The organism is Flavobacterium xueshanense (genome assembly GCF_900112975.1).
Taxonomy (GTDB): Bacteria; Bacteroidota; Bacteroidia; order Flavobacteriales; family Flavobacteriaceae; genus Flavobacterium; species Flavobacterium xueshanense.
This window is the reverse complement of the sequence record NZ_FONQ01000004.1, coordinates 1-115,343: the sequence shown is the minus strand read 5'-3', so window position 1 is coordinate 115,343 and position 115,343 is coordinate 1. Positions and strand designations below refer to the sequence as shown.

General features: G+C 34.4%; 94 protein-coding genes, 1 tRNA gene and 1 pseudogene (1 of these 96 running past the window's edge). 37 read left to right on the top strand and 59 right to left on the bottom strand.

Features of this window, described 5'->3' with window-relative positions:
• On the bottom strand, positions 1 to 434 hold the 5' end (the start) of the coding sequence (locus tag BMZ76_RS06125; RefSeq protein WP_091203914.1) for a glycosyltransferase family 2 protein. 457 nt of this gene lie to the left of the window's left edge; the window shows 434 of its 891 coding nt (coding positions 1-434); the start codon lies at positions 432 to 434; its stop codon lies beyond the left edge, outside the window.
• Positions 434 to 1,120, bottom strand: coding sequence for a cell division ATP-binding protein FtsE (locus BMZ76_RS06120; RefSeq protein ID WP_091203911.1), 687 nt, complete (start codon positions 1,118 to 1,120; stop codon positions 434 to 436). Before BMZ76_RS06120 ends, BMZ76_RS06125 begins: the two co-directional genes overlap by 1 nt.
• A gap of 244 nt (positions 1,121 to 1,364) precedes the next feature.
• On the opposite strand from BMZ76_RS06120, the gene BMZ76_RS06115 reads away from it, so the two are divergent.
• The 5 genes from BMZ76_RS06115 (at position 1,365) to asnB (BMZ76_RS06095) (ending at position 9,663) form a co-directional block, all read left to right on the top strand.
• A complete protein-coding gene (locus BMZ76_RS06115) occupies positions 1,365 to 4,379 on the top strand; it encodes a tetratricopeptide repeat protein (RefSeq protein ID WP_091203908.1) in 3,015 nt (1,004 codons plus the stop codon).
• Between the two features lie 81 nt (positions 4,380 to 4,460).
• Positions 4,461 to 5,324 carry a PhzF family phenazine biosynthesis protein gene (locus BMZ76_RS06110; protein ID WP_091203905.1) on the top strand — a complete coding sequence of 288 codons (864 nt, stop codon included), beginning with the start codon at positions 4,461 to 4,463 and terminating at the stop codon, positions 5,322 to 5,324.
• A gap of 105 nt (positions 5,325 to 5,429) precedes the next feature.
• Complete coding sequence (locus tag BMZ76_RS06105; RefSeq protein WP_091203903.1) at positions 5,430 to 7,190, top strand: TonB-dependent receptor; 1,761 nt, start codon at positions 5,430 to 5,432, stop codon at positions 7,188 to 7,190.
• Between the two features lie 121 nt (positions 7,191 to 7,311).
• Positions 7,312 to 7,761, top strand: coding sequence for a hypothetical protein (locus BMZ76_RS06100; RefSeq protein WP_091203900.1), 450 nt, complete (start codon positions 7,312 to 7,314; stop codon positions 7,759 to 7,761).
• A gap of 225 nt (positions 7,762 to 7,986) precedes the next feature.
• Positions 7,987 to 9,663 carry an asparagine synthase B gene (gene asnB, locus BMZ76_RS06095; RefSeq protein ID WP_091203898.1) on the top strand — a complete coding sequence of 559 codons (1,677 nt, stop codon included), beginning with the start codon at positions 7,987 to 7,989 and terminating at the stop codon, positions 9,661 to 9,663.
• Positions 9,664 to 10,235: 572 nt separating this feature from the next.
• Here asnB (BMZ76_RS06095) and BMZ76_RS06085 read toward each other — a convergent pair.
• Entirely contained in the window at positions 10,236 to 10,775 is a 540-nt protein-coding gene (locus BMZ76_RS06085) for a hypothetical protein (RefSeq protein WP_091203895.1), read from the bottom strand.
• 743 nt (positions 10,776 to 11,518) lie between these two features.
• Between BMZ76_RS06085 and BMZ76_RS06080 the strand changes: the two genes are divergently transcribed.
• The 6 genes from BMZ76_RS06080 (at position 11,519) to BMZ76_RS15980 (ending at position 22,051) form a co-directional block, all read left to right on the top strand.
• Positions 11,519 to 13,144, top strand: a complete 1,626-nt coding sequence (locus tag BMZ76_RS06080; protein ID WP_091204123.1) for an amidohydrolase — start codon at positions 11,519 to 11,521, stop codon at positions 13,142 to 13,144.
• 195 nt (positions 13,145 to 13,339) lie between these two features.
• Positions 13,340 to 14,956, top strand: a complete 1,617-nt coding sequence (gene asnB / locus BMZ76_RS06075) for an asparagine synthase B (RefSeq protein WP_091203892.1) — start codon at positions 13,340 to 13,342, stop codon at positions 14,954 to 14,956.
• Positions 14,957 to 15,138: 182 nt separating this feature from the next.
• On the top strand, positions 15,139 to 17,082 hold the full coding sequence (gyrB, locus tag BMZ76_RS06070) for a DNA topoisomerase (ATP-hydrolyzing) subunit B (protein WP_091203890.1): 1,944 nt from the start codon (positions 15,139 to 15,141) through the stop codon (positions 17,080 to 17,082).
• Between the two features lie 86 nt (positions 17,083 to 17,168).
• Positions 17,169 to 18,104 (top strand): malate dehydrogenase, encoded by a 936-nt coding sequence (gene mdh, locus BMZ76_RS06065; RefSeq protein WP_091203887.1) that lies wholly within the window; start codon positions 17,169 to 17,171, stop codon positions 18,102 to 18,104.
• Positions 18,105 to 18,329: 225 nt separating this feature from the next.
• The gene (gene secDF, locus BMZ76_RS06060; RefSeq protein WP_091203884.1) at positions 18,330 to 21,302 is read left to right on the top strand and encodes a protein translocase subunit SecDF; all 2,973 of its coding nucleotides are present in this window, start codon (positions 18,330 to 18,332) and stop codon (positions 21,300 to 21,302) included.
• 530 nt (positions 21,303 to 21,832) lie between these two features.
• Entirely contained in the window at positions 21,833 to 22,051 is a 219-nt protein-coding gene (locus tag BMZ76_RS15980; protein WP_208857639.1) for a hypothetical protein, read from the top strand.
• Between the two features lie 32 nt (positions 22,052 to 22,083).
• Here the strand turns inward: BMZ76_RS15980 and lgt are convergent, their stop codons facing one another.
• The 5 genes from lgt to BMZ76_RS06030 all read right to left on the bottom strand — a co-directional run bounded on the left by lgt (position 22,084) and on the right by BMZ76_RS06030 (position 27,086).
• Positions 22,084 to 23,010: a prolipoprotein diacylglyceryl transferase gene (gene lgt, locus BMZ76_RS06050; RefSeq protein WP_091203882.1), complete on the bottom strand. Its 927-nt coding sequence runs from the start codon at positions 23,008 to 23,010 to the stop codon at positions 22,084 to 22,086.
• Between the two features lie 66 nt (positions 23,011 to 23,076).
• Positions 23,077 to 23,325 (bottom strand): membrane protein insertion efficiency factor YidD, encoded by a 249-nt coding sequence (yidD, locus tag BMZ76_RS06045; RefSeq protein WP_091203880.1) that lies wholly within the window; start codon positions 23,323 to 23,325, stop codon positions 23,077 to 23,079.
• Positions 23,326 to 23,383: 58 nt separating this feature from the next.
• The gene (gene cysS, locus BMZ76_RS06040; RefSeq protein ID WP_091204120.1) at positions 23,384 to 24,862 is read right to left on the bottom strand and encodes a cysteine--tRNA ligase; all 1,479 of its coding nucleotides are present in this window, start codon (positions 24,860 to 24,862) and stop codon (positions 23,384 to 23,386) included.
• A gap of 123 nt (positions 24,863 to 24,985) precedes the next feature.
• Positions 24,986 to 25,657, bottom strand: coding sequence for a GTP cyclohydrolase I FolE (gene folE, locus BMZ76_RS06035; protein ID WP_091203878.1), 672 nt, complete (start codon positions 25,655 to 25,657; stop codon positions 24,986 to 24,988).
• A gap of 223 nt (positions 25,658 to 25,880) precedes the next feature.
• Positions 25,881 to 27,086: a pyridoxal phosphate-dependent aminotransferase gene (locus BMZ76_RS06030; RefSeq protein WP_091203876.1), complete on the bottom strand. Its 1,206-nt coding sequence runs from the start codon at positions 27,084 to 27,086 to the stop codon at positions 25,881 to 25,883.
• 128 nt (positions 27,087 to 27,214) lie between these two features.
• On the opposite strand from BMZ76_RS06030, the gene BMZ76_RS06025 reads away from it, so the two are divergent.
• Positions 27,215 to 28,543 carry a PDZ domain-containing protein gene (locus BMZ76_RS06025; protein WP_091203874.1) on the top strand — a complete coding sequence of 443 codons (1,329 nt, stop codon included), beginning with the start codon at positions 27,215 to 27,217 and terminating at the stop codon, positions 28,541 to 28,543.
• A gap of 55 nt (positions 28,544 to 28,598) precedes the next feature.
• Here BMZ76_RS06025 and BMZ76_RS06020 read toward each other — a convergent pair whose 3' ends face one another.
• Positions 28,599 to 28,985, bottom strand: coding sequence for a DUF1573 domain-containing protein (locus tag BMZ76_RS06020; protein WP_091204118.1), 387 nt, complete (start codon positions 28,983 to 28,985; stop codon positions 28,599 to 28,601).
• A gap of 216 nt (positions 28,986 to 29,201) precedes the next feature.
• Here BMZ76_RS06020 and BMZ76_RS06015 point away from each other — a divergent pair, with 216 nt between their 5' ends.
• Positions 29,202 to 31,835: a valine--tRNA ligase gene (locus BMZ76_RS06015; protein ID WP_091203872.1), complete on the top strand. Its 2,634-nt coding sequence runs from the start codon at positions 29,202 to 29,204 to the stop codon at positions 31,833 to 31,835.
• A 122-nt stretch (positions 31,836 to 31,957) separates the two neighbouring features.
• Here BMZ76_RS06015 and BMZ76_RS06010 read toward each other — a convergent pair whose 3' ends face one another.
• The 9 genes from BMZ76_RS06010 to BMZ76_RS05970 all read right to left on the bottom strand — a co-directional run bounded on the left by BMZ76_RS06010 (position 31,958) and on the right by BMZ76_RS05970 (position 43,006).
• Positions 31,958 to 32,437 carry a DUF6265 family protein gene (locus BMZ76_RS06010; protein ID WP_091203871.1) on the bottom strand — a complete coding sequence of 160 codons (480 nt, stop codon included), beginning with the start codon at positions 32,435 to 32,437 and terminating at the stop codon, positions 31,958 to 31,960.
• 199 nt (positions 32,438 to 32,636) lie between these two features.
• On the bottom strand, positions 32,637 to 34,937 hold the full coding sequence (locus tag BMZ76_RS06005; RefSeq protein WP_091203869.1) for a DNA topoisomerase 3: 2,301 nt from the start codon (positions 34,935 to 34,937) through the stop codon (positions 32,637 to 32,639).
• 479 nt (positions 34,938 to 35,416) lie between these two features.
• A complete protein-coding gene (locus BMZ76_RS06000; protein ID WP_091203867.1) occupies positions 35,417 to 35,845 on the bottom strand; it encodes a copper resistance protein NlpE N-terminal domain-containing protein in 429 nt (142 codons plus the stop codon).
• Positions 35,846 to 36,911: 1,066 nt separating this feature from the next.
• Positions 36,912 to 37,742 carry an ice-binding protein gene (locus tag BMZ76_RS05990; protein ID WP_091203863.1) on the bottom strand — a complete coding sequence of 277 codons (831 nt, stop codon included), beginning with the start codon at positions 37,740 to 37,742 and terminating at the stop codon, positions 36,912 to 36,914.
• A gap of 679 nt (positions 37,743 to 38,421) precedes the next feature.
• Positions 38,422 to 38,553, bottom strand: a complete 132-nt coding sequence (locus BMZ76_RS16295; RefSeq protein WP_262987275.1) for a hypothetical protein — start codon at positions 38,551 to 38,553, stop codon at positions 38,422 to 38,424.
• Positions 38,550 to 39,419: an NmrA family NAD(P)-binding protein gene (locus BMZ76_RS05985; protein WP_091203860.1), complete on the bottom strand. Its 870-nt coding sequence runs from the start codon at positions 39,417 to 39,419 to the stop codon at positions 38,550 to 38,552. The genes BMZ76_RS16295 and BMZ76_RS05985 overlap by 4 nt, the downstream gene beginning before the upstream one ends.
• 434 nt (positions 39,420 to 39,853) lie before the next feature.
• A complete protein-coding gene (locus tag BMZ76_RS05980; protein ID WP_091203858.1) occupies positions 39,854 to 40,936 on the bottom strand; it encodes an L-dopachrome tautomerase-related protein in 1,083 nt (360 codons plus the stop codon).
• Positions 40,937 to 41,085: 149 nt separating this feature from the next.
• Positions 41,086 to 41,706, bottom strand: coding sequence for a hypothetical protein (locus BMZ76_RS05975; RefSeq protein ID WP_091203855.1), 621 nt, complete (start codon positions 41,704 to 41,706; stop codon positions 41,086 to 41,088).
• 475 nt (positions 41,707 to 42,181) lie between these two features.
• Complete coding sequence (locus BMZ76_RS05970) at positions 42,182 to 43,006, bottom strand: abortive infection family protein (protein ID WP_091203852.1); 825 nt, start codon at positions 43,004 to 43,006, stop codon at positions 42,182 to 42,184.
• A 507-nt stretch (positions 43,007 to 43,513) separates the two neighbouring features.
• On the opposite strand from BMZ76_RS05970, the gene prfA reads away from it, so the two are divergent.
• The gene (prfA, locus tag BMZ76_RS05965; RefSeq protein WP_091203850.1) at positions 43,514 to 44,590 is read left to right on the top strand and encodes a peptide chain release factor 1; all 1,077 of its coding nucleotides are present in this window, start codon (positions 43,514 to 43,516) and stop codon (positions 44,588 to 44,590) included.
• Between the two features lie 81 nt (positions 44,591 to 44,671).
• Here prfA and BMZ76_RS05960 read toward each other — a convergent pair whose 3' ends face one another.
• The 7 genes from BMZ76_RS05960 to BMZ76_RS05930 all read right to left on the bottom strand — a co-directional run bounded on the left by BMZ76_RS05960 (position 44,672) and on the right by BMZ76_RS05930 (position 50,147).
• Entirely contained in the window at positions 44,672 to 45,016 is a 345-nt protein-coding gene (locus BMZ76_RS05960; protein WP_091203848.1) for a hypothetical protein, read from the bottom strand.
• Positions 45,017 to 45,028: 12 nt separating this feature from the next.
• Positions 45,029 to 45,565 (bottom strand): hypothetical protein, encoded by a 537-nt coding sequence (locus tag BMZ76_RS05955; RefSeq protein ID WP_244281760.1) that lies wholly within the window; start codon positions 45,563 to 45,565, stop codon positions 45,029 to 45,031.
• Between the two features lie 82 nt (positions 45,566 to 45,647).
• Entirely contained in the window at positions 45,648 to 45,944 is a 297-nt protein-coding gene (locus BMZ76_RS05950) for a YtxH domain-containing protein (RefSeq protein ID WP_091204113.1), read from the bottom strand.
• A 186-nt stretch (positions 45,945 to 46,130) separates the two neighbouring features.
• Positions 46,131 to 46,769, bottom strand: a complete 639-nt coding sequence (locus tag BMZ76_RS05945) for a porin family protein (RefSeq protein ID WP_091203846.1) — start codon at positions 46,767 to 46,769, stop codon at positions 46,131 to 46,133.
• Positions 46,770 to 47,342: 573 nt separating this feature from the next.
• Entirely contained in the window at positions 47,343 to 49,124 is a 1,782-nt protein-coding gene (locus BMZ76_RS05940; RefSeq protein WP_091203843.1) for a sensor histidine kinase, read from the bottom strand.
• Position 49,125: 1 nt separating this feature from the next.
• Positions 49,126 to 49,572, bottom strand: a complete 447-nt coding sequence (locus BMZ76_RS05935; RefSeq protein WP_091203840.1) for a response regulator — start codon at positions 49,570 to 49,572, stop codon at positions 49,126 to 49,128.
• 11 nt (positions 49,573 to 49,583) lie between these two features.
• Complete coding sequence (locus BMZ76_RS05930) at positions 49,584 to 50,147, bottom strand: helix-turn-helix domain-containing protein (RefSeq protein ID WP_091203837.1); 564 nt, start codon at positions 50,145 to 50,147, stop codon at positions 49,584 to 49,586.
• Between the two features lie 535 nt (positions 50,148 to 50,682).
• On the opposite strand from BMZ76_RS05930, the gene pyrF reads away from it, so the two are divergent.
• Both pyrF and BMZ76_RS05920 read left to right on the top strand, forming a co-directional pair.
• Positions 50,683 to 51,522, top strand: a complete 840-nt coding sequence (pyrF, locus tag BMZ76_RS05925; RefSeq protein WP_091204111.1) for an orotidine-5'-phosphate decarboxylase — start codon at positions 50,683 to 50,685, stop codon at positions 51,520 to 51,522.
• A gap of 142 nt (positions 51,523 to 51,664) precedes the next feature.
• Positions 51,665 to 52,471 carry an ABC transporter substrate-binding protein gene (locus tag BMZ76_RS05920; protein WP_091203834.1) on the top strand — a complete coding sequence of 269 codons (807 nt, stop codon included), beginning with the start codon at positions 51,665 to 51,667 and terminating at the stop codon, positions 52,469 to 52,471.
• Here BMZ76_RS05920 and BMZ76_RS15875 read toward each other — a convergent pair.
• Complete coding sequence (locus tag BMZ76_RS15875) at positions 52,466 to 52,615, bottom strand: hypothetical protein (protein WP_167547426.1); 150 nt, start codon at positions 52,613 to 52,615, stop codon at positions 52,466 to 52,468. The genes BMZ76_RS05920 and BMZ76_RS15875 overlap by 6 nt on opposite strands.
• Positions 52,616 to 52,721: 106 nt before the next feature.
• Here BMZ76_RS15875 and BMZ76_RS05915 point away from each other — a divergent pair, with 106 nt between their 5' ends.
• Both BMZ76_RS05915 and BMZ76_RS15975 read left to right on the top strand, forming a co-directional pair.
• Entirely contained in the window at positions 52,722 to 53,507 is a 786-nt protein-coding gene (locus BMZ76_RS05915) for an alpha/beta fold hydrolase (RefSeq protein ID WP_091204108.1), read from the top strand.
• A gap of 436 nt (positions 53,508 to 53,943) precedes the next feature.
• Entirely contained in the window at positions 53,944 to 54,159 is a 216-nt protein-coding gene (locus tag BMZ76_RS15975) for a catalase (RefSeq protein WP_262987274.1), read from the top strand.
• On the opposite strand, the gene rluF is transcribed toward BMZ76_RS15975, so the two are convergent.
• The 4 genes from rluF to BMZ76_RS05890 all read right to left on the bottom strand — a co-directional run bounded on the left by rluF (position 54,156) and on the right by BMZ76_RS05890 (position 57,883).
• Positions 54,156 to 54,968, bottom strand: a complete 813-nt coding sequence (gene rluF, locus BMZ76_RS05905; RefSeq protein ID WP_091203831.1) for a 23S rRNA pseudouridine(2604) synthase RluF — start codon at positions 54,966 to 54,968, stop codon at positions 54,156 to 54,158. The genes BMZ76_RS15975 and rluF overlap by 4 nt on opposite strands.
• A gap of 149 nt (positions 54,969 to 55,117) precedes the next feature.
• Positions 55,118 to 55,966: an alpha/beta fold hydrolase gene (locus tag BMZ76_RS05900; protein WP_091203828.1), complete on the bottom strand. Its 849-nt coding sequence runs from the start codon at positions 55,964 to 55,966 to the stop codon at positions 55,118 to 55,120.
• Positions 55,967 to 56,005: 39 nt separating this feature from the next.
• Positions 56,006 to 56,785, bottom strand: a complete 780-nt coding sequence (locus tag BMZ76_RS05895; RefSeq protein WP_091171710.1) for a zinc ribbon domain-containing protein — start codon at positions 56,783 to 56,785, stop codon at positions 56,006 to 56,008.
• A 3-nt stretch (positions 56,786 to 56,788) separates the two neighbouring features.
• Positions 56,789 to 57,883, bottom strand: a complete 1,095-nt coding sequence (locus tag BMZ76_RS05890; protein WP_091203826.1) for a Nif3-like dinuclear metal center hexameric protein — start codon at positions 57,881 to 57,883, stop codon at positions 56,789 to 56,791.
• A gap of 135 nt (positions 57,884 to 58,018) precedes the next feature.
• Between BMZ76_RS05890 and lpxK the strand changes: the two genes are divergently transcribed.
• Together lpxK and BMZ76_RS05880 are read left to right on the top strand one after the other, a co-directional pair.
• Entirely contained in the window at positions 58,019 to 59,053 is a 1,035-nt protein-coding gene (lpxK, locus tag BMZ76_RS05885) for a tetraacyldisaccharide 4'-kinase (protein ID WP_091203823.1), read from the top strand.
• Positions 59,016 to 59,828, top strand: a complete 813-nt coding sequence (locus tag BMZ76_RS05880) for a purine-nucleoside phosphorylase (RefSeq protein ID WP_091203821.1) — start codon at positions 59,016 to 59,018, stop codon at positions 59,826 to 59,828. Before lpxK ends, BMZ76_RS05880 begins: the two co-directional genes overlap by 38 nt.
• A gap of 2 nt (positions 59,829 to 59,830) precedes the next feature.
• On the opposite strand, the gene BMZ76_RS05875 is transcribed toward BMZ76_RS05880, so the two are convergent.
• The 4 genes from BMZ76_RS05875 to BMZ76_RS05860 all read right to left on the bottom strand — a co-directional run bounded on the left by BMZ76_RS05875 (position 59,831) and on the right by BMZ76_RS05860 (position 65,113).
• Positions 59,831 to 61,996 (bottom strand): tetratricopeptide repeat-containing hybrid sensor histidine kinase/response regulator, encoded by a 2,166-nt coding sequence (locus BMZ76_RS05875; RefSeq protein ID WP_167547425.1) that lies wholly within the window; start codon positions 61,994 to 61,996, stop codon positions 59,831 to 59,833.
• Positions 61,997 to 62,011: 15 nt separating this feature from the next.
• On the bottom strand, positions 62,012 to 63,016 hold the full coding sequence (gene gap, locus BMZ76_RS05870) for a type I glyceraldehyde-3-phosphate dehydrogenase (protein WP_091203818.1): 1,005 nt from the start codon (positions 63,014 to 63,016) through the stop codon (positions 62,012 to 62,014).
• Between the two features lie 79 nt (positions 63,017 to 63,095).
• Entirely contained in the window at positions 63,096 to 63,995 is a 900-nt protein-coding gene (gene lipA / locus BMZ76_RS05865) for a lipoyl synthase (RefSeq protein WP_091203815.1), read from the bottom strand.
• A 296-nt stretch (positions 63,996 to 64,291) separates the two neighbouring features.
• Positions 64,292 to 65,113, bottom strand: a complete 822-nt coding sequence (locus BMZ76_RS05860; protein WP_091203812.1) for an energy transducer TonB — start codon at positions 65,111 to 65,113, stop codon at positions 64,292 to 64,294.
• 238 nt (positions 65,114 to 65,351) lie between these two features.
• Here BMZ76_RS05860 and BMZ76_RS15695 point away from each other — a divergent pair, with 238 nt between their 5' ends.
• Positions 65,352 to 65,474, top strand: a complete 123-nt coding sequence (locus BMZ76_RS15695; protein WP_143071059.1) for a glycerophosphodiester phosphodiesterase family protein — start codon at positions 65,352 to 65,354, stop codon at positions 65,472 to 65,474.
• A gap of 113 nt (positions 65,475 to 65,587) precedes the next feature.
• Here the strand turns inward: BMZ76_RS15695 and BMZ76_RS05855 are convergent, their stop codons facing one another.
• From BMZ76_RS05855 to recF, 9 genes are all read right to left on the bottom strand, one after another.
• Positions 65,588 to 66,139, bottom strand: a complete 552-nt coding sequence (locus BMZ76_RS05855; protein WP_091203809.1) for an RNA polymerase sigma factor — start codon at positions 66,137 to 66,139, stop codon at positions 65,588 to 65,590.
• The gene (locus BMZ76_RS05850; protein WP_091203807.1) at positions 66,130 to 67,236 is read right to left on the bottom strand and encodes a glycosyltransferase; all 1,107 of its coding nucleotides are present in this window, start codon (positions 67,234 to 67,236) and stop codon (positions 66,130 to 66,132) included. Before BMZ76_RS05850 ends, BMZ76_RS05855 begins: the two co-directional genes overlap by 10 nt.
• Before the next feature lie 110 nt (positions 67,237 to 67,346).
• The gene (locus tag BMZ76_RS05845) at positions 67,347 to 67,961 is read right to left on the bottom strand and encodes an FMN-binding negative transcriptional regulator (protein ID WP_091203804.1); all 615 of its coding nucleotides are present in this window, start codon (positions 67,959 to 67,961) and stop codon (positions 67,347 to 67,349) included.
• Between the two features lie 126 nt (positions 67,962 to 68,087).
• Positions 68,088 to 69,101, bottom strand: coding sequence for a UDP-N-acetylmuramate dehydrogenase (gene murB / locus BMZ76_RS05840; protein ID WP_091204106.1), 1,014 nt, complete (start codon positions 69,099 to 69,101; stop codon positions 68,088 to 68,090).
• Between the two features lie 48 nt (positions 69,102 to 69,149).
• Positions 69,150 to 70,997, bottom strand: coding sequence for an asparagine synthase (glutamine-hydrolyzing) (gene asnB, locus BMZ76_RS05835; protein WP_091203800.1), 1,848 nt, complete (start codon positions 70,995 to 70,997; stop codon positions 69,150 to 69,152).
• A 2-nt stretch (positions 70,998 to 70,999) separates the two neighbouring features.
• Positions 71,000 to 72,067 carry a glycosyltransferase gene (locus BMZ76_RS05830; protein WP_091203798.1) on the bottom strand — a complete coding sequence of 356 codons (1,068 nt, stop codon included), beginning with the start codon at positions 72,065 to 72,067 and terminating at the stop codon, positions 71,000 to 71,002.
• Positions 72,068 to 72,072: 5 nt separating this feature from the next.
• Positions 72,073 to 72,744, bottom strand: coding sequence for a DUF2461 domain-containing protein (locus tag BMZ76_RS05825; protein ID WP_091203795.1), 672 nt, complete (start codon positions 72,742 to 72,744; stop codon positions 72,073 to 72,075).
• 6 nt (positions 72,745 to 72,750) lie between these two features.
• Positions 72,751 to 73,449, bottom strand: coding sequence for a thioredoxin domain-containing protein (locus BMZ76_RS05820; protein ID WP_091203794.1), 699 nt, complete (start codon positions 73,447 to 73,449; stop codon positions 72,751 to 72,753).
• 78 nt (positions 73,450 to 73,527) lie between these two features.
• On the bottom strand, positions 73,528 to 74,607 hold the full coding sequence (recF, locus tag BMZ76_RS05815; RefSeq protein WP_091203792.1) for a DNA replication/repair protein RecF: 1,080 nt from the start codon (positions 74,605 to 74,607) through the stop codon (positions 73,528 to 73,530).
• 232 nt (positions 74,608 to 74,839) lie between these two features.
• On the opposite strand from recF, the gene BMZ76_RS05805 reads away from it, so the two are divergent.
• Positions 74,840 to 75,616: a tetratricopeptide repeat protein gene (locus tag BMZ76_RS05805; protein ID WP_091203788.1), complete on the top strand. Its 777-nt coding sequence runs from the start codon at positions 74,840 to 74,842 to the stop codon at positions 75,614 to 75,616.
• Between the two features lie 106 nt (positions 75,617 to 75,722).
• Positions 75,723 to 76,298, top strand: coding sequence for a 6,7-dimethyl-8-ribityllumazine synthase (gene ribH / locus BMZ76_RS05800; RefSeq protein WP_091203785.1), 576 nt, complete (start codon positions 75,723 to 75,725; stop codon positions 76,296 to 76,298).
• Between the two features lie 171 nt (positions 76,299 to 76,469).
• Here ribH and BMZ76_RS05795 read toward each other — a convergent pair whose 3' ends face one another.
• Positions 76,470 to 77,045: a YciE/YciF ferroxidase family protein gene (locus tag BMZ76_RS05795; RefSeq protein ID WP_091203782.1), complete on the bottom strand. Its 576-nt coding sequence runs from the start codon at positions 77,043 to 77,045 to the stop codon at positions 76,470 to 76,472.
• Between the two features lie 393 nt (positions 77,046 to 77,438).
• On the opposite strand from BMZ76_RS05795, the gene mutL reads away from it, so the two are divergent.
• From mutL to BMZ76_RS05775, 4 genes are all read left to right on the top strand, one after another.
• Entirely contained in the window at positions 77,439 to 79,280 is a 1,842-nt protein-coding gene (gene mutL / locus BMZ76_RS05790) for a DNA mismatch repair endonuclease MutL (protein WP_091203779.1), read from the top strand.
• The gene (locus BMZ76_RS05785) at positions 79,277 to 80,023 is read left to right on the top strand and encodes a rhomboid family intramembrane serine protease (RefSeq protein ID WP_091203777.1); all 747 of its coding nucleotides are present in this window, start codon (positions 79,277 to 79,279) and stop codon (positions 80,021 to 80,023) included. Before mutL ends, BMZ76_RS05785 begins: the two co-directional genes overlap by 4 nt.
• 61 nt (positions 80,024 to 80,084) lie before the next feature.
• A complete protein-coding gene (locus tag BMZ76_RS05780; RefSeq protein WP_091203774.1) occupies positions 80,085 to 80,954 on the top strand; it encodes a rhomboid family intramembrane serine protease in 870 nt (289 codons plus the stop codon).
• 49 nt (positions 80,955 to 81,003) lie between these two features.
• On the top strand, positions 81,004 to 82,050 hold the full coding sequence (locus tag BMZ76_RS05775) for an endonuclease/exonuclease/phosphatase family protein (RefSeq protein ID WP_091203772.1): 1,047 nt from the start codon (positions 81,004 to 81,006) through the stop codon (positions 82,048 to 82,050).
• 14 nt (positions 82,051 to 82,064) lie between these two features.
• On the opposite strand, the gene BMZ76_RS05770 is transcribed toward BMZ76_RS05775, so the two are convergent.
• The 7 genes from BMZ76_RS05770 to BMZ76_RS05740 all read right to left on the bottom strand — a co-directional run bounded on the left by BMZ76_RS05770 (position 82,065) and on the right by BMZ76_RS05740 (position 87,606).
• Positions 82,065 to 82,691, bottom strand: a complete 627-nt coding sequence (locus BMZ76_RS05770) for a WbqC family protein (RefSeq protein ID WP_091203770.1) — start codon at positions 82,689 to 82,691, stop codon at positions 82,065 to 82,067.
• Between the two features lie 89 nt (positions 82,692 to 82,780).
• Entirely contained in the window at positions 82,781 to 84,349 is a 1,569-nt protein-coding gene (lepB, locus tag BMZ76_RS05765) for a signal peptidase I (RefSeq protein WP_091203767.1), read from the bottom strand.
• A 73-nt stretch (positions 84,350 to 84,422) separates the two neighbouring features.
• Entirely contained in the window at positions 84,423 to 85,124 is a 702-nt protein-coding gene (dapB, locus tag BMZ76_RS05760) for a 4-hydroxy-tetrahydrodipicolinate reductase (protein ID WP_091204104.1), read from the bottom strand.
• 4 nt (positions 85,125 to 85,128) lie between these two features.
• Positions 85,129 to 85,329 carry a hypothetical protein gene (locus tag BMZ76_RS05755; RefSeq protein ID WP_091203765.1) on the bottom strand — a complete coding sequence of 67 codons (201 nt, stop codon included), beginning with the start codon at positions 85,327 to 85,329 and terminating at the stop codon, positions 85,129 to 85,131.
• Between the two features lie 45 nt (positions 85,330 to 85,374).
• Complete coding sequence (locus tag BMZ76_RS05750; RefSeq protein WP_091203764.1) at positions 85,375 to 85,935, bottom strand: DUF5683 domain-containing protein; 561 nt, start codon at positions 85,933 to 85,935, stop codon at positions 85,375 to 85,377.
• On the bottom strand, positions 85,935 to 86,834 hold the full coding sequence (locus BMZ76_RS05745; RefSeq protein ID WP_091203761.1) for a ParB/RepB/Spo0J family partition protein: 900 nt from the start codon (positions 86,832 to 86,834) through the stop codon (positions 85,935 to 85,937). Before BMZ76_RS05745 ends, BMZ76_RS05750 begins: the two co-directional genes overlap by 1 nt.
• A gap of 4 nt (positions 86,835 to 86,838) precedes the next feature.
• Entirely contained in the window at positions 86,839 to 87,606 is a 768-nt protein-coding gene (locus BMZ76_RS05740) for a ParA family protein (RefSeq protein WP_091203759.1), read from the bottom strand.
• Between the two features lie 416 nt (positions 87,607 to 88,022).
• Between BMZ76_RS05740 and BMZ76_RS05735 the strand changes: the two genes are divergently transcribed.
• A tRNA-Pro gene (locus tag BMZ76_RS05735) sits at positions 88,023 to 88,097 on the top strand.
• 132 nt (positions 88,098 to 88,229) lie between these two features.
• Positions 88,230 to 89,177, top strand: a complete 948-nt coding sequence (gene trxB / locus BMZ76_RS05730; protein ID WP_091203757.1) for a thioredoxin-disulfide reductase — start codon at positions 88,230 to 88,232, stop codon at positions 89,175 to 89,177.
• A gap of 442 nt (positions 89,178 to 89,619) precedes the next feature.
• Here the strand turns inward: trxB and BMZ76_RS05725 are convergent, their stop codons facing one another.
• The 3 genes from BMZ76_RS05725 to BMZ76_RS05715 form a co-directional block, all read right to left on the bottom strand.
• A complete protein-coding gene (locus BMZ76_RS05725) occupies positions 89,620 to 90,039 on the bottom strand; it encodes a nucleoside-diphosphate kinase (RefSeq protein WP_091203755.1) in 420 nt (139 codons plus the stop codon).
• An 86-nt stretch (positions 90,040 to 90,125) separates the two neighbouring features.
• Positions 90,126 to 91,730 carry a bacillithiol biosynthesis cysteine-adding enzyme BshC gene (gene bshC / locus BMZ76_RS05720; RefSeq protein ID WP_091203754.1) on the bottom strand — a complete coding sequence of 535 codons (1,605 nt, stop codon included), beginning with the start codon at positions 91,728 to 91,730 and terminating at the stop codon, positions 90,126 to 90,128.
• Positions 91,731 to 91,815: 85 nt separating this feature from the next.
• Positions 91,816 to 99,024 (bottom strand): T9SS type B sorting domain-containing protein, encoded by a 7,209-nt coding sequence (locus tag BMZ76_RS05715; protein ID WP_091203753.1) that lies wholly within the window; start codon positions 99,022 to 99,024, stop codon positions 91,816 to 91,818.
• Between the two features lie 232 nt (positions 99,025 to 99,256).
• Here BMZ76_RS05715 and BMZ76_RS05710 point away from each other — a divergent pair, with 232 nt between their 5' ends.
• From BMZ76_RS05710 to BMZ76_RS05685, 6 genes are all read left to right on the top strand, one after another.
• Positions 99,257 to 101,455: a B12-binding domain-containing radical SAM protein gene (locus tag BMZ76_RS05710; RefSeq protein ID WP_091203752.1), complete on the top strand. Its 2,199-nt coding sequence runs from the start codon at positions 99,257 to 99,259 to the stop codon at positions 101,453 to 101,455.
• Positions 101,456 to 101,556: 101 nt separating this feature from the next.
• Complete coding sequence (locus BMZ76_RS05705; protein WP_091203751.1) at positions 101,557 to 102,042, top strand: acyl-CoA carboxylase biotin carboxyl carrier protein subunit; 486 nt, start codon at positions 101,557 to 101,559, stop codon at positions 102,040 to 102,042.
• Between the two features lie 101 nt (positions 102,043 to 102,143).
• Entirely contained in the window at positions 102,144 to 103,583 is a 1,440-nt protein-coding gene (gene accC / locus BMZ76_RS05700; RefSeq protein WP_091204101.1) for an acetyl-CoA carboxylase biotin carboxylase subunit, read from the top strand.
• A 128-nt stretch (positions 103,584 to 103,711) separates the two neighbouring features.
• On the top strand, positions 103,712 to 105,253 hold the full coding sequence (locus BMZ76_RS05695; RefSeq protein ID WP_091203750.1) for an acyl-CoA carboxylase subunit beta: 1,542 nt from the start codon (positions 103,712 to 103,714) through the stop codon (positions 105,251 to 105,253).
• A 426-nt stretch (positions 105,254 to 105,679) separates the two neighbouring features.
• Complete coding sequence (locus BMZ76_RS05690) at positions 105,680 to 107,791, top strand: ATP-binding protein (RefSeq protein WP_091203749.1); 2,112 nt, start codon at positions 105,680 to 105,682, stop codon at positions 107,789 to 107,791.
• Positions 107,792 to 107,934: 143 nt separating this feature from the next.
• Positions 107,935 to 109,293, top strand: a complete 1,359-nt coding sequence (locus BMZ76_RS05685) for an NAD-dependent succinate-semialdehyde dehydrogenase (protein ID WP_244281759.1) — start codon at positions 107,935 to 107,937, stop codon at positions 109,291 to 109,293.
• Between the two features lie 115 nt (positions 109,294 to 109,408).
• Here BMZ76_RS05685 and BMZ76_RS05680 read toward each other — a convergent pair whose 3' ends face one another.
• Both BMZ76_RS05680 and BMZ76_RS05675 read right to left on the bottom strand, forming a co-directional pair.
• Positions 109,409 to 109,888 (bottom strand): hypothetical protein, encoded by a 480-nt coding sequence (locus BMZ76_RS05680; protein WP_143071058.1) that lies wholly within the window; start codon positions 109,886 to 109,888, stop codon positions 109,409 to 109,411.
• Between the two features lie 76 nt (positions 109,889 to 109,964).
• On the bottom strand, positions 109,965 to 110,240 hold the full coding sequence (locus BMZ76_RS05675; protein WP_143071057.1) for a hypothetical protein: 276 nt from the start codon (positions 110,238 to 110,240) through the stop codon (positions 109,965 to 109,967).
• A gap of 630 nt (positions 110,241 to 110,870) precedes the next feature.
• Between BMZ76_RS05675 and BMZ76_RS05670 the strand changes: the two genes are divergently transcribed.
• Both BMZ76_RS05670 and BMZ76_RS05665 read left to right on the top strand, forming a co-directional pair.
• A complete protein-coding gene (locus tag BMZ76_RS05670) occupies positions 110,871 to 111,920 on the top strand; it encodes an outer membrane beta-barrel protein (RefSeq protein WP_091203746.1) in 1,050 nt (349 codons plus the stop codon).
• Positions 111,921 to 112,420: 500 nt separating this feature from the next.
• Positions 112,421 to 112,990: pseudogene (locus BMZ76_RS05665) on the top strand (IS91 family transposase); the annotation flags it as partial.
• A gap of 225 nt (positions 112,991 to 113,215) precedes the next feature.
• On the opposite strand, the gene BMZ76_RS05655 reads toward BMZ76_RS05665, so the two are convergent.
• The 3 genes from BMZ76_RS05655 to BMZ76_RS05645 form a co-directional block, all read right to left on the bottom strand.
• Positions 113,216 to 114,103 carry an LPO_1073/Vpar_1526 family protein gene (locus BMZ76_RS05655; RefSeq protein ID WP_091203744.1) on the bottom strand — a complete coding sequence of 296 codons (888 nt, stop codon included), beginning with the start codon at positions 114,101 to 114,103 and terminating at the stop codon, positions 113,216 to 113,218.
• Complete coding sequence (locus BMZ76_RS05650) at positions 114,096 to 114,287, bottom strand: hypothetical protein (RefSeq protein WP_091203743.1); 192 nt, start codon at positions 114,285 to 114,287, stop codon at positions 114,096 to 114,098. Before BMZ76_RS05650 ends, BMZ76_RS05655 begins: the two co-directional genes overlap by 8 nt.
• Positions 114,288 to 114,391: 104 nt before the next feature.
• On the bottom strand, positions 114,392 to 115,343 hold a 952-nt coding region (locus BMZ76_RS05645; protein WP_143071055.1), incomplete at its 5' end, for a transposase.

The window sequence follows — 115,343 nt, the reverse complement described above, 5'->3', positions numbered from 1 at the left end:
CGGTTTTCGGCGAATTTGTCTTCAATAAATCTTCCGTATTTCCAACGTAGTTTTTGGTTGTCGGAAGGACATTTTTCAGGATTCAACCTACCTCCATAAACAACATCAAAATCATGAAGGTTTTCAATGTATTTTTTTATGTAATTGTCATGAATAATTATAGAGTCCCCGTCGATAAAAAGCAAATAATCAAATTTTGCTTGCTCAGCGAGGGAGTTTCTGTTTTCACGATGTGCTAGATTTTCTTTTAAGGAGACAAAACTGCAATTTGGTAATGCATTTACATGCTCATTAAATGCATTCAAACTTGATTGTGAAGCGTCGTCTTGGCACAAAATTTCAAACGTTATTCCGCAATCTAAACATTGTTTGTGCAACTCCGAAACCAGCGGATAAACATTGTAATTATAAACCGGAATTAGTATCGAAAGCATTACGCTGTTCGCTGCTGAATCACTTCAAAAATTTTGGAGTCTTCACATTTTAATGTTTTCGAAGGGAATTTCATTAACAATGCATAATCGTGTGTTGCCATAATTATGGTTTTTCCATTTGCATTGATTTTCTTTAGGACTTCCAATACCTCGGCGCTTGTTTGTGGATCTAAGTTTCCTGTAGGTTCATCCGCAAGGATTAATTCAGGGTCGTTAAGCAAAGCGCGAGCGATGGCTACACGTTGTTGTTCTCCTCCAGAAAGTTGATGAGGCATTTTTTTGCCAAAATCTCTCATTCCCACTTTAGTTAAAACTTCGTCAATCTTATTTTGCATTTCTACGTTGTTTGTCCAGCCAGTTGCTTTCAGTACAAACAGCATATTGTCGTTTACAGTGCGGTCCGGAAGTAATTTGAAATCCTGAAAAACGATTCCAATCTTTCTTCTCAAAAACGGAATGTCATCTTCTTTTAAAGTGGCTAAATCAAAATCTACTATATGACCTTCTCCGTCCGTTAAAGGTAAATCAGCATATAAAGTTTTCATTAAGCTACTTTTTCCGGAGCCTGTTTTTCCAATGATATATAGGAATTCACCATGTTTTACCTCCAAGTTTACCTCTGTTAAAATAGTTTTTTCTTCTTGATAAATAGTTACATTTTTTAAAGACAGTACGGATTGTGACATAATTTGCATTTGTTTATTGGGTAAAAGTAAGAAGATAACGCTTCTATTCAAAATAAATTCTGTTGTATTAGGCAGAATTTAAAAAATTATAAACATTATGAAAAACTGGCGCGGCTTGATTTGATTAATCATACGCAATGTCGCTTAAATTGCAAACTGTGAAAAAAAATCATAATAAAAGCCAAAACGGATTCGTTATAGAGTTCAGAATACAATACATTTGAATTATTAAAATAAAATCACAATGCGTAAACTTTCCTGGGGCTATTTTTTATCCTTTTTTATTATAACGGCCAGTATTTCGGCACAAAAATCAATTATTTATACTCACGATTCTAAAGATTTTAATAAAGCGGTTTCTTTATTCAAAGATGAGCAATACGCCTCGGCGCAACTTATTTTTAATAAAGTAAAGGAAGCTGCAGCTACTGAAGAATTGAAATCAGATTGTGCCTATTATGCCGCTAATTGCGCCATTCGAACCAATCAGTCCAATGCGGATGAATTGATGGAGCAATTTGTTTCAGATTATCCTACGAGCGTAAAGCAAAATCAAGCATATATTGAGGTGGCACATTATCATTTTAACCAAGGAAATTATCCGCAAGCGTTACAATGGTTTGATAAAGTAGACGAAAGCAGTTTAAGCAGAAATGACCAAGATAAATTCAATTTCCAGAAAGGCTATAGTTTTTTTAACGCCAAAAAGAAAAAAGAAGCTACAGTATATTTGAATAAAGTCGTTAACTCTGCTGAATATGGTTCTCAAGCCAAATATTACTTGGGATTTATGGCTTATGAAGGTGATGATTACAAGCAGGCAACGAAGTATTTTGACGAAGTTTCGGGCGAAGAGAAGTACAAAGAAAAGCTTTCCTATTATCAGGCAGATATGAATTTTAAGTTGGGGAATTTCCAAAAAGCAATTGATTTGGGGCAGAAAGCAATGGCTAAATCAACTCCTTTGGAAAAATCAGAACTTAATAAAATCATTGGCGAAAGTTATTTTAATTTAAAAAAATACGATAATGCAATTCCATATTTAGTAGATTATAAAGGAAAAAAAGGGAAATGGAATAATACGGATTTTTACCAATTGGGTTATGCGTATTACAAACAAAAAGAATATGAAAATGCGATTTCGCAGTTCAATAAAATCATTGGCGGGAAAGATTTAGTAGCACAAAATGCCTATTATCACTTGGGAGAAAGTTACCTGAATACAGATAAAAAGCAACAGGCCTTGAATGCGTTCAAAAATGCTTCGGAAATGAGTTTTGATGCTGCAATTCGAGAAGATGCAAGCTTGAATTATGCCAAATTAAGTTATGAATTAGGGAATTCGTATCAAAGTGTACCGGCTGTTTTGCAAGTTTTTTTGAATAAATATCCAGACAATGGGAGCCGTTCTGAGGTTGAAAAATTATTGATAGATTCTTATATTTCTTCTAAAAACTACAAAGAAGCTTTAATTTTATTAGAAAAAAATAAAGCGCCTGAAAATAAATTAGCGTATCAAAAAGTACTTTTTTATAGAGGTTTAGAATTATACACCGATGGAAATTACCCAGAAGCATTGAAAATGTTCACTAAATCTATAAGTGAACAGAAAGATGCGGTTTTTAATGCCCGAGCTACTTTCTGGAAAGGAGAGTCTGAATATGTTTTAAATGATTTCAAAGAGGCGTTATTGAGTTTCAAGCAATTCATTGGTTCAAATCAAGCCGCAACAACACCGGAATTTAAAAATAGTAATTACAATATTGCTTACACGTATTTTAAATTGAAAGAGTACGACCAAGCAGGTGATTATTTCCAAAAACAAATAGAAAAAGCGCCTTCGGATAAAGTGCGTTTGAATGATTCGTATTTGCGTTTAGCGGATTGCCGTTTTGTGACTTCAAAATACGGTCCCGCAATGGAGGCGTATACTAAAGTAATCGAATCTAAAAGTGTAGATGCGGATTATGCGTATTTCCAAAAAGCAATTTCCTATGGATTTATGGCTAAAAACGATAAGAAAATTGATGAGATAAATGCTTTTTTACAATTGTATCCAAAATCAGAATACAGAGACGATGCGCTTTTTGAATTGGCAAATACCTATGTTGCTGAGAATAAAAATGATCTTGCTGTAAAAACATACGACCGATTAAATGCGGAATTTAAAAAAGGATCTTTCACTTCCAGATCTATTTTGCGTCAGGGATTGGTTTATTATAACACTGATAAAGACGAGCAGGCATTGTTGAAATTTAAAAAAGTTGCGGCTGATTTTCCTAGAACTCCGGAAGCTTTAGAAGCGGTTGCGACTGCTAGATTAATTTATGTGGACAATGGTAGAGTAGATGAATATGCAACTTGGGTTCGTACATTGGATTTTGTTGCTGTAACGGATGCAGAATTGGATAATGACACGTATGAAGCCGCTGAAAAACAATTTCAACAAAATAACGTTAAACAGGCAATTGCAGGATTTAGCGGTTATGTAAATCAATTCCCTCGCGGGATTCATGCTTTGAAAGCTAATTATTACCTCGCGCAATTGTATTATGCTGAAGGGTCAGAAAGCAAATCCATACCTAATTATGAGTATGTAGCTGCACAATCCAGAAGTGAATTTACAGAACAATCGTTGTCAAGATTGGCTCAAATCTTCCTTAAAAACAAAGAAGATCAAAAAGCAATTCTGATTTTGACTCGTTTAGAAAATGAAGCGGATACTTCTCAGAACAAAACATTTGCACAATCGAACTTAATGAAATTGTATTACGATAAAAAAGATTATCCGAATTCAGGTATTTATGCCGAGAAGGTTTTGATAAATCCAAAAACGGATGACAATGTAAAAAGTGATGCACAAATTATCATTGCACGTGCGGCAATTGAAACGGGTGATGAAGCGAAGGCGAAAGTTGCTTATGCAAAATTAATGACGATTGCCAAAGGGGAATTAGCAGCTGAAGCATTGTATTATGATGCTTATTTTAAAAATAAAGACGATAAATTTGAAGCTTCCAATACTGCAGTTCAAAAATTAGCGAAGAATTATTCCAGCTATAAATATTTTGGAGCCAAAGGTTTAGTCTTGATGGCGAAAAACTTTTACGGACTGAAAGACAGTTATCAGGCAACCTATATTTTAGAAAATGTAATTCAAAATTTCACTGATTTTCCGGATGTAGTTTCAGATGCACAAAGAGAATTGAACGCTATAAAGGCGGAAGAATCCAAAACAAATTCATCGATAACAAAATAAAAAATCAAGGTTTGGAAGTTGGAAAACAACTTAAATCAAGCATAAATTTTTAAATAATCGAAAGCCAAAAAAACAAATTGAATGAGTCTATCTTTTTATATCGTTGATGTTTTTGCAGAAAAAAAATATGCGGGAAATCAACTCGCAGTTTTTTCAGGTGCCGATTCATTAACTGACAAGCAGATGCAGGAAATTGCGCGAGAAACAAACTTTGCGGAAAGCACTTTTATCACCGAGCTTAATGCTGAAAACAATTCGGCAACCATCAGAATTTTTACTCCAGAGCACGAAATGAAGTTCGCCGGTCACCCAATTATTGGAACTTCATGGGTTTTAATGAATAAGATATTTGAGCACCAACCTGAAAAGATTACATTATCGGTTCCAATTGGTGAAATTCCAGTGAATCAATCGGGAGATTTGGTTTGGCTGCAGGCTGCTCAGCCGAAATTTTTGGATACTTTTTCAGCAGAGGATTTTGAATCGTTCAGCAATTTAAGCAATACTGATTTCGACGCTAAATTTCCTGTTCAGGAGGTGACTACAGGAAGCGCTTTTGTAATTGTTCCTGTCAAAAATATAAAAGCATTGGAGAATTTGATTTTGGATAAGGATAAAATGAACGAATGGTTACGCGAGCATTGCAAAACCAATCATAGAGCGTTATATTTTTATTGTTTAGAAGATGCAAAACTCAGTAGCAGAATGCTGTGTATTGAAAACAATCAACTTATTGAAGATGCGGCAACGGGAAGTGCAAGCACTTGTTTACAGGCTTTTCTTTTAAAATATAATGAGCCGGAAATCCAAATTATCAATCATCAGGGCGATTTTATAAACAGACCTTCCCAGATTTATTTTGATGGGAAATTGACGAATGATCATTTTGAGATAAAAATTGGTGGCAAAACGCAATTCATTGCAAAAGGCGAATGGGAAGTATAAATTGAAGATTAGGAAGGACGAATTACAAATTAAGAAGTAAAAAAATAAAACATGACATTTAAAGATAAAAATAAAACATCATTTATTAATACGATAGTAACATTCATGACACCCTTAACTTCGGGGAGAGTGGCGGTGGGGATTTTGTTTCTTTTGCTCTCTCAATTTTCTTTTGCACAAAAGAAAGAGCAAATAGGCACCGAAACAGTAAATGTTGTAAAACCGTATACGCCAAAAATTTCGGATGCTTTCAAAGTCAAAGAAATTCCAGAACTGGATGAGGAAGGAAATGCCAAAAAAGAAATCATTAAATATTCCATTTTTTCTTTTCCGGTAGCTTCAACGTTTACCCCATCCAAAGGAAAAGCAGAAGGAGTAGAGAAAGAAAAACAAGCGCATTTATTTAAAAATTATGCCACTTTTGGTGTTGGGAATTACGGAACTTTTATTGGCGAATTATTCTTAAATCACGATCTTAATAATACGGATTATGTTGGCGGGATGTTTCGTCATCATTCGTCAGAAGGCGGAATCAAAAATGTAGCGTTAGAAAATCGTTTTTATGATACCTCTCTGAACTTGATGTACGGTTCAAATCAAAAAGAAGTGTCATGGAATTTGGATTTAGGGTACCAAAACCAAATTTATAACTGGTATGGATTGCCTTCAGAATTTGGTAGTACTTTATCAGCTCAGGATCAAGTGATGTTGATTAATGCAATTGATCCGCAGCAAACATACAGAACCATATCGTTAGGCGGAAATGTAGCTTTTAACGAAAGTATTTTAAACAAAACAAGTATTAAATACAACCATTTTTCGGATTCTTCCGGATCTTCTGAAAATCGATTTTATGCAAAGCCTACTATTGAATTTGACGTAATGGAAAGTGCTGTGAAAACGGATTTAATTGTAGATTATGTAGGGGGAAGTTTTAAGAAAAATTATTTAAATACTAATACAGAAGCCATGAAATACGGCTTTACAAATTTCGGAATCTCACCAAGTTTTGTGATGCAGGAGAACGACTGGACGCTAAATATTGGTGCCGCATTTATATATAGCATGGACAATCAAAACAGTAGTAATTCCATTTATATTTATCCAAAATTCAATGCTTCGTATAAAGTAGTTGGCGATTTGATGATTTTTTATACTGGTGCCGAAGGGAACTTGAAACAAAATTCATATCAGGATTTTGTGGACGAAAATCCGTTTTTATCCCCAACATTGAGTGTGACACCAACAGATCAGCAGTATGATGTTTTTGCCGGATTAAAAGGGAAATTAACTAACAATGTAAGCTATAATGTAAAAGCTTCATACGTCAACGAAAGAAATAAAGCCCTGTTTAGAAGCAATGATTACAATGAAAATGCGGGTAATGAAGATTATGCGTTTGGAAATTCCTTTCAAGTGGTGTATGACGATATGAAAACATTAAGTTTTTACGGAGAACTAAAAGCCGATTTTTCTGACGATGTGTCTTTTGGAATCAATGGAATTTTCAGTAAATACACCAATGATTTTGAGCAAGAAGCTTGGAATCTGCCTACTATAAAAATAAGTTCAAATCTTGATTTTAATATCACTGAGAAATGGTTCGCTGGTGCAAATGTGTTTTACGTAGGCGAGCGAAAAGATTTTCAGATAAATACTGATTTAATATATGTAGTTCAGCCGGGTCCTTTTACTTTAAAATCTTATTTTGATGTAAATGCAAATGTAGGATTCAAATACAGCGACCGATTGACCGCTTTTGCGAGAGCTAATAATATTACTAATAATGCCTATGAAAAATGGCTGAATTATCCAGTTCAAGGTTTTCAGGTGATTTTAGGCGTGAACTATAAATTTGATTTTTAAATTTTCTACCACGAAGACACAAGTTTTTTTGCCACGAAGGCACAAAGACGCAAAGGGTTTATCTGTTTTTCTAAAATTTTTACTTTTCTTCGTGACTTAGCGCCTTCGTGGCAAAATAATTATGACTTTCAAACAAAAAATACATACTCATTATCTGCAATTAGTTCAGGATCGAATTGATGTTTTCAAAGACATGATCGTGGCACTTACCGAAGATTCTAAAAACGATGCTAAAGGTTCTGCCGGAGACAAACACGAAACGGCTTTATCAATGATGCACATTGAGCAGGAAAAACTCAATCGTAAATTGAGAGAAATATTGGATCAAAAAATAGTTTTGGATAAAATTGATGCTACTACAACTGCCGAAACGATTATTGTAGGGAGCTTGGTAAAAGCAAATGGAATTTATTTATATCTAAGTGTGGCACTTCCAAAAATTAATGTCGACGGAATCAGTATTATCGCATTATCTCCACAATCACCTTTGGGAAATAAACTCATGGGAAATAAAGAAGGTTTTACTTTTGAGATTAATGGGACGAAGTATTTGGTGCAGACTATTGGATAAAACTTATCTCATCTGCGTCCTATTTTACAATCTATAAGCTCAATTCTGTTTTTATTCTCTTTCAATTACATTTTTAACGTAAATTTTATTTTTTAGTTATTATTTATAACTAAAAATAGCATTTGTGTTTTTCAAATAGAACTATAATTCCATCTTTGCCCTGTCAAAATAAACTAAGTAGGTTTCTTTCACAACTTGAAACCTTAAACTTTAAACAAAAAAATTATGTGTGGAATAGTATGTGCCTTTGATTTAAAACAAAAAGCAGAAGTTTTAAGACCTCAAGTATTAGAGATGTCTAAAATTATCCGTCACCGTGGACCGGACTGGAGCGGAATTTTTAGTAATGAAAAAGCGATTTTGTCTCACGAACGTTTGGCAATTGTTGATCCTGCTTCAGGAAAGCAACCGTTGTTTAGTGAAGACAAACAACTTGTTTTAGCAGCAAATGGTGAAATTTACAACCACAGAGAATTACGTAAACAATTTGAAGGCAAATACAACTTTCAAACCGAAAGTGACTGCGAAGTAATTTTAGCACTTTATAAAGAAAAAGGACCTCATTTTATAGATGAAATGAACGGGATTTTTGGATTTGCCATTTATGATGTAGAAAAAGATGAGTATTTTGTTGCTCGTGATCACATGGGAATTATTCCGTTATACATTGGCTGGGATGAACACGGAACTTTTTATGTGGCTTCAGAATTGAAAGCATTAGAAGGATATTGTACCAAAATCCAATTGTTTCCCCCAGGACATTATATGTCAAGTAAAGATGGCGAATTTGTACAATGGTACAAAAGAGAATGGGTTGATTATGATGCTGTAAAAGACAACGTAACCAGCATTGATGATATTAAAGTAGCTTTAGAAGCTGCAGTTCACAGACAATTAATGAGTGATGTGCCTTACGGAGTATTGCTTTCCGGAGGGTTAGATTCTTCGATTACTTCGGCTGTGGCCAAAAAATATGCGCAAAAACGTATTGAATCCGGAGATGTTGCCGATGCTTGGTATCCGCAATTGCACTCTTTCTCGGTAGGATTAGAAGGTTCTCCAGATTTAGCGGCAGCTCAAATAGTTGCAGATCATATTGGAACCATTCACCACGAAATTAAATTCACTATTCAAGAAGGTTTAGACGCAATTAAAGATGTAATTTATAACTTGGAAACGTATGATGTGACTACAATTAGGGCATCTACACCAATGTGGTTAATGGCGAGAGTTATTAAATCGATGGGTATCAAAATGGTATTGTCAGGTGAAGGAGCAGATGAGCTTTTTGGAGGATATTTGTATTTTCATAAAGCACCAAACGCGAGAGAATTCCATGAAGAAAATGTGCGTAAATTAGGAAAACTTCACATGTATGATTGTTTACGAGCGAACAAAAGTTTAGCAGCATGGGGAATTGAAGGACGTGTGCCATTTTTAGACAAAGAATTTATGGATGTGGCGATGAGAGTTAATCCACAAGATAAAATGATCAATGCAGAACACCCAATGGAAAAGTGGGTGGTTCGTAAAGCTTTTGAAGAGATGTTACCCCCAAGTGTGGCTTGGAGACAAAAAGAACAATTTAGTGATGGTGTAGGATACGGCTGGATTGATACCTTGAAAGAAGTTGTAGCTGTTGAAATTACCGATGAACAATTAGCAAATGCAAAATATAAGTTCCCTTTACAAACGCCAACCTCTAAAGAAGAATATTACTATCGGTCTATTTTTCATGAGCATTTTCCGAGTGATGCAGCGGCTTTGTGTGTTCCACAAGAAGCAAGCGTTGCCTGTAGTACAAAAATTGCATTGGAATGGGATGAGGCTTTCAAGAACATGAATGATCCGTCCGGAAGAGCGGTAGCTAGTGTGCATGATGATGCATATGCAAAAGCATAAACAGTATTGAAATAAGATTTTTAAAATAGATAGAACGCTCTCCTTTTCGAGAGCGTTTTTTTATGGGAATATATTTGTGGAGAAGTTTATTATGGATGTAGTTTAGTTTTTGTTCAAACACTTTCAAACTCCAAATTTCTATTGGTTGGTTGTTTTATTGCTAAAACTGTTTTTCCTTGATCCTGATGGATCTTTTTGAGCTGACCTGAAAATAAAATGTGCATGACTTGGCATAATGCAATTACCATAAATTCCCATACCCTTGTTTTTTCTGCAATGGTCTAATGATTCGGTCATTATTACAAAATAATTATCCCTTGTAAATACATTTATCAAATTTACGGTAGCGAAACTTACAAATTAAGAATCCTCTTTTTCGTGAAATTTATATTTTCTGCTTATTTGACTTTGTGGTAAATATAAATATTCTTGAAAAAAATCTATAATTTTGTTAGGTTGTAGTTGGTTTTGTTTGCTCAACTTGTCTTGTCCTAAAAGAGGTTTACAATTTTGGGTAAACCCATTTTAGGACAAGACACTGATACCTAATGCTAAGTCTAGCGGGGGAGTTATCAACCCATTCCTAATAATTCTTTCTTTTTAAAAACCCAAATAGCATTTCGTTTTATGAAATAATATCGTTCTTTAATCATACTTATACCAATATTTTTTTTTACATCTATATTAGCTTCATTATCCGTCATATAAAAATTTGAAAAATTTACAAATAGTATATTATTATCATAATTATTAACTTTAACGAGTTTTATAGTATAATTAGTTTTAAAATTAACTAAATCACTTTCTTGTAATTTAAACTTAAAAGACTTTTTTTGATTAATATAATTAAAGTTCTCATCATTCTCAATAAAAACAGAGTCTAGCAAACCAATTGTTATTTTTTCTACTTTAAGATCTTTGAATTCTTTGGAAGGAGGAATTAAGCTAGTATCAAAACTTTCAACTGAATCAATTAGGCTATTAATATTTTGGGTAATAAATACTCTCTCTCTATGAGTATTTAATCCATTTTTACTATTCGTTTTTAACTCATTTTTACAACTGCAAATAATAAAAAGGAGTATTATTGTTATCTTATATTTACTACCCATTTTTTACTGTACTTTTAATTTCCCCATCATAATTTTGTATAGATCCAGATGACCATCTTTCGAAAGTTTATTCTGCCTAATAATATTTATTGGGCATAAAATTCCAATATCACCCATAATGTACTAATTCGTATAAAATTTCAATTCCTGCAAAAAAATGAAGATCCACGCATTCCAATTTTCGTTCCAAATACTTTATCATTATAACCTCCATTGTCCAAACTTGTAGCTACAATATCTTCAATATGTATATATCCCTTCGCAAGACTTATTGTTTTTTCCGAAACCAAATTTATCAAATTATTCTTGACAATAAATCAAAAAATTATGAATTATTATTTGGTAAAACCATAGTAATCTGGATGAAAAAATTATTTTTTGATTTTGCTTATAAATGTAAGCCACTTCACCTTTAGTATATACTAATATTTATTTGAATTTTGCTGATTTGCTAAAGCTAGATTAACTCTACAGACATTGGTGTCAGTAAAAATGTAATGCTTACTCACCTTCCTATTATATTTATGTTAGCCCACTCAAAAGATTCAAATCTTTTAGCAAAAGGTTCTAAATTGTCCTGGCAGGATCACAATAAAAAAGACAAAGTCTACTAATTACGAGAGCGTTTTTTTATGGAAATAATCAGAATGGTCAAGTTAAGAATTCAAAAAATTCTTTTAATTCCGTTTGTTTAAAATAATTCGGTACAGTTTTTTTATATTAGCACAACTAAAATGTTTATTATGAAATTTATTACACTATTCTTTGGTTTTTTCTTATTGATTTCTTGTGATCAAAAAAATAAAATTTCCGTTGATACGATTATTACCGATGCAACGATTTACTCGGTCAATAACTCTTTTGAGACCGCTTCGGCTATGGCAATAGATAAGGGCAAAATTGTGGCTATTGGTACTAATGGTGAAATTGCAAATCAATACGAATCTAAAAATACGATAGAAGCGAAAGGGAAATTTATTTATCCTGGCTTGATTGATGCGCACTGCCATTTTTACAGCTATGGATTAAGTTTACAAGAAGCTGATTTGCGTGGAACTAAAAGTATGGACGAAATAATAACCCGTTTAAAAGCTTTTCAAAAAGATAAAAATCCAACATTTATTGTTGGGAATGGTTGGGATCAAAACGATTGGAAAGTTAAAAAGTATCCAACAAAAGCAGATTTAGATGCTGCATTTCCTGATATTCCTGTAGTCTTGAATAGAGTAGACGGGCATGCAATAATCGTCAACAGTAAAGCGTTAAAATTAGCCGGAATCACGAAAGATACGAAAGCTGTTGGCGGTCAGATTGAAATTGCAAACGGGGAACCAACAGGAATTTTAGTAGATAATCCAATGGAATTAGTGTTTAAGATAATTCCAAAACCAACTCGTAAGATACAAATTGCCGCCTTATTGGATGCCGAAAAAGTGATGTTTGATTATGGATTGACAACTGTAAATGATGCAGGATTAGATCCGGATATTATTCATTTGATGGATAGTTTGCAGAAAGCAAAATTGATGAAGCTCAATGTATATGCTATGGTCACTGCAAATCAAAAAAATATTGATTTATACTTAAAAAAAGGAATTTATAAAACGGATAATCTAAATGTACGTTCCTTTAAAATGTATGGCGATGGTGCTTTGGGTTCGCGTGGCGCTTGCATGCACAAACCGTATTCTGATAAACCCGACCAATATGGCGCTTTGTTGGCACCAGTTCCAGAATTAAAAGAAGTAGCCAGACAAATTGCGGCTTCAAAGTTTCAGCTGAATACACATGCCATTGGCGATTCAGCCAATACGGTGATTTTGAAAATATACGGAGAAGTTTTGACAGGCACAAAAGACCGAAGATGGAAAATTGAGCACGCACAAGTTCTGCGTGAAGCTGATTTTGACTATTTTAAATTTGGAATTATTCCTTCGGTTCAGCCCACGCATGCCACATCTGATATGTATTGGGCAGAAGACCGATTGGGAAAAGCAAGATTAAAAAATGCATATGCTTATAAAAAATTACTTCAAAAAGCGGGAATGGTAGCTTTAGGAACAGATTTTCCTGTAGAAGAAGTGAATCCGATGCTAACTTTTCATGCTGCTGTAGCCAGAAAAGACAGTAAAGAATATCCAAAAGGTGGTTTTCAAATGGAAAATGCTTTGACTAGAGCCGAAACTTTAAGAGGAATGACCATTTGGGCCGCTTTTTCTAATTTCGAAGAAAAAGAAAAAGGAAGTCTGGAAGTTGGGAAATGGGCTGATTTTATAATGTTTGATCAGAATTTAATGAAAGTGGAAGAAAATAAAATAGTGAAAATGAAACCAACGAACACGTATTTAAAAGGTCAGAAAGTCAAATAGTAGATTTGAATATATCCGATGATTTACAATTGTCACAGGCTGTTTTGATTTAGTGTTGTTTGAATTACATTTTTAAGATAAAACTCATCTTTTTGTTTTAAATAGCAACTAAATATACGAATTATGTTTTGTATTTGTAACTGCTATCGCATATTTGTCTAATTGAATTGGTAAAAAAAATAAAAATTTAATGTTATGTGCGGAATATTAGCCATTATCGGAAGAGGAAAAGATGAACAATTTTTTGGAGAACTTTCAAAAAGAATGACGCATCGTGGTCCGGATGAAAGTGACTTACATGTGACTGAAAAAGGACATATTTTAAGTCATGAAAGGCTGTCTATAATCGATTTACATTCCGGAAAACAACCGATACAAGGCACAAAAACGGCTTACATGGTACATAATGGCGAAATATACAATCATCAGGAATTAAGAGATGGTGTTTTGAACGGGCATATTTTTAGAACCAAATCAGATTCAGAGGTTATTGTGCATTTGTACGAAGAGTTTGGTTACGATTTTTGCAATCGTTTGGATGGAGACTGGGCTTTTGTAGTTGTTGATGGAGATGATTTTATTGCCGGCAGGGACCCGCTGGGAGTGAAACCATTGTATTACGGACTGGACGAGCGAGGAAGAATTTATTTCTCTTCTGAAATGAAACCTATTGCGGATCAGTGTAAAACCTTTTCTACTTTTCCTCCGGGACATTATTATACTCAAAAAACGGGTTTTGTAAAGTATTACAAACCGGAATACGAAGATTATTTAAAAGCCGACCAAGAGTTAGATTTAAAATTAATCAGAGAGACGTTGACCGAAGCGACTCGTAAACGGTTAATGAGCGATGTGCCCATTGGAGTATTGCTTTCAGGAGGATTGGATTCTTCATTGACTTCGGCAATTGCCTCCAGATTATTGGCTGAAACCGGTAAAAAATTGCATTCCTTCTCAATAGGTTTAAATGCGGATGCTCCGGATGCGGCCGCTGCAAGAAAAGTGGCGGAATTTTTAGAAACAGAACACCATGAAGTTCATTTCACTGTAGAAGAAGGAATTAAAATTCTGGATAAATTAATATGGCATCTTGAAACGTATGATGTGACTTCAATAAGAGCAAGTACGCCAATGTATTTCTTATCAAAAGCGATTACGGATTTGGGAATAAAAGTGGTGCTTTCAGGAGAAGGAGCCGATGAGATTTTTGGCGGGTATTTGTATTTCAGAAATGCACCTTCAACGGAAGATTTTCAAAAAGAAACCATCGAAAGAGTTCAAAAATTATTTACTGCCGATTTATTAAGAGCCGACAAATCAACAATGGCTCATGGATTAGAAACTAGAGTTCCGTTTTTAGACAAAGAGTTTTTAGAAATCGCCGTTCGTATCAAAGCAGAAGAAAAGATGCCTAAAACGTACGATGGTAAAGAAAAATATATTTTAAGAAAAGCATTTGATACTCCTGAAAACCCGTATCTTCCGGAAGAAGTTTTGTGGAGACAAAAAGAACAATTTTCAGATGGTGTGGGTTATCAGTGGATTGATGAATTGATTGATTATTGTGCGACACAAGTTACGGATGAGCAATTATCGGGAGCAGCGACTGAATTTCCATACAATTCTCCTACAACTAAAGAAGCCTATTTTTACAGGTCGATATTTAATAAATATTATCCACAAGTAAGTGCGGCACAAACGGTTAGAAAATGGATTCCAAAATGGCAAGAAAACCTGGATCCAAGCGGAAGAGCCAATGCAGCGCACGTTAAAGCCGATACCGAAATTGCAAAAACAGGAATTACGGTTTGAAACAATAATTTCAATATTTATAAATGAAGAACGCTCTCAATTTTGAGAGCATTTTTTTTATAATTATATGAACAAATGTTAATAACTTAAGGGCTTAAAAAGGGATTTTAACGGTTATATAATTTGCGTTTTTATATATTTGCGTGTTATACAAAAATTACATTTTTTAGAATAAAATATATATGAGCGAAGAAATCAAAAAGGACAGTTATTCAGCAGATAGTATTCAGGCATTAGAAGGAATGGAGCACGTAAGAATGCGTCCTTCGATGTATATCGGAGATGTGGGTGTTCGAGGACTACATCATTTAGTATATGAGGTTGTAGATAACTCTATAGATGAGGCAATGGGAGGCCATTGTGATACCATAATAGTTGATATTAATGAAGATGGATCCGTTTCTGTTGAAGATAATGGACGTGGTATTCCGGTAGGGATTCATAAAAAAGAAGGTGTATCGGCATTGGAGGTTGTTATGACCAAAATTGGTGCTGGAGGAAAATTTGATAAAGATTCTTATAAAGTTTCTGGAGGACTTCACGGTGTTGGGGTTTCTGTTGTAAACGCTTTATCGAATCATCTTAGAGCTACTGTTCACAGTAGTGATGGAAAAGTATATGAGCAAGAATATGAAAAAGGAAAGGCGTTGTATCCAGTTAAGCAAATTGGGGAAACTACTAAGAGAGGTACTATTGTAACTTTTTATCCGGATCCAAGCATCTTTACGCAAACAATAGAGTTTTCTTATGATACTTTATCCGCTCGTATGCGTGAGTTGTCTTATTTAAATAAAGGAATTACAATTACCTTTACAGACAAAAGAGAATTAGATAAAGACGGAAATTTTGTTTCAGAAATTTTTCATTCAACTGAAGGTCTTAAGGAATATATCCGATATTTAGATGGAAATCGTGAGCCAATCATAGCGCATGTTATTTCTATGGATAATGACAAAGGAGAAATTCCAGTTGAAGTAGCTTTAATTTACAACACCAGTTACACGGAAAATATTTTTTCTTATGTAAACAATATCAATACGCACGAGGGAGGAACACACTTACAAGGTTTCAGAACTGGTTTAACCAGATCGCTAAAGAAATATGCAGATGCCTCTGGAATGTTAGACAAATTGAAATTTGATATTTCGGGTGATGACTTCCGAGAGGGATTAACGGCAATTATTTCGGTAAAAGTTGCTGAACCACAATTTGAGGGACAGACTAAAACCAAACTTGGAAACAGAGAAGTTGTTTCTCCGGTAAGTCAAGCGGTCAGTGAAATGATTGAAAATTATTTGGAAGAAAATCCAAATGACGCCCGTATTATTGTTCAAAAAGTAATTCTTGCAGCACAAGCGCGTCACGCAGCCAAAAAAGCGCGTGAAATGGTACAACGCAAAACCGTAATGGGTGGCGGTGGATTACCAGGAAAATTATCAGACTGCTCAGAGCAAGATCCTGCAAAATGTGAAGTATACCTTGTCGAGGGAGATTCGGCGGGAGGAACCGCAAAACAAGGTCGTGATCGTGCGTTTCAAGCTATTTTACCTTTACGTGGTAAAATTTTGAACGTAGAAAAAGCAATGCATCACAAAGTTTTTGAAAACGAAGAGATTCGGAATATATTTACTGCACTAGGCGTTACGATAGGAACTGCTGAGGATAGTAAAGCATTAAATATTGAAAAGTTACGCTACCATAAAGTAATCATTATGTGTGATGCCGATGTCGATGGTAGTCACATTTCTACTTTAATTTTAACGTTCTTCTTTAGATTTATGAAAGAATTAATTGAAGAAGGGCACGTATATATTGCAGCACCACCTTTATATTTAGTCAAAAAAGGAAACAAGAAAGAATACGCTTGGAATGACGTACAACGTGATCAGGCAAATGAAAGAATGGGCGGAAGCGCAGGAATTCAACGCTATAAAGGTCTTGGAGAAATGAATGCGGAGCAATTATGGGAAACCACAATGGATCCAAGTTTTAGAACGTTGCGTCGGGTAACTATTGACAGTTTGGCGGAAGCCGATAGAGTTTTCTCTATGTTAATGGGTGATGAGGTGCCGCCAAGAAGAGAATTTATTGAGAAAAATGCAGTTTACGCAAATATAGATGCGTAACGTAATGTAATCATTCGTTTTTATTTGAATAGATTAACACAAAAACAAGTAACCAAATTAACAATTAACCGAATAAACTTTAAAATATGAAAGTTACCATTGTAGGAGCAGGAAATGTAGGAGCAACATGTGCGGATGTAATTTCTTATAGAGGAATTGCCAGCGAAGTAGTGTTATTGGATATTAGAGAAGGTTTTGCTGAAGGGAAAGCATTAGATATCATGCAATGTGCCACTAATACAGGTTTTAATACCAAAGTATCAGGTGTTACCAATGATTATTCTAAAACAGCAGGAAGTGATGTAGTGGTAATTACATCAGGAATTCCAAGAAAACCAGGAATGACTCGTGAAGAACTAATTGGAATTAATGCAGGAATTGTGAAAACAGTTGCTGAAAATGTATTGAAGCATTCGCCGGATACTATTATTGTAGTGGTTTCAAATCCTATGGATACCATGACATATTTGGCATTAAAATCTACTGGATTGCCAAAAAATAGAATTATTGGGATGGGTGGAGCGTTAGACAGTTCTCGTTTCAGAACGTATTTATCTTTGGCTTTAGACAAACCCGCTAATGATATTTCAGCAATGGTTATCGGTGGACATGGTGATACTACTATGATTCCTTTGACAAGATTAGCTTCTTACAACGGAATTCCAGTTTCACAATTTCTTTCGGAAGAACAATTACAAAAAGTAGCTGCGGATACTATGGTAGGTGGAGCTACACTTACAGGACTTCTTGGAACATCGGCTTGGTATGCTCCGGGAGCTTCAGTTGCTTTTTTGGTGGATAGTATTTTGAATGACCAAAAGAAAATGATCGCTTGTTCTGTTTTCGTTGAAGGAGAATATGGTCAAAATGATATCTGCATTGGTGTTCCATGTATTATTGGTAAAAATGGAGTGGAAGAAATTCTTGACATTAAACTAAATGATGCTGAAAAAACCTTATTTGCTAAAAGTGCTGATGCCGTTAGACAAATGAATGACGCTTTAAAATCGATTTTGGTATAAAATTTACATATAAAAAAGATAAGACTGCATCATTGCAGTCTTTTTCTTGAGATTAATCTATAAATAAATTGGTTAATCTTAACGTTAATTATATATTTGCTCGGTTTAAAAAAAATGAAGTAACTATTGAGATTCTTTTTTAAATTTAAAAATGGATGTAAAATGTTGTTTTACAAGGTTTAAAGCAAAAATAAATAAATAAAAAATAATTAATTTTTAGTAATAATGCAGAATAAAGGACTTATTAAATTTTTCGCAATTCTATTTGCATTGGTAAGTATTTACCAACTTTCTTTCACTTTTGTCGCAAGCAAAGTAAAAAACGATGCAAAATCTTTTGCTAATGGAAATGCTGACAAAGAAGTAAAATATTTAGATTCTATTGGTAAAGAAGAAGTATTTAATCTTGGGTTTACTAATTTTACTTTTAATGAAGTAAGTGATAAGCAGATCAATAAAGGTCTTGACTTAGAAGGTGGTATCAATGTTATACTTCAAATATCTGTTAAAGATATTTTAAAAGGATTATCTAATAATTCTAAGAATCCAGTTTTCAATAAGTCTTTGGCTGATGCAACTGCAGATTCACAAGGGAATAAATCGTATTTAGATAAGTTTTTTGATGCTTTTGATGCCAATTCAAAAGGAACTGTAAAATTAGCTTCTCCTGATATTTTTGCTAACAGAAGTTTGCAAGGTGAAGGTGGAGTAGATTTTCAAATGACGGATGCACAAGTAAAAAAGGTTATCTCCAGAAAAGTAGATGAGTCTGTAGAAAGTGCTTTTGGAGTTTTAAGAAAACGTATCGATCAATTTGGTGTAACACAGCCTAATATTCAAAAATTAGGAAATTCAGGTCAAATTCTTGTTGAACTTCCAGGTGCAAAAGATGTAGATCGTGCTAAAAAATTATTATCAAGCACAGCTCAATTACAGTTTTGGGAAACATACAAAATTGAAGAAATAGGTAACTTTTTAATGGCTGCTAATGAGTCATTGAAAAAAACTGAAATCAACACGACTGAAGTAAAACCAGTTGTGAAAGATTCTTTAAGTGCGTTACTTACTGATGCTAAAGATTCAACTGCTACTAAAAAAGGAGAAAATCCTTTATTTGATAAAATTATTGGTCAAGGCGGAGGTCCGGTTTTAGGACTTTTCTCTCCAAAAGATACTGCCGTTGTAAACGGATATTTGAAAAGAGCTAATGTTAGAATTTTATTAGCAGGTGACCAACGATATGCAAAATTTGTTTGGGGTAAACCAATGATAATTAAAGATGCTAAAGCAAAAGATATTGATGCTGTAGAATTATACGCTTTAAAAGGTAATAGAGATAACGTGCCTGCAATGAGCGGTGGCGTAATTACTGATGCAAGTGATACATTTGATCAAAGTGGTAAACCGGCTGTTTCGATGCAAATGAACGGTCAAGGTGCAAAAGCTTGGGAAGAACTAACTGGTAGAGCATATACTCAAAAAAGCAATATCGCTATTGTTCTTGATGATATCGTTTATTCCGCACCTGGAGTTTCTACAGGCCCAATCTCAGGTGGTAGATCTGAAATTTCAGGGGCTTTTGATGTAACAGAAACTAAAGATTTAGCAAATGTTTTAAGAGCGGGTAAACTTCCTGCAGCTGCGGATATTGTTCAGTCAGAAGTTGTAGGTCCATCCTTGGGTCAGGAAGCAATTGACAATGGTACTAACTCCGCTTTGATAGGATTACTTTTAGTATCACTTTGGATGATGATCTATTATGGTAAAGCCGGATGGTATGCAAATGTTGCACTAGCGGTTAACTTATTATTCTTATTCGGAATTTTAGCAAGTCTTGGAGCAGTATTAACATTACCGGGTATTGCGGGTATCGTTCTTACGATGGGTACTGCAGTGGATGCAAATATCATTATTTACGAAAGAGCGAAAGAAGAATTACGTGCTGGTAAAACTCTGGAAGAAGCGGTTAAAACTTCATACAGCTGGAGAGGTGCGATGTCATCCATTACAGATGCGAATGTAACTCATATTTTAACTGGAGCTGTGTTATTTATTTTTGGTTCAGGACCAATTAAAGGTTTTGCTACTACTTTATTGATTGGTATAGTAACTTCGTTATTTACTTCAATCTTTATTGCAAGAATCTTCATTGACTGGAATATAAGCAAAAAGAATAATTTGACTTTTGTAACAAATTTTTCTAAGAACATGTTCAACAACTTTCATTTTGATTTCTTAGGAATGAAAAAATGGACTTATTTGTTCTCTAGTATCGTTGTAATTATTAGTGTTATTTCATTAGCAACAAACGGTTTGGATGAGGGAGTTGATTTCGTGGGAGGAAGAACATTCCAAGTGCGTTTTGAAAAACCAATTGAAACAGAAACTGTAAAAGCAGAATTAGCAAAAGTTTTTGATGGTAGTGCTGAAGTAAAAGTTTTTGGTAATAATAATCAATTAAAAATAACTACCAAATTTAAAGTTCAAGAACCAGGAATAAAAGCAGATGAAGAAGTGAATAAATTGTTATTTGCGACTTTAAAACAACATTTTTCAGCAGATATGACGTATGATAAATTTATAAATGCTTACGATGGTAAAAAAGTAGGAGTTTTATTAGCTTCTAAAGTTGGTCCAACAGTAGCGCAGGATATTAAAACTAATGCATATTGGGCAGTACTTGGAGCAATGGCAATAGTGTTTTTATACTTAATGATCAGTTACAGAAAGTGGCAATACAGTTTAGGAGCTATTGCAGCTATTGCGCATGATGTTATTTTTGTATTGGGAATTTATTCATTATGCTATAAATTCATGCCTTTTGGGATGGAAATCGATCAACATTTTATCGCTGCGATTCTAACTGTTATTGGATATTCTATGAACGATACTGTTATTGTATTTGACAGGGTTAGAGAGTTTTTAGCCGGTAAAACTAAAGGTACGTTCTCTGACATTGTAAATCAGTCAATTAATACAACGATGTCCAGAACAATCAATACTTCATTAACAATGATTGTTGTTTTGTTAATCATGTTTGTTTTTGGTGGGGATTCAATCAGAGGATTTATATTTGCTATGTTAGTAGGTATCGTAGTAGGAACATATTCTTCATTGTTTATCGCTACACCAGTATTAGTGGATACAATCTCAAAAGAAGATAAAAATAAGGTTGAAAGAGCACATTTAGAAGCCTAAATTTTTTTCTATAATTTTTAAAAAGAGATTCAGCGTAAGTTGAATCTCTTTTTTTTTTAACTACAATCTAAAGTGAAATTTTTAATTCGTAACTGTATGATTTTTAAATTTAAATTTTATGAATAACAAAGCACTTCTAATTATAATTATTATTGGCAGTGCAATCCCATTTTATGCGCAAGATAAAGGCAATAGAATTTAATTTGGTTTCGCTTATGGATTAGGAAATGAATTTAAAAATAGAAATTATACAGATACAAACCAGTATTTCAAGTTGCAATTATATTACAAAATAAAGGATAGAAATAGCTTTAAATATTTATTAGTACCGCGACCAGAGCCTTACTTTTGCAAAACACCACCGCTTAAATTTGTATTTCGTTGCACATGATGAACCCGATTATTTAGCTAAACGGGAGAAATTTACAAAGCTGTAGGATGTAAAGAAATATGTTCTTAATATTGGCTTTCTGGCAAGGAAACTAGTCTTTGAATCGCCTTCTATTTATGTGTTAGGAAGTATCGGATCAATGATTACAGATACGGAAACGGAGCGCTTGTCTAAAGGTTTTGCCTTCGCAGATGACTTAGCGATAGGATTCACTTGCGAAGTTAACAGAATGACATTCGACCAAATATTCGTCACATTTCTAATGCTGGTTTACAAAAAAACTCCATTTATAATACAAAAAACATTGATTTTGAATTTTTATTTTCTCTACAAAAAAGCGTTAACTACTGTGATGTAGTTAACGCTTTTTTTTCGAAACGAAATGATTTTTTAATTCGTTAATTCTTTTTGAGCTGTAAAAATGAAATACAGTCCTATAAGTATAAATGGAATACTGAGCCATTGTCCTGTTGAAAACAAGCCTAAAGCGCTTTCGAAACCACCTTGACTTTCCTTAACGGACTCCACTATAAAACGAACTGTAAACAAAAGAACAAGGAACATTCCAAAAATAAATCCAGTATATTTTCTTTTTTCGGTTTTCCAATACATGAAAAATAAGATTGCAAAAACAAAAATATAACAAAATGCTTCATACAATTGCGTAGGATGTCTCGCAGGAACCTGTTCCAGTAAAGTCGCGAATTTAGGATCTGTTGCGATGGCTGTATAGGCGTCTTTAGGATTCGCTATTTGAGTAGCATTGACGGCATCCATCGGACTAAAATGATCTTTAATAAATTTTATTCCAAAAGAAGATGTGGTTTCATGACCAATAATTTCCGAATTAAAAAAGTTGCCTAGTCTGACGAAAATAGCGCCACTCGCTACAGGAATAACAACACGGTCTAAAATCCATAATTGTGGTCTTTTCAAAATGTTTTTACTATAAAAATACATGGCAATTATTATAGAAATAGCAGCACCATGACTTGCTAAACCTTGATATCCGGTGAATTCAAAACTCGGACTAAATCGAAAAGGTAAAATAATTTCCAATAAATGATTGCGGTAATATTCCCAATCGTAAAAGAAAACGTGTCCTAAACGCGCACCAATTAAGGTTGCCAACACAGTCCAGATAAACAAAGAATCCAATTTCTCTATCGATTCACCTTCTCGATCGAAGATGTTTTTCATGATGTACCAGCCTAATCCAAAAGCAATTACAAACATTAAGCTGTAATATCGAATGATAAAAAAGCCTAAATCGATTCCTTCTGATGGATTCCAAACGATGTTTAAAGCGTGTGTCATTTAGTGTAAAATTTGTATATTAGTCGTAAAAATAGAGTTTTAATGTAAATTTATACTCAAAAAATGTTAATGTTTGTGATTGCATGTTTTTTTTGGAACAGGATCATAGCCCGTTTTCCCCCAAGGATGACAACTCAAAATGCGTTTTACTCCCAAAAATCCTCCGTAAAACAAACCGTGAATTTGTAAGGATTGAATCATATAGGAAGAGCAAGTCGGTTCAAATCGGCAAGCTGAAGGGGTAAATGGAGAAATCGCAACTTGATAAAATCGAACTAATACTACAAAAGGAAATATGAGGATTTTTGAAATCATATTTTATTAGTTTCAATTTGAAATTCTGCGCTAATCATTAAAAACGAATTACTGAACACTAAATGCTAAATGTTGTTCCTTCTTTTCCGTCTTTCAACTGAATTCCCAAAGCAATTAATTGGTCTCTAATTTGATCAGACAAAGAAAAATTCTTGTTGTCTCTGGCCTGTTTTCTCATTTCGATAAGCATATTCACCGTTCCTTCTAACTTATCGTTATTGCTGTCCGAAACTTTTTCATCTTCTAAACCTAGAACGTCAAAAACAAATGCATGCATTGTTTTTGCAAAATAGTTTAAGTCATCGGCATTCAAAGTTTCTTTTTCATCCTTTAATAAATTGACAAATCGAACACCTTCAAACAACTGCGCAATCAAAATTGGCGTGTTAAAATCGTCATTCATCGCATCATAACAGGATTGTTTCCAAGCAATAATGTCAACCGTGCTTTTTGTGCCAGTATTGATCTCTTTTAATGAATGCATCGCTTCCATTAATCGTTTGTATCCTTTTTCGGCAGCAACAATGGCGTCATCAGAGAAATCAAGAATACTTCGGTAATGCGCCTGTAACATAAAAAATCGTGCAACCGATGCTGAGAATGCTTTACTCAAAATCGTGTTTTCTCCCGTCAATATTTCTCTTGGCAGAATATTATTTCCCGTAGATTTAGCCATTTTTTTACCGTTCAAAGTCAGCATATTGGCATGTAACCAATAATTAACGGGGGTTTGTCCGGTACAGGCCTCGTTTTGTGCAATTTCGCACTCATGATGCGGAAATTTTAAATCCATTCCGCCACCATGAATGTCAAAATGATTACCCAAATATTTAGTGCTCATTGCGGTACATTCTAAGTGCCATCCTGGAAATCCATCGCTCCAAGGCGAAGGCCAACGCATGATATGTTGGGTTTCCGCTTTTTTCCAAAGCGCAAAATCCTGTGGATTTCTCTTGTCACTTTGTCCGTCAAGATCGCGGGTATTGGCAAGCATATCCTCAATATTCCGGCCGCTTAATCGTCCGTAATGATTGGTTTCATTGAATTTTACCACATCAAAATAAACGGATCCATTGGCTTCATAACCAATTCCTTTTTCAATGATAGTCTTTATAATTTCAATTTGTTCAATAATATGACCCGTTGCCGTTGGTTCAATACTTGGTGGCAAAAAGTTAAATTCATTTAAAATATTATGAAAATCTACGGTATAACGTTGTACGACTTCCATCGGTTCTAGTTGCTCTAGACGCGCTTTTTTGGCAATTTTATCCTCGCCTTCATCCACATCATCCACAATATGGCCCACATCCGTAATGTTCCTAACATAGCGCACCTTGTAATCTAAATGTAGAAAATACCTAAAAATCACGTCAAAAGACATAAAAGTACGCACGTTTCCAAGATGCACATTGCTGTAAACCGTTGGCCCACAAACATACATCCCAACATTTCCTTCGTGTATGGGTGTAAATGTTTCTTTTTCTCCCGAAAGAGAATTGTATATTTTAAGCGTTTGCGTATTGTATAAAGGCATTTTTTTATTTTTTTGAGCCATTTCCTGCTGTTTGCTGTATCTTTTCATGGCTAAAGAAGCCATAAAAAGGATGCCGCTTCCATCAGGGCTAGGAATTTATGGATACTAAATGAATCGGGTTACTTAGAACTTTGTTTCTAATTTAATATAATCCAGAAACTCTCTGCGCGTTACACTATCTTTAAATTTTCCGCCAAATTCGGATGTCACAGTGCTACTTTCAATATCACTAATTCCTCTTGAATTTACGCAAAGATGTTTGGCATCAATCACGCAAGCTACATTTTCGGTACCCAAAGCAATTTGTAATTCCTGAACAATTTGCATCGTCAAGCGCTCTTGAACCTGAGGTCTTTTGGAATAATATTCCACTATACGGTTCATTTTAGATAAACCAATAACTCTTCCGTTAGAAATATAAGCCACATGCGCTCTTCCTATAATGGGTAATAAATGATGTTCGCAGGTAGAATATACGATGATGTTTTTTTCAACTAACATTTCACCGTATTTGTAATTGTTGTCAAATGTGGAAGCTTTTGGCTTTTTTGCAGGATTCAAACCTCCAAAAATTTCCGTCACAAACATTTTAGCAACACGATTGGGTGTGCCTTTTAAACTATCATCGGTCAAGTCCATTCCAAGTGTGATTAGAATACTCTCGACGTCTTTTTTTATTTTTTCAATTTTTTCATCATCAGTAATGTCAAAAGCATCATCTCTTACTGGATTGTTTGCGGATAAACTAACATGATTGTCTCCTAATTCGTCTTGAAATTCTTCGTTTTTTATCATTAAAAGCAACTATTATAGTGGGTATAATTATTTAAGCGGTAAAGATAAATAATAAAAATTAAAGAATTTCTATCGCTCTTATTATTTAAGACTACTTTATCGGTTTATCAGGAGATTCTTATTTGTTTTTTGGACCTAAAAAGAAAGGCAATAACGGGTGTGTTATTGCCTTTTTATAAAATCCTTCCGTTTACTCAATGAGTAAATCTAAAGCATACTTTTATTACGCTTTTGTTTGTGTTGCATTATAAACAGGAATTGCTGCTTTTAGTATGCGTACTGCACTTATTAAGTCTTCTTTTTTCAAAACATAAGCGATTCGAACCTGATTTAGTCCCATTCCAGGGGTCGAGTAAAAGCCAGCTGCGGGTGCGACCATTACAGTTTCACCATCTAAGTCATAACTTTCTAAAAGCCACTGTGCAAACGCATCAGCGTTGTTTACCGGTAGTTGCGCGATACAATAAAAAGCTCCTTTTGGTTTGCTTACAATAATGCCATCTATTTTATTTAACTCTACAATCAGAGTGTCTCTTCGTTCTCTATATTCTGAAATTACTTCGTCAAAATAACTTTGCGGCGTGTCCAGAGCGGCTTCACTTGCTATTTGTTCAATGGTTGGCGGACTTAATCTTGCTTGCGCAAATTTCATCGCAGCAGCCATCACTTCCTTGTTTTTAGAAACAATACATCCTATTCTTGCGCCACACATACTGTATCTTTTAGAAACAGAATCAATCATGATAGCGTGTTCTTCAAGTCCGGGAACATTCATTACAGAATAATGTACATCGCCATCATAAGTGAATTCGCGATATACTTCATCAGAGATTAAGAACAAGTCATGTTTTTTGACCAATGCTGCCAGTTGCATGATTTCTTCTTTAGAATATAAATATCCAGTTGGATTTCCTGGATTGCAAATAAGTATTGCTTTTGTTTTTGGCGTAATCAGTTTTTCAAAATCTTCTACAGCCGGAAGAGCAAAACCAGTCTCTATTGTCGAAATTACAGGGACAACAGTAACTCCTGAAGCCGTTGAAAATCCATTATAATTTGCATAAAAAGGCTCTGGGATAATAATTTCATCGCCTTGATCCATCGTGCTTCCCATGGCAAACATAAGTGCCTCTGATCCGCCGGTCGTAATTATAATATCCTCGATATTTACCGAAATACCTTGATTGATATAATATGCCGATAATTTTTTTCTGTAACTTTCATTTCCGGCAGAATGACTGTATTCTAAAATAGTTAAATCAATATTCTTTACAGCATTCATGGCAACTTCTGGCGTTTTTATATCCGGTTGACCAATGTTTAAATGATAGACTTTATTTCCTTTTTTCTTAGCAATTTCTGAATAGGGAACCAATTTTCGAATTGGCGATTCTGGCATTTGTTTGCCTTTGTTTGATATTGTTGGCATAGTCTTAAATTATTGAATTGCAAATTTGCAATTTTTTTTCCGGATTTATAATAATCAAAACGTGTATATATTGTTAAATCTGCATTTTGATATAATTTATTTATTAATTTTATGGAAAAGAAAAAATAATGAAAAAACCGCTCTTTTTATTACTCATGTACTGCTATACTTGTTCAGTTTATTCGCAACAAGGATTCCAGTTTGAAAAAGAAGCTAATAAAATAAGTGTTCCCTTCAAATTAATCAATAATTTGGTTTTTGTACCTATTAAAGTGAATGGGATAGAATTAAATTTTTTGCTGGACACCGGTGTAGTTGAAACCATATTGTTCAGTTTAGAAGATAAAAAAGAGGTCCGTTTTTTTAATATCGAAAAAATACTGTTAAAAGGTTTAGGAAGCCAAGAGGCTGTCGAGGGATTGAAATCGACAAATAATATTTTGGAATTTAGCAGTCTAAAGAATAGGAATCACATGCTTTACATTGTTTTAGACCCTGATTTTAATTTATCATCTCACATTGGTATTCCCGTAAACGGTATTATAGGATACCAGTTTTTTAGAAATAATTTAGTCGAAATTGATTACCGAAAAAGAAGAGTTATTGTTTACAAAGACACGGCCAAAAACAGAACTAAAATGGCTAAAAAATTCAGCTCCATTCCTATTACTATCGAAAATGCGAAACCATATTTAAAAAGCAGCGTTTTTCAGAATAATCGCGATGTGCCAGTTAAAGTATTGGTTGATATTGGCAACAGCGATGCAGTTTGGTTGTTTCAGGATCGCTCAAAATGGATTAAAGTTCCGGAGAGAAATTTTGATGATTTTTTGGGGAGGGGTTTTAGTGGCGATGTTGAAGGCAAAAGAGCCCGAATTGAGAAATTTCAAATGGGGGATTTTATCTTCAATAATCCGGTTGTGGCTTTTCCAGACTCAATTTCAATTAGAAACGTTACAATGGTGCCAGACCGAATGGGATCAGTAGGAGGCGAAATCATGAGACGGTTTACGGTCGTATTTGATTATAGGGAACAGCAACTTTATTTTAAAAAAAATAGTGATTATCAAGCTCCTTTCAGTTATAATAAAAGTGGTGTCGAAATACAGCACAATGGTTTGCAATGGGTTCAGGAAACTGTCCGAATGGAAACAGTTCCGTTAAGTACAAAATACAATGAATCCAGCGGGGTTAGCATAACTACTGATTTTAAATATAAATTTAAATTGAAACCTATTTATGAAATAGCTAATGTTAGGAAGAATTCTCCAGCTGCAAAAGCAGGATTGCAAAAAGGAGATATTATTATAAAGATTAATAACAACATTCCTTATCAATATTCTTTGCAAGAAATCAATTTTCTTTTTAAGTCGGTAGAGGATAAGTGGATTGATATTGAGGTTGAACGGGAAAGCCAAATTTTAAAGTTCCGGTTTAAGCTGGACGATATCTTATGACAAAAAAACGCTTCAGAAGTAATTCAAAAGCGTTTTTAGCTTATTCTATAATGTGTTAATTGGAAATCACTTCTCCTTTTATTTTCAGCGCAACTCTTCCCCCATCATAATTTACTGCATTCGATTCAACAGTAATTGTTTTTCGAATTGGTCCCGGAGCCATATTGTACTTTACAGTTATTTTTCCTGTTTTACCTGGCATGATTGGCTCAGTTGGTTTCGTAGGAATGGTGCAACCACAGGTAGAAAGAACATTGGTTATAATTAGTGGAGCGTTTCCAGTATTAGTAAAGATAAAATCGCGTGTACCGTTCTCAGTTTTCGTAACCTGTCCATAATCTATAGTGTTGTCTTTGGCAGAAAATACAATTTTAGGGCCATTTTGAGCAAAACCAATACTACTGATCAATGCGAATGCGAATAAAATTATAGTTTTTTTCATTTTCATTTATTTAAAATCATTTAGTAAAATTAGTTTCTTTTAATTAATGCACAAATTTTTATTTCTCTTTTTATAATCTACTTAATTATTTACTTTTGTTCCGCACTTTAATTACAAATATTAGACCAAAGTATAAAATGTACCTGTTGCTTTTGTTATCAGTTTAACTTAAGCAACAAACAATTGAATTTAACGAGTAAATGAATCTACGATAAAATGACAATTCCTGCACAATTTGACGCTAAAACTATTGAAAATAAGTGGTATGACTATTGGATGAAAAATAATTATTTTCATTCGGAGCCGGATCACAGAAAACCATATACCATTGTGATTCCACCACCAAATGTGACTGGAGTTTTGCACATGGGACACATGCTGAACAACACGATTCAAGATGTATTGATTAGAAGAGCGCGTCTTAAAGGGTTCAATGCTTGTTGGGTTCCGGGTACGGATCACGCATCCATTGCGACTGAAGCAAAAGTTGTTGCTAAATTAAAAGCGGAAGGAATCAATAAAAATAATTTAACTCGAGAAGAATTCTTGGCGCATGCCTGGGAATGGACGGATAAATATGGTGGTGTAATTTTGGATCAATTAAAAAAATTAGGAGCTTCTTGTGACTGGGAACGAACTAAGTTTACTATGGATCCTGATATGTCAGCATCAGTAATTCGTTCTTTTGTGGATTTATACAACAAAGGTTTGATTTATAGAGGATACAGAATGGTGAACTGGGATCCCGAAGCCAAAACGACTTTGTCTGATGAAGAAGTAATTTATGAAGAACAACAAGGAAAATTGTATTTCCTAAAATATAAAATAGAAGGAAGTGAAGACTTTCTGACGATTGCTACGACACGTCCGGAAACTATTTTTGGTGATACCGCAATTTGTATCAATCCAAATGACGAACGTTTTGCTCATTTGAAAGGCAAAAAAGCGATTGTACCCATTTGCGGAAGGGTAATTCCAATTATTGAAGATGAATATGTTGATATCGAATTTGGAACAGGTTGCTTGAAAGTAACTCCGGCGCATGATATGAATGATAAGACCTTAGGCGAAAAACACAATTTGGAAATTATTGATATTTTCAATGAAGATGCTACTTTGAATAGTTTTGGATTGCATTACCAAGGAAAAGATCGTTTTGTGGTTCGTGAGGCTGTTGCCAAAGAATTAGAAACAATTGGTGCTTTAGCAAAAACAGAAATTCACCTGAACAAAGTTGGAACTTCTGAAAGAACGAAAGCGGTAATCGAACCTCGTTTGTCTGACCAATGGTTCTTGAAAATGGAAGATTTGGTAAAACCGGCTATTAAATCTGTTTTGGAAGATGGTGAAATCAAATTGCATCCAGCTCGGTTTAATAATACGTATGCACACTGGTTGAACAACATTCGTGATTGGAATATTTCTCGTCAATTGTGGTGGGGACAACAAATTCCTGCGTATTTCTATGGTGACGGAAAAGAAGATTTCGTAGTTGCCGAGAATATAGAAGACGCTTTAGAATTGGCAAAAGCCAAAACTTTAAACTTTAAACTTGAAACAAAAGATTTAAGACAAGACGTTGATGCTTTGGATACTTGGTTTTCTTCTTGGCTGTGGCCAATGTCAGTTTTTGGAGGAATTATGGATCCGGAAAGTGAAGATTTTAAATACTATTATCCAACGAATGATTTAGTTACCGGACCGGATATTCTGTTTTTCTGGGTGGCGAGAATGATTATAGCGGGTTACGAATACACAGGCAAAAAACCATTTACAAATGTATATTTGACTGGTTTGGTTCGTGACAAACAAAGACGCAAAATGTCTAAATCATTAGGAAATTCACCTGATCCTTTAGATTTAATCGAAAAATTTGGAGCTGATGGAGTTCGTGTGGGATTGCTTTTGAGCGCTTCTGCAGGAAACGATATTATGTTTGATGAAGAATTGTGCAATCAAGGAAAGGCGTTTACCAATAAAATCTGGAATGCCTTCAAACTAATTAAAGGTTGGGAAGTTTCAGATGCCATACCGCAACCAGAATCATCGAAAGTTGCGATTGAATGGTATGAAGCCAAATTGCAACAAACGCTTTTGGAAATCGAAGATAATTTTGAAAAATATAGAATTTCCGAAGCGTTGATGGGAATTTATAAATTGGTTTGGGACGATTTCTGTTCATGGTTTCTCGAAATGATAAAACCAGCGTACCAGCAGCCAATTGACAGCGTAACTTTGGCGAAAGCCATAGCAATGCTGGAAAACAACTTGAAATTACTGCATCCGTTTATGCCATTCTTGACAGAGGAAATTTGGCAAATTCTTGCTGAAAGAACTACAGAAGAAGCATTAATCGTTTCAGCTTGGCCTGAAATGAAACCGTTTAACGCCAGTTTGATTGCTGATTTTGAAAATATGATTGAAGTGATTTCTGGAATCAGGACGATTCGTAAAGACAAAAATATTCCTTTCAAAGACACCATCGAATTGAAAGTAGTAAACAACGATAAAGCTTCCACTTATTTTGATTCGGTAGTGACAAAATTAGGAAACATTACTACACTGGAATATGTTTCGGATAAAGTGGACGGAGCGTTATCTTTCCGTGTAAAATCGAACGAATATTTTATTCCAATCACCGGAAACATTGACGTAGAAGCGGAGATTGCTAAACTTACGACAGAGTTGGTGTATACGCAAGGTTTCTTGAAATCAGTTCAAAACAAACTGGCAAATGAGAAATTTGTGGCCGGTGCGCCAGAAAAAGTATTGGCAAACGAAAGACAAAAAGAAGCCGACGCTTTGGCAAAAATTGAAACTATCGAACACAGTTTGGCTGGTTTGAAATAACAGTTAAATCTTTTCGAAATATAGAATCCCATTTACGGTAAAAAAGGAGATGGGATTTTTTTATTAAAAAAAACCTTACTTTTTTTGAGCAAGGTTTTGAATGGAACCGATATGTTAAAGTTTTATTTGATTTTTTTCATCGAAAACTGTTCGGAGCTGGGTTTTCCTTGTTGGACTCCCGAAATTTTTGCCACTAAACTGTCTGGTGTAATTTGGGTATAACTTATTTTTTGAGGATAATCATGTTTTGGATTTTCAAAAACCATTTGCTTTTCTGTTGCAGTTGTCAATTTGAAAGCGACTGGTTTGTCATTATTTTGTCCTTTTACGGCAGCTGAATACGTTAATTCTTCGCCTTTTTGTTGCAAGGTAATGGATTCAAAATGCAACGTGTCTTTTTCTTTGATGAAGTAAGACTCCGCCTGAAACGTGCTGTCGTTTACTTTTTTCCAATTTTCCGTTAGATTGCTTTCAACTGATTTGCTTTCCCAATTTCCCAAAAGCCAATTGGCAGCTTTGATTTTTTCTTTTTCATTTGCATCCGAATCTTTACAGGAAACAATGGCTAACAAAAGCAATAAAAAAGTCGTTTTTTGGAACATAAGTTTAGATTTTTGTAGTTATTTAGATTAAGCTAAATTATGAAAAAATAAAATAGAAAGATTTTTGATTTTTAGATTAACGATTTTTGACCAGAGGGATAGCGAAGTGGCGAAGCATTTCAGATATTATAAACCTCTTAAATCCAGAATCTAATTTTTATTAACCTTAAATCAGAAATCAAAAATCGTTAATCAGAAATCAGCAATTATTTTTGTTTTCTTTCAAAATAGTATAAACCAATTCTTTGGTCGGTTTTTGATCTTTTAGTTTCGCTCTAACCATATCAAATGTCACTTTGAAATCACAACCCAATTTATACTGACTGCAACCATAAGCTGTTTTTCCTTTCAGAACGGTTCCTTTCTGGCATTTCGGACAGGTTAATTCGTCCGGCACGGCTTTCGCCAAAGTTTTCTTGGGTTCTAAAATGAGTTGGAAATTTTCGTCAAAGCGAATTAAACCTTCCACAACGCCAGCATTCGTTTTAAAGTCTTTCAAGTTTACGGTAGATCCTTTTTGAAGCAATCGCAAGTATTGATTTTCGGATATTTTTTTTTCTGCAAAAGTATAAGGCAATAAAAAGGTGCAACCCGCTTTATAATCGGAACAGCCATACGAAGATTTTCCTTTTATAAGTATTCCTTTTTTGCATTTCGGACAGGCTTCCGCCAAAATTCCGACTGCTTTCTTTTTTTCTACTTTAGCAACCTCTTTTTGGATACTTCCTGCATGCGAAATATTGGCGCGTCTCGTTTCACTGCGTACTTCATACACCAAATTTTCCACCATGCGCTTCATATTATTGATAAACGAACCGGCGGTAAAGGTTCCTTTTTCAATATCTTTCAATTGCTTTTCCCAAGAACCCGTGAGTTCAGCCGACTTTACTAAATCATTTTGAATGGTATCAATCAATTGAATTCCTGTAGGTGTTGGCAATACTTGTTTTTTATTCCGAACAATATATTGGCGTTTAAAAAGGGTTTCAATAATATTAGCTCGTGTGGATGGACGACCAATTCCATTTTCTTTCATCAAATCACGTAAATCCTCGTTGTCAACCTGTTTGCCCGCGGTTTCCATGGCGCGCAATAAAGTGGCTTCCGTAAACTGATTTGGTGGCTTAGTTTCTTTTTCTAAAAACGAGGGCTCGTGCGGTCCTTTTTCACCCACAATAAAACTGGGTAATATATCAGCTTCTTTTTCTTTGGCGTTTGGGTCTTCAAAAACTATTCGAAAACCTTTTTTTAGGATTTCTTTTCCCGTCGTTTTGAAAGTTACATCGGCTGCTTTCCCAATTACGGTGGTATTGGCTACCAAACAATCGTCGTAAAACACGGCAATAAAACGCTTGGTAATTATGTCATAAACTTGTTGCTGATTGTATTGCAAGTTGGTTTGAATCCCGGTTGGAATAATCGCGTGGTGATCCGTAACTTTTTTATCATTGAAAACTTTAGCCGATTTTTTAATTTTTTTTCCCAAAAGCGGTTGCGTCAACGCGGCATAATTCGTCAAGTTTTTCAGAATCCCAGCCACTTTTGGATAGATATCATTTGGCAAAAACGTGGTATCGACTCTCGGATACGTGACTACTTTTTGTTCGTATAAAGTCTGTACAATTTTCAGTGTTTCATCTGCGGTAAAGCCAAATTTCGTATTACAATACACTTGTAATCCTGTTAAATCAAGCAGCTTTGGTGCAAATTCATTGCCGTTCTTTTTTTCAACAGAGACAATTTCAAACTCGCTTTCTTTGACTTTATTGGCTAGGATTTCGCCATCTTCCTTTTTCAAAAAACGTCCTTCCTCATAGCTGAACAGCGTGTCTCGATATAAGGTTTGCAACTCCCAATAAGGTTGCGGCTTGAAATTCTCAATTTCCTTGAATCGGTCCACGACCATGGCGAGAGTAGGGGTTTGCACCCTTCCAATAGACAAAACTTGCTTGTATCCGCCGTGTTTTACGGTATACAAACGCGTGGCATTCATACCGAGTAACCAGTCGCCAATGGCTCTGGAAAATCCTGCGTAATATAGATTATCGTAGTTGGCGGATGGTTTCAAGTTTTCAAAACCTTCTTTTATAGCTTCGGTGGTTAGGGATGAAATCCACAAGCGTTGTACCTCGCCTTTATAATTGGCTTCGTTCATCACCCAGCGCTGAATGAGTTCTCCCTCTTGCCCGGCATCCCCGCAGTTGATGACCAATTCGGCTTTGTCAAACAGGCTTTTTATGATTCGGAATTGCTTTTGGATTCCCGAATTTTCGACCACTTTGGTTTCAAATTTGTCGGGAAGCATAGGCAGGTTATTTAAATCCCAGCTTTTCCAATGGGGTTTGTAATCGTTCGGTTCTTTCAAGGTACATAAGTGCCCAAAAGTATATGTTACCTGATAGCCATTGCCTTCATAATACCCGTCGTGCTTGGTATTAGCTCCCAATACGGATGCGATTTCGCGCGCTACACTTGGTTTTTCGGCAATACAGACCTTCATTTTCTCTTTCTAATTTAAGGGTGCAAATTAGGAATTTAGAAATTGGTATTAAAAAGAAATCGGTAAGAATTATGAATGGGTAAGTTGTGTTTTTTTAAGAGCAGAACAAATAGTGCTTTCAATAACGAATTGTCCTGCTGTCCGCTGTATTCCCGATTAATAAAATCTACGGCTGAAAAAGCCTTGTTTTTCTAAATCGGGAGATGCTGCTTCCATCAGGGCTATCAACTACGTTTTATTTTTATAATAACGAAAGAAATATTTTTTTAGTAAAGATTCGCGCTAGAGTCCCGCTAAACCGAATTTCCATAAATAATGTATGTAAATCCGTTTATTTTTATGAGCGGATAACTTGCGTTAACTAGGGAAATCATTGCGAGGAACCAAGCAATCGCATCCAGTTTATCAGTTCTTTTACTCTATCATTTTTGTGATGAACGCCAAGAAATGGAATTATACACCAACGTTATAGTGCGTAGTTATATTTTAAAAACATCCAGTCTTTGTATCCAGCGAATTTCTGACTCAACAAAAGTAAGTCTGGTCTTGATGATTCGGTCACTTTTATCCCGGGGATTTTTAGTTACAAATCTCGCCTTGGATTTATTGAAATCCAACGTATTTTTTTCATCAAAGTCTTCTTGTTTGTTGGAAGAAAAGGAAATCACATTGTCTTTGGCAGTCCATTTTCCTTTTCCGTAATTATGTACTTCAGGCGGAAATCCATTTTTAATTTTAGAATATGAATGAAATACGAATGTTCCATCTTGATTTAAGGTCAATTTATATTCAATTAAATAATCTCCTTCTTTGCTAAAGGTGCGATTATAATTACCAGCAAATGCATTCGATTGTGCGAATACAGTCAGGTTGAATATTAAAAATAAGGTGCTAAGCAGTAATTTCATTGGTTTGTTTTGTTTAATGCGTTAGTACTTTTTTGATGATTTTGGGTTTATTTGTGAGCGATTGGATTATGCCATTTCGGGGAACGACACAATCACATTCAGTTGGACTATTATTTTATTTGCTTCTCGTTGCGAGCACAGTTTGCAAAACTGCGTTACCGATTATGGGTATATGAGCGATCGGGTTTCATTTTATTTCATTTTAAGAAATAATGAAGAATTTGATTTAATAAAAGTAATAAAAATCTGCGTTGCAAACGATACGATTATGCCATAAATTAAACTGGCACTCGTTGAAAACGAGCCGCAGTGGAATTATCTTCAAGTTGTTCAATCATAAATTTATTTTCAATTTTTTTTTCGGTTTTCTGAAACTTGAGTTTTTCTTGTCGCTGTTTTTACGTTATTCTGAGCGTTCCGCTCGTAAGTATAATTTTGTTTCCTGACAATATCGAAAAATGAATAAATAAATGATTTTTATTACGTTCCTGAGCGGGACGCATTCGCCAGCGGGGGGTAATTGGTACTTCCATCTGTTGGTTTTTTAATGGGTTAAAACTTTTTGCTTCCAGAGTTTATTTCTGAGCGATTGGATTAAGTCATCGCGAGGAACGAAGCAATCACATCCAGTTTGTCTATTATTTTATTTGCTTTTCGTTGTGGGCACAGTTTGTAAAACTGCGCTAACAATTTTGATACCAGAGCGATCGGGTTAAAAAATGTACATGGTTATGATAGAGGAATATCGTATGGACTTACCAATATGTAAATGCAGGGAGCAATAGCAATTTTCGCATTCAACTAAAAAAAAATACTGAAATTAATGTAGGAAATGCAAACTACACCCGCATGATGCAAAATGCATCTAAAGAAGTCAAAAAAAGACTTAGACAACTTTTAATAAAAAATAATTATAAAAAGAAAAACGCTTATAAAGGATGTTTAAAATCCTGTTATAAGCGTTTTTTATTTTCTGAAAAATTACGATAATCAAAAACAAGCGTTGTTTTTCAATGACCTCCAAAATCGGAAGGACTATTTTTTATATTTTTATTGCCTACAATTATTAGGGCTTGGTTACGTCATTCATTTGAAGTGTTACGGCAGTTTGTGCTAACAATCTTCCATTTATTGTTGCATGAGTCTGAAAATTGATTCCGGTCATTCCTAATATGTTTCCTTCAAAATGACTAGTTGTTCCACATGTTACGGCATCGGAAACTACCCAAAAAATATTTTTGGCTTGTACTCCTCCTGTTAAAGTCATTCTAACTGCGGAACTCAATTTAAGAGTACCGGCTACTTGGAAAATAAAAACATCAGTTGAATTACCAGAAATAGTTATATCCGTTGGAATAGTAAGCGCAGTTGTCCATTTATACAAACCAGGTGTCAGTGTTTTTCCTCCAATATTTCCGGCACCTAAATTCAGAAAATCAGGATTAATTCGTCCTGCTGCATCAGTGTAGGCGGTTTGCATATCTCCAACAGCAGCTGTTAATCTTGTAGCATTAGGTACACTACATGGAAGCGGACCGGCAGCATCAACGGTGTATATTGTTCCTACTACTTCTGTACATCTAACTAATATAGCAGCACCAGTTATTGGACTTGAACCAATATCACCCGTAATAGCTGATTTATAAACATCTGTAATTCCTGTTTTTGATAAAATTGCAAAATCTCCTGCAATGCCAAGATTTACTGGTTTCTGTGAACCAATTTTTGTTGGTATGTTATAAGTTTCATTTACCGCAAATATAGTAGAAGGTGAACCATCTGATTTTGCAACAGCAGAGGAATTAGAAGTTGAGTTCTCAACATTATCATTAGTACAACTGGTAAAAAATACTACCGATAGCATAGCGAGGGTAGATAGTGTATTTTTTAATTTCATAATTGGTTTGATTATTTTGTGACTTATTTGCCACTATACAAATGTTAAAATATTACTGCCGGATAAGTTATAAAATTTTAGTATTTAGTTATAAGATTGTCGTTTTGAAAAGTTTTTTAGCTATTATGCTAATTTGAATTAACTAAAAATTACCAATATGTGCTGTAAATGATAGTTTACAATTAGGATTAAATAGTGGTAATTACTAAAAGCTTTGTTTTCGACAAATAACTAATAAAAATAATTTTTTAACTCGTTACTAGTTTTACCTATTTCTTTTTTGATAACAAAAAATTAAATCTATGTTTTCACTTCTGCTTTATTTGAAAGGCCAATTATCTTGCCTTACATTGGTGTTTCATCAACAGGTTTTGCAATACAATCGTTCATTGTTTCTGATCTGGATTTTTCAAATCCAGTTAAGTAAAATCAGCAGTTGAGCCAATAACAAGAATTTTTGAATTCATTGTTTTAAGTATATATTCTGTAGTTCCAAATCCATTAAAATAATATCATCTATTTCGGCCTAAAGCATTTCGAACGCTATTTTTCCTCTCTCGGCAATATGACGTTCAAGTCCAAAATCATCCAATATTGTTTTCTATTATTTTATTTGTTTCTCTTTGTTTGTACAGTTTGCAATTCTGCGCTAATGCTTGTGGATATCCAAGCGATTGGCTTAAGTCATTGCAAGTAACGAAGCAATCCCATCCAGTTGGGCTATTATTTTATTTGCTTCTCTTTGTGGGCACAGTTTGCAAAACTGCGCTAACGCTTGTGGATCTCCGGGCGATTGGGAGCTTATTCTCATTCGGTAAGTGCTTTTTTATTGTCATTTATAAATTGTTCAAATGTTGTTGGTTGTCTATTGGCGATTTTCTGCACCCAGTAAGTTGTCTCAGGCTCTTTTTGAAATCTTGGGAAATAGTGAAGCATAATCATCACAAGAATAAACATCGTTGGTATTTTTTCTTTTCTTTTTGTCAGGAAGAAACTTATAAGGTTTGGTGATATATATTGAATGTCAATTCCTAAAATGTCGCTTAATATTCTTGCCATTTCCAAAAACGTCAACTTTACATTACAAGTTAATTCATACGATTTATTAATATGCTCCGATATGTTTGTCAAGATAGTTGCAGAAACTGCACCAATGTCACGAACGTCAACCAGAGTAAATTTTGCGTTACCAGCAGGTAGATAAATTCTTTTTTTATTCACTAAGTCTTTATGCAAAGTAGTTGTAAAGTTTTGCATAAAATAAGCAGGTCGTAAGAACGTGTATGGTATTTTGCTGTCAACAATTAGTTTCTCAATTTTGTGGTGCGGTATCATTTTACTTTTCTCAACGCCCTGAACTGATAAGAATACAATATGTTTAACTCCGTTTTTTTTACAAGTGTCAATGATAGGTTTAAAATATTTTTCTACTTCTGAAATTTGTGGCGGTCGTAATAAAAAAAGGATTTCACAGCCGTTCAAAGCGGTTTTGTACGTCTCAACATCGGTAAAGTCAAATAGAGAAAAATTTACTTTGTAATTGGATAATTTAAGTCTGTCTTCATTTAAGTTTCTAACTCCAGCATAAATGTCAAGTTGATGGTCAATGTTTTGCAATGACTTTATCACTTCTGTCCCAACATTTCCTGTTGCCCCTGTAATTAAAACTTTTGTCATACTATTTATGTAAAATGTTCGTTATCGTTGTGTCGTTTATAGCATTGGCTATAACATTTGGCCGCTGGGCGATGTGGCGGAATTAGGAAGCCGAAACTTTCGGTTAAACACGGACTTTGCAAGTACAAAACCAACTTCAAATTAAACCCAAACCCCGCTATATTGAAAAATTGCTGTTGATTAATCGGTTTAATTCATTGTACTGAACGAAGCAATCCCATCTAATTTGTCTATTATTTTATTTGCTTCTTGTTGTGCTCACAGTTTACAAAACTGCGCTAACTACTGCGGATACCCGAGCGATCTGGGTAAAAAAAATGGATCCGAAAAATCAAACCCATTTTATATCATAGATTGAAACTATAAACGATTGTTTCAAATCAGTAAACTTTGTATCCGCTACAAATGCTATATTTGTTAAGAAACTTTTTTTACTATTTGGCTAATTTGATTTTGTTTAAAGTAAAAGTCAAATTTGAAATATCAGCTGTAACCTCATTTATTCTTGAGTTAGTAAAATATAAGTAGTTGTTATAAATACTAAATGTATCTGCCCATTTTATTTTATCACCTTCTACCAAAGTGTGAATACTGCCATCTGGTTTTCGATACTGGATTTTATTATTTTCTAAATCGGCAAAATATAAATTACCATTGTGGTCAAATAGCATGCCGTCCGGTGCGGCAGTTTTTGCCTCAAATCGAACGCTTTCTTCTATGCTTTTTTCATCTTCAGAGTCAAGCATATTTGTTGCAATTGAATAGAGGCTGTATCCTGTAAGGGCATGAAAATAAAGTCGGTCGTTTTCAGTGTCTAAGGCTATTCCATCAGAATGAATGGTATTTTCCCATTTTTTGTCTCCAAATGTCAAAAAGCTTTGTTCGGCAGTTGTTGATTTATGGTTGTCTAAAACTCTTCTGGAACGACCGGATTTAATGTCTATGATGACAATACCAGAGTTTCCTGAGTCAGTAAGATAGATTTTTTGAGTTTTTTTATCTATCCTAAGATCGTTGATGTAAGAATCAGGGTGGTAGCTGTTTTTATCTAGAATATAGGTTTTAACTAATTTATCAGTTCTTAGATTAAAAACAAAAAGACGAGGCGCATCCAGCACATTTTCGAATAATTGACTTCTGGTGTCTAAAACATACAATTGGTTTTCAAAGGCAACTACTGATTGCACTCCAACAAATTTATTGGCCACAACTGGCTGTCCAATCTCCCAAGAATTCCAATTTTCATCCGGATAGCTTTCTTGAACGGTAGTATTTGTTATTTCCACGACGGAATCATCAACTCCTTTTCTCCATCTCGGAAAGTTTACAAAAATACGCCCAGCATTAGTAAGTGTGACTCCGGTAACTTGTTGCCCCTTGAACGCAGCAACTTCTATCACTTGATTTGCTGTGCTGTCAACTTGTTGATTTTTAACTTCGGCCGCTTTTTTGCTAGTTGTTTCTTTACAAGAAACAAAGAATGTAAATATCGAAAATATAATAAGGATCTTTTTCATTTTAGTTGGTTTTATTTGTGGGCGATTGAATTAAGGGATTGCGTGGAACGAAGCAATGCCGTAAAGTTAGACTATTATTTTATTTGCTTTTCGTTGTGGGCACAGAATGCAATTCTGCGTTAACGTTAGTTGATATCCGAGCGATTGGGTTAATCATAATTCGGGGAGAAGAGTATTTCTTCTTTATTGTTTGTTTTATTCGAAATTCTAATCTCTTTTAAACAAGCACCTTTTTCATCTTTGGTTTCACAGGATATTAAAACTTCGTCAATAGATGTATCCTTTTTGTCCTTGGTAACAATTTTAGAAAGTTCTTTGTTCGTATAAAAAAAATACCGGGTGTTGAAACTTGTAAAGTTGTCCACTATTTTATCAATAGTTCCATCTTTATTATAATGATAAATGGCTTCGTTTTCTTTATATTGTTTTTTAGTGTAACAGCTGATACGTTCACGGTGATTCGGTTTCCATCGTGTTTTACAGTAATAAGGTTCTTTATCTGGATACAATTCCACTTCAAACCATAATTTCTTTTTGGTTTTTTGCAATAGATTGCCTAATGAATCGACAGTTTTAGAGTATTTGATGCGGCCATTTCTAGTAAAGACCATTTGCTTTTTGTGCAAAAGCTTTTTTTGATTATTTTCTACTACATATATTTCTTCGGTAGCCGATTTTATTCCTTCAGGAAGCTGTCGTTTCTGAATATACTTTTTTGTTGTACATGACTGTACCGTTAAGAGTACGATAATAAAAAATAAAACTTTCATAATCGTAAAGTTTAGTAGACACTAAGTTACGGATTTTAAAAGATTTAAAACATATAGTTTTCTCGTTGCTAACGCTACGACTGTGCTCTAAATTAAAATTGACACTCGTTGCAAACGAGCGCCAGTGGGGGACTTTGCACAGAAATCCCGTGTTTTAAAAGAACACTTCGGGTAGCAGGGTTAAAGTAACCGCATTGCAAACGCCTAGGATTATGCTCTAAATTAAAATTGGCCCCTCTCGTGAACATAATATTCTCTCGTGTCTATAACGAAAAATTAAGGAATAAATGATTCTGATCACGTTCACGAGCGCGACGCTAGCGCCAGCGGGGGGGGGGCACATAACGTGTCGCCACTTTGAGATGGCTGGAAGTTCGTAACCCCTCAATATTGGGCTTAACGAAAACTTGATGCGGAACGTTAATTCCACTAAATTCCAGCTAGCTCAAAATGGCTGTTGTGCACAGTTATTTTTTTAGAACGGAAGGTCATTCCATTCCTCAATTATTTCTTCTTTTTGTTCAGTTTTTGGCTTTTCAATAGTTTCTAAAAATCTAATAACATTAGTAACATTGTTGAAAATTAATATACTTTCGTTGTAATTCAATATTACATTATCGTGTGCAAAACTTTGATTATTTCTAACTCCATTAAATGCTTCTAATACCGAAATAGACGACTTCAAAATTCTTTCTGTCATTACAGATTCTATTAAGCCTTCGTTTACAATTTTTTTGACATAGCCACCAAATAAGCTATGAAGAGGCGTTTCTTTATCAAATGCTATCTGATGATTTTCACACAATTGTCTAACGTATTTTATCGTAAAAGTATGAAGTCTGTCCAATCCTTTTTCAGGTTCATTTTTATTTATACTTTCACGAATTGATTCCGCTAAAATTTTGAAAGTTCTATCGTCAGAATTTGCTTGAATTGCATCTATATTTTCTACAGGATTATCAGTTTTTAGTTTTGCGACTATTACTAAGCAGTCTTTATAATTATTCTGATCTGTTATGTCATAGCTAATTTCGCCTGATTGAGCTTGTTCCAACCAATATTCCAAAAGCTTTTCTAATAGTTTTCCAATATTATAATTTGATTCTACATTCCAAAACCCGCGAAGTCTATTTGCTTTTGAACCACTGCCATAAATATACTTTTCTTCATAAATATCTATCCCTGCTGAATCTCCAACAAACTCCTGAAAAGTTCTGTCTGAAAAGTCCAAAACATATCCAGATTTCATTCCGAATAGTTTTTCAAATTTATTTTTTTCTATAAAAGTAAGATTCATCATTTAGTTCGGTTATAATAGTGCACAACTTGTATATACGTCTGATAAAATAAGACCTATCACCCCAAATTTAGAGATATAGGTTTGACAGTGGTCAGGGTATATTTATTTTCAAATATATAACTTAACACCGAAAATACAGATAAAAACACCTTGAATTGTCTTTCATTCTCAAAACTAACTCCTTTTCCCTCAGCAATTTTACGGAAAGCCGTAAACGCTGTTTATTTAAAACAATCGCCCTAGCCCTGATGGAAGGGAAAATCCTTTATTGATAAAACGCAAAGCAAGTTTTATCAAAAAAGATTGGAATGACAGCAGGAAATAGCTCCTAAAAAGAATTTAACTGGTTAAAAGTTTACCGTTTAAAGCTTCTACCATAGTACTGTTTGTGTTAATGATGGCTTAGTGTCCGGAAAGTTTTCAATTGATAGGGAATACGCCAAAAACGAACCTTGCAAACTGAATACTTTTTTCGTAATTTTGCACTCTAAATAAAGGAATAAGAAAATGTTAGATAGACTTCAAATAGTAAAACAACGTTTCGATGAGATTTCGGATTTGATTATTCAGCCGGATGTAATCTCGGATCAGAAGCGTTATGTGCAATTGAATCAAGAGTACAAAAGTTTAAAAGCTTTGGCTGAAAAGCGAGATGAATATGTTATTTTGATGGCAAATATCGAAGAAGCAAACGAAATAATTGCCGATAACAGTGATGCTGATATGACCGAAATGGCCAAAATGCAACTGGAAGAAGCGAAGGATAGATTGCCGGAACTGGAGGAAGAAATCAAATTTATGCTGATTCCTAAAGATCCCGAAGATGCCAAAAATGTCATGGTGGAGATTCGTGCCGGAACGGGTGGGGATGAAGCGAGTATTTTTGCCGGGGATTTGTTCCGTATGTATACCAAATATTGTGAGAACAGAGGTTGGAGAACATCTGTGGTGGATATGAATGAAGGAACTTCGGGTGGTTTTAAAGAGGTGATTTTTGAAGTTACCGGTGAGGACGTTTACGGAACCTTGAAGTTTGAAGCGGGTGTTCACCGTGTGCAACGCGTACCGCAAACGGAAACTCAAGGACGTGTTCACACCTCGGCAGCGACTGTTATGGTATTGCCGGAAGCAGAGGAATTTGATGTACAGATTGATATGAATGATGTTCGTGTGGATTTTTTCTGTTCGTCAGGACCAGGTGGACAATCCGTAAATACAACCAAATCAGCGGTACGTTTGACGCACATTCCAACCGGATTAGTTGCGCAATGTCAGGATCAAAAATCACAACATAAAAATAAAGACAAGGCATTTGGCGTTTTGCGTTCTCGTTTGTACGAGCAGGAATTAGCCAAAAAACAAGCCGAAGATGCTACAACGCGTACGTCACAAGTAAGTTCTGGAGACCGTTCGGCAAAAATCCGTACGTATAATTACGCGCAAGGTCGTGTAACGGATCACCGTGTGGGATTGACATTATACGATTTAGGAAATATCATGAATGGTGATATTCAGAAAATTGTTGACGAGTTAGCGTTAGTCAACAACATGGAAAAATTGAAAGAAGCCAGCGAAGTTTACTAAGCAATCAAGATACTTTTAGATACAAAAAACCAGCGAAAATTAATTTTCCGCTGGTTTTTTTATACCTGTAAGTAACCAAATTTATTTTGCTGAAAGATGTACTGCTTTAAATACTTCTTTTTGCTGCAGAATCGAATTTCTGAAAGCTTCGTATTTAGCGGTCGCCGAATCAATTTTGGCGTCAAAAGCCGAAGTATCATCTAAATTGTCAATTGTACAATTAAGTTCATCGGATTGTTTTTCGAAATATTTTTCAATAGTGGACCAATTCGCTGTCGCATCAGCAGTAGTTTTGTGCGTAACAGAATCAACAAAACGAACGTAATTATCGGTAACTATTTCAGCCTTTTTTTCGGTTTCAGTTTTACACGAAGTAAAGAAAATCACCAGTAAAAAAAGTCCTAATAGTGGTATTGAATTTTTCATTTTGGGTTTATGTTATAATTTGAAACCGTATGCCAATCGCAGTGAAATTTGTCCTAAACCCTCTTTGATAACGTTGTTTTTAATCACCGGAAAGTCATTGAAATGCTCGTATCGCAAACTGATGTCGATTTTATCCGTAGCATATCCAATGGCTGGGCTTAACAACAAAGAGGTGTCGTTGTATCCGTTTGTCACTGCAAAAGCCGCACCTACTTCTCCCATCAGATACAATTGGTCTTTGAGTACAAATGCTTTGAAACCGGCTTTTGCAGGAATGTAACCCAAATCATTAGTATCGCCGGATGCAAACATATTGCTGAATCCTGTGGTAAATGTTACGGAATATTTTTTGGATAAATCATATTGAATTCTGGCATCGGCACCCAAATTGAAATCGTACGGGTTATCCAGTGGAAGTCCACCGTTGATTCCCAATCCAAGACGAAATCCCTGATTGTAGTTTTTTGCTTCTTGCGCGCTAGTGGTTGCTATTCCTAAAATTATAGCTAACGTGGTAATCACCGTTTTGATATTGAATGTGTTTTTCATAATACTGTGTTTTAATCAATTTTTGAAATAAAATAAGTAATTTTTCAGTTTTGTAAAAACTTAGTTTGAAACGACTTTGAACTTAAATTGTGGGCTTATTAATACTTCTTAAATTATCCGTATTTGCTATTTCTGCTTTTAAAATGTCTGAAGCATTTCCAAACAATTGTTCGAAATCCTTTTTGAGATGACTGATAGTTTGGGCTATTTTTTCAGTCCATTTTCCGGAAGAATCTTTAAACGAATCTGCTAAATCACTGCTTTTATCAGCAATTTTTTTTCTGGTTTCGCACCCTTTTGCCGGGGCAAATAGTATTCCTAAAACCGTTCCTATTGCTAAACCGCCAAGTATTCCTGCTGCTAAATTGTTATTTTTCATGATTTTATTTTTTTTTGAATTTGAATTTCTATCCACTCATCACTCGCAGTGTAATGGTTATTATTGCTATTACCAAAAAATAGGAATGATGCTTCCCACGCTGTGAACGAAAAATTCCAACGTTCAAAGAATTACAAGGATTACCGCGGCTGTGTGTAGTAAATTTGACTTGATGTACTTATTTTATTAAAATTTTATCTCTGCGTACACGCTCAATACGCTGTTTTTAGAATCTGGAAAAGTCGAGGTTTGTCCAAGAACTGTTCTTTCTTTTCCCACCGTGTTTAAACCGTAATTGTATCTGGCGCCTATTCCGAAACTGTCAAAATCAAATCCAATTCCAGCGGCTAAACCATAATCAAACTTATTTAAATCATCTTCATCGATATTGTCTTCAAAGTTGTAGGAACCATCTGAAGATTCGTTTGTAATTTTGGAATCTACCAGAAAAGCAGCATACGGACCGAAGTGAACGTTGAAATTCTCTGTTAGATTTGCTTTTAATAACAAAGGAACTTCAAGGTAGTTCAGCCTGAATTTCCCTGTTCCTTGCGCAAAAGCATTGTCGTATTGCAGTTCGGCTCCTTTAGTCGTAAAACTTACCTCTGGTTGCAAAGCCAGGCGGGAAGTTATTGGCAATTCCGCAAACAATCCTATGTTGAAGCCCATAAGAACATTTTCATCATCAACATCTTTAGTGTATAAGTTAGACATGTTCAGACCACCTTTTAAACCTACTGAAGCACTGCTTTTTTGTGCTTGAAATAAATTTGTTATTCCTACAGTTAATAAAACAACCGCTAATACCTTCTTTAAATTTTTCATTATGAATATTTTTTGCATTGTTAATTTAGTTTTACAAAGATGCAATGCCTGCCCTGATTGGGCGTTACATCAATTTCGAATTTTATTACAGAATTTAAATATGGGCTTGTAAAACTTTGGATAAAAAAATGACCGTCAAAAAAAGTTACGGTTTGTCTACTTTTTTATAGCAACCTTGAAAATAAAGTGAATTTGAATAACGCATGCAAAGTGTATTGCGTTTAATGAAGTAGGGATCTTTAACGTAAACAATAATCCGTTGGGTGTACTTTCAAGTTTCTATATCATTAAACGCATAGAACATAGTTTTTATTTATTTCACTTAAGAAGTTTCACTTTATTACAGTAAAGCACAGATTTATGACTCAAGAATTTGGGCTGTTTGAATCTTAATTTTCTATGTATCTAAGAGTTTGTTTTTAAATTTTTTTTGGAACTTTTAATTTTAAGTAATTGTAACCAATAGGTTAACCAATGCTATTTTTTTGCAAAAGCAGTCCTTACTGTAAAAGCGAGTGGCTCCAAAAAGAGCCTAACATTAATTGTAAAATTCAGTAAAGATTGTCTTCTAAATTACGCCGGCAGATAAATGATAAACGTTGCGCCTTGATCAGGAATTCCTTTCGCAACAATAAATCCTTTGTGGTTTTCTACTATTTTTTTGCAAATAGCGAGACCAATTCCGGTTCCCTCATAATCGTTTTTGTTATGAAGTCTATTAAAGAGGATGAAAATCTTTTTGGCATATTCCTGCTCAAAACCAATTCCGTTGTCTTCAATACTAATTTTGTAATATTTAGAGTTGCTATTCGGCAGCAGGTCTTCTTCGTTGTGAGTGATTATCGAAGCATTAATTTTGATGATTGGAGCAGTTTTGGCTTTGCTGTATTTCAAAGAATTGCTTATTAAATTGATAAACAACTGCTGAATTTGAAATGGAATTACGTTCAAGGTTGGTAATTCATTACTTTCTACAATTGCTTTTTTATCTTCCATAATTTGAGCTAATTCCTGCTTTGCATTTTCAAGTAAAACATTCAAATCAACTTCTTTAAAAACTTTTTCACCTTTATTAGTTCTCGAAAATTGCAATAAATCATGAATAAGAACCCGCATTCTGTTGGCAGAGGATTGAATGCTGGACACGTATTGCTGTCCGGATTTTGATAAATTGCTGTAATCTTTAATCACTAATCGCGAAAGGAAAGTTTCAATTTTTCGCAATGGTTCTTGCAAATCATGACTCGCAATGTAATTAAAAGCAGTTAATTCTTTGTTATTGTTTTCTAATTCCCTGTTCCGCTCTTCAATGAGGTTTTGAGCCTGCACTTCGTCCGTAACATCGCTTGTGGTGCCTATAAAAGTTTTGTCGCCGGAAGCAATTGTGACAATTCGTCCTACCGTTCTGAAATATCTTATTTTGTCATCTTTTTTAATAATTCTGTACGTAAAAGGAGCGAGATCATTATGAGTATGAATGCTTTTGGTCTTTTCGATTACAAATTCTAAATCCTCAGGATGAATAAAGTTTAAAAACAGCTCTAAACTCGCTTCAAAAGATTGCGGCTCGCACCCCAATAACCGATATTCATTATCAGAGAAAGTATAGGTATTCGTTTCAAAATTTAACTGCCAACTTCCACAACCACCAACTATTTCTGCAAGATTATTGGCTTCATTAGCAACAGACAAAGTATTGATTGTGTTTTTCAGCAATACTAAATCCCTGTTCATTTTTATAAAAGCAATCGTAATTAAAACCAAGGTTACAATCAGCGTTAAATAAATGAGCAGCGGAGTGTAATTCATAGTCGATTCATACTCCTGTTGTCTGTTTTTTAAAAGTCTGTGTTGGGTAATCATCATGTCTTCTATTTTGATGCGAATAGAATCCATTGTTTGTTTACCGATAATTAAGTTGTTTTTAAGAATTTCTTGATCGTAAATCCCCTGTTCCTTTAGATAGAGCGACTTAGAAAGATAATTTTGTCTTTTGTTAATGAAAAACAACAGCTTTTTTAAATTGCTTTGTTGTGTTCTGCTATTTGCCGTTAGTTTGGAAACTCTTTTAAACGATTTTCTTACTAAAATCTTTGATTTATAATACGGTTCCAGAAAGCTTTTATCACTACTCAGAATGTAACCTCTTTGTCCGGTTTCGGCATCTTTTATATAGGAAATCAAACGTTCAAGTTCAGCATTCACCTCATGACTGTTGCTCACCCAAGCGGACGATTTTTTTAGAACCGTAATGTGCTTAAAAGTAATGCCTCCAATAAAAAATATAATCGCGACCGAAATAACAAAAATAATTTTTAGAAAAACAGGTGACTTCTGAAGTTGAGTATATCTCATTTTACATTCGCATTAAAAAATTATCTTTGTTTAAGCCAGATGTGTGGTATTGCCAATTTATGGTCACAACTTCTGCAAGTATTTTTTTTAAATCCTCAAAATCATTTGGTTTTTTAATGTAAATATTGGCGCCATTTATAAAGGTTTCTTCAATATGTTCTTCCGATGATGAGGTCGAATAAATCGCAATGGCAATATCACTTAGTTTTTCATTTTTTTTGATTTCCAATAAACATTCCACGCCATTCTTTTTTGGCATATTTAAATCTAAAAATAATACGCTGGGCAAAACAGAATTCTCATTATTCAGATAATTCATCAGTGCGACACCATCATTAAAAGTACTCACTTTTGTATTTATTTTTAATTCATCAAAGGCATCTGTAAAAAACAGTCTGTCATCTTCGTCATCGTCCGCAAGACAAATATTTATAAAATCAGTATTCATATTAATGTGTTTTAGCTGTTGTTTTTGTTAGATAATTCCCTTCTTTTCGAAATAATTCGTTGAAAAGCGGAAGGCGTCATTCCGGTCGTATGCTTGAATTGTGTGCTCAAATGTGCTACGCTCGAATAATTCAACTGAAGGGAAATTTCAGTTAAATTAAGCGGCGTGCTGATCATTAATTGTTTGGATAATTCTATTTTTTGAATAATAATAAAATTTTCAATGGAAGTGTACGTGACTTCTGAAAAAACATTGGACAAATACGCGTAACTGAGATTTAACTTGTCCGCAATATACACGGAGCTCTTTATGTTCAATGGTTTGTCACTATGGACCATTTCAACAATAGCGTCTTTTATTTTTTGAACCAACACTCTTTTTTGATTTTCAACGATTTCTATGCCATATTCTTTGAAAACAGCTGTGATTTCATCCAATTTCACAGACGGTATTTTTTCTAAAAAATTAAACTCACCAAACCCGATAATATTAAATTTATACCCCAATTCGGATAATTTTTCCTGAACAATTTTTTTTGTCAGTTGAGCATAATCAAATTTTAAATATACTTTCATAAAGACTTTTGTTTAATAGTAAAGATATAAAAAGCTTGCTTTTAAATTCATTTTTGAGTCATTCTTAAAACCTTTTTTTCGAATTAAAAATTTAGAGAATAACGACTTTTGCCTAAATTTTAATTAATTGCTTAAGGGTTAGGTTTTCATTATTAGGTTTTTAAAAATAAAAAAAAATTATGATTTGGTTCTTCAATAATTTTTTTAAAAGTTTAACAACCGTTAATTTTACAATTTTTTTAACAGTAGGTATACGCTTTATTTGTCTTTTTTGCTTGAATTTCTGCGGAATTTCCGCTGTTATTATAACTTATTTAGCACGTTACATCTAAATTTTAAACGTGGTTTTTACTTTTATGAATTTCTGTTAATAACGCTCTTTTTGTGTCTAAATTAATCTCTGTTTTCTGTCATTGCAATTTTTTGAATACCGTAATCATTTAATTTGATTTCAATATATAAATTTGAATTTTATTACAGGATTGTAACTGATTTTGATTCTATGTTTGTAATTTTGCCGCACAACTACATAAAAATGACAACACAACAACTTACTCAACAAATTCAACAAAAAAAATCGTTCCTATGCATAGGTTTAGATGTTGATTTAAACAAAATTCCAAAGCATTTATTAGATCTAGAAGACCCGATTTTCGAATTTAATAGAGCAATAATTGATGCCACGCACGACTTGACGGTATCCTACAAACCCAATACCGCTTTTTATGAAGCTTACGGAATTAAAGGATGGATGTCGTTGCAAAAAACAATTGAGTATATCAACTCGACCTATCCGGATATTTTCACGATTGCAGATGCAAAACGAGGTGATATTGGGAATACGTCATCAATGTATGCCAAAGCTTTTTTCGAAGATTTGAATTTCGACAGCGTTACGGTTGCTCCATACATGGGGAAAGATTCGGTAGAACCCTTTTTAGACTTCGAAAATAAACATACGATTATGTTGGCTTTGACTTCAAATGAAGGTGCTTTTGATTTCCAGACTTTAAACGTTTCCGACCCTTCAGGTTCAGGTGGAAAAGAATTGTACAAACAAGTATTAGAAACCTCTAAAACCTGGAAAAACAGCGAAAACCTGATGTACGTTGTCGGTGCTACCAAAGCGGAATATTTCACTGAAATTCGCAAAATTGTTCCTAACAGTTTCTTGCTAGTTCCGGGAGTGGGTGCGCAAGGAGGAAGTTTATCCGAAGTTTGCAAATACGGAATGAACCAGAATATTGGATTGCTAATTAATTCCTCCCGCGCAATTATTTATGCCTCAAACGGAACTGATTTTGCCGAAAAAGCAAGAATAGAAGTCTTGAAGATGCAACAAGAAATGGCAGCAATATTAAACACAGTTCAATAAAAATAAACACGTATTAGTACGAATTTAATTAGACACAGATTTCACAAATTCACGCAGATTTATTTGTGAAAATTTGTAAAGCTGTATCAAAAAAACTCAGCGAATCTTTGTGTGTTCTTCTCAATCTTTTTGAAATAATACTATGAAAACTCTAATAGATCAAATCGGAATAAAACATTCTTTTGAAACGTCGCCAAAACGCATTATTTCACTGGTTCCTTCACAAACGGAATTGCTTTATGATTTAGGTTTAGAAGATCGAATTATAGGAATTACAAAATTCTGTGTACATCCGTATCATTTTATACCAACGAAGAAAATTGTTGGCGGAACCAAGAAAGTACATTATGAGAAAATCAGATTGCTGCAACCGGATATTATCATCTGTAATAAAGAGGAAAATACCACTGAAATTGTGGAAGAATTGCGAAAAATTTGTCCGGTGTGGGTGACGAATATCATTACTATTGAAGATAATTTTCAAATGATTACTGATTTTGGTCAACTCTTTAATTGCAGAACCGAAGCGCAGAAATGGAACGACAAATTGGCTTTTGCCTTGAGCGATTTTAAAAACTTCATCAAAGATAAACCGGAACAAAAAGTAGCGTATTTCATTTGGAAAAACCCTTTTATGGTCGCAGGTTCGGATAATTTTATCAATGAATTGCTGAAACTAAACCACTTTCAGAATATTTACGCAGACAATTCCGAGACTTCGGGACGTTATCCCGAAATCGAACTCAAAAAAATGCGCTTACATGGTGATCCTGATCTGGTTTTCCTCTCCTCAGAGCCTTATCCTTTCAAGGAAGAAGATGCTTTCGAGATAGGTCGTTTCACGCACCACGCAAAAACCGTATTTGTAGATGGAGAAATGTTTTCTTGGTATGGAAGCCGATTGCTAAAAGCGTTTGATTATTTTAAAAAAATGCATCAAAAATTATAATTCGCGTTCCTCCAAAATCAATTCTTCTGTTGTCACAATTGATTTTAGGATAGTATTTTCGACGTTGAAATTTTGTTCTGAGAGTATTTGGTATTCTTTTTTAAGCTTTTCTATTTCACTTTTTTCTATCAATAATCCTTTCATCGGTGTAATTTTTTTGCAAATTTACGGCATACAATCTTTAAATTGGCATTATTTTTTGTTAAGATTGAGATTTAAAATTAAAGTTATATTTTTACAAAAAAAACACGTGATTAATTATACCATTTACGAAAATAAAAACACCGATCAGTGGGTAACTTTTGTTCATGGTGCCGGCGGAAGCTCTTCTATCTGGTTCAAACAAATTCGCGATTTCAAAAAACAATATAATGTATTGTTGCTGGATTTGCGAGGTCACGGAGAATCAAAACCTACTTTAAAAACGGCTTTCAAACAGAAATATACTTTTTCTGCTTTGGCCAATGATATTCTGGAGGTTTTAGACTTTGTTAAAATCAAAAAATCACATTTTGTTGGCATTTCTTTGGGCACCATACTCATCAGACAGTTGGCAGAAATGTACCCGGAAAGGGTACAAAGCATGATTTTGGGCGGTGCGATCCTAAAGATGAATTTCCGTTCCCAGGTATTGATGCGATTGGGGAATATGTTTAAATACGTTTTGCCTTATCTCGTTTTGTATAAGTTTTTTGCTTTTGTGATTATGCCCAAAAAAAGTCACAAACAATCTCGCTTGCTTTTTATCAACGAGGCCAAAAAATTATACCAAAAAGAATTTATAAAATGGTTTAAACTCACTGCCGAAATAAATCCAGTACTAAAATGGTTCCGTCAGGTCGAATTGAATATTCCTACGCTTTATGTGATGGGCGAAGAAGATTATATGTTTTTGCCATCGGTCCGGAAAGTTGTAGAGAATCATTATAAATCTTCCGAACTCTTTGTAATCGAAAAATGTGGACATGTTGTAAATGTGGAGCAACCTAATGCTTTTAATGATGCCGTCCTTTCCTTCATTAGCACAGCTAAATAAAAAAAGCCTGCATTTCCATGCAGGCAATTCTTTAACTAACCAAAACCAAAATAATAAATAACCAGTTTATTACTCTGCAAAGGTCACACTTCAGCAGTTGTTTTGCTGTTAAGATTTTGTTATTACTTTGTTGTACATACGTTAAGTTTTTTCAACTTTATTCTATTATTACTCAGTAACTTTTCTTCACTGGAATAAGCCGTACAAACAACCAATTTTACCTATTCAAATTCTATTTCCTTTTTTTAAAAAATACTGCGGATTGTTTTTTTTAATATTGTTTTGGTAGACACCATCAATTTTATTTGTGTTTTATCCTTCGTTATTGATTGATGAAAACTAGTAAATTATATTAATATGAAATCACATTAAAAATTTACAACAGCGTCCCGAAGATCTTATGTAGAAAACGAAAATTCTCAATCTGTCGGTTCCCGTGAACCTTCATTATTACAGGATTATATTCCACGAAAAAATGGTATATTTCGACAGAGAACGAATTCAAGAACGTCTATTAATTTCAAAAGGCTCTGACGCATTTGGAGCATTTAAAGTAACACATTATAATATCAGATTTACAGAAGCTAAAATCTTTTATGAAATTGGAAAAGAAACTAAAGTAATAATGCATTTTGATTTTTTGCCCGCTTAATAATCACCTCGACTTTTAAATCTGGGATCATCTCTTTTGATGAATTCAGTTCTTCGTTTTGGCACTTCCGTTTTTGGTAAACTTGCTTCTTCGGTTTTGCTCGAAGGCTCGATGAGTTCGTTTAATTCTTTGATTTCGGCATCTGTTAAATCGCGATAACGACCAACAGGAATGTCAAGTGAAATATTGATAATTCGGATGCGTTTAAGCGCCGTAACATCATACCCTAAATATTCTGTCATTCTACGAATTTGGCGGTTTAAACCTTGTGTCAAAATAATTTTGAAAGTGAATTTACTAATTTGTTCCACTTTACATTTTCTGGTAATGGTGTCCAAAATTGGAATTCCATTTCCCATTCTTTCAATAAAACGATCAGTGATGGGTTTGTTTACAGTAACGGTATATTCTTTTTCGTGATTATTCCTGGCTCGTAGTATTTTATTAACAATGTCACCGTCATTGGTCATAAAAATCAATCCTTCACTGGCTTTATCCAATCTTCCAATTGGAAAAATACGTTTTGGATAATTGATGTAATCTACAATATTGTTGCGAACATCAAGGTTTGTGGTACACTCAATTCCTACAGGTTTGTAAAAAGCAAGATAAACTGGTTTTTCATTTTTCTCACGGATTAATTTACCGTCAATACGCACTTCATCATTTGGGGAAACTTTCGTACCTAATTCCGGAACGATTCCATTGATGGTTACACGACCTTCTTCAATGATTTTATCGGCTTCGCGGCGGGAGCAATACCCAGTTTCTCCTATAAATTTGTTGAGGCGTTTTAGATTTTCTTCCATACTGCAAAAGTAATGAATTTGTTTGTTAGATTTTAGACTTCTTGGATTTTTGGATTGTGTGAAAGCTTAGTTTAAATGGACTATGTAAAATATTCTTTGATTTTATTCACAAGTTCCTGTCATCTAAGAAGTCTAAAAATCTAAGGAGTCTATTTTTCTTCAAATAAAAAGCGAGACACTTTTTTATACAGCTCATCATCGTGCATGCTATGGCCTAAGCCTTTTGTCTCAATAAAAACGACATTTTTCCAAGCTCCTGCAATTTTTTTTGCTTCTTCAAATAAAACTACAGAGTCATCAATATCATGGGCAATTAATCCTTTTATATTTAATTTTGAAGCGAATATTTTACCGGAAAACTGTTCTAAGCTAAGTTTGAAATTAGTAAGATAATGCGCTTCTAAAGACTTTGAAATTTTATTATTCAAGCTTAATAACGTTATGTAATTGTTGAGGATGATTTTGAAATCACTTGGTGCTCCCAGTATTACCATTTTTTTTACAGCATCATTTTGATAAACGGATTGATAATACAAACAGGTTTTTCCGCCTATGGAATGTCCGATAAGATATTGTGGTTTGAATTTTTGCACAGCAACGTGAATAAATTCAGCGTATTGAGGAATATTGAATTCTGTTCCGCTGGATAGGCCGTGAGCCGGTCCGTCGATGGCGATGATGGTGCTTCCTGATTTTTTAAGATACGGGAGTAAATTTTCCCAGCGAGAAGCGTTACTTTCCCAGCCATGAACCAAAAGTATTACAGTATCATTCCCTTTCCAAGTGTAGGTATGAAAGGAATCTTCTTGAAGTTGGAACATTTCGGACTGTGCTTCTTGCAGAATTTCCGGAAGTTTGTCCTTTGATAATTTCCCTTCTCGGGGTTCACTAAAAAATCCATACGCCAGTTGCGATGCTTTCTTTGGAAATACAAAACTCAACATGTTAATGTATAAACCAATAGATTTAGTGAATATAAAAAAAAGCAATTTCTTCATAATAAAAAAGTCCCGATGTGTATCGGGACTTAAATGTAATTAGAATTTAGAAAATAATTGTTCCATTTTCTCTTTTTCTTCGTCGGCCAGAGAACTGTCGACTAATATTCTTCCGGAGTGCTCATCAGTAATGATTTTCTTTCTGGAAGCAATTTCTACTTGTGTCTGTGGAGGGATAGTGAAGAACGATCCTGCAGATGCTCCTCTTTCGATAGAAACTACGGCTAATCCGTTACGAACACTACTTCTGATTCTTGTGTAAGCCTTCAATAATCTTTCTTCAATTAAAGCTTGAAATTCTGCTGATTTCTCAGACAAGAATGCTTCTTCTTTAGCAGTTTCAGCCATGATGGCGTCCAACTCTGATTTTTTGTGCTTTAAGTGATTCGATTTTGCTTCCAATCTTTCTTTAGAACTTGAAATTACTTCTTTCTTGTGTTCGATAGAAGCTTTCATTTCTTTAATTTGTTTTTCTGATAATTGAATTTCTAATTCTTGAAATTCAATTTCTTTAGTCAACGAATTAAATTCTCTGTTATTGCGAACAGTTTCTTGTTGCTTAGTATATTTTTTGATAGCTTCTTTGTGCTCATCAATTGCATTCTTTTTTGATTTAATTAGATCCTCGATAACTTCAAGTTCTCCTTTTAATTTTTCTGAACGTGTGCTTAAACCAGCCACTTCATCTTCTAAATCTTCTACTTCTAGAGGAAGTTCTCCTCTTACGTTTCTGATTTCGTCAATTCTAGAGTCAATAAGTTGTAAATCGTAAATTGCTCTTAACTTGTCTTCAACACTTAATTCTTTCGTATTCGCCATATTCTATAAGTACTTAACTGGATTTGAATTTTCTTCTGATAAAATAACTGCAAAATTAAGGATTTTTTTTCGAAGATACTCTACAATATAATTTTTTGTATACCGTTCACTCTCAAAATGTCCAATATCGGCCAAAAGTAACTTGTTTTCGGCTTCATAAAACTGATGGTATTTTAAATCAGCAGTTAAATAAGCATCAGCTCCGACTTGAATTGCATTTTTTATCGCAAAACTTCCAGCTCCACCAAGAACGGCCACTTTTTTAATTTCATTGCCAGTAAAGCTGGAATGTCGAATTCCCCCACACTGCATTTTTTCTTTTGCAAAAAGCAGAAACTCTTTTTCACTCATGGGATTTTTCAATTCGCCAATCATTCCCAAGCCAATATTTTGATGTTGATTTTGCAATTCATAAATCTCATACGCGACTTCTTCGTACGCATGACTTTTAAATAATGCTTTGAGAATTTTGTTTTCCAAATGTTTTTCGAAAGTGACTTCGATTTTGATTTCATCCCCTTGCACAAACTCAAATCGCTCGCCAACCTGGGGATTGCTGTGCTCATTTCCCATGTACGTTCCAATTCCCTTTGAATTAAAACTGCAGTTTTCATAGTTGCCAATATTTCCTGCGCCAGCATCAAATAGAGCATTTCGCACTTCTTCCGCATTTTCAGCAATGGTATAGGTCACTAATTTCCGAATGAAATGTTGCTTTGGAATCAGGATTTTGGTATTTACCAAACCCAGTGCATCGCTGAATATTTTATTCACGCCTTCCTTATGATTGTCTAAAGCGGTGTGAACGGCATAAATTGCAATGTCATTTTTTATGGCTTTAATAACGGCTTTTTCTACGTAGTTTTTTCCCGTTATTTTTTTCAAACCAGAAAATAGGATGGGATGAAAACAAACCACCATATTGCAGTTTTTTGTAATCGCTTCGTCAATTATATTTTCTAAAGCATCATGGCAAACCAAAATTCCGGTAGCTTCTATTTCCTGATCGCCAACCAATAATCCGACATTGTCAAAATCTTCGGCATAGGCGAGTGGCGCCATTTCTTCAAGTACAGAAATTATTTCTTTAATTTTCATGTTTTTGACACAGATTTTACAGATTTACACAGATTTTATTTTACACAAACAATCATAGTTATTTTTAATTTGTGAAAACTGGTGAAATATGTGTTAGATTTTTATTTCAAAGATAATTTATTCTACTTTCGTAAAATGAATTTACTGCGAAAATTGTTGTTTCCGTTTGCCATTTTATATGGTACGATAATAAGTATTCGCAATTTTCTTTTCGATGCAGGAGTTTTAAAATCATACTCTTTTGATTTGCCTGTTATTGTTGTTGGAAATCTTAGCGTTGGCGGAACCGGAAAAACGCCCCAAATCGAATATTTGATTCGCTTGCTTTCGGATAAATATAAAATTGCCACGTTAAGCCGCGGATATAAAAGACAATCTGCAGGTTTTGTTTTGGCGCAAGCCGGCACAAATGCAAAAATCCTGGGAGACGAACCCTTTCAATTTTTTCAAAAATTTCCTTCAATACAAGTTGCGGTTGATGCCGACAGAAAAAACGGAATTGAACAATTACTATCTCTTCCTGAAAAGCCAGAAGTGATTTTGCTGGATGACGCTTTTCAACATCGAAAAGTTAAGGCAGGACTTTACATTTTACTCACTTCTTACGGCGATTTATATTCGGATGATTTTATGCTGCCAACCGGAAATTTGCGCGAAAGCCGAAGTGGAGCAAAGAGAGCTGATGTCATTATTGTGACTAAGTGTCCATTTAATCTTTCGCTTGACGAACAGAAAAAGATTAATAAGACGTTAAAAGTTACTCCAAATCAAGAATTGTACTTTACTTTTATAGCTTACGAAGAATTTATTTATGGTGAGAAGCGAAAAATAAATGTAAATGAAATTCAAGTTGCTGCTAAAGTATTGGTGGCAGGAATTGCAAAGCCAGAACCGTTTTTCGCTTATTTACAAGATACAAATGATGTCTGTCTGTCTTTTCCAGACCATCACAATTTTACGGATAAAGACATTTTAGAAATCAAAAACGTAGCTCAAAACAACATTATTATCACTACCGAAAAAGATTATGTGCGTTTAAAAGGAAGTTTGCCAGGCGAACAACTTTTTTATTTACCAATACAGAGTTCTTTCGTTTCAGGAAGTGAAAATTTTGATAAAACAATTTTAGATTATGTGGGAAAAAGTACAACAAACAATAAGTTATATTAAGGAAAGAATTGATTTTACGCCAGAATATGGCGTGATTTTAGGTTCGGGATTAGGAAGTTTTACGGATGAAATGCAGGTAAAATTTACGTTGCCGTATAATGAAATTCCAAATTTTCCGGTATCAACAGTGCAAGGACACAAAGGCGCATTGGTTTTTGGAACAATAGGTGATAAGAAAGTTGTTGCTATGCAAGGACGTTTTCATTTTTATGAAGGTTATTCGATGACAGAGGTTACTTTCCCGGTGCGGGTAATGAAGTTTTTGGGTGTTGAAAAACTGGTAGTTTCTAATGCATCAGGCGGAGTGAATCCAAGTTACAAAGTAGGGTCTGTCGTTATGATTACGGATCATATTAATATGACGCCGGAACATCCTTTGCGTGGAAAAAATGACGAACGTTTTGGACCTCGTTTTGTAAATATGAGTGAACCATATTCGCGAAAAATGATTGCCAAAGCCACTGAATTAGCTAAGGAACTTAATATAGAAGTTCATGAAGGAATTTATTTGGGTTTACAAGGTCCAACTTTTGAAACTTTGGCTGAGTACAAAATGGTGAAAATTTTAGGTGCAGATTGTGTGGGAATGTCGACCGTTCCTGAAGTAATTGTGGCACGTCACATGGACTTGGAAACATTTGGTATTTCAGTAATTACTGATATGGGTAATGAAGAAAGTATTGGAACCATTTCTCATGACGAAGTTTTAGAAGCTGCTAAAGAAGCCGAACCAAAAGTGCGAATCCTTATCAAAGAATTGATTTTGAAGTATTAATTTTAAATATATTCCGCAATCACGGTGTAAAATTCCTCTGGTATGAATGGTTTAGTAATAACATCGTTCATGCCAAATGATAATAGCATTTCGCGATTTTCATCCAGTGATATTGCGGTAAGTGCAATAATAGGGATGTTTGTATCGAATGTTCGAATCAGTTCTGTGGCAATAGTTCCGTTGATGCCGGGTAAATGGACGTCCATAAGAACGAGATCAAATTTATTTTTTCGTACTAAATCAATAGCGTCTTCACCATTATCAATTACCTCACAAATTATTTGTTTATTGAGAAGCATTTTTCTGGTAATCATTTGATTGATTCTATTGTCCTCTACCAACAGGATTTTTTTGTTTAATAATTTAGAATCGTAATCTATTTTTGAGGTTTTTTCCACAGGTGAAATTTTTTCACTTGTTTTAAAAGCCAATTCAAATGAAAATGTCGAGCCTTGGCCTACAATACTTGTTAATTTTATTTGTCCTTCAAGAATTGTAATTAATTTTTTTACGATGGTCAGGCCTAAACCTGTGCCGCCATATTTGCGGTTGACTTCTATAGAACCTTGCGAAAAGCTGTCAAAAACACTTACCAATTTATCTGGTGGTATCCCAATTCCGGTATCTGTTATTTCAAAATACAATGTCGCATTTTCATTTTCTAAATTTTCAAGTTTAGCAATTACTTTCACATCCCCGTTTTTAGTAAATTTCAAGGCATTATTAATCAAATTCAATATGATCTGCGATAATTTTGTAGGATCTCCAATCAAATAGTCAGGAATAGCATGGTCTATTTCCAGTGTGAAATTATTGTTGTTTATGAAAGCCAGTTCTTTTAAGGAATTTTGAATGTCTGTCAAAAGTTGTTTTAAATTAAAACTTGTATATTCTATTTCAATGTTATGCGATTCGATTTTGTTTATTTCTAAAATTTCATTGATGAATTTTGTCAAATAATCACCCGAGAACTTTAATGATGATAAATAATCCATTTGAGTTTTCTTAGGTTTTTCTTCCAATAATAAGTGGGTAATTCCGTTGATGGCATTAAGTGGTGTACGAAGTTCGTGACTTACTGTCGAAAGAAATTCAGACCTTGCTTTTGATGCTTTTTCTGCTTTGTCTTTCGCAATTTCTAATTCTTTATTTTTTTCTTTTAGCAATAAATTAGACTGATTGCGGATGATATTGTTTTTATACAAAGACAAACTCAACAGCGATAAAATGGAAACCAGCGCTATGGCCAGAATACTAATCAGTTTAGAAAATTTACTTGCTTTTGCCTGCTCTATGTTTTCATTATTGGTTTGTACAATTTCTTTTAATCGTTCGGATTCTTTAAAATTTGTATAGTCATCAATACCAAGCCTCTTGTTGTTTAAAATTGCAATTCGTTCCTTTAGATTAAGATGCTGTTTCAAGTGCAAATAGGCATTATTTTTATCTAACATTTTTTCATAAACAGTACTCAAAGCAAACAAAATATTAGATTTTTGTTCCAGATTCTCAGTTTTACTATTGAGGTCTAATGCTTTATTTAAGTAATTTAAAGCTAAATTATTCCTGCTTTTAAACGCTTCAATTCTTCCTGTTTGGTACAAGGCTTCTGCTTTAGTATTTGATAAATCAGGACTGTCAGGTTTTGCAATGATAGTGTTAAAAACAGATAATGCTAAATCTGATTTGTTTTTTGATTTGTAAATAAGTCCCGTTTGAAGCGTAAATAATTCAGCAGTGTCGGGGATATTTAATGTGGTATAAATTGATTTTGCCTTATTAAAGTAAAGTGTAGCTCTGTCAAAATTTGCTGTTGCCATAAAGCTCAAGCCAAGATGATAATACATGTCAGCTTGATAGGAACTAGAGTCTAAGTTGGCATATAATTCGGAGCTTTTTAATAACGATTCAACTGCATCGTCATATTTTTTTAAATCAAAGTAAAGTTTTCCGAGATAAAAATTTTGATAGGCTTGGTCCTTAATGTTTTTATTTTTTTCTGCATAAAATATTGCTTTTTGCGTATTTAGTAAAGCATTTTTATAATTATTATCTTGAACGTATGAGTTGCTCAAGCGATTGTAATAAGCGGTGCTATCTGTTTTCTCATTGGGTTGAGCAAACAGTAACGTGTTAAAAAAAAGTACATAAACGAAAAAATATTTCATTCGTAGCCGATTTTTTTATTGCTTGTTTTTCATATTAGTCAAAAGAATTAAATCAATTATTCTTGAGGAATATCCTATTTCATTATCGTACCATCCCACCACTTTCACCATTTTATCGATAACAGAAGTAAGTTGTGCATCAAATATACATGAATTTTTATTGCCAATTACATCAACGGAAACAATAGGGTCTTCAGTGTAATCTAAAATGCCTTTTAAAGTAGTTTGTGCTGCAACTTTAAAAGCCGCGTTTATTTCATTTATGGTAACGGCACGTTTTACATTGAAAGTAATATCAGTCAAGGATCCATCAGGCACGGGAACACGAATACCGCAACCTCCAATTTTACCTTCAAACTCAGTAAATATTTTTGTTAATGCTTTTGCCGCACCAGTTGTGGTAGGTACGATAGATTGACTTGCACCGCGAGCCCGACGTAAATCTTTATGCGGTTGATCGTGTAAACTTTGGTCTGTCGTGTAGGAGTGAATCGTGGTGATATACGCTTGTTCTATACCGCAAAGTTCATTGATTACTTTAATCATTGGTGCGGCATTATTCGTCGTGCAGCTGGCATTTGAAATAATAGTTTCAGTACCGTCAAGTATAAAATCATTTACACCGAGTACCACCGTTTTTATGGTGTCAACTTCTGATGGTGCGGAGAGAATCACTTTTTTGGCACCAGCAATAATATGGGAATTGAGTTCTTCAAAAGTTTTGTACTTTCCGGTAGATTCCACAACGTAATCAATGTCTAAACTTTTCCAATCCAGATTTGAAATATTTTTTTCATGAAAAAACAAAAAATGTTTTCCATCCACCAATATTCCTTTCTCATCATCGCTTACTGCAAAAGGTAAAACACCGTGAATACTATCGTATTTTATTAAATGGGCCATTGTTTTTTTGTCGGCGATATCATTTATGGCTACCACTTCTATTGAAGGATGGTTTAAAAGTAATCGGAATAAATTTCTACCAATTCTTCCAAAACCATTTATGGCAATTCTTATCATAAGTCTTAAAGTCTTAAAATCAGAAAGTCAGAAAGTCAAGATATGAAGCCTTTCGACTTCCTGACTTTACGACAGTCGACTACAATATATGTTTTTGTGCTTTGTAAGAGGAACGAACTAATGGTCCGCTTTCTACGTGGCGGAAACCTAATTCCAAACCAAATTGCTCGTATTTTGCAAATTGTTCCGGCGTTATAAATTCCTTTACTGGCAAGTGTTTTTTACTAGGCTGCAAGTATTGACCTATCGTTACAATATCTACGTTGACTTCACGCAAATCTCGCATTGTTTGATACACTTCTTCTTCTTGCTCGCCAAGACCAAGCATAATTCCCGACTTCGTTCTGTTGATTCCTTTTTCCTTCAAGTAACGTAACACTTCTAAACTTCGGTCGTATTTAGCCTGAATTCGTACTTCACGTGTCAATCTGCGAACGGTTTCTACATTATGCGAAACCACTTCCGGATTCGCTTCAACGATTCGGTCAATGTTTCTTTCGATACCTTGAAAATCAGGAATCAATGTTTCCAGGGTCGTATTTGGGTTCATTCTGCGAATGGCTTTTACGGTTTCAATCCAAATGATAGAACCACCATCTTTCAAATCATCTCTGTCAACGCTTGTGATTACGGCATGTTTGATATTCATAATTTTGATAGAACGCGCCACTTTTTCCGGTTCGTCCCAGTCCACCGTTTCTGGTCTTCCAGTTTTTACACCACAAAAGCCACAAGAACGCGTACACACATTTCCTAAAATCATGAATGTTGCTGTTCCTTCGCCCCAGCATTCACCCATGTTCGGGCAACTTCCAGAAGTACAAATCGTGTTCAAACTATATTTATCTACTAAGCCGCGAAGCTCTGTATATTTTTGGCCTATTGGGAGCTTTACCTTCAGCCATTTCGGTTTAGCTCCGCTCAATTCGGCTCCGCCTCGGGTTCCTGTAGGTAAAGTATTTTCTAAAACAGTTTCCATATATCAATTTTCAGAGCACAAAGATAAGGAATGTAGTTTGTTTGTGGATTTCTTTATTTGTTTATTTGAATAAAGAGAAACGGATGCTTTAGGAGCACAATATTTACTTGTTCTTAGGGAATAGTCGTACTGCTTTCCGTTAAATTCACGGTGATTGTAACGTTCCTCACAATGACAGCGCAGGATTCCACTGCAATCAGGAGTTCGGACTTTTTGATGTTTTAGGATAGAATGTAAAAAAAATAAAAAGGTTAAAAAAAGAAAAGCTTCAAAATTACTTGAAGCTTTTCATTTGTTTAATTCATTTGTACTGTAATCGGGAGATTATAAGCGGTCCGCACTGGTTTTCCAGCAATCATTCCGGGTGCCCATTTCGTTTTAATGGATTTTAGAACTCTTACGGCTTCTTTTCCTAAACCATAGCCAGGATCTCTTTTTACCTGAATATCAGTCATGCTTCCGTCTCTTTCAATTACAAAAGAAACATACACTCGAATCGAACCACTACCATCTATTTCTTGTTTTTCAAAGTTATTCCCAACATAATTGTAGAACTTATTAATTCCGCCGGGGAATTCTGGAAGTTTATCTAATGCAACGCTATTGACTATAGTGCTCCCTGTCTCAACAACTGTTGTGATTTCATTTCCTGTTTCTGACGATGAAGTTGGATTGACTCCTACAATTCCTGTTCCTTCTGTAGTTGTATTTGTTACCGTAGTATTATCGATATTTTTTGCAATGTCCTGATTGGCTTGTGAAGCCTTAACGATCAAAGGATTTACCAGTTTGGCGCTTTTTGCGGGAACATCAACAGTTTTGGTTTTTACGGCAGGAAGAGATTTTTTTTGTTCTAGCTGATTTGGAATTATGTCAGTAAGTCGCACTGTGGTATTCGTAAATTCTGGAATGCCTATCGTATCAGTTGTACTAGGATTAAGATAGTTACTGATTATAGGAATACTCAAAGCCCCAAAGATAAATAACACACCGGTAAAAAGTGCCATTAATGCCGTTTTAGTACTTTCTTGACGCAACTGATATGCACCATATTCTTTGTTTCTGTCTTGAAAAACAAGATTAATCCAGCCTGTTTCGTAAATGCTTAGTTTTGACATAATTTATGGTTTTAGAGGTTAAGTACAATTAAATCATAAGCGAAGAGTGTTTTTATTGGTAACGTGCAAAATAGAAATATTAGTATATAAATTTAGTAATTATTTTCGATTATCGTTAAGTTATGTTTATTAATTTAACTTTTATGTTATTTAATTATTGGTGTTATTGATTTTGGGGTTGAGTATTCACAAAAAAAGCGCATTCAAATCAATGAATGCGCTTTAATGTAGGGCGATAATGAAAGCGAATAATTATAAAATCTATCCTTGGACGGTGAATGAAGCTTTGGATATTAAGAATTTACAAGGACTTAAAGTAAGCGGAATTATTACGGATTATCCGGAAAGAGTTATGAGATAATTTTTCCGAATCGGTATTTGCTTTTGATTTTAATCAAGTGGTCTAAAATTAATTTAGATCATTTTTTTTATTTTTAAGGGATTAAAAATCGATGCTATTTTATAAAAAGAAAACTACCTTTTATTCTGAATAATTTCTGCCAGAAGTTTTTTGGCGCGAAGCAATTTAATCTTCACATTACTTAATGGTTCACCAATTTTATTGGAAATTTCCTGGTAACTCATTTCCTGAAAATAGCGTAACTGAATCACTTCTTGATAATGGGGCTTCAATTCTTTGATGAATTGCAGTAACCGGGAAAGGTTTTGTTCAGTGATCAATTCATCTTCTGCAGATGGAGTAGTGTCAGCAATATTGTAGGCTTGCTGGTCTTGTTCATCGGTAATTTCGACAAAAAGACTCGATTTCTTTTTCCGTAATAAATCGATGTATACATTTTTTGCAATAGCAATAAGCCAAGTGTTAAACTGGAATTCCGAGTTATAAGAAGCTATTTTATCAAATGCTTTCGAGAAAGTTTCTATGGTGATATCCTCTGCATTGGTTTCGTTTTCGGTACGTTTGAGCATAAAACCATACACTTCATTCCAATAATAATCCAATAGAAAAGTAAAGGCAACCTGATCTCCTTGTTTTGCTTTTTCTATTTGTTTGTTTATTTCCAATGTACTGGTTTTGAGAATATATTTGTTATAAAAATATTGATTTGTGCAAAGATAAGGACTATCTCGACGAGAGGGAACCAGAATTTAATATCATTTTCTTTAAGTTTACCTGCTGAAAAACCTACCACAATCCATGCCACAAGATAACGCAATGCTGTTAAACTTAAAACTAATATCCATTGAAATTGAAAAGCCAACAAGATAATGGGCAATAAAATAAATAGTAATTGCGAACAGTAGAACGCTCCCAATTGTAATTTATCGAATGCTTTATAATAATTTGCCGTCGCAATATGCCGTCTTTTTTGGGTCAACCAGTCTTTATAAGTAGTTTTTGGTTTAGAAAGCGTAAAACTTTCGAGTGTGTAGGCAATAGTAGTGTTTTTAGCTTTTGCAGCTTGATTTACAAATAAATCATCATCGCCGGAACGAATCTGCATGTGTTCGATGAATCCATTTACATTAAAAAATTCTTCTTTTTTGTAGGCTAAATTTCTTCCGACACCCATATAAGGATGTCCAATTTTTGCCCATGAAAAATATTGAATTGCGGTCAATAAAGTTTCAAAACGAATTATTTTATTCAGAAATGAATTAGGAATTTTTTCATATTTACCATAACCTAAAACAATTGTTTTTTGCATGGTAAATTGAGAACTCATTGCTGTTATCCATTCTTTTGAAGTGGGGTAACAATCAGCATCCGTGAATAATAAATACTCTTTTCTGGCGGCTTTTATTCCTAATGTCAAAGCATATTTTTTGTTTCCCCAAAAGGCTTCATTGTTCTCGACTTTTACCAAACGAACATTAGGATATTGCTTTTCAAAACCTTCAAAAATATCCAAAGTAGAATCACTTGATGCATCATCAATAAGTACAATTTCAAAATCAGGATAATTTTGTTCCGCAAGTAAAGGAATAAAATTTGTGACATTTTCCTCTTCGTTTTTGGCACAAACAATCACCGTAATTGGGATTCTTTTTGGTGTAATTTTCTGCGCTTTCGCGAAAGCAAATTTCCCAAAAACACCTAAATAATACGAAATTTGAATGACAACAATAAAAATAAAAAAGTAAAGAATTAGTATAAGCATCTGAGTTTAATGAGTTTTTAATATCGATCCCGAAGCCTCGGAACGGGAGAGTGCAAAGGTATGAATTGAATTCTAAATTGTTAAATACAATGCGTGAATTTCGAAAGAAATTATATTGGGCATTTCTTCATCTCATTTGCGATAGCGATGGACTGATTCGTGTTCGTTTTTTCTAACTCGTGTACAATGTTTTGATGATTTTTTTTGTCTCTATTCTGAGATATTTTTTTCGTGGCTTGGATTTCAGTTATCTCAATTTCAAATGCTACAATCCCACGAGATTGCATCATGGTTTTGTTAGATAAATCTTCTACACGAATCGGATTTTCAGAATTTTTTTCGTACTTATTAACTAGCTTTTTTAAGGATTCGATGACTGCTTCTCCTTCAATAATTTTAATTTTTCCATACACATGAACCGCAACATAGTTCCATGTTGGAACATTTTCATGATCGTACCAAGAAGAAGAAATGTAACTGTGAGGTCCGGAAAATACAGCTAAAATTTGGTCGTTGTCTGTAAAACCACTCCATTGTGGGTTTTGTTTAGAAATGTGCCCGCATAAAATGTCCTTGCCTTCATTATTGGTATCTAGTTCCAAAGGAATATGTGTTGCACACAATTTCCCATTGGTTTGATTGATGAGAATACCAAAACTATTCTCTTGCAGAAATTTTTTTATTTCTTCTTGATTCTCGTTTTTGTAGATTTCTGGAGTGTACATTTTTACTTTAAGAATTAGGATTTAGGAGTTTTGAAATACTATTTTGGTATTAACAATCTGAAATCAGTATATAATTCCGATTTTTTCTAGAGCTGAACACTGCGACTGAACACTGCAAGTTGAAATCTAAATCACATTAACTTCGGCTTCAATATGAATTCCAAACATTTTAAAAATAGTCTGCTGAATATCTTTAGAAACATTCAAAATTTCCTGACCGGTTGCATTACCGTAATTTACTAAAACCAAAGCTTGGTTTTTATGGATTCCGGCATCTCCAAAACGTTTTCCTTTGAAACCAGCCTGTTCAATTAGCCAGCCAGCGGGAACTTTCACTTCGGTTTCTGAAATGTCAAAATATTTCATTTCAGGAAATTGTTGATGAATTTTTTGGAAATCTGATTTCAGGAGAATTGGATTTTTAAAGAAACTACCGCTGTTTCCCAACTGTTTTGGATCGGGTAATTTGCTTTTTCGGATAGTAATTACGGCATTACTCACATCCTTTAAAGTAGGATTAGTGATGTTTTTTCTGGCTAATTCAACCGAAATATCTCCGTAAGAAGTATTGATTTTATGGTTTGTTTTTGTCAATTTAAAGACAACTGATGTAATAATGTATTGGTTTTTTACTTCGTTTTTAAAAATGCTTTCACGGTACCCAAAATGACATTCTTCCTTCGTAAACGTTTTCATTTCCTGACTTGCTATTGTCATTGCTTCACAGGAAACAAATGTGTCTTTTATTTCGGTTCCATACGCTCCAATGTTTTGGACTGGCGTAGTTCCAATATTTCCCGGAATAAGTGACATATTCTCTAGTGCTCCAAAATTTTGGTCGATGGTCCAAAGCACAAATTCATGCCAGCTTTCACCAGCCTGACATTCGACCCAGACAAAATCATCGTTTTCTTTAATGATTTTCTTGCCTTTCAAATCGATATGAATTACTAGCGCATCAATGTCCTTTGTCAAAAGCATATTGCTTCCACCGCCTAAAATAAATTTTTGAGTGGCTTTATTTTCTTGTAAAACATTTTTCAATTCCTGCACAGAATGTATTGCGACAAACTGTTTTGCTTTGGCTTCAATACCAAATGTATTGTATTTTTTTAAAGAGAAATTATGTTGTATTTCCATAAAAGAAAGTGCTTTTTGCATTGTTGAATCATGCATCAAAAGTAAGAATTAAAATTTAGTTGCATACGTTTTCATCCAGATATGCATCATAAACAGTGGCATTATATAAGGAGTCATTCTGGTATCGCCTTTTTGTAAATTCAGTAGTAGTTTATGGATGTTGATGTGTTCAAAATAAGGGATTTGAAATAAATCACTTTTTGAAAAAGAGTCTAATTCGTCTTTAAAAGCCGGACTTTTTGTAATGTAATCACCCCAAGGCGCACTCAAACCTACTTTTCTGAAATTCAGAATTTCATTTGGTAAACGTTCTTCCATTGCTTTTTTCAGAATGAATTTCCATTTTTTGCCTGAGAAGAGCCACTTGTCATCCAATGATCCTAGGCCAATAATTAATCTCGGGTCCAAAAATGGTTCTCTACACTCAATGGATGCGCCCATTGTACAACGATCGTTTCTATCCAGAAGCGAGCATAAATAGGTATGTTGGTCAAAATAAAGTGCTTGTCTGCGTAAATTATCAGGATACAATGATTTTGCTTCTTTGTAGATTTTTCTCCTATATTCGTTTGTTGGAGGTGTATTTATTCCAAAATTTTGTGCAATATCATTAGGGTAAATATTCGAGCCATTGTAAATAACCAAATCAGATTTTTTACTGATTTGAGCATAACGACGCAACTTTTCATACCTCGGTTTTTTAGAAAATAATTCGATGTTACTGATGGTAGCAATTGAATTTAACAAAGACGGATATTTCAAAGCTTTGTAGCGTACATAACCCCCCATTAATTCATCGGCGCCTTCACCCGACAGCAATACTTTTACGGCAGGTTTTGCCATTTGTGATACTGCTAAAATATGTGGTTCGCTTAAATGCGTGATGGGTTCATCCTGAAAATAAGTTGAACTGATTAATTGATCATAAAGATTTTTATCTTCTAATTGCATTGTGTGAAATCCATAATTGAACTTCTCGGCCATCATTTTTGCTAAATGCGCTTCGTTGTGTTCCTTTTCTTTGAAACCCATGTTGAACGTCTGAATGTCCTTGTATTTTTGATGGTGCAATGAAGCTAAAACAGAGGAAGAATCCAGTCCACCGCTTAATAAAACACCAACAGGAACGTCGCTCACCATTCGCATTTTAACAGAATCATCAAAGGTTTCCCGAAACCATTCAACTGGATTTTTTATTTTAGGCTGATTTTGAATTTCCTTTTTTAAATTCCACCATTTTTGGGTAGTGGTTTTTCCACCTTCGTGAATGGTCATACTGTGTCCAGGCAACACTTTTTTGATGTTTTGGTACAATGTGTTTTCGCCAGCTACAAATCGGTTAAAAATATATTCTTCCAGTCCGTCTTGAGCCATTTTAAGCGGAACTCCGGCCGTGAACAGTGCTTTTTGCTCCGATGCAAAATAAAATGTTTCGTTGTAAAAGGAATAGTATAACGGTTTAACGCCCATTCTGTCGCGAACAAGAGTTAGCTTTTTTTCTAATTTATCCCAAATAGCAAAGGCAAACATTCCATTAAGGCGGTTGAGCATTTTTAAGCCGTGCAACTGAAATAATTTCATTAAAACCTCCGTATCCGAAGTAGTTTTGATGTCAAAACCGCTGCTTTTTAACTCAGGGTAAAATTCTTTATAATTATAGATTTCTCCATTGTAAACCATAATGTATCTTCCGTCTTCTGAGAGGAAAGGTTGGTGTCCGGCTAAAGAAACATCCAGAATTGAAAGTCTTCTGTGTCCTAAACCTATATTATTTTCTATAAATAATCCTTTGTCATCCGGGCCGCGATGTTCCAGAGAATCCCGCATTTTTATAAGATTGCGTTCGTCTACTTTTTTTTGGGATTGTAAATGCAAGATTCCATTAATTCCACACATAATTAATTGGAGTGATTTAAGTTAATTAATTCATGGTATTTTTGGGCAATAATCTTCATATTTGTAGTGTAGTCGGCATTTTTTACAACAAATTTCCTATTGTTACTAATGGCTTGTGCCCTATGGTCTCTATTTTCAAAAGCCCAAATTAATTCCTCGGCAAGCTTTTTAGAATCGTCAACGGGAACTAATTGACCGTTTTTTCTGTGTACGATCCAACTTTGATTTCCCTTAATGTCACTTACTATTGGATAACAATTTGTAGCCATCGCTTCAAATAAGGATGCCGAAACGCCTTCCGTTATAGGCATACTGATGTAAATGTTAGATTCTTGCAATAGCTTTGGTAATGCTGTATTCAGAATTCGTCCGGTAAAATTGACTTTATTTTCGATACCTAAATTTTTTGCTAAATTTTTCAATTTTTCAAGTTGTGTTCCGTCTCCTACAATGGTAAGGACAAAATCTATCCCTTTTTGGTTTAAAATAGCAAATGCTTTTAAAATACTATCATGTCGGTATTCCGGCAACAAGGAACGGGTGACGATAGCGCAAATTTTTTCAGGATTGGCAGTGTTTTGATTGCCAAATTGCAGCAAATCAATTCCCTTTGGTAATACCAAAACCTTACTCATGTCAACTTTAGCCTCCAGCATAGATATAGTCATCACGGGTCCCCAAGCATGAATTAAATCGGCTTTTTTGAAAGCGTAATGCTGAATTATTTTTTTTAATGGAAGTGAAATAGATTTTTCCGGCCACAAATCTGTTCGGCCTTGTTGCGCAATTGCTACAGGTTTTACTCCGGACAATGCAGCAAGAAAGCCGTAACTGGTAGTTCGTTCCGCAATAACCATATCCGGTTTATGCAGCAGGATTAGTTTTTTGATTTTGAAAATAGCAAATTCAAATTCGAAAATCCTTAAAATTCGTTTCTTAAAACAATCGCTGGGCGTTTTTAATTCCCAGGTAATAATTTCGAAATCGCCAAATTCCTTAAGTCCGTTGATCCAAGTGATGGCATCGGCTCTGTAGGATTCTCCAAGAAAAAGTATTTTCTTTTTTTTCATTGTAATTATTCCGACGTTAAGGCGCGATTGATGAAATCGTTCAATGGTTTTAGCGCAATCAGTTTTTGGCTCATTACGCCAACAAAATCTTTTTTTGCAGCAGCTGAGAACTCAATTCTCTGAGAAGACTCAAAGCTCTTTAATTTTAATAATTCTATCGCCGGATGTTCTCTGTCGTAGCCTCTTGGCGGGTTTTTTAAAGTGTCTTTTTCATTTCTATCAAAATCGCCAAATTCTTTTTTGAAATATTTCTCCTCAAGAATAGCTTCGAGATCATCATGAAAATAGGCAATTTCTTTTCTCATTTTTTTTAAATCTTCGGACTCGGGGCAATACAGTCCACCAGCAATAAAACTTGCGCCTTTTTCTAAGTGAATGTAATAACCGGAACGATTCAGCCCTTTCGCACCAGACGAAAGCCAGATTCCCAAGTGGGATTTGTAAGGCGTTTTGTCCTTAGAAAACCGAATGTCGCGATTAATTCTGAACTTACAATTTTTGACTTCAAGCATTTCCAGCGATGGGTCCAGCGGTTTCATCGCGTCCAGTAAATCAGTAACTAATTGTTGGTAATCTTTTTTGAAAGCTTCGTAGCGTTTTTTGTTTTCTACAAACCAATCCCGGTTGTTATTGACTTTTAAATCATCCAGAAATTGCAGTGTTTCTTTTGAAAGCATGTTGTACTATTGTATTTGTTCTCTTAATTCTTCTTCGCTAATGAAACCGGATTTTCTCCATTTTACTGCTGCTTTTTCATACAATAGTATAGTAGGAAGTTCACTGATTTTCATTTCGGTCATTAAGGTTTTGTTTTTGTCCGCATCCAATCGTATGATGGTGACGGTATCTGCTAGTTCAGTTTGCATTTTTGTGATGTAGGGTGTCATTTTTTTGCAAGGCGCACACCATTCCGCATAAAAACTAACTAATACTTTTTTATCAGAGTCTACTAATTTATTGTAGTCCTGCAAAGTCATTCCAGTTATTTTGTTGCTTGGTTTCGACAGTCCCGCAGCGTCCCATTTTAAAATTCCGCCTTGTAATTGATAAACATTTGTAAAGCCAAGTTCTTCCAGTTTTGCAACGGCACTTTGACTTCTTCCGCCACTTTTGCAGTACACGAAAACAGGTTTTGTTTTGTCCAGTTTTTCGGTTCCCGCAACAAAGCTGTCTCCTAGCCAATCTACATTGACGGCCTTGTCGATATGATCTGACGAAAATTCCGCAGGAGTTCGTACATCAAGAATCTGTGGATTTGGTGTCGCTGCAATTTTCTCGCTAAAAGCTTTTGCATCGATAGTTTGGCTTCCTTTTGATGCTTGTCCGTTACAAGACAAAAAAACAAAAGATATGATTGATAGGAATATTGAACTGAATTTCATTGTAATTTGATTTAAATTTGAATAGGCTAAATTAGTGTTTTTCGATTTTTGAACGCTGTAAAAACTATTAAATAAAAGTTATAAGTTGAAAATTTTATAGCTCTGATGGGTCGATTTTAGAATAACTTCCGTACGCTCCGGATGCGTGTCTGAAATAAAGAGTTGTCCAAAAGTATCGCTGTTGACCATTTCGATTATTTTGGCCACCCGACTTTCATCTAATTTGTCAAAAATATCATCAAATAACAGAATTGGTTTTACACCGCTTTGTTTTTTTAAAAATTCAAATTGTGCTAGTTTTAAAGCGATTAAATAGGATTTTTGTTGGCCTTGTGAGCCAAATTTCTTAATTGGATGTTCATCAATATCAAAAGCTAAATCGTCTTTATGAATTCCCACACTCGTGTAATGTAAAGCGCGGTCTTTATTAATGTTTTCCTGTAAAAGGCTTAGTAAATCTTTCTCGAATAAATGACTTTCATACACAAGTTGCACAGTTTCCTGCGAACCTGTTATGGCTTGATGGTGCATGTTGAAAATAGGAATGAATTGTTCTATAAATTCTTTTCTTTTTTCAAAAATATAATTGCCAAAACCATTGAGTTGATCATTATAGATCGACAGCGTATCGGTATCAAAAACATGGTTCAATGCAAAATATTTTAATAAAGCGTTGCGTTGGCTCATTACTTTCTGGTATTGAATGAGTTGCTGCAAATAATGGGAATCCAGTTGCGAAATTACGCTGTCCATGAATTTTCGTCGCGTTTCACTGCCTTCCACAATCAAATCTCTGTCGGCTGGAGATATAATCACCAATGGAATAAACCCAATATGGTCCGAAAACTTATCGTAAGCTTTGCCGTTGCGTTTCAATATTTTTTTTTGGCCTTTTTTAAGACTGCAGACTATTTGTTCCGTTCTTTCATTCTTTTCAAATTCAGCATCAATGACAAAAAATTCCTCTCCGTGTTTGATATTTTGAACCGCTAATGGATTGAAATAGCTTTTTCCGTATGATAAATGATAAATAGCATCCAGCACATTTGTTTTACCAATTCCGTTTTTGCCTACAAAACAATTTATTTTGCTGTCAAAATCGAAATTTGCTTCTGAGAAATTCTTATAATTGAATAATGAAATCTTTTTTAAATACATGGGTAAGGCTTGCTGGTATTGAGAACTTTGCTGTTTTTAAATGGGTTTTTCAAAGTGGGTGCAAATTATTGAAAAATATCGATAAAACCTTCTTTTCTGTTTTTTCTCTGAGAATTATTTTGTCTTTGGAAACCAAGAATTCCGCAGGATATTTTTTTTTAATATAAAAGCATATTTTTTGTGTGGGTTTGAATAAAAATTTTATTTTTGCGACTCACTAAATTAAATTTAAATGGCTACTTACAATAAAAGAGGATATAAAGCACCAAAAGAAAAAGAAGTTAAAGAAGAAGGAGTTGAAGCGGTAATCATTGACGAAAAAGACAGTACAACTGCTGAAGTTTTTTCAAAATTAGATGAAAGTGCTACAATAACGGAGGACTGGGTTGCCAAAAATCAAAAAATTATTATTGGATTAGTTGCCGCTGCAGCAATATTAACTATTGGATATTTAGCGTACCAAAGATTTATTGCTACGCCAAAACAAGATGAGGCCGCTAATGAAATGTTCGTTGCACAACAAAATTTTCAAAAAGCAACGGATGGAGTAGCGAGTGATTCATTATATAAGTTGTCTTTAAACGGTTCAGAAGGGAAATTTGGATTTTTGAAAATAGCAGATGAATATTCTGGAACTGATGCAGGAAATTTAGCAAATTATTATGCTGGAATTGCCTATTTGAACACAGGAAAATATACAGAAGCGATTGATTATTTGAGCAAGTTTAAATCAGATGATATTGTTTTAGGAGCTTTGGCAAAAGGAGCGATTGGAGATGCTTATTCTCAAAAAAACCAACGAAAAGAAGCTTTAGAAAATTATGTAAAAGCTGCTGAATCAAACAAAAATGATTTCACAACGCCACGTTTCTTGTTGAAAGCTGGAAAAACTGCTCTGACTTTAGGAAATAAGGCAGATGCATTAAAATATTTTACTGATATCAAAGAAAATTATGAAGCTACTCCAGAAGCTGCTTCAGTTGACGTTTTGATAGGATTAGCACAATAGTAAAAAATGATTTAAGATTGGTGATTTTAGATTGTAGACTTTTGATTTCAAAATGCTATCTTTAATATCTGAAATCAAAATTCTAAAATCAAAATCCTAAAATCAAATGGCTACCGAAAATAAAAATTTATCCGAATACGACAAAAACACTGTTCCAAATGCGAAAAATTTTCGTTTTGGAGTTGTAGTTGCTGAGTGGAACGAAAGTATAACTGAAGGTCTTTTTAATGGTGCGTTCAAAACACTATTAGAAAACGAAGTTCCAGCAGGACAAATAATCCGTTGGAATGTTCCGGGAAGCTTTGAGCTTATTTATGGTGCAAAAAAAATGTTGCAAACACAGAATGTTGATGCTGTTATTGCTATTGGATGTGTCATTCAAGGGCAAACCAAACATTTTGATTTTGTATGTGAAGGAGTCACGCAGGGTATAAAAGATTTGAATGTTCAAACGGATATTCCAGTTATATTTTGTGTACTTACTGACAATACGATGCAACAATCCATCGACAGAAGTGGGGGAATTCATGGAAACAAAGGTACCGAAGCTGCTATTGCCGCTATCAAAATGGCTTATATTCGTCAACAATCTTCGTTGTCACATCAAATTGATAACCAACATTTATTGTCTTCGGGTGCTGTTCAGTTAGACGAAGGAACTCCTTTAGAATTAAAAGAATAAATAATAGTATTACCTGTTATTTTTTAAATTATTAACAAAAACCTATTCCAATGGAGTAGGTTTTTTTATGCAGTTTCGTTTATACTTGAAACCGGTACTATTTTAAACAAACACATAAAAAAAACCTGAATAAACAGGTTTTTATAAATTATAAATCAGTTATTGATTAGACTATTTTTCATCTGCATGTGCAGCTGCAATATTAATGTCAGCCAAAGCGATTTCTGTTAAGGCAACATCAGCCTTTTTCTCTTCTTCAAGGGTTTTAGCAAGCAGAGTAACTGCTTTACTTTCGCCTAAAGTGACAGCATAAGCTCGCAAGGTACCGTAAGTAGCTATCTCATAATGTTCTACTTTTTGTGCAGCTGCAATCATTGCGGCATCTCGAACAACACCAAATTCGGTTTCTGCCATAATCCCATCTGCTTCTTTTAGTAGACCATCCATTGCATCACATTTTTTTCCAACTGCTTTCAGTCCTAAAGATTCAAACACTTTTTCTAAACGAGTAATATGTTCTTCTGTTTCTTTAAGGTGATGTTCAAAAGCATGTATCAGTTTTGAAGAGGTGGCATTTTTTGCCATTTTAGGTAAGGCTTTCGTCAGCGCATGTTCTGCCCAAAAAATATCTTTCAATCCGTCTTCAAAAAAATCTCTTAAACCTTGTGCCGCATCTGGTTTTGCTTTTACAGCTCCTTTTTTAGAGACTACTTTTTCTTTTTCTTGTTTTTCGTTGGTCGCTTTCATAATAGATTTTTTTAATTGTTAACTTGTTTCTTCCAACAAATTTAAGTTTTAAACAAGCACATCGATTATATAATTTTGTTAAAAAATTCCATAATTTAAATTTTATAGTATTGTAGTTCAAGTATTTAAATTTATGAACGCATGATTTTATTTTTTTTGATTTAGAATTTAATATAATTTTTCAGAGCGTCTTTAATAGTTTGCATAAAAGTATTTGCGAGTTAACGATGACTGAAAACAGTTTTTAAAAAGTTCCAGTTGACGTTTTTTTTAGGTTATGATTTTTTGTTTTTTTAAAGCACATTAATAATAAAACCCAATAGAAATTTATTAAATTTGTACCTCTTGGTTTTAAAAAACTTTAAACCTTAAACTTTAAACCTAAATTTTTTAATGTCGAGTATAATTCAATTACTTCCTGATCATGTTGCCAATCAAATTGCTGCTGGAGAAGTTGTTCAAAGACCAGCTTCAGTAGTCAAAGAACTGCTCGAAAATGCGGTTGATGCAAGAGCTACAGATATCAAATTAATTATAAAAGATGCCGGAAAAGCTTTGGTACAAGTAATTGACAACGGTTTAGGAATGAGTGTAACGGATGCGCGCATGTGTTTTGAACGACACGCCACTTCGAAAATCCGTCAAGCCGAAGATTTATTTTCATTGCACACCAAAGGGTTTCGTGGTGAAGCTTTGGCTTCTATCGCGGCGATAGCGCATATAGAAATGAAAACGCGTCAAGATCAAGAGGAATTGGGAAACCATATCATCATTGAGGGTAGCAAATTCGTATCACAAGAGGTAGCAGTTTTGCCAAAAGGAACTTCTTTTGCGATTAAAAACTTATTTTTTAATATTCCGGCCCGACGTAATTTCCTGAAGTCGGATACCGTGGAATACCGTCATGTTGTTGATGAATTTCATCGTGTCGCTTTGGCGCACTCCAATATTCATTTTACGTTTTACCACAATGGCAGTGAAATGTTTAATTTGCCGCCATCTACTTTGCGACAACGGATTGTCAATATTTTTTCGGGTAAAACCAATGAAAAATTAGTGCCGGTTCAGGAAGAAACAGAAATAGTGTCCATTCAGGGATTTGTCAGCAAACCAGAATTTGCCAAGAAAAGTCGGGGAGAACAGTTTTTCTTTGTCAATGAGCGTTTTATAAAAAGTGGTTATTTACATCATGCAGTTATGGCTGCCTATGACGGAATCCTGAAAGACGGCGCACAGCCGAGTTATTTTTTATATTTATCAGTGCCACCAAACACAATTGACATCAATATTCATCCTACCAAAACAGAAATTAAATTTGATGACGAGCATGCATTATATGCGATTTTGAGAGCTTCTATAAAACATAGTTTGGGACAGTTTAATGTGGCTCCAGTATTGGATTTTGATAGGGATTCTAATTTAGACACCCCGTATCATTACAAAGATTTAACTGGAGAAACGCCTACAATTCAGGTAGATGGTACTTTCAATCCATTCTCTGAAGATAGACCCAGCAAGCAATTTTCCAGTTATAGAAAACCGGAACCAACAGCCAATTGGGAAAGTCTTTATGTAGGTTTAAAACAAGATACGGATGAAATTGGACACATGACTTTCGAGAATGAAGAAGTGACTTCCTCTTTGTTTAATGACGAAGAAGTAGAACATTCCGTTCATAAGACCTATCAAATACATAAAAAATACATCGTTTCGTCAATCAAATCAGGAATGGTAATTGTCGATCAGCAACGGGCGCATCAACGTGTTCTGTACGAACAGTTTTTGGTAAGTATGACCGTTCATCAAGCTTCAAGTCAGCAATTGTTGTTTCCTTTGAACCTGTTTTTTTCGTCAAGCGAAATGGAACTTATTGGGGATTTGCAGTTGTCATTAATGAACACCGGATTTGTTTTTGAAGAAAATAATACAGATCATATCGTCATTTCAGGAATTCCGGTAAATGTAACGGAGAGTGAAGTTTCATTGGTTTTAGAGCAATTGTTGAGCGATTTACAAGATGGGATTCCGGAAAGCAGTTTCAGTCAGAATGATACGATTGCCAAATCCATGGCCAAAAGTTTAGCCGTGAAAACAGGAACGCACTTAACCGAAAAAGAGCAGGAAAACTTGGTCAACGGACTTTTTGCCTGTAAAGATCCAAATGTTTCCCCATTTCACAAACCCACTTTCATCACGATGCGTGTGGAAGATTTAGATAAAAAATTTGCAATATGAGAAATGTAACTGAAACCGTAAAACAATTGATTATTATCAATGTATTGTTTTTTGTAGGTACTTTAATAATTGGTGATGCTGCCTATAAAATATTAGCCTTGTATTTTCCTGAAAACCGAGATTTTCAATTGTGGCAGCCGTTAACGCACATGTTTATGCATGGAAGTTTTATGCACATTTTTTTTAATATGTTTGCATTGTTTTCTTTTGGATCTGCTTTGGAGCAAATTTGGGGAAGTAAGAAATTTTTGTTCTTCTATATTTCATGTGGCTTGGGCGCGGCGTTGTTGCATACCGGAGTCAATTATTACTATTTTCAAGATGGTTTAAATACTTTGGTTTCTAATGGATTTGACAAACAAGATATTTTGCAACTTTTGAATGAGGGTAAAATTGATACCAGATGGCAACAATTTATATCCATTTCTGATTTTCAGAATTTTACCAGTGCCTTTGCTGGAACTGCTGTTGGTGCGTCTGGAGCTATTTACGGAATAATAGTGGCATTTGCTTTTATGTTTCCAAATGCTGAATTGGCCTTGATGTTTATTCCTGTACCTATAAAAGCAAAATATTTTGTACCCGGTTTAGTTTTAGTCGATTTGTATTTAGGGATTTCTGGGAAATCAATTTTCGGAGGTGGTGGAATTGCCCATTTTGCGCATGTTGGTGGCGCTTTATTTGGATTTATCATTATGTGGTATTGGAAGAAAGATCAGTTCAATAAAAACCGTTGGAATTAAAATTGTAATATCTTTAAAATTAGTACAACCAAAATAGCAGATCTTAAATCCCGATAAAATTATGAATATTATTGACGACCTGAAATTACATTATAAAACGGGAGGAATAGTAACCAGACTAATATTTTGGAACGTAGCTTTGTTTGTACTTCCGTGGCTCCTCTTTGAGCTTTTATCTTTGTTGGGCATCACTATTGATTATATTCAGTATGTAAGTTTGTCTTCTAATCCGGCGCTGTTGCTCTGGAAACCGTGGTCATTGCTTTCGTATTCTTTTTTTCACAGCGGAATCATGCATATCGTTTTTAATATGATTGTTTTGAACTTTTCGGGACGATTATTTATGACGTATTTTACATCCAAGCAATTATTTGGCTTGTATGTGCTAAGTGCGATTTTTGCAGGAATTAGTTATATTCTGGTGTTTTATGTTTTAAATATTAGTGCTCCTATTGTAGGCGCGTCTGCTGCTATTATGGCTATTTTAGTCGCTACGACTACTTATTATCCTTTGATGGATCTTCGTTTACTGATTATTGGAAATGTTAAGTTATGGCATATAACTGCGGTCATTATTATTGTGGATTTGATGCAATTGCGTTCTGAGAACATGGGTGGACATATTTCTCATCTTGCAGGTGCTTTTTTTGGTTTTATTTTTATTAAATTGCTTCAAAATGGAACGGATTTAAGTAAAATAGTTTCTGGTGTATTAGATTTTTTTGAAAATTTATTCAAAAAAGATACGACAACACCATTCAAGAAAGTGCACAAAAACTACAGTAAACCATTGGAAAGAAGCGTTTCAAAAATAGTTACGAAGGATAAATCGCAACAACAAATCGATGAAATTTTAGACAAAATTAGTCAGTCAGGTTACGATAGTTTGTCCAAAGAAGAAAAAGAATTCTTGTTTAAAACAGGGAAATAAATTTTTAAGTGAACGATTAGCTTTTTGTGAAAATAAAAAAATATAGAAAATGAAAAATCTTTCATGGTTTAATAAAGGAATGTTTTTTTTGAATATAGTCCTGACTTTTGTGACTTTTATTGCTTATGTTTTGCCTTTTTTAGCCCCAAAATCCTTTCCACTTTTATCCGTTTTGACACTTTTCATGCCGCTTTTTTTTGTCTTTAATGCGCTTTTTTTTGTGTATTGGGCAATGCAGTTCAAGAAGCAATTGATTGTTTCCGGATTGGTTTTATTGATAGGAATCACTTTCATAAATAAGTTCTATAAATTTTCTTCTCCTAAATTTTCTAAAGAAGAAAAAGATTTTACCGTAATGAGTTACAATGTTCGGTTGTTGAATGTATTCAGGTGGATTGACAGGGATGATGTGCCTTCGGATATTCTGGCTTTCATCAATGACAAAAATCCCGATATATTATGTATGCAAGAATTCTCCTCTTCGGCTAATATTGATTTGAAAGTATATCCGCATCGCTATATTTTTTCGGATGGAAACCAAATAAAAACCGGGCAGGCTATTTTTTCTAAATTTCCAATTATTAATCAAGGAAATATTATTTTTCCTAATTCCAGCAATAACGTAGTATTTGCAGATATCAAAAAAGGGAAAGATATTATCAGAGTCTACAATATGCATTTACAGTCCATTAAGATTTCTCCGGATGTAAACGAGATTGATGAAAATATAGATGCCATCAATCAACAAAAATCACAGATGCTTTTTATTAGAATCAGTAAAGCGTTCAAGCAGCAACAGCAACAAGCAGAGATGTTCAAAGAGCACAAAATGAAATGTATTTACCCTACAATTATTTGTGGAGATATGAACAACAGTGCGTTTTCCTACGTGTACCGGAACATAAAAGGTAAGATGAAAGATAGCTTCGAAGAAGCAGGTATTGGTTTTGGAGAAACTTATAAATTTAGGTATTATCCCGCTCGAATTGATTATATTTTTGCTGATGAAAAAATGAAAGTCAAGAGTTTTGAACATTTCCCTCGTTTTATAAACTCGGATCATTTTCCTATCATGGCACGATTATCTTTTGAATAGTTTGGATGGAATTGTTATTCGATAATCAGTTGCTGTTTTTTTAAATAATCCATTGCATATTTTCCTTCATTAAAAAGTAAATCCAACACACTGAGATTGTTTATGAAGCCATGTTTGTCATCAAAAACCTGAGTGTAGTTTTCAAATATTGAAAGGTCTTTTTTTCCGTTTACCAAAGTTCTATAATCGGTAATTACAGTAGTGTCAACTTCATGAAAATATTCGGTTGTTGTTGTGTAAGTCATTTTCATTCGAAGACATTTTGACACAACTTCCAAAGCTTCAAAATTTAAATCCAATAAAAACTTATGTTTTTTTTCAAAAAAAGGACGCAGGTCATCCTCGAAAAACTCGAAAAAGGGAGAACTTCGGTAAGCTGCTTCCAGTGATTTAAAATGTTGTTTTTGCCAATCAAATTCGGTTTCAATTCTAATATCTTTGGTTTTTTGATGGCTTTCTTTCGAATGCTTTACCGGAATATTCAAAAGCTGAATCCCATTTGGACTGTAAATGTAAGCGCGATTGCGATTCGTTTGTTTCTGAAAATTATCTTCTATCTCAAACGTAATATTTTCCGACTGAACCATTGCTGCAAAATGGCTGATCGATGGGAAATAAGTGGGATGGAGGAGAATGTTCATCTTTGTCTAAAGTTTTTAAAGTCATAAAGTCGAAAGTCATAAAGCTTTATTAAATGGAGCTTTATGACTTTCGACTTTATGACTTTTGACTAATTTTTTCTATTTTTTCTTTTTTTCCAAAAATATTCTCCTACGAAGAAAATTATTAATCCAAGTAGAAATAATTTGAAATATGATTGAGGTTGACCTTCACCACTTACAGTTGTAAAAACTCTATCCCAACGAATTTTATTTATTCCTTTTCCGTTTGGATCGATACTCAACCATATAAAAATAGGTTTGCCCACGATATGATTTTCAGGAACAAATCCCCAATAACGACTGTCTTCTGAGTTGTGACGGTTGTCACCCATCATCCAGTAATAATTTTGTTTAAAAGTATAGCTGGTGGCAACTTTACCATTTATTCGCATCTCTGTACCATTTACTTTTAAATCGTTATTTTCATAATCATCAATAATAGTTTTGTAAAATGGCAATGTTTCGCTGTTCAGCTCCACTGTTTTTCCTTGTTCAGGAATGTAGACAGGTCCGTAATTATCACTATTCCATTTATTGACATGCGGGAATACTCCTTTGCCATAGTTTGCCCTGTCAATATCTCTGGATATTTGTCTGATAACAGCGGTTACACCGGGTGTATTTTTCAATCTTTCTGCTCCGGCTTCGGTCAGGGCACTCATGAAAATAGTGTCTTTTGTAGTTTCATTTATGAATCCTGAAGGATCTGTTATGTCTAACTCTTTGTATAAAGTTTCAAAATCAATAGGTGTTTTTCCATCTATTGCTACTTTATAAGAGAATTGCGGTTTAGCTCTTTCCGGTAATTGTAGTATTTTACCATCGATGTAAACGACACCGTCTTTTATGGATAAATTATCACCAGGAATTCCCACGCATCTTTTTACATAATTTGATTTTTTGTCGACTGGTTTATAAGCGCGTCTTTTTGAAGTGTCAAAAAATCTATAAACGGTATCAACAGGCCAGTTGAATACCACGATATCAGTACGTTTTATATTTTGAATTCCAGGCAATCTCATGTACGGTAATTGTGGCCAAGTCAGGTATGATTTGCTTTTTGTCAAAGGAATAGAGTCATGAACCATTGGTAAAGCAACAGTTGTCATGGGAACTCTGGCGCCATAATTCATTTTGCTGACAAATAAAAAGTCACCAACCAACAAAGATTTTTCTAACGAAGAAGTAGGAATCGTGTAGGGTTGAATAAAATAAGTATGAACGATTGTCGCTACAACAACTGCAAAAAGCAATGAGCTTACCGTGTCAGCAGCCTTGTTTTGTGGACTTAAACTTCTGTCAGCTCCATATTCTAATTTTTGGGTATAGTTTACATAATAGATATAGAATCCCAGCGTAATAATTCCTAAGAAAGTATCTAATCCAGATCTTTTTCCAAAACTTCTCAATGTTTCAATCCAGATAACTGGAAAGATAATCAAATTGATAATTGGAATAAATAATAAAATAGTCCACCACGTAGGACGACCAATTATTTTCATCAAAATAATTGCATTATAGACTGGAATGGCAGCTTCCCAACTTTTTCTTCCGGCAGCTTCATATAATTTCCAAGTTCCTAAAAAGTGAACTATCTGTACCAGCAGAAAAAATACAAACCATTGAACTAGTGTCATCGTTTTTTTATTTAAAGTTTAAAGTTTAAGGATGTTTCAGAAGAAACGGTAGCTCTTAAACAGGCGAATAATTTTATTTTAAATCTAATACGTCTTTCATTGTGAAAATACCTTGTTTCCCCACAATCCATTCTGCAGCGATAACCGCCCCAACTGCAAAGCCTTCGCGATTGTGTGCGGTATGCTTGATTTCTATTGCATCTACGGATGAATTATAGGTAACGGTGTGCGTTCCCGGAATAGTCCCGATTCTTTTGGCTTCAATATGAATTTGCTCCGCTTCCGGTTTTTCTAATGTCCAATTAGTGTGCGAACTATTTTCAATAATTCCTTTAGCCAATGAAATCGCAGTGCCGCTTGGTGCATCCAGTTTTTGAGTATGGTGAATTTCTTCCATTGCTACTTTGTAACTGTCAAATTTCGACATGATTCTAGCCAAATGTTCATTTAGTTCAAAGAATATATTTACCCCTAAACTAAAGTTAGAACTGGAGATAAATGCTCCTTTTTTTTCATGGCAAAGTGCCGCTACTTCGTCATACTGTTCCAGCCATCCTGTGGTGCCGGAAATTACCGGTACATTTGCATAGAAACAGGTTGTAATATTACTCATTGCAGCAATTGGAACACTGAAATCAATTGCTACATCAGCAGTTGAAAGGCCATCAAAAGTGGTATTTCCATCTTTTTTTAAAACGATTTCATGGCCTCTTTCCAGCGCAATTTTTTCAATTACCTGGCCCATTTTTCCGTATCCTAAAAGCGCAATTTTCATTTTTTTATTTTTTAAATTTCGAATAATTAAAAAGTCCACCAACTAATAATGCTAATAAAACTCCGGCGATGAATCCTGAAAAGAAGGAATTCATTCGGATTGAATCAAATGTCTTATTTTCGGAGTAATTTACTAAGGTGATTAGTAATAAAATCGTAGTTCCAATAAAAAAATATTTCTTCCCAATTCTATTAATTAATGACATACTGCATGGTTTTCTTTAATAAATCCAATAAACTAATTTTTGGAGCTAGAAACTATAATTAAATGTTAGTCCTACATTCGTCTTTAATGTTACATCATTCGGATAAAGAATAGGTCTTACGGACAAGTTTTCATCTACATTAAACTGGATTAAAGCGGCATCCACATTGGCATCAAGAATATTTAATGCGTAAAACGCCAAAGTCACCAAAGCGGATAAATCGCGGTTGCGTTGGTAAAATTTCTGTCCGGCAATCAAACGGTTGTTGTCCAGAAAAGCTAAATCGTCAGTAACGGAACCTTCCAGTCTACTTTTATAAGCGTCTCTATATTGATGGTATTTTTTATTGCTATCAACATAAAAATAAATACTCGTTCCTAAGGCTCCATATACAAGCGGTATTTTCCAATATTTTTTATTGTAAGCCTGACCCAAACCTGGTAAAACGGCTGAATAAAAAGCTGCTTTTGCCGGTGTCAAAGGATCAATATCATTTGATTTTAAAGTGTCTTTGGCGACCAACACCGCTTCTGTTTGCACTTGCGCAAAAACAGTAGTATTTCCCAATGTAAAAAGGAATAGAGCGATGAAAATGATTTTGTTCACTATTCGTTTATTAATTTTATGATTCTGTTGAAGTCTTCTTCAGAGTGAAATGGAATAGTGATTTTTCCTTTACCGTTCCCGGCTACTTTTACATCTACTTTGGTACCAAAATAATTAGTAAAAGTGCTTTTTTGAGCATCTGCGATTTCAAACGAAGCTGCTTTTGGTTTTCCGGCAGGTTTAGGTTTTAAACTTTCCTGATAGTTTTTTACCAAAGCTTCTGTATCACGAACCGATAGATTTTGACTGACAATTTTTTGGTAAATATCAGTTTGAATGTCTTGGTCTTCAATATTAATGATAGCGCGGCCGTGCCCCATACTGATAAAACCATCACGAATTCCAGTTTGGATTATCGGATCCAGTTTTAAAAGTCTCAAATAATTAGCAATTGTGGAACGTTTTTTTCCTACACGCTCGCTCATTTGTTCCTGAGTCAATTGAATTTCGTCAATCAAACGTTGGTATGAAAGTGCAATTTCAATTGGATCTAAATCGTGACGCTGGATATTTTCTACCAAGGCCATAACCAGTGATTCATTGTCATTTGCAATACGAATGTAAGCAGGAACTGTTTTCAATCCCACTAGAGTCGACGCACGAAGACGACGTTCCCCGGAAATTAACTGGTATTTATTGAAGTCCAGTTTACGTACAGTAATAGGCTGAATAACACCTAATTCTTTGATAGATGTTGCTAATTCTCGCAATGATTCCTCATTGAAATTGCTTCTTGGTTGAAACGGATTTATTTCAATCGCCTCAATTTCAAGCTCAATAATATTTCCTACGACCTTATCGGCATTTTTATCGGCAACAGATTTTATATCGTTTTCCGGATCTTTTAATAATGCTGATAATCCTCTTCCTAAGGCTTGTTTTTTAAGTGCTTTTGCCATAAAACTATTTACTGTTTTTCTTTATAACTTCTTGAGCCAGGTGCAGGTAATTGGTTGCTCCTTTGCTTGTTGCGTCGTAGTTTATGATGCTTTCGCCAAAACTTGGTGCTTCGCTCAATTTTACATTTCTCTGAATGATTGTCTCAAAAACCATGTCGTTAAAATGTTTCTGAACCTCTTCAACCACTTGGTTTGACAAACGCAAACGGGAGTCAAACATGGTCAGTAACAATCCTTCGATGTCTAAATCCGGATTGTGAATTTTTTGTATACTTTTTATGGTGTTCAGCAATTTTCCTAGACCTTCCAGCGCAAAATACTCACATTGAATAGGAATAATCACGGAATCAGCAGCGGTCAAAGCATTCAGGGTAAGTAATCCCAGCGATGGCGCACAATCAATAATGATATAATCGTAATCGTCTTTGACACTTTCCAATGCTTTTTTAAGCATATATTCCCTGTTTTCTTTGTCGACTAATTCGATTTCAATGGCAACAAGATCAATATGTGACGGAATCACGTCTACATTTATGGCAGAACACTGTACAATGGCCTCTTTTGGCGTATGACTATGTTCTAGAATTTGGTATGTTCCTATTTCAACAGATTCTACATCAATTCCCAATCCTGATGAAGCATTTGCTTGTGGATCAGCATCAATAAGTAATACTTTCTTTTCTAAAACTCCTAATGAAGCAGCAAGATTAACTGATGTTGTAGTCTTTCCAACTCCTCCTTTTTGATTAGCAATCGCGATGATTTTGCCCATTTATTTTTCTAAATTTTGAACCGTAAAAATACAATTATTTATGGTTTCTAAAAATCTATTTTGTTAACATTCGTTAAAGCTTGATTCCTTGTCTTTTGACAGATTCTCATTTTTAGAACGGAATAGATTTTCTTCAGTTATTCCAGCTGTGCGTTACAATTCCGATAGTTCGGGACTGGAACTACTCCTTTTTTTCTAAAGCGATAAAAGGAGCTTCCTTACAATTGCTCTTTTGTGTCAAAAAAAAAAGGAGTATTTTGGGAAGCTTTTAACTTCCATCTGTGCTATGGTAATTGACATTTAAATATGATTTGTAGTTTTGTTTTTATACTGTTTTCTGAGCAAAATAAATTTATTTCTTATTTCTGAAATAGTTTTGCAGAAGCCAAAAATAGTGCTATATTTGCCACCGATTTCGGGGTGTAGCGTAGCTCGGTTATCGCGCCTGCTTTGGGAGCAGGAGGCCGCAGGTTCGAATCCTGCCACCCCGACGAAAAATCCTTTCTGTACCAACAGGAGGGATTTTTTTTATTGCAGAATAATAAAAACTGATACTTCAGGTTCTGTAATACAGCAATTATGACCTATTTTTGCATTGTTAAAAATTATAATTCACACTTACTATGTCTGATACAATCGAAAAAATTAAATGTCTTATTATAGGTTCTGGTCCAGCAGGTTACACTGCAGCAATATATGCTGCCAGAGCAAATATGAATCCTGTTTTATACCAAGGAATGCAGCCAGGAGGTCAGCTGACAACAACTAACGAAGTAGAAAATTGGCCTGGAAATCCTGAAGGGATAACTGGTCCAGAAATGATGGTGGGACTACAGGCACAAGCACAACGTTTTGGAACTGACGTACGTGATGGTTGGGCTACCAAAGTGGATTTTTTAGGTGATATCCATAAAGTTTGGATCAATGATACGATAGAATTGCATTGCGAAACAGTAATTATTTCTACAGGAGCAACGGCTAAATATTTAGGAATGCCATCAGAACAACACTATTTAAAAATGGGTGGCGGAGTTTCGGCATGTGCAGTTTGCGACGGTTTTTTCTATAGAAATCAAGAAGTAGTAATTGTAGGCGCAGGAGATTCAGCTTGCGAGGAAGCACACTATTTGTCCAAACTTTGTAAAAAAGTAACCATGTTGGTGCGTAGCGAAAAATTCAGAGCTTCTAAAATCATGGAAGAACGCGTTCGCAAAACGGAGAATATTACCATATTAATGAACCACGATACTGTTGAAGTATTAGGAGATGAGCAGGTAGTTACTGGGGTAAAGGCTTTAAATAAAACTACTAATGAAGTTTTTGATATTCCTGCTACTGGTTTCTTCGTAGCTATTGGTCACAAACCCAACACAGATATTTTTAAAGATTTTATCACATTGGACGAAACAGGATATATTATCAATACTCCTGGAACTTCCAAAACAAATGTTGAAGGCGTTTTCGTAGCGGGAGATGCTGCTGATCATGTGTATCGTCAGGCGATAACTGCGGCCGGAACTGGTTGTATGGCTGCCCTTGATGCCGAAAGGTATTTGGCTGCTAAAGAATAAACTTAATTTACAAGTTTATTTGGGATAAAAGAAAAATGGGCTCATAGATAATAGATCTGTTGAAAGATGTGCTGTCTTGATAATTTTCAAGTGATTTATCCTTCAAAAGGTTGACTAGATTTACAATTCAAAACAGCTAAATCGGAACAGAAGTAATTCTGTTCTGATTTATTTTTTCCCATTGTTTGAGTTTGATTTAATTTTGTTTTTCTGTTTTGTTTGGAGTTAACAAATTAATGCGCCCAGACTAAGTCATAAAGAAAGACATACGATAATCTTCTACCTCGCTTCACATAATTTATATTTGCTTCCAATATGATGGTTTTTTGTGTATCGCTATTTCAGGACGGGACATTTGTGTAAAAAAAAATCCCGTTTCAATTTTGAAATGGGATTTTCTGTATTTTTATTTTCAGTTTAATATGCGACACAAAACTGAATATTAGAACTGGTCTCTTCCAGCAAAATGGAACGCACCTTCAATAGCTGCATTTTCATCGCTATCAGAACCGTGAACTGCATTTTCTCCGATAGAAGTTGCGTATGCTTTACGGATTGTTCCTTCGGCAGCTTCAGCTGGGTTTGTAGCACCAATTAAATTTCTGAAATCTTCAACTGCGTTGTCTTTTTCTAAAATTGCGGCAACAATAGGTCCTCTTGACATGAATTCTACTAATTCACCGTAGAAAGGTCTTGCAGCGTGCACTTCGTAAAAAGCTTGCGCATCAGCAATCGTAAGTTGCGTTAATTTCAAAGAAACGATTTTGAAACCTGCAGTTGTAATCATTGCAAGTATGTTTCCGATGTGTCCGTTAGCAACAGCATCAGGCTTGATCATTGTAAAAGTTCTATTAGTAGCCATCTTTTTATTTTTTAAATTTTGTGCAAAAATAGGATTTTTTTATTGATTATTTTCACAAATTCGGCATTCAAATAACCATAATCTGATTAAAGTACAATAATATCAAATGCATTGTCCAATGGTTTTAGTTGTTTGATCAGTGTTGGAATCAGATTTTCACCGTATTCCAAATAAAATTCGGAAAAATTAGTTTGGCGTTCCTGTAAACTTTGATTGGGAAACAATTCGTTTTGCAAGTCAATGATGCGTTGTAAAATATCGCTCAGTTTTCTTTTTTGTGCTTTCAGTAAGCGTTTCTCCAGATTTTCTAATCCTTTGGTTTGTTTTGCTTCCTGCGCTTTTACAGCTCCAAGGAAAGATTCATCTGTTTTATTCGCTACTTCATAAAGCGTAGTAAATTGTTTTTGTAATTGGGCTTTCAGATGCGTTAAATCAACTGGGAAATCCGATAATTCTTTGGTTTTAGTATTTACTAAATGGGCTTGTTTTGAAAATAGATCTGCCCAATTCAATTCTAATTTGTCTGCTTTTTTAGCTTGTTTTTCAGTGGCTAATAGCACAGAGTTTCTCATTAAAAGTATTGGAAAAGTAACATTTGCAGCAGCAAAAAAAGATTTTAATTCCAACCAATACGCAATTTCTCCGCCACCGCCGATGTAGCATAAATTTGGCAAAATCACTTCTTGATACAACGGACGCATAATCACGTTTGGACTGAATTTTTCGGGATGATTTTCTAAATGGGATAAAATTTCACGTTCAGAAAACTCTATTTTAGTATGGTTTACCTTGTAAATATCGTTTTCAAATAGGATGCGTTCCCTGATGTCATCTTCAATATAAAACAAATTGATTTCTCGCGGGTTTACCTGAATCGTGTAATCTTTTAATTTTTCAGCAGTTTCCAACACTAATTTATGAGAAGACTGTTGCAGTAATTCTTCTTTTATGTAAGGTATAAAGTTGCGTTTCAAATCTGAATTATCCGCATCCAAAATTACTAATCCATACGCACCAAAAAGCGAATTTGCCAAAAATCTCGTGGCATCGGCTAAATTATCGTGAGCAAGATACGAATCGGTAAATAGTTTTTTTATCGTTTCTGCATTAGCACTCGAGCCTAATTCCAGCGCATATACTTCAAGGAAATCAGCTAAACCTGCAGTAGACAATCGACCAACAGGACCTGTACTTTCTTTGTTCCAGCGGAATTTTTTACCTTTAAAATTAAAATAATTGATTTCTTCAAAATCATGATCTTCGGTCGCCATCCAGTAAATGGGAACAAAATTATAAATTGGATATTTCGCTTTTAATTCGGTTGTCAAATTAATTGTCGAAATGATTTTATATAAGAAATATAAAGGTCCACTAAATAAATTTAGCTGATGGCCCGTTGTGACCGTAAATGTATTTGGATTATTTAAAGCTTCAATATTTTGTTTGGTCAAAACGGAAGTTTCAGCTTTTGAATATTGTTTTTGTAAAGTAGAAACTAATGTTTGTCTTTTGAGATTGCCATTGCTATTGTCATTGAAGTTTGTTTGCTTCTCCTGAATTTGTTCTTCAAAGTTTTCAAGATTAGGGAAACGATGGTATAAAGGGTGAAGATTGCTTTTTACTTCTAAATAATCATTCATTAAAGCAGAAAAATATCCTGAATTCTGATAGCTAATACAGTCGGTTGGCATGTTTTGAATTTCTAAATTTGATGCTAAAGTACTAAAAAGTAAAGTTAGGTTTTTTTGGTTTAAGATATGTTTAGCAAAATAATACTTATCGCTTTAAACTAAAATGTCCTTTGTATTCTTTTCCATCAGTTCTGGTTGCTACAAACCAATAATCATCGGATGGAAGTTCGCGTCCATTCATAGTTCCGTTCCAAGGTACATTTTGGTTTAATTCTTTTATTAATTTTCCATAACGGTCAAATATTTTTACAGTCAAATTGGATTCCGAGTCTGAAAATTTAATATTCCAAGTATCATTAAAGCCATCGCCATTTGGAGTGAAGTATTTTGGGTACATCAATAAAAAGACTTCATCGGTGACTGTTCCGCAACCATTTTTATCCCTGACATGTATAGTGTAAGCACCACTAAATAATGTCGAGAATTGATTGCTGTCCTGAAAATAAATACCGTCAATTGAATATTCAAAATCACCTGCTCCAGACGCAAAAACAGTGATTATATTCTGATTGTCGGTCCAATCTTTCGTCTGTACAGAAGTAATGGTCGCAATATTTGATTTTCGTACTTCAAAATTTTTCGTACTCGAACATGAGATTGTACTGAAATTAGTAGTGACGGTAAGCGAATAATTTCCGGGATTGGCAATAAGTATCGAAGATGTCGTCGCACCAGTTGACCACAAATAAGTGTTGAAACCTGAACCGGCATCAACAATAATAGAATTGTTTTCACAAATGGGAACAACATCAGGAATTGTAATAATTGGTTTTGATACAAGAGTTAATTTTAATTCAATAATGGCATAACAAGGTGTATTTGAATTGATGCGAACGTAGATTTTATTCTCGTCTAAAGATAATTTGTAATTTGAAAAATTAGTAATTTGATTGATTACCAATTGGTTTTCTGCACCTAAAAAAGTCGAATAATAAGAAAAATTATATCCTAAAGTATTTGAAATCAACTTCGAATCGTAAACTGATAAATTCATTATCTCGGTGCCGTCATTCAAATCATCACACAATAATTCTTCATAATTATTTGCGGGTAAAGTGTTTATTAGTGAAATAGTGATAGCTAATTTACTAGGGCTTTCGCAGCTGTTTTCTGTTTGCGAAGCATAATAAGTCACGCCGTCTTGTAAAGAATATGAATTAGACAAAATAACTCCGTCTGAATTGTACCATTTTATTTCATTACCTGAAATCTGGATGGTGTCTAAAGTTGGATTTTGACTGGAACAAAAAGTCTGACTTACATTTCCTGTTGGAGGAGGAGTATTTTGGATGTTTATTAGGACAGGAATTCTTTCGCTTTCACATCCATTAATGGTTTGCGAAGCGTAATAAGTGGTTCCGTTTTGTAATGGAGTTGTGTTTGATAATGGAATTCCAGTAGTCAAACTATCATACCATTTTATGTTTTGACCCGTCATTGCAATTGAACTCAAAGTTGCATTTTGTTGGATACAGAAAATTTGAGGATTTGTTAATGTAGGTTTCGGAGTAAAATTTGTAAAAGGAATTAGTATAACTGTGGTAGCATTTGAAATACAACCAATGTTGTTTTTTACTTTTATATAATATGTTCCAGGATCAAGATTTGATTGTATCGTATTTGTTTTCCAAGTAACTCCATTGTCCAAACTATATTCTGCGTCAATATCGGTAATTGTAATAGTCCCTTTAAGATTATTACAGTCTGGCTGAATAGTTGTAAATGCAGGATTTACTGGATAATCAGTTGGAGGATTAATTTTTATGGATAATGCTACAGACTCGCAACCGCTACTATTTTTAACCCGAACTAAATAGGTTCCAGCTGCTATATTTCCTGAAATTGGATTTGTCGAATAATTTACGCCATTGTCAAAACTATACTGGTAAGCGGCACTTGTAATGGAAATAGAACCAAACGGATTACTACAACTCACAGGTTGAGAAACGTTTAAGATTGGAGTTGAAGGTGCGTTTGGAGGTGCATTGATGGTTGCAGCATAGGCAATCGAAGGGCAACCATTTGTATATTTTATTCGGATTAAATAATTTCCTGGAGATAAACTAGCAGTATTGGTCGTATTCCAAGTTACACCATCATCAAAACTATATAGATTAGCAACAGTAGAAACCATAATGCTACCTGCTGATGATGTGCAACCAATAGGATTTGTAACTACAACTTGTGGTGCTGCCGGAATTGCGGGAGCAGCATCTATGGTAATGGGTGCGCTAAGAGAAATACAACCAGAATTATATTTAATCATTAAATTATATGTTCCTGGTGCTACATTGGATTTTGTATTTGAAGTTCCAAACGTGATTCCGTTATTAAAACTATATAAATCGGCAACGGTATCGATGGATAGTGATCCTCTTAAGTTGGTACAATCTGGTTGACTTGCTTTATAGGCAGGGGCTGGAAGTGCAGATAATGTTGAAATAGTGACTGTGGCAGCTTCCGAAACGCAACCAGCTAAATTTTTAATTTTTATAAAATAAATTCCTGGAGAAAGATCCGTTTTTGTATTCGAAAAAACGTAGGTTAATCCATTGTCATAACTATATGTTGCAGCTGTTGTAGTAATAGTAATAGAACCTTTTGCAGAGCTACAATTCGGCTGCGTTGAAGTATAAGCAGGAGCATCAATTGTTGTGCCTGAACTTAAATTTACCACTGTTGTTGATGATTCGCAACTATAAGAATTTGTTTTGATTTTAATAATGTACGTTCCAGCTCCTACATTTATTTTTGTTGGATTTGTTGTCCAGCTGTTTCCATCATTGAAACTATAACTTAGGGCAGTTGTAGATATGGTTATGCTACCGTCAGTTGCTCCGCAAGAAGAGGGCTGAACAATCTGTACAGCGGGTGCTGGAGGAATGGTAGGCGGTGAGTTAATATAGGAATAACTGCCGTAAGAGATACAACCTAATGTGTTTTTTATTACTATATTGTATGAACCGCCAGCTAGATTTTTCTTGATGGGATTTGTAGTCCAAGTTGTACCATTATCAAAACTGTATTGATCTGCAGTAGTATTTATTATTATAGTCCCAGAAGGAGAACTACAAGTTGGCTGAATGGAAGTTACATTTGGTGTGGGTAAATAATATTTATTAATGTAGTAATATTGCGACTGTGATTTGCAACCAGTCGTATTTTTAATAACAATATTATAGGATGATGCTGCAGGATTTAGTAAAATAGGATTGGTAGTCCAAGTTGCACCTTCATCAAAACTATATTGATCAGCAGGAGTATTGATGATAATACTTCCTCCATTTCCACAACTTGGTTGTATCACTTTTACATTTGGATTCGGAAGATAAAAAGGGTTAATGTATATCGATATGGCAAAAGATTTGCAGCCAGTTGCATTTTTTATAACAATATTGTAATATCCCGACGTTAGTCCAGAAAGTGTGGGGTTTGTTGTCCAAGTATTACCACCATCAAAACTATATGAATCTGCAACTGTTGCAATAGTAATGCTTCCATTGGTACCGCAAGTTGGTTGGACGAATGTGAAATCGGGATTTGGCAAATAATATGGATTTAAATTTGTGTAAGTATTATAAGGATAAGAAGTACATCCAGCAGCATTTTTTACCACTAAATGATAAGAACCAGAATTAAGATTAGTAAAAACAGGATTGGTATTCCATGTATTACCTCCATCTATGCTATATTGTGTTGCAGTAGTAATAAAAGTTATGCTGCCTCCGTTTCCACAAGTGGGTTGTGTTGTTGTAAAAGTAGGATTAGGAAGATAAAAAATTTGAAGGGTTACAGAATTCGAGTTAGAAATACAACCTTGGGCATTTTTTATGGAAGGGTTATAATAGCCAGAAGAAAGATTTGAAAAAGTAGGACTTGTAACCCAAGTTTGTCTATCAATACTGTACAAATCTGCAGTAGTGGTTATGGTGATGGAGCCTTTTGTATCACAAGCTGGTTGAATGATCGTGTATTTTGGTGGTGCTAAATTAGCTGAATCCAAATAAACAGAAATATATTTGGATGTACAATCTGCTTTTTTTACCAATAGATAGTAATATCCTGGGCTTAAATTACTAAAAATAGTATTGGTACTCCAGGTTGTGCCATAATCTATACTATAGTAATCTGCAGTGCTGTTGAATTTAATATTACCAATATTTCCGCAACTTGGATTAGTAACTGTATAATCGGGATCTGGAAGAGTAGGGTTATTAATCGGAATACCTATATTCTGTGATACGCATCCTAAACTATTTTTTATAGAAATGTTGTAATATCCATAAGAATTAATATTTGATAATGAAGGTGTGGTTCCCCAAGTATACCCCCCGTCAAAGCTGTAAAAATCTGCAATTGTATTTATTGTAATACTTCCTGCGGCAGTACAAGTTGGCTGAATGACAGTAAAAGTAGGTTTTGCTATATTTGGATTGTTTAAATAAACACCAGTTGGATAGGAAGTACAACCAATGCTATTTTTTATAATTATGTTGTAATACCCTGGAGGCAATGATTTAATATTGAGGGTTGTCCAAGTTACACCATTGTCAAAGCTGTAAAAATCTGATAAAGAATTAATCGTGATTTTGCCGTTTACACCACAAGTTGGCTGTTCGATGCTAATAATTGGTGAATACAAATAGGGCTGATTTAAATTAACATAAGTAGTGGAGCTTATACATCCTGCACTGTTTTTCACTTTTACTGGATAGTTTCCATATGGTAAATTTGCTACGTTATTGTTAGTCCAAGTTACACCATTATCAAAACTGTACGAATCTGCAACTGTAGTAATAGTAATGCTTCCATTGCTTCCACAAACGGGTTGCTCTGTACTATATTCAGGATAGAAATATTGAAAATTATTTAAATAAACGTAGGTATAATAGGAAGTACATCCTAAAGCATTTTTTATCCCTAAAGAATAACTTCCTGAGTATAAGTTACTCTTTGTATTGTTGGTACCCCATGTTGTGCCTCCGTCAAAAGTATAAAAATCTGAAACCGTATTAATGGTAATGCTTCCTGTTACATTACAAGCAGGCTGTGTCGTAGTATAAGTTGGGGTTTCTAACGTATTACTACTAATAAGTACATTGTTAGCCAAAGAAATGCAACCTTGTAAATCTTTTGTGCGAATTTTATAATTCCCTGGAGAAAGATTGGTTGCAGTAGCATAATTTACCCAAGTTACACCATCATCAAAACTATAGTATGTAGATGGAGTAGTAATACTAATACTGCCTACATCCCCGCAAAATAAAGGACTGGTATAGTTATAATTTGGATATGAAGTTGAGACAGCAGTAATGGTAACACTTTGAGAATAAGAAGTACATCCATTTATGGTTTTTATTTTCACTAAATACGTTCCAGGATATAAATTACTCTTTGTGTCGTTTGTACTCCAAGTTAAACCATCATCAAAACTATATTGTGATGCAGCTGAAGTTACTTTTATACTTCCTGTGGTAGAAAAACACGAGGGTTGAGTGATTTGCAAAATTGGTGAAACAGCAGTTTGGCTAGGTTCTATAGAAACACTAGCATCGCTGCTACATCCAAAAGAATCAGTAACAGTAACAGAATAATTTCCTGTCGAAGTTACTGTAATGCTTTGCGAAGTACCTCCTGTACTCCATCGATAGAATGATCCTGAAGAAGCTGTTAACACAGTGCTTCCTGAACAAACATTTAGAATACCTGTAATATTTGCCGTTGGATTTTTCACCTCTAAACTTGCAGAAATTATTTTGTAGCAAGTGGCATTTTTACTCACTCTAACAAAAATAGAAGTGCTTGAACTTGGATAACTTGAGAAATTGGCGATTGCATTCAAGTTAGCTTCCGCATCATTGTAATTTTTGTAATAACTAAAACTTAAACCTGCAGCAGACGTTACCACCAAAGCATTTAATTTAGACAAATCGAAATTTTCAATCCCGTCACGATTTGCATCACATTGAGATATCTTTGCTGTTGTTACATTAATACTGCAACTTGAAGTACAATTTAAAAAAGAAATATCCCAACCAGAATTCGCATCAGGATCTGTGGCCGAATTAAATGTAGTTCCGGCACAAGAAGTTCCAGAAATATCATAATCTACTTGTACTCCAACATTATAATTAGCATTGGTACTATTTGGAAAATCAGTGGCATTCAGTGTAAAACAAAACTTTTTATTTGTTGTGTCTAAGCTTGAGGTTGTAGCTGTACTATAAACGGATACGTTATTACTGTTATAAACATTTAATGTAATTTTTTTTACTGATGCAGAAATTCCGCCAGAATTAGGAATGGAATAATTTCCACACACGGAAATCGGTAAACTAGGGCAAACTTTATCCAAAGGATCTAGTTCTACAGATCCTTGTAAATTTTCTGTAGAATGCAGTAAGCAAATATCATCTACATACATATATCCGAAATGTCCACCCAATCCACATCTTGAAGCCATAAATTCCACGGTAAATTCTTCATTGTTAGGTAGAGATGAAATATCCAGTATTCCAGATTGCCAATTGGCAGTATATAAAGTGACGTACGAAGAAGTTTGACTCGGAACTTTGGTGAAAATGCAATTTTTTTCGTCACCTACCAAACAAAATTCATTTACGACAACGCCGTTTTTATCTAAAATCCTTGCCTTTACAAATGCCTGATTGTCAGTGTGACTATTGTCATATACACTTTGTAATACTGCTTTGTAGTTGAATTTTAGATAATTTTCATTATTAGTTTTAAACCTTTTACCCTGAACAATTGAGCCATAAGTAGATGATTTCTCATGATTAATTTTAAGGGCATATTGATCGAATGCTTTTATATCTCCCATATAAGGATCAACCAAATTTGAAGATACACCAGTCGCCATAATATTCATATTATTAGGGTCATACCGATTGATGTATGAATTGGCGGTATTGGTAATAGAGCGGCATTGCGTTGGTCCAGGAGGATCACCTATGGTATAAAGAAAATTCTTGAGGGAACTACTTCCACTGATAGTTTCATATTGTTCGAAACTTCCATTGGTACACATTTCTACAGCTTGTTGTGTGGCTGTTGCTTTCAAATTCAGATTTACTTTTTTTAAATTCAGGATTTCTTTTTTCCTTTTTTCTTCCCGAATTTTCAAAAACTCGTTTTGCTTATCCAAAGTTTGAATTAAATGACCATTTTTATCTTCCAATAAAATTTTTTTGGAAGAATTTGGATTTATTTCTTGAGAAAAAACAACAACACATTGGTGAAATAGAATAAACAGCAGTAGGACTTTAAGCTTCATTGTGGGAATTTTGTAAACAAAAGTAAATAAAAAATAAGGGTTTTAGCGTGAAAGATATTAATTTTTGTATGAATTTTATATTTGAAATGGTAAGGATCAAAATGCAGAAATCAGATTGTTTTTCGAGAGATTTAATTCAATTAATTACGCAATTTTACTCGGATAACTGCAAGTTGTTTCTTTTGTTGAAAAACAATAAATATCCCTTATTTTTGCACCAAACTTATTTCTTTTGAAAACCAAATTATTTCTCATCACGCCGCCTTTTACCCAACTGAATACACCGTATCCGGCAACCGCATATATTAAAGGGTTTCTGAATACCAAAAATATTGAGTCTGTTCAAGCAGATTTGGGTATCGAAGTGATTTTGAAATTGTTTTCGAAAGAAGGGCTTGAAGATTTGTTTAAAGTTGCAAGGTCAACGTTTAAAGTTGAAGAAATCTCAGACAACTCAAAACGTATTTACGCTTTACAAGATGAGTACCTAAAAACAATAAATCCCGTAATTGCTTTCCTTCAAGGAAAAAATCCAACATTGGCGCTTCAAATTTGTCAGGAAGATTTCTTGCCGGAAGCGTCCCGGTTTGCTCAATTGGAAGAACTCGATTGGGCTTTTGGAACGATGGGAACGCAGGATAAAGCGAAACACTTGGCGACTTTATACCTTGAAGATATTTCTGATTTTATTGTGGAATGTGTCGATGCAAATTTTGGTTTCAGCCGCTATGCCGAACGTTTGGGAAGATCTGCGAATTCTTTTGACGAATTGTATGAAGCTTTGCAACAGCAACCAACTTATATTGATACCGTTCTTCTTTCTATTTTAAAAGAGAGAATAGAAACTATTCAACCTACATTATTCTTGATTTCAGTTCCGTTTCCAGGGAATTTATATTCGGCATTTCGTTCGGCACAATGGGTGAAGAAGAATCATCCCAATATCAAAATTTCGATGGGTGGTGGTTTCCCGAATACGGAATTACGATCACTTTCTGACGCTCGTGTTTTTGAGTTCATTGATTATATCACTTTGGATGATGGGGAAATGCCAATAGAAGAATTAATTTCCAATATTGAAAATCCGGATTACGATTCCTATAAACGAACCTTTTTATTGGAAGATGGAAAAGTAGTTTACAAAAATAATTCCAATAAACCTGATTACAAACAATCACAAGTAGGAACTCCGGATTACTCAGACTTGTTTTTGAATAAATACATTTCAGTTATCGAAATTGTGAATCCAATGCACCGTATGTGGAGTGACGGACGCTGGAATAAGCTCACCATGGCGCACGGTTGCTATTGGGGCAAATGTACGTTTTGCGATATTTCTTTGGATTATATCAAAATTTACGAACCCGTTGCAGCCAATTTATTGTGTGACCGAATGGAAGAAATGATTGCTCAAACAGGCGAGAACGGTTTTCATTTTGTAGATGAAGCTGCACCTCCGGCTTTGATGCGTGCTTTGGCACTAGAAATACTTCGAAGAAAATTAGCGGTGACGTGGTGGACCAACATTCGATTCGAAAAAAGTTTTACCAAAGATTTGTGTTTGCTTCTAAAAGCTTCCGGTTGTATCGCCGTTTCTGGCGGACTCGAAGTCGCTTCTGATAGATTATTAAAACTGATTGATAAAGGCGTAACGGTCGAACAAGTCGCGAAAGTCACTCGAAATTTTACTGAAACAGGAGTAATGGTTCATGCCTATTTGATGTATGGTTATCCTACACAAACCATTCAAGAAACGGTGGACAGTCTTGAAATGGTGCGTCAATTGTTTGAAGTTGGTGTATTACAGTCGGGATTTTGGCATCAATTTGCTATGACCGCACACAGTCCCGTAGGATTGTATCCGGAAAAATTTGGTGTGGTAAAAGAAACCGAAACGATTGGAACTTTTACCAATAACGATATTAATTATACCGATGCAACTGGAATCGACCATGATAAATTTAGTTTTGGACTTAAGAAATCCTTGTTTAATTTTATGCACGAAATCTGTTTTGAATATGAGCTTCAGGATTGGTTCGAATTTAAAATTCCAAAGACTACAATTTCATCTAATTTTATTTTTGATGCACTTCAGGAAGAGAGTGAATTCAATATCAAACCTACTGCAAAAATCGTTTGGTTAGGCGGAAAGCCATTTGTTGATCATTTTACCAAATCTAAAAAAGGAAATTCCTGGGAAATGATTACTTTGACTTTTCATGACAAAAAGGAAAGCTTCTCTATTCAAACGAATAAAAATAAAGGAGAATGGTTGGTAGAAATGTTACAGAAAATCTCCGTTTCGAATGCTAAAATTTATAATTACCAAGAAGTTAAAGCTGATTTCGAATCAAATCTGGAAGACTTTGAATTATTTTGGTACTCAAAACCAATTAAAACCCTTAGTGAATTTGGATTATTAGTTTTATAAATTTGTTTTATTAAACTATATTAAATTAGCATAAAACTTTTATTTTTCGATTACGAAAACGTTTTCTTTTACTTATTTTTACGATTCTAAAATAGAAACAAATGAGTATTGGTTATAAAGTTAATGTAAACGACACTTTTCATTTTGATTTGGAAAAGGAAAGTGTTTCACAACTGGATGCAGTAAGCGTAGAGACGAATAAATTCCATGTATTACGTGAAAACACTCCTTATCAAGCGGAAATCATCACTTCTGATTTTCTTCAAAAAAACTATACCGTTAAGGTAAACAACAACACGTACACCGTTGCTATTTCAAATCCTTTGGATATTTTGATAAAGGAAATGGGATTCGAAACGGGACTTACCAAACAAGTCAATTTTATCAAAGCACCTATGCCCGGATTGATTCTAGAAATCAGTGTGGTAGTAGGACAAACTGTAAAAGAGAACGACAACCTGATTATTTTAGGTGCCATGAAAATGGAAAATAGTTTTCTCTCTCCGCGTGATGGTGTTATCAAAACTATTTCGGTACTTATGGGAGATGCGGTGGATAAAGGACAGTTGTTAATTGAATTTGAATAAAACACCACTAATTCACTAATTAAAAATTGAATATTCAATTCTGCAATACAATTGATTGTAAGAGAATTAAAATTAGCGAATCTGCGGTTAAAAAATATAAAATGAAAAAATTATTAGTTGCCAATAGAGGGGAAATCGCGATCAGGGTGATGAAAACCGCACAAAAGATGGGCATTAAAACGGTAGCAGTGTATTCAACTGCTGACAGAAATGCACCGCATGTGAAATTTGCTGATGAAGCCGTTTGGATTGGAGAAGCCCCTTCGAGTCAATCGTATTTGTTAGGAAGTAAAATTATAGAGGTTGCAAAATCTTTAAATGTAGATGCCATTCATCCGGGTTACGGATTTTTGAGTGAAAATGCTGATTTTGCCGAAGAATCGGAGAAAAACAACATCATTTTTATTGGTCCAAAATCGAAAGCAATAAAAATAATGGGAAGTAAACTGGCGGCCAAAGAGGCTGTTAAGCAATACAATATTCCAATGGTTCCCGGTTTTGACCAAGCCATTACGGATGTCGAAAAAGCAAAAGTTGTTGCGAAAGAAATTGGTTTTCCAATTTTAATTAAAGCCTCTGCAGGTGGTGGTGGAAAAGGAATGCGAGTGGTCGAAAGTGAAGCTGATTTCGAATCTCAAATGGATCGCGCCATTAGTGAAGCGATTGCTGCCTTTGGAGACGGTTCGGTTTTTATTGAAAAATATGTGGGCTCGCCAAGACATATCGAAATTCAGGTGATGGCAGACAGTCATGGAAATGTATTGTATTTATTCGAAAGAGAATGCAGCATCCAGCGTCGTCACCAAAAAGTAATTGAAGAAGCGCCTTCTTCGGTTTTAACACCGGAATTGCGTAAAAAAATGGGCGAAGCAGCTGTTTTGGTGGCCAAATCATGTGATTATTTAGGAGCTGGAACCGTCGAATTTTTATTGGACGAAAACAACAATTTCTACTTCTTGGAGATGAACACGCGTTTGCAGGTGGAACATCCCGTTACCGAATGGATAACCGGAACCGATTTGGTCGAACTGCAAATCAGAGTTGCCAGAGGAGAAGCATTGGCAATCAAACAAGAAGATTTGAAAATAAAAGGACACGCGATGGAATTACGTGTGTATGCCGAAGATCCTATGAATGATTTCTTGCCAAGTGTCGGTCATTTGGATGTGTATCAATTACCTGTTGGTGAGGGAATTCGTGTAGATAATGGTTTTGAACAAGGCATGGATATTCCCATTTATTACGATCCAATGTTAGCCAAACTGATTACGTACGGCGAAACCCGAGAAGAAGCGATTCAAGTTATGTTAAAAGCTATTGAAGCTTATAAAGTTGAGGGTGTACAAACAACCTTACCTTTTGGGAAATTTGTTTTTGAACATGAGGCGTTTCGTTCCGGGAAATTTGACACGCATTTCGTAAAAAACTATTACAATGCTGATGTGTTGAAAAAACAGATGGCGCAAGAAGCTGAAATCGCTGCTTTGGTGGCTTTGAAACAATATTTTGAAGATCAAAAAATCGTACGCTTACCTATTTAAAATATTTATTCACGATGAAGAGATTAAGTTTTAAGTAGAAAAAGCAGCACTTAATTTTCTTAATACCTTAATGGTTTTGAAGAAAATTAGATAAAAATTAGCGAATTGGCGGTTAAAAAAGAACAAATATGAAAGACAAAATAAATATATTAAACGATAAAATTGCTGAAGCTCATTTGGGTGGGGGTAAAAACAGAATTGCAAAACAACATTCCAATAAAAAACTTACCGCAAGAGAGCGCGTCAATTATTTGATGGATGAAGGTTCTTTTGAAGAAATTGGTATGTTGGTTACGCACCGAACATCTGATTTTGGAATGGAAAAAGAACTGTATTACGGTGATGGTGTGATTACCGGATACGGAACTATAAACGGAAGATTGGTTTATATTTTTGCACAGGATTTCACGGTTTTTGGTGGTTCGTTATCCGAAACCCATGCTGAAAAAATCTGTAAAGTGATGGATATGGCAGTCAAAATGGGAGCCCCAATGATTGGACTGAATGATTCTGGTGGAGCTCGAATTCAGGAAGGTGTTCGTTCTTTAGGCGGTTATGCCGATATTTTTTACCGCAACGTTCAAGCTTCTGGTGTAATTCCGCAAATCTCTGCTATTATGGGACCCTGCGCCGGTGGAGCTGTGTATTCTCCTGCGATGACTGATTTTACGATGATGGTTGAAGATACCAGTTATATGTTTGTAACAGGGCCGAATGTGGTAAAAACCGTAACGAACGAAACTGTGACTTCGGAGGAATTAGGGGGTGCGAGTACGCATTCCACTAAATCGGGTGTGGCGCATTGTACATCGACCAATGATGTGGAATGTCTGGAGGATTTGAAACGATTGTTAAGTTATTTGCCACAAAGCAATAAAGAAAAAGCACACAACTTACCTTACGAGCTGAATGATGAGGTTCGGCCCAAATTAGCAACTATTATTCCGGATAATCCCAATAAACCGTATGACATGCACATGGTGATTGGCGGAATTATTGATGAAGATTCGTTTTTTGAAATTCATAAAAATTATGCCGAAAATATTCTGGTTGGTTTTGCCCGATTGGGAGGAAAAAGCATTGGAATAATAGCAAACCAACCGATGGTTTTAGCAGGCTGTCTGGATGTAAACAGTTCGAAAAAAGCGGCTCGATTTACCCGTTTTTGCGATTGTTTTAATATTCCGTTATTGGTTTTGGTGGATGTACCGGGCTTTTTGCCGGGAACCGATCAAGAATGGAGCGGAATTATTGTTCACGGTGCTAAATTGTTATACGCTTTAAGCGAAGCAACCGTGCCGAGAGTTACAGTGATTACGCGTAAAGCCTATGGTGGTGCTTATGATGTAATGAACTCGAAACACATCGGTGCCGACATGAATTTTGCTTGGCCAAGTGCCGAAATAGCGGTGATGGGAGCAAAAGGTGCCTCTGAAATTATCTTTAAGAAAGAAATTAAAGAAGCCGAAGATCATAACGCTAAACTCTTGGAAAAAGAAGCAGAATACGCCGATTTGTTTGCAAACCCATATACGGCAGCGCAACGTGGTTTTGTTGATGAGGTAATTTTACCTGAAGAGACCAGACGCAAACTGATAAAAGCATTTAGCATGCTCGAAAATAAAGAAAGCATAACTCCTAATAGAAAACACGGGAATATTCCTTTGTAAGGATTAGATAGAATTGAACAAAATAAATTTTTGAACTACCCCAAAAAGTTTAATACTATTTGGGGTTTTTTATGAAAAAAAATTCGAGTATCCGGCTGCTTTTTTAGATATAAGAATTATTAATTTTAGATTTTGCAGTAATTCTTATTTAGTTCTGGTTTCAGCGGAAACAATTTTTTTAAAAATAAGGAGATAATAATTTGAATAGAATCTATGAAACAAATTCTTAATTAGAACACAAGCTGAATAAAGGTTTGGATTAAAATATCTGAAAAATAAATCGTGTATATTATAAACTGCGTTAGTTTAAACTGTTGGATTTTTTTTATGACAAAAAAAGCTTAACTTGCGCCAGCAAAAAAAGTGATATATCTTACAAAATTATAGGTAAGATGATTTAGTTATTTTTTTATTTTCTTACATTATATGAAGAGATTATTTAACCTAAATACGTATTTTAAATTATTGTTGTTGATTGCATCAGCAACTGTTTTCTTTTTTATTCTATACACTTCATTATACCTTTATACAGTTCAGGAAGAGCATCGTTTTTATAAAGCGACTTACGATCAATATAATAATGAGGTAAAATCATTATTCAGGCTTAACTCTAAAACGCATACGGCAACAATTATTGATGTTACATTTTGGGATGAATTAGTCAATTTTACCAAAAAAAAGGAGGAGAAATGGTACAATAAATATATATTAAGTGAATTTGAATCGTATGAAGTGGATTATATTGGAATTTATGGTTTAAATCAAAAAATAATAAATAAGACAACATCTGCTAAGATTAAAAGTTTTGATTTTATTCCAAAAGCTATGATGACTTCACTTTACAAATCTAAACTGAAAAGGTTTTACGTAAAAATTCCTGAAGGTATAGTTGAGGTTTTTGCTGCAACAATTCATCCTTCAAATGACCCAAAAAAGACTAAAACAAAACCTTCGGGCTATTTTTTTATGGCCAGACTTTTAGATAAATCCTTTTTTACTTCACTAGGGAATATTAGCAGTTCTAAAGTTAATTTAGTTGCAGTGGATCACCCTATCAATGCTGAGGATGATTTTGTCACTGTTGGATTGGATTTAAAAGATTGGAAAAACAATGTGGTCAGCAAATTACTTTTTAAAAGGCCTTTTAATTTAAATTACAGCAAAACGAAAGAAATTCTTTTTATAGTTGTTATAGCCTCGTTAATCAATATTTTAATTTTCATTTATTACACTAAAAAATGGGTTTATAATCCATTAAAATTGATTAAAAATATTCTGGAAACCGGAAATGTTACTTCTATATACAGTTTAAAAAAATCCAAAGGAGAGTTTGGTTACATCGGAAATCTCTTTGAAGAGAATAGTAATCAAAGGAAGCAATTAGAAATTTCCAAGCAAAAAGCAGAGGAAAGTGATACGCTAAAATCTTCTTTTTTAGCTAATTTATCACATGAGATTAGAACGCCCATGAATGCCATTATGGGATTCAGTGATTTGCTTATGGATGATAAGCAGACGGAAAAAGAGAAATTCGAATATTTGAAAATTATAAAAAACAGCGGAAATAATTTGGTTTTAATTATTGAGGATTTAATTGAAATGTCCAGAATTGATGCTAAGCAAATTACACCGAATTATAAAGGATTGAATATAGAAAAATGTATTGCAGAATTGCATAAATCTATTAAAATTACCATTCCTAAAGAAAAAGATATTGAATTTTATGTAGTAGAAAGTGGCGATAAGATTCAGAAAAACATCCTTACTGATGAGACAAAACTGAAACAGATTATTGTAAATTTAATAACAAACGCTGTAAAATTTACAGAAAAAGGTTTTGTGTCTTTTGGATATTCCATAAATAAAGAAAAAGATGTTTTAGAGTTTACGATTCAAGATTCTGGTTCAGGAATTAGTGAGGATCATATGAAGATTATCTTTGACAGATTCAGAAGAATTGAAGACAATGCAACTACCGAAATGACAGGATTGGGACTTGGTTTGTCTATTACTAAGGCGTATGTCGAAATGCTGGGCGGAGAAATAAGTGTAAAATCAACTATGGGAATTGGATCTGTTTTTACATTTACGATACCGTTAAAGTATGATGAAACTGTTGTGGAAAGTATGCCAAAAATAAAGATATCTTTTTCTGGAAATCATGAGAATGAGATTATTTTGATTGCGGAAGATGACAATATTAATTTCTTGCTTTTAAAGAAAATTTTAGAATCAAAAAATCATACCGTTTTACGCGCTTTCAATGGTCAGGAAGCAGTAGATATCTGTGCTGAAAATCCAGATATTAGTTTAGTTTTCATGGATATAAAAATGCCAATCTTAAACGGTTTCGAAGCGTTTGAACAAATTAAAATATTAAAACCAGAACTTCCTATTATTGCCCAAACGGCGTATTCATCCTTTGAAGATAAAGAGCAAATCATGCGTTTCGGTTTTATGGACTACATTACAAAACCTTTAGACAAAGAAAAAATATTCGAATTGTTGAATACTATTTTTACAGAAATTAATTCCTAAAATTTAATAATAAAAGCACTCAAGATTTCTATTTGAGTACTTTTGTTTTTCTATTTGCCTTTACTTTCAAATCAATCGGATTGCCTACTTCCTAAATAATTTTCAGTTTTCTAAAATCACTTAGACAAAGAATTTAAAATATAATGAACATGATATTTAAATCGATAAATCCATTTTCACAAGAAGTGATTGCGGAGCATGAAATATTGACGAATGCACAAATCAATCAAAAACTACACATTTCCGAAACCGCGTTCCAGAAATGGAAAACTACTTCCTTTCAGGAAAGAGCAGACAAGATGCAGAAATTGGCTCATATTCTCCGTGTAAATAAGGTGAAATTAGGAATGCTGATTACAAATGAAATGGGTAAGATTTTATCTGAAAGCATTGCCGAAGTAGAAAAATCAGCGGAAAATTGTGACTTTTATTCAGAACACGCGGAGCAAATGCTAAAAGAGGAAATTTACGACACCCCTTTCAAATCCATGTCGGTTTATGATCCATTGGGCGCCGTGTTTGCCATTATGCCTTGGAATTACCCGTTTTGGCAAGTATTGCGTTATGCTGCTCCGGCAATTATGGCGGGGAATGTAACACTTTTAAAACATGCTCCAAATGTTATAGGCTGCGCCAAAGCTATTGAAAACGCTTTCTTAGAAGCTGGTTTTCCTGAAGGTGTATTTCAACAAATTGTGATGGATATTCCTCAAGTCGAGAGTGTAATTGCTGCTGATATTGTTTGCGGCGTTACCTTAACTGGAAGTGAAATGGCAGGTTCTTCCGTGGCTTCGTTGGCTGGAAAGCACATCAAAAAGTCGGTGATGGAATTAGGTGGTTCTGATGCTTTTATCGTTTTGAATGATGCTAATCTCGAAAATGCAGTAACTATTGCAACACAATCCAGAATGCTCAACGCCGGTCAGGCTTGTATTTGTGCCAAACGATTTATAGTTACCGAAAAAGTAGCGGATGAATTCGCCGCACTGTTTGCACAAAAAATACAATCAATTCAGCAGGGAAATCCATTACAGCAAGGAATACAAATGGGACCTTTGGCTCGCTTGGATATAGCCAATAAATTAGCGGATCAATTGGAAAAATCATTACATCAAGGTGCTAAATTAATAGTAGGCGGGGAGCGCGAAGATTGCAATTTCCAACCCACGCTAATTGATTTTGTGGATTCAAATAATATCGCGTTTCAGGAAGAAACTTTTGGGCCACTGGCAACGATTATTAGAGCTAAAGATGAGAATGATGCCATAGCGATTGCCAATAATCACAGATATGGTTTGGCTGCTTCATTATGGACTGAAGATCGTGAGAAAGGTTTACAGTTAGCGAGAAAAATAGAGGCGGGCAATGTTTTTGTAAATTCTCTTGTGCGCTCTGATTCCAGAATTCCTTTTGGAGGAATAAAAAAATCCGGTTATGGAAGAGAATTGGGAGCTATAGGAATAAAAGAATTCATGAACATGAAATCAGTGATTATCCAATAGCAGTTACTATTTTCTAAAACAGCTGCGTGCTAAATGTATGAAAATCGAGATCAGAACTTGCAGACGCAAATCTATTCTCGATTTTTTTTTTAAACTTAAAACATTCGCTGTCCTATTAATACGTGTACATTACCGCTTTCAAATTTTTTGGTTCATCGGAAACAATTACAATAAATGGAGATCCTTTGAGCGCTGCATTTTGTTTCAATCTCTTTTCTGCTGCATCCAAAAAAGATTGATTGGTTTCTCCCTTTGTTTTTCCTAAAAAACTCGTGATAATACCGGATTCTTTCAAGCCTTCGGTTTGAGCCGGTTTCAATATGATTATTTTCGTGTAGTCAGCTTTTCCTGAAAGCGCTATTTTTTCGGATATAGTTTTAGTCTCTGTTTTTGATTTTTCGTGTAATTTAAAAATTGCATATTGGCTAATGCTCTTTTCCTCTTTACTTTCTGCTGTGGTGTAGTACAATAAATTATTTACTGTTTTAATGAAATTTACCTCCATTTTTTTCCCGTTATGTTTGGTAATTTCATGTGTTTGTGCCATTAATGACATTGCAATTGATAGCGTGAGTATTGCGAATATAGTTTTCATTTTTTTTGGAATGTAGATAGATTTATTAAAGCTTTTTTGGAAGCTAATTTTATTTTTTTTAGCAAAACTAAAATGGTTATGGGTGTTTTGGTGGAAGAGTCGCATTTTTTAAAGCATGTTCTTTTACTCTAAACAGGTCGGAGGAATTGATGTGCTTGTTTCTGAATGTGGAGTAATCTACGCTACTGATATTTTCAATTACTGACAGAAAAAGCGTTTTCGTTTTGTTTTCCAAATTATTTTCTTCTGTGTTCTTTTCGCATTGCTCGTAAAAATCATATTTTTTCTCATTGGATAACATAGCAAATACATCACTTACCCAAACAGAGGAGAAAGTGACAAATAAAAGCACTACAAAGATTTTGCTCAGCAGACAAATCATATACTAAATATAATAAAAAAGGAATTTACTAAGAATTAAAATTTTCATAAAAAAGCAAAACTGTTGGCACTTTTATTTGGACTATAGTGATCCGTACTTAAATTGGTAGTTAAGAACTTTTTTTTGAAAACAGATGAATTTATTCTGCTTATTTTTTATGTTTTAAAGAAAAGTATAAATATTGTTTATTTTTTTAATAGTTATTTTTAATGGGGTATAATTATTTAAAAATATTTATTTTAAGTTATTTGTTTGTTTAAAATCTACTTTATTGTTTTTAAGTATATAAAAAAAGGGGTATAAGCTTAAAAAAGTAATTATTGAATTTTTAAAATTGTTTCGTGTAAATGCGAAATATCCATTTATTTTTGTTCATTTTTCGTTATTGATAATTCTTCTTTAATCAACGTAAAAAAGTTGTAAACAGTAATTTTAGTGAAATAAAAGTCAATAAATTCGCTTCAGACAAAGGAAAATAGAACATCAAAAAAAGCATGAAAAATATGTTTTTTGATAACAACTGAAATTCTTTTTTTGAAAAAAGTATTAACCAATACTAAATCATTACTATACTAGAGTACTAATTAAAACCAATTAAAGATGAAAGATCAATTCGCTACGATTGCAGTATTGCTAACAACAACATTTACATTCGCACAACATACAACACCTTCACCTGCTACTACTTTTGCGGGTTCTGCGGATGCGTATTACAAATATGATTTTTCCGGAATAGATAATAGTTTAAGCAGTTTTACAAATTCTCACAACTCATTTGAATTGGGAATGGCATCTATCGAGGCTTCTCATAAAATAGGGAAAGCAGCTGTTTTTGTTGACTTGGCTTTCGGAAATAGAGCGGCTCAATTTACTTATAATGATGATTCGGCTACATTTATGATTAAACAATTGAATTTTACATATGAGTTTTCAGATAAATTCAAAGTAACCGCGGGAAGTTTTGGAACGCACATCGGATATGAACTATTGGATGCAGTAGATAATAAAAACTACAGTATGTCTTATGCGTTTACGTATGGTCCGTTTTTTAATACGGGTGTAAAAGCACAGTATATTTCAGGAAAGTTTAGTTTTATGGCAGGAGTTTCAAACCCAACCGATTTCAAGACTACTATTGAAGCAGGTTCTTCTCAAAAAACATTTGTTGGACAAGTTGCATTTTTAGGGGATACCGGAAGCGCTTATTTTAATGTAACTTCAGGAAGCAGCAACCCATCTTCTGATGAATATAAAATCCAGTTTGACTTTGTTGGCACAAAAAAATTGAGTGATGCTTTTTCATTAGGTTTCAACGGAACATATGCAATGACTAACAATGATTTTGATAGTATGTTGGATGGAGAATGGTTTTCTTTAGTTGGATATGCGAATTTAGCTATAAAAGAATCATTAAGTCTGGCTTACAGATTAGAATATTTAGATGCTAAAGAAGCGACTGCAGCACTTGGTTCGTTGGCAGGAACAAGTGTGATAGGGAATACATTATCGTTGAATTATAAGGTGGGAAATTTAACAATTATTCCGGAGTTTCGTGTAGATACAGCATCTGAAGATATCTTTTCAAATAGTGATGCAGCGCCAAAAGGAGTTACGGCTTACGCCTTGCTCGCAACAACTTATTCGTTTTAATAACCTGGTTTTTTTTGCTGCCAAGATGCTGATACGTACATTAAACTGCCCCAAAAAGTTAGATATGTTTAGAGTATTTTTATATAGAGAAAATTCAATATGATTATGCGTTTTAACTTAAATGCGTAAAATTAGTATTTGAAAAATAATATTCTTAGCCGCGGTCAATTATAAAAACAACTCCATTCATTTTTCTTTGGTTGTTTTTTACACAATTTTTTAAAATGCTCCATAACGGCCGTTCGTCTAAAAACCTTCGTTGTTCCCTATTTGAGTTAATGAGTAAGTAAATATATGTGATTTAAACTACAATTAAAATTCTTTTTGGAAAAAATCATTCTTCATTCTCAAAATAAAACAATCCGTAAAAAGCATTAAAAATAGCTTTTACGATCCAAAAATGCAGTGCTAATATTTTTAGATATTGTTTTAATAGATTTTGGTCAATCAGGTTGAAAATTCGACGCAGGTTGTAGACTGAAAAAATCAAGCCAACATCAGTCAAGGTGTTGTCCAAAATTTTCAGGGCCAAATTTTGCGCCAAACTCAAGGCGAAATTACCTACTCAATACGAACAAATCCGTCAGGATTTATGGCAAAAACCATGGGTAGTATTTGCTAAGAAACCTTTTGGAAGTCCAAAATCGGTGGTGGAATATTTGGGGAGATACACCCATAAAATAGCCATCAGCAATCATAGAATCAAGAGTATTGACGAGCAAAACGTGAATTTTGATTACAAGGATTATCGAATGGCGGGCGTCAAAAAACAAATGACACTTACGCATCAGGAATTTATCAGGCGGTTTTCGTTGCATATTTTACCCAAACGGTTTGTAAAAATCCGTCATTATGGTTTTTTGAGTAGCACTTGGAAGCGTCAAAAGCTGAAACTTTTACAGGAAAAACTTAAGGTAAAAGTTCTGGAAAAAGTAGAAAAGAAGCCCTTTTTACCCAAGTGTCCTTGTTGTAAAACAGGCAATTTACACCCAATAGCAGTTTTTGACCAGCGCGGTCCGCCTGCTTGGTATCTTGGCGATAGCCAAAACGCCATTCCCTGTGAAAACTAATTTTACGGGTAAGGGCACAAATGCTCAAAAGTGAAGAAAAACACGAAAAAACTAACGTTAAAATTAATCCAAAAAAAAAAGAGGACCAAATCCTCTTATTATCCTCTCTCACAATTTTACGAAAACTCCATAGTGTTAACGGACGTACAATCGGTTCCGTTCAACACGAGTTTCACTGTTCGTGCTGCGCAAGCAACGAAACTCTAACTGTTGGTGGCAGTATTTTTATTTAATCCAAATACCATAATCAAGATTACCCAATACTCTTTTTAAATTTGCAAGTGCAATCATTTGCCCGACAGAAGTTAATGTTATTTGATATATTTGATTTGAGTTATAAATATCCATTAGTTTTTTGAAAGATGGAGCTTCCTTCTCTGCTAATTTGTCAAGTTCTTCATTAGTTATATCCTTAATAAACTCATAACTATTTTTTGCAATCTCTCTAAAGTCATTACTGACGATATTTAAAGAAGTTAGTGCGCCTGTATATTGCAAATATTGTTTATTTGACTGACTCAAATCAAAACTATTTTTAGTTAATTCAATTATTAATGAGGCAGGTTGTTCTAATTGACTCAAATTCGTTAAACCTGTGTGTCTAATTGAAGATAAGTAATGTACCAAGGATAAAAAGCTGATATGTTCTGCAGTAAGTTTAGGTATTATTTTAATCGCTTCGCTCGATACAATTGAAATAAAATCGTTCGAGTTCTTGCTTATTCTTTCAATTATTAATTCAGATAAAACATCAGAATTAATTTTATCTCCTTTTCGTGCACTTGCTTCAACTACTTCATTAAAGCTGAATTGTACATCAGGATCCTTAATTTTTTCAATATCAATTCGGTCAAAATTTTGCGCAAACTTTTCTTCAAATTTTGCTAAATAATTTTCAATGTTTTGGGTTGCAGTTTGAGATGCAATTTCTCTAAGTTTCGGAAAATTTTCGGTTAATAATAAATGAAATATTTCTTTCACTTCTGAAAATTGTAAGCCGATATTTTGAACTATTCTTATGTCTTTTCCTGCTTGTAATGAAGTTCCTCCATCCCCGGTTTCTTGTTTTTGCTTCTCAAACATCTTTTTTATATTTAAAATTTTTTTAAACATCTTTTTTGTGTTTAAACCCCTTTATTTTTACATCTCTACCTGCTTGAATTCCTAATGAGTTATCACCAACTTTTTGTTTTTGTCCTGTTGATTTTCGAATAAAGAAAATTGAAATTATAAAAACACCTATTCCTGAAAAAATCCATTCGTAATTATTTAAAAAGAAGTCTAAAATCTGTTTCATATCTGGTTTTTAGTGTTTTATGTTAATATTGCCACCAACGTCAGTTCGTCTAAAAACCTTCAAACGAACTCATTTTAGTTAATCAGTCAGTAAATATATATGATTTAAACTACAATTAAAATTCTTTTTGGAAAAAAGTATTCTTCATTCTTAAAACAAAACAGTCCGTAAAAAGCTTTAAAAAAGGGTGTTAGAACCCCAAAATAGAAAGCCAATACTTTTAGATATTGTTTTAATAGATTTTGGTCTATTAAATTAAATATTCGACGCAGGTTGTAGGCTGAAAAAATCAATCCAACATCAGCTGCGGCATGTTTGATGGTTTTCTTAGTCATGATATAATAAAAGTCCCATTGGCGTTTTATCACTCCGTAGGGATGTTCCACTATAGCTTGCCTTCTGCGGTAGATTTCATAATTGTTTTCGATTCTAACCTTGTTTTGATAAATCAAATGGGCGTATTGGGAGCGTTCAATAAGTCTGCCTTTGGCATTTTTAGTGCATTTTGTAAAGAGTTTGCAAGTCAAACACGCACTAGTTTTGTAATGCTTCATCTTGGTTATTGATTTCCCGTTTTTTTTGGCGTACCAATTTCCGTTGGTAGTTAGGGTTTCCTGGGCAGGGCAGGTATAGGAATCGGCAGTTTTGTTGTATTTAAAATATTCTACATCAAAAGCGGTATCAGGTGCGTGTGCAGATACGCCAGGAATAGCTACTAAAACATCGATGCCAAGTCGGTTAGCGTAGTCAAATTCGCTACCAGTATGATAGCCTTTGTCATAAATGGCGGTAAAATTATTGTGCCCCAAAATGGTTTTGCTTCGGCGCAACATGCTGCCCATGGCTTTGGAATCGTTTTCATTGGTCACCTTGAAATCAATTGGAATGTTATGCAACGCATCCACCGTGGTTTGTACCGTATAGGCGACTTCCGAGATGTTGTTTCGCGTCATGATTTGGCGACTATCAGGATCGGAAGTCGAAATTTGAGTAACTCCCGTAGTATCGATGGTGTTTTGATACCCAATGTATTTTTGCTTTTGAATACTATGTTTT

What these genes read in the sequence shown, in the direction of transcription:
- BMZ76_RS06020 (WP_091204118.1), bottom strand. Translation starts at nt 28,985, where the DNA reads ATGAAAAAAACTATAATTTTATTCGCATTCGCATTGATCAGTAGTATT.
- lgt (WP_091203882.1), bottom strand. Translation starts at nt 23,010, where the DNA reads ATGACACACGCTTTAAACATCGTTTGGAATCCATCAGAAGGAATCGAT.
- BMZ76_RS05780 (WP_091203774.1), top strand. Translation starts at nt 80,085, where the DNA reads ATGAATATTATTGACGACCTGAAATTACATTATAAAACGGGAGGAATA.
- BMZ76_RS05785 (WP_091203777.1), top strand. Translation starts at nt 79,277, where the DNA reads ATGAGAAATGTAACTGAAACCGTAAAACAATTGATTATTATCAATGTA.
- BMZ76_RS06030 (WP_091203876.1), bottom strand. Translation starts at nt 27,086, where the DNA reads ATGCCAACAATATCAAACAAAGGCAAACAAATGCCAGAATCGCCAATT.
- BMZ76_RS05655 (WP_091203744.1), bottom strand. Translation starts at nt 114,103, where the DNA reads ATGTTTAAAAAAATTTTAAATATAAAAAAGATGTTTGAGAAGCAAAAA.
- BMZ76_RS05775 (WP_091203772.1), top strand. Translation starts at nt 81,004, where the DNA reads ATGAAAAATCTTTCATGGTTTAATAAAGGAATGTTTTTTTTGAATATA.
- BMZ76_RS05875 (WP_167547425.1), bottom strand. Translation starts at nt 61,996, where the DNA reads ATGAAATATTTTTTCGTTTATGTACTTTTTTTTAACACGTTACTGTTT.
- BMZ76_RS06005 (WP_091203869.1), bottom strand. Translation starts at nt 34,937, where the DNA reads ATGAAGGTCTGTATTGCCGAAAAACCAAGTGTAGCGCGCGAAATCGCA.
- gap (WP_091203818.1), bottom strand. Translation starts at nt 63,016, where the DNA reads ATGATAAGAATTGCCATAAATGGTTTTGGAAGAATTGGTAGAAATTTA.
- BMZ76_RS05670 (WP_091203746.1), top strand. Translation starts at nt 110,871, where the DNA reads ATGAAAGATCAATTCGCTACGATTGCAGTATTGCTAACAACAACATTT.
- BMZ76_RS15980 (WP_208857639.1), top strand. Translation starts at nt 21,833, where the DNA reads ATGATTACAGATACGGAAACGGAGCGCTTGTCTAAAGGTTTTGCCTTC.
- BMZ76_RS05850 (WP_091203807.1), bottom strand. Translation starts at nt 67,236, where the DNA reads ATGCTTATACTAATTCTTTACTTTTTTATTTTTATTGTTGTCATTCAA.
- lpxK (WP_091203823.1), top strand. Translation starts at nt 58,019, where the DNA reads ATGAATTTACTGCGAAAATTGTTGTTTCCGTTTGCCATTTTATATGGT.
- BMZ76_RS05895 (WP_091171710.1), bottom strand. Translation starts at nt 56,785, where the DNA reads ATGGCGAATACGAAAGAATTAAGTGTTGAAGACAAGTTAAGAGCAATT.
- asnB (WP_091203800.1), bottom strand. Translation starts at nt 70,997, where the DNA reads ATGTGTGGAATTAATGGAATCTTGCATTTACAATCCCAAAAAAAAGTA.
- BMZ76_RS05745 (WP_091203761.1), bottom strand. Translation starts at nt 86,834, where the DNA reads ATGGCAAAAGCACTTAAAAAACAAGCCTTAGGAAGAGGATTATCAGCA.
- lipA (WP_091203815.1), bottom strand. Translation starts at nt 63,995, where the DNA reads ATGGAAACTGTTTTAGAAAATACTTTACCTACAGGAACCCGAGGCGGA.
- murB (WP_091204106.1), bottom strand. Translation starts at nt 69,101, where the DNA reads ATGGAAATACAACATAATTTCTCTTTAAAAAAATACAATACATTTGGT.
- BMZ76_RS05890 (WP_091203826.1), bottom strand. Translation starts at nt 57,883, where the DNA reads ATGAAAATTAAAGAAATAATTTCTGTACTTGAAGAAATGGCGCCACTC.
- BMZ76_RS05830 (WP_091203798.1), bottom strand. Translation starts at nt 72,067, where the DNA reads ATGAAAAAAAAGAAAATACTTTTTCTTGGAGAATCCTACAGAGCCGAT.
- accC (WP_091204101.1), top strand. Translation starts at nt 102,144, where the DNA reads ATGAAAAAATTATTAGTTGCCAATAGAGGGGAAATCGCGATCAGGGTG.
- BMZ76_RS06080 (WP_091204123.1), top strand. Translation starts at nt 11,519, where the DNA reads ATGAAATTTATTACACTATTCTTTGGTTTTTTCTTATTGATTTCTTGT.
- BMZ76_RS15875 (WP_167547426.1), bottom strand. Translation starts at nt 52,615, where the DNA reads ATGAAAGGATTATTGATAGAAAAAAGTGAAATAGAAAAGCTTAAAAAA.
- BMZ76_RS06120 (WP_091203911.1), bottom strand. Translation starts at nt 1,120, where the DNA reads ATGTCACAATCCGTACTGTCTTTAAAAAATGTAACTATTTATCAAGAA.
- BMZ76_RS05725 (WP_091203755.1), bottom strand. Translation starts at nt 90,039, where the DNA reads ATGGCTACTAATAGAACTTTTACAATGATCAAGCCTGATGCTGTTGCT.
- trxB (WP_091203757.1), top strand. Translation starts at nt 88,230, where the DNA reads ATGTCTGATACAATCGAAAAAATTAAATGTCTTATTATAGGTTCTGGT.
- BMZ76_RS05950 (WP_091204113.1), bottom strand. Translation starts at nt 45,944, where the DNA reads ATGAAAAATAACAATTTAGCAGCAGGAATACTTGGCGGTTTAGCAATA.
- recF (WP_091203792.1), bottom strand. Translation starts at nt 74,607, where the DNA reads ATGTATTTAAAAAAGATTTCATTATTCAATTATAAGAATTTCTCAGAA.
- rluF (WP_091203831.1), bottom strand. Translation starts at nt 54,968, where the DNA reads ATGGAAGAAAATCTAAAACGCCTCAACAAATTTATAGGAGAAACTGGG.
- BMZ76_RS06000 (WP_091203867.1), bottom strand. Translation starts at nt 35,845, where the DNA reads ATGAAATTACTGCTTAGCACCTTATTTTTAATATTCAACCTGACTGTA.
- BMZ76_RS05805 (WP_091203788.1), top strand. Translation starts at nt 74,840, where the DNA reads ATGGCTACTTACAATAAAAGAGGATATAAAGCACCAAAAGAAAAAGAA.
- BMZ76_RS05920 (WP_091203834.1), top strand. Translation starts at nt 51,665, where the DNA reads ATGAAAACTCTAATAGATCAAATCGGAATAAAACATTCTTTTGAAACG.
- BMZ76_RS05990 (WP_091203863.1), bottom strand. Translation starts at nt 37,742, where the DNA reads ATGAAATTAAAAAATACACTATCTACCCTCGCTATGCTATCGGTAGTA.
- BMZ76_RS06010 (WP_091203871.1), bottom strand. Translation starts at nt 32,437, where the DNA reads ATGTTCCAAAAAACGACTTTTTTATTGCTTTTGTTAGCCATTGTTTCC.
- BMZ76_RS05820 (WP_091203794.1), bottom strand. Translation starts at nt 73,449, where the DNA reads ATGAAATTCAGTTCAATATTCCTATCAATCATATCTTTTGTTTTTTTG.
- BMZ76_RS05940 (WP_091203843.1), bottom strand. Translation starts at nt 49,124, where the DNA reads ATGAGATATACTCAACTTCAGAAGTCACCTGTTTTTCTAAAAATTATT.
- BMZ76_RS05650 (WP_091203743.1), bottom strand. Translation starts at nt 114,287, where the DNA reads ATGAAACAGATTTTAGACTTCTTTTTAAATAATTACGAATGGATTTTT.
- BMZ76_RS16295 (WP_262987275.1), bottom strand. Translation starts at nt 38,553, where the DNA reads ATGAGAATAAGCTCCCAATCGCCCGGAGATCCACAAGCGTTAGCGCAG.
- gyrB (WP_091203890.1), top strand. Translation starts at nt 15,139, where the DNA reads ATGAGCGAAGAAATCAAAAAGGACAGTTATTCAGCAGATAGTATTCAG.
- BMZ76_RS06025 (WP_091203874.1), top strand. Translation starts at nt 27,215, where the DNA reads ATGAAAAAACCGCTCTTTTTATTACTCATGTACTGCTATACTTGTTCA.
- BMZ76_RS05955 (WP_244281760.1), bottom strand. Translation starts at nt 45,565, where the DNA reads ATGAAAAACACATTCAATATCAAAACGGTGATTACCACGTTAGCTATA.
- BMZ76_RS05945 (WP_091203846.1), bottom strand. Translation starts at nt 46,769, where the DNA reads ATGAAAAATTTAAAGAAGGTATTAGCGGTTGTTTTATTAACTGTAGGA.
- BMZ76_RS06085 (WP_091203895.1), bottom strand. Translation starts at nt 10,775, where the DNA reads ATGGGTAGTAAATATAAGATAACAATAATACTCCTTTTTATTATTTGC.
- mutL (WP_091203779.1), top strand. Translation starts at nt 77,439, where the DNA reads ATGTCGAGTATAATTCAATTACTTCCTGATCATGTTGCCAATCAAATT.
- BMZ76_RS06110 (WP_091203905.1), top strand. Translation starts at nt 4,461, where the DNA reads ATGAGTCTATCTTTTTATATCGTTGATGTTTTTGCAGAAAAAAAATAT.
- BMZ76_RS06100 (WP_091203900.1), top strand. Translation starts at nt 7,312, where the DNA reads ATGACTTTCAAACAAAAAATACATACTCATTATCTGCAATTAGTTCAG.
- ribH (WP_091203785.1), top strand. Translation starts at nt 75,723, where the DNA reads ATGGCTACCGAAAATAAAAATTTATCCGAATACGACAAAAACACTGTT.
- BMZ76_RS06105 (WP_091203903.1), top strand. Translation starts at nt 5,430, where the DNA reads ATGACACCCTTAACTTCGGGGAGAGTGGCGGTGGGGATTTTGTTTCTT.
- pyrF (WP_091204111.1), top strand. Translation starts at nt 50,683, where the DNA reads ATGACAACACAACAACTTACTCAACAAATTCAACAAAAAAAATCGTTC.
- BMZ76_RS05930 (WP_091203837.1), bottom strand. Translation starts at nt 50,147, where the DNA reads ATGAAAGTATATTTAAAATTTGATTATGCTCAACTGACAAAAAAAATT.
- BMZ76_RS05975 (WP_091203855.1), bottom strand. Translation starts at nt 41,706, where the DNA reads ATGAAAGTTTTATTTTTTATTATCGTACTCTTAACGGTACAGTCATGT.
- BMZ76_RS05705 (WP_091203751.1), top strand. Translation starts at nt 101,557, where the DNA reads ATGAGTATTGGTTATAAAGTTAATGTAAACGACACTTTTCATTTTGAT.
- BMZ76_RS06015 (WP_091203872.1), top strand. Translation starts at nt 29,202, where the DNA reads ATGACAATTCCTGCACAATTTGACGCTAAAACTATTGAAAATAAGTGG.
- mdh (WP_091203887.1), top strand. Translation starts at nt 17,169, where the DNA reads ATGAAAGTTACCATTGTAGGAGCAGGAAATGTAGGAGCAACATGTGCG.
- BMZ76_RS05685 (WP_244281759.1), top strand. Translation starts at nt 107,935, where the DNA reads ATGAACATGATATTTAAATCGATAAATCCATTTTCACAAGAAGTGATT.
- yidD (WP_091203880.1), bottom strand. Translation starts at nt 23,325, where the DNA reads ATGATTTCAAAAATCCTCATATTTCCTTTTGTAGTATTAGTTCGATTT.
- BMZ76_RS05845 (WP_091203804.1), bottom strand. Translation starts at nt 67,961, where the DNA reads ATGTACACTCCAGAAATCTACAAAAACGAGAATCAAGAAGAAATAAAA.
- BMZ76_RS05755 (WP_091203765.1), bottom strand. Translation starts at nt 85,329, where the DNA reads ATGTCATTAATTAATAGAATTGGGAAGAAATATTTTTTTATTGGAACT.
- BMZ76_RS05795 (WP_091203782.1), bottom strand. Translation starts at nt 77,045, where the DNA reads ATGAAAGCGACCAACGAAAAACAAGAAAAAGAAAAAGTAGTCTCTAAA.
- BMZ76_RS05690 (WP_091203749.1), top strand. Translation starts at nt 105,680, where the DNA reads ATGAAGAGATTATTTAACCTAAATACGTATTTTAAATTATTGTTGTTG.
- BMZ76_RS06115 (WP_091203908.1), top strand. Translation starts at nt 1,365, where the DNA reads ATGCGTAAACTTTCCTGGGGCTATTTTTTATCCTTTTTTATTATAACG.
- BMZ76_RS05740 (WP_091203759.1), bottom strand. Translation starts at nt 87,606, where the DNA reads ATGGGCAAAATCATCGCGATTGCTAATCAAAAAGGAGGAGTTGGAAAG.
- BMZ76_RS05880 (WP_091203821.1), top strand. Translation starts at nt 59,016, where the DNA reads ATGTGGGAAAAAGTACAACAAACAATAAGTTATATTAAGGAAAGAATT.
- BMZ76_RS05860 (WP_091203812.1), bottom strand. Translation starts at nt 65,113, where the DNA reads ATGTCAAAACTAAGCATTTACGAAACAGGCTGGATTAATCTTGTTTTT.
- BMZ76_RS05960 (WP_091203848.1), bottom strand. Translation starts at nt 45,016, where the DNA reads ATGAAAAATTCAATACCACTATTAGGACTTTTTTTACTGGTGATTTTC.
- BMZ76_RS05980 (WP_091203858.1), bottom strand. Translation starts at nt 40,936, where the DNA reads ATGAAAAAGATCCTTATTATATTTTCGATATTTACATTCTTTGTTTCT.
- BMZ76_RS05680 (WP_143071058.1), bottom strand. Translation starts at nt 109,888, where the DNA reads ATGAAAACTATATTCGCAATACTCACGCTATCAATTGCAATGTCATTA.
- secDF (WP_091203884.1), top strand. Translation starts at nt 18,330, where the DNA reads ATGCAGAATAAAGGACTTATTAAATTTTTCGCAATTCTATTTGCATTG.
- asnB (WP_091203898.1), top strand. Translation starts at nt 7,987, where the DNA reads ATGTGTGGAATAGTATGTGCCTTTGATTTAAAACAAAAAGCAGAAGTT.
- BMZ76_RS05695 (WP_091203750.1), top strand. Translation starts at nt 103,712, where the DNA reads ATGAAAGACAAAATAAATATATTAAACGATAAAATTGCTGAAGCTCAT.
- dapB (WP_091204104.1), bottom strand. Translation starts at nt 85,124, where the DNA reads ATGAAAATTGCGCTTTTAGGATACGGAAAAATGGGCCAGGTAATTGAA.
- cysS (WP_091204120.1), bottom strand. Translation starts at nt 24,862, where the DNA reads ATGCCTTTATACAATACGCAAACGCTTAAAATATACAATTCTCTTTCG.
- asnB (WP_091203892.1), top strand. Translation starts at nt 13,340, where the DNA reads ATGTGCGGAATATTAGCCATTATCGGAAGAGGAAAAGATGAACAATTT.
- BMZ76_RS05715 (WP_091203753.1), bottom strand. Translation starts at nt 99,024, where the DNA reads ATGAAGCTTAAAGTCCTACTGCTGTTTATTCTATTTCACCAATGTGTT.
- BMZ76_RS05900 (WP_091203828.1), bottom strand. Translation starts at nt 55,966, where the DNA reads ATGAAGAAATTGCTTTTTTTTATATTCACTAAATCTATTGGTTTATAC.
- BMZ76_RS05825 (WP_091203795.1), bottom strand. Translation starts at nt 72,744, where the DNA reads ATGCTTTCAAAAGAAACACTGCAATTTCTGGATGATTTAAAAGTCAAT.
- folE (WP_091203878.1), bottom strand. Translation starts at nt 25,657, where the DNA reads ATGATAAAAAACGAAGAATTTCAAGACGAATTAGGAGACAATCATGTT.
- BMZ76_RS05985 (WP_091203860.1), bottom strand. Translation starts at nt 39,419, where the DNA reads ATGACAAAAGTTTTAATTACAGGGGCAACAGGAAATGTTGGGACAGAA.
- BMZ76_RS15695 (WP_143071059.1), top strand. Translation starts at nt 65,352, where the DNA reads ATGAAAGCGAATAATTATAAAATCTATCCTTGGACGGTGAATGAAGCT.
- BMZ76_RS05935 (WP_091203840.1), bottom strand. Translation starts at nt 49,572, where the DNA reads ATGAATACTGATTTTATAAATATTTGTCTTGCGGACGATGACGAAGAT.
- prfA (WP_091203850.1), top strand. Translation starts at nt 43,514, where the DNA reads ATGTTAGATAGACTTCAAATAGTAAAACAACGTTTCGATGAGATTTCG.
- bshC (WP_091203754.1), bottom strand. Translation starts at nt 91,730, where the DNA reads ATGCCAACCGACTGTATTAGCTATCAGAATTCAGGATATTTTTCTGCT.
- BMZ76_RS05970 (WP_091203852.1), bottom strand. Translation starts at nt 43,006, where the DNA reads ATGATGAATCTTACTTTTATAGAAAAAAATAAATTTGAAAAACTATTC.
- lepB (WP_091203767.1), bottom strand. Translation starts at nt 84,349, where the DNA reads ATGACACTAGTTCAATGGTTTGTATTTTTTCTGCTGGTACAGATAGTT.
- BMZ76_RS05770 (WP_091203770.1), bottom strand. Translation starts at nt 82,691, where the DNA reads ATGAACATTCTCCTCCATCCCACTTATTTCCCATCGATCAGCCATTTT.